The sequence below is a fragment of the Bradyrhizobium sp. ISRA464 genome (assembly GCF_029910095.1).
Lineage (GTDB): Bacteria > Pseudomonadota > Alphaproteobacteria > Rhizobiales > Xanthobacteraceae > Bradyrhizobium.
In genome coordinates, this window is record NZ_CP094526.1 from 686,123 (window position 1) to 800,699 (window position 114,577).

General features: G+C 64.7%; 100 protein-coding genes and 4 pseudogenes (2 of these 104 cut by a window edge). 48 read left to right on the forward strand and 56 right to left on the reverse strand.

Going from position 1 to position 114,577, the window contains the following annotated elements:
- A protein-coding gene (gene gloB, locus MTX19_RS03210) for a hydroxyacylglutathione hydrolase (RefSeq protein WP_280982410.1) crosses the window boundary here: on the reverse strand, nt 1–404 show its 5' portion. Its footprint begins 364 nt before the window's first position; 404 of the gene's 768 nt are visible here — the first part of the coding sequence; it begins with the start codon at nt 402–404; the stop codon falls past the left edge of the window.
- A 232-nt stretch (nt 405–636) separates the two neighbouring features.
- Between gloB and MTX19_RS03215 the strand changes: the two genes are divergently transcribed.
- Complete coding sequence (locus MTX19_RS03215; protein WP_280982411.1) at nt 637–1,407, forward strand: methyltransferase domain-containing protein; 771 nt, start codon at nt 637–639, stop codon at nt 1,405–1,407.
- Between the two features lie 145 nt (nt 1,408–1,552).
- Here the strand turns inward: MTX19_RS03215 and MTX19_RS03220 are convergent, their stop codons facing one another.
- Together MTX19_RS03220 and prmC are read right to left on the reverse strand one after the other, a co-directional pair.
- Entirely contained in the window at nt 1,553–2,266 is a 714-nt protein-coding gene (locus MTX19_RS03220; protein ID WP_280982412.1) for a DUF4167 domain-containing protein, read from the reverse strand.
- Nucleotides 2,267–2,706: 440 nt separating this feature from the next.
- Nucleotides 2,707–3,597, reverse strand: coding sequence for a peptide chain release factor N(5)-glutamine methyltransferase (prmC, locus tag MTX19_RS03225; protein ID WP_280982413.1), 891 nt, complete (start codon nt 3,595–3,597; stop codon nt 2,707–2,709).
- Nucleotides 3,598–3,702: 105 nt separating this feature from the next.
- On the opposite strand from prmC, the gene MTX19_RS03230 reads away from it, so the two are divergent.
- Nucleotides 3,703–4,128, forward strand: coding sequence for an HIT family protein (locus MTX19_RS03230; RefSeq protein WP_280984679.1), 426 nt, complete (start codon nt 3,703–3,705; stop codon nt 4,126–4,128).
- Nucleotides 4,129–4,141: 13 nt separating this feature from the next.
- Here the strand turns inward: MTX19_RS03230 and MTX19_RS03235 are convergent, their stop codons facing one another.
- From MTX19_RS03235 to MTX19_RS03250, 4 genes are all read right to left on the reverse strand, one after another.
- Entirely contained in the window at nt 4,142–4,840 is a 699-nt protein-coding gene (locus MTX19_RS03235) for an ABC transporter ATP-binding protein (protein WP_280982414.1), read from the reverse strand.
- Nucleotides 4,837–6,696, reverse strand: a complete 1,860-nt coding sequence (locus MTX19_RS03240; protein WP_280985841.1) for a branched-chain amino acid ABC transporter ATP-binding protein/permease — start codon at nt 6,694–6,696, stop codon at nt 4,837–4,839. The genes MTX19_RS03235 and MTX19_RS03240 overlap by 4 nt, the downstream gene beginning before the upstream one ends.
- 13 nt (nt 6,697–6,709) lie before the next feature.
- Nucleotides 6,710–7,585 (reverse strand): branched-chain amino acid ABC transporter permease, encoded by an 876-nt coding sequence (locus MTX19_RS03245; RefSeq protein ID WP_280982416.1) that lies wholly within the window; start codon nt 7,583–7,585, stop codon nt 6,710–6,712.
- Nucleotides 7,586–7,697: 112 nt separating this feature from the next.
- Entirely contained in the window at nt 7,698–9,053 is a 1,356-nt protein-coding gene (locus tag MTX19_RS03250; RefSeq protein ID WP_280982417.1) for a substrate-binding protein, read from the reverse strand.
- A gap of 215 nt (nt 9,054–9,268) precedes the next feature.
- On the opposite strand from MTX19_RS03250, the gene MTX19_RS03255 reads away from it, so the two are divergent.
- The gene (locus MTX19_RS03255) at nt 9,269–9,754 is read left to right on the forward strand and encodes a hypothetical protein (RefSeq protein WP_280982418.1); all 486 of its coding nucleotides are present in this window, start codon (nt 9,269–9,271) and stop codon (nt 9,752–9,754) included.
- Nucleotides 9,755–9,997: 243 nt separating this feature from the next.
- Nucleotides 9,998–10,468 (forward strand): MarR family transcriptional regulator, encoded by a 471-nt coding sequence (locus MTX19_RS03260; RefSeq protein WP_280982419.1) that lies wholly within the window; start codon nt 9,998–10,000, stop codon nt 10,466–10,468.
- A gap of 34 nt (nt 10,469–10,502) precedes the next feature.
- Here the strand turns inward: MTX19_RS03260 and prfA are convergent, their stop codons facing one another.
- The 3 genes from prfA to MTX19_RS03275 form a co-directional block, all read right to left on the reverse strand.
- Nucleotides 10,503–11,582: a peptide chain release factor 1 gene (gene prfA, locus MTX19_RS03265; RefSeq protein ID WP_280982420.1), complete on the reverse strand. Its 1,080-nt coding sequence runs from the start codon at nt 11,580–11,582 to the stop codon at nt 10,503–10,505.
- A gap of 56 nt (nt 11,583–11,638) precedes the next feature.
- A complete protein-coding gene (gene ptsP / locus MTX19_RS03270) occupies nt 11,639–13,906 on the reverse strand; it encodes a phosphoenolpyruvate--protein phosphotransferase (protein WP_280982421.1) in 2,268 nt (755 codons plus the stop codon).
- A gap of 497 nt (nt 13,907–14,403) precedes the next feature.
- Nucleotides 14,404–15,660, reverse strand: a complete 1,257-nt coding sequence (locus MTX19_RS03275; RefSeq protein ID WP_280982422.1) for an aspartate kinase — start codon at nt 15,658–15,660, stop codon at nt 14,404–14,406.
- A gap of 177 nt (nt 15,661–15,837) precedes the next feature.
- Here MTX19_RS03275 and MTX19_RS03280 point away from each other — a divergent pair, with 177 nt between their 5' ends.
- The 3 genes from MTX19_RS03280 (at nt 15,838) to MTX19_RS03290 (ending at nt 18,133) form a co-directional block, all read left to right on the forward strand.
- Nucleotides 15,838–16,305, forward strand: coding sequence for a PH domain-containing protein (locus tag MTX19_RS03280; RefSeq protein ID WP_280974469.1), 468 nt, complete (start codon nt 15,838–15,840; stop codon nt 16,303–16,305).
- Between the two features lie 14 nt (nt 16,306–16,319).
- Complete coding sequence (ubiG, locus tag MTX19_RS03285) at nt 16,320–17,078, forward strand: bifunctional 2-polyprenyl-6-hydroxyphenol methylase/3-demethylubiquinol 3-O-methyltransferase UbiG (protein ID WP_280982423.1); 759 nt, start codon at nt 16,320–16,322, stop codon at nt 17,076–17,078.
- Between the two features lie 155 nt (nt 17,079–17,233).
- Nucleotides 17,234–18,133 (forward strand): DMT family transporter, encoded by a 900-nt coding sequence (locus MTX19_RS03290; protein ID WP_280982424.1) that lies wholly within the window; start codon nt 17,234–17,236, stop codon nt 18,131–18,133.
- 66 nt (nt 18,134–18,199) lie between these two features.
- Here MTX19_RS03290 and MTX19_RS03295 read toward each other — a convergent pair whose 3' ends face one another.
- From MTX19_RS03295 to MTX19_RS03315, 5 genes and pseudogenes are all read right to left on the reverse strand, one after another.
- On the reverse strand, nt 18,200–18,640 hold the full coding sequence (locus tag MTX19_RS03295; RefSeq protein ID WP_280982425.1) for an EamA family transporter: 441 nt from the start codon (nt 18,638–18,640) through the stop codon (nt 18,200–18,202).
- Between the two features lie 140 nt (nt 18,641–18,780).
- On the reverse strand, nt 18,781–19,251 hold the full coding sequence (locus tag MTX19_RS03300; protein ID WP_280982426.1) for a DUF1178 family protein: 471 nt from the start codon (nt 19,249–19,251) through the stop codon (nt 18,781–18,783).
- Nucleotides 19,248–20,126 (reverse strand): carbon-nitrogen hydrolase family protein, encoded by an 879-nt coding sequence (locus MTX19_RS03305; protein WP_280974464.1) that lies wholly within the window; start codon nt 20,124–20,126, stop codon nt 19,248–19,250. The genes MTX19_RS03300 and MTX19_RS03305 overlap by 4 nt, the downstream gene beginning before the upstream one ends.
- The gene (grxC, locus tag MTX19_RS03310; RefSeq protein ID WP_280974463.1) at nt 20,126–20,398 is read right to left on the reverse strand and encodes a glutaredoxin 3; all 273 of its coding nucleotides are present in this window, start codon (nt 20,396–20,398) and stop codon (nt 20,126–20,128) included. Before grxC ends, MTX19_RS03305 begins: the two co-directional genes overlap by 1 nt.
- A 29-nt stretch (nt 20,399–20,427) precedes the next feature.
- Nucleotides 20,428–21,235: pseudogene (locus MTX19_RS03315) on the reverse strand (ComF family protein).
- 76 nt (nt 21,236–21,311) lie between these two features.
- On the opposite strand from MTX19_RS03315, the gene MTX19_RS03320 reads away from it, so the two are divergent.
- On the forward strand, nt 21,312–22,157 hold the full coding sequence (locus MTX19_RS03320; RefSeq protein ID WP_280985842.1) for a methyltransferase domain-containing protein: 846 nt from the start codon (nt 21,312–21,314) through the stop codon (nt 22,155–22,157).
- A 146-nt stretch (nt 22,158–22,303) separates the two neighbouring features.
- Here MTX19_RS03320 and MTX19_RS03325 read toward each other — a convergent pair whose 3' ends face one another.
- Nucleotides 22,304–22,714, reverse strand: coding sequence for a (deoxy)nucleoside triphosphate pyrophosphohydrolase (locus MTX19_RS03325; RefSeq protein ID WP_280982427.1), 411 nt, complete (start codon nt 22,712–22,714; stop codon nt 22,304–22,306).
- Between the two features lie 166 nt (nt 22,715–22,880).
- Between MTX19_RS03325 and MTX19_RS03330 the strand changes: the two genes are divergently transcribed.
- Nucleotides 22,881–24,230, forward strand: coding sequence for a TadE/TadG family type IV pilus assembly protein (locus MTX19_RS03330; RefSeq protein ID WP_280982428.1), 1,350 nt, complete (start codon nt 22,881–22,883; stop codon nt 24,228–24,230).
- A 183-nt stretch (nt 24,231–24,413) separates the two neighbouring features.
- Here MTX19_RS03330 and argJ read toward each other — a convergent pair whose 3' ends face one another.
- Nucleotides 24,414–25,655: a bifunctional glutamate N-acetyltransferase/amino-acid acetyltransferase ArgJ gene (gene argJ / locus MTX19_RS03335; RefSeq protein ID WP_280982429.1), complete on the reverse strand. Its 1,242-nt coding sequence runs from the start codon at nt 25,653–25,655 to the stop codon at nt 24,414–24,416.
- Nucleotides 25,656–25,922: 267 nt separating this feature from the next.
- Complete coding sequence (locus MTX19_RS03340) at nt 25,923–26,855, reverse strand: peptidylprolyl isomerase (protein ID WP_280982430.1); 933 nt, start codon at nt 26,853–26,855, stop codon at nt 25,923–25,925.
- Nucleotides 26,856–27,198: 343 nt separating this feature from the next.
- Between MTX19_RS03340 and secA the strand changes: the two genes are divergently transcribed.
- Nucleotides 27,199–30,066 (forward strand): preprotein translocase subunit SecA, encoded by a 2,868-nt coding sequence (secA, locus tag MTX19_RS03345; RefSeq protein ID WP_280982431.1) that lies wholly within the window; start codon nt 27,199–27,201, stop codon nt 30,064–30,066.
- A 259-nt stretch (nt 30,067–30,325) separates the two neighbouring features.
- On the opposite strand, the gene MTX19_RS03350 is transcribed toward secA, so the two are convergent.
- On the reverse strand, nt 30,326–30,763 hold the full coding sequence (locus MTX19_RS03350) for a VOC family protein (RefSeq protein WP_280982432.1): 438 nt from the start codon (nt 30,761–30,763) through the stop codon (nt 30,326–30,328).
- 263 nt (nt 30,764–31,026) lie between these two features.
- Here MTX19_RS03350 and MTX19_RS03355 point away from each other — a divergent pair, with 263 nt between their 5' ends.
- Entirely contained in the window at nt 31,027–31,305 is a 279-nt protein-coding gene (locus MTX19_RS03355) for a metal/formaldehyde-sensitive transcriptional repressor (RefSeq protein ID WP_280982433.1), read from the forward strand.
- Nucleotides 31,306–31,309: 4 nt separating this feature from the next.
- Nucleotides 31,310–32,374, forward strand: coding sequence for a sulfite exporter TauE/SafE family protein (locus MTX19_RS03360; protein WP_280982434.1), 1,065 nt, complete (start codon nt 31,310–31,312; stop codon nt 32,372–32,374).
- A 38-nt stretch (nt 32,375–32,412) separates the two neighbouring features.
- Here MTX19_RS03360 and MTX19_RS03365 read toward each other — a convergent pair whose 3' ends face one another.
- On the reverse strand, nt 32,413–32,856 hold the full coding sequence (locus MTX19_RS03365; RefSeq protein ID WP_280974451.1) for a MarR family transcriptional regulator: 444 nt from the start codon (nt 32,854–32,856) through the stop codon (nt 32,413–32,415).
- 182 nt (nt 32,857–33,038) lie between these two features.
- Here MTX19_RS03365 and MTX19_RS03370 point away from each other — a divergent pair, with 182 nt between their 5' ends.
- The 8 genes from MTX19_RS03370 (at nt 33,039) to MTX19_RS03405 (ending at nt 41,908) form a co-directional block, all read left to right on the forward strand.
- Nucleotides 33,039–34,223, forward strand: coding sequence for a substrate-binding domain-containing protein (locus tag MTX19_RS03370; protein WP_280982435.1), 1,185 nt, complete (start codon nt 33,039–33,041; stop codon nt 34,221–34,223).
- 85 nt (nt 34,224–34,308) lie between these two features.
- Nucleotides 34,309–35,493, forward strand: coding sequence for a substrate-binding domain-containing protein (locus MTX19_RS03375; RefSeq protein ID WP_280982436.1), 1,185 nt, complete (start codon nt 34,309–34,311; stop codon nt 35,491–35,493).
- 258 nt (nt 35,494–35,751) lie between these two features.
- A complete protein-coding gene (locus tag MTX19_RS03380; protein ID WP_280982437.1) occupies nt 35,752–37,266 on the forward strand; it encodes an amidase in 1,515 nt (504 codons plus the stop codon).
- Between the two features lie 42 nt (nt 37,267–37,308).
- On the forward strand, nt 37,309–38,166 hold the full coding sequence (locus tag MTX19_RS03385; RefSeq protein WP_280974447.1) for a branched-chain amino acid ABC transporter permease: 858 nt from the start codon (nt 37,309–37,311) through the stop codon (nt 38,164–38,166).
- A gap of 4 nt (nt 38,167–38,170) precedes the next feature.
- Nucleotides 38,171–39,391 carry a substrate-binding protein gene (locus MTX19_RS03390; protein WP_280982438.1) on the forward strand — a complete coding sequence of 407 codons (1,221 nt, stop codon included), beginning with the start codon at nt 38,171–38,173 and terminating at the stop codon, nt 39,389–39,391.
- A 7-nt stretch (nt 39,392–39,398) separates the two neighbouring features.
- Nucleotides 39,399–40,493 (forward strand): branched-chain amino acid ABC transporter permease, encoded by a 1,095-nt coding sequence (locus MTX19_RS03395; protein WP_280982439.1) that lies wholly within the window; start codon nt 39,399–39,401, stop codon nt 40,491–40,493.
- A complete protein-coding gene (locus MTX19_RS03400) occupies nt 40,480–41,214 on the forward strand; it encodes an ABC transporter ATP-binding protein (protein ID WP_280982440.1) in 735 nt (244 codons plus the stop codon). Before MTX19_RS03395 ends, MTX19_RS03400 begins: the two co-directional genes overlap by 14 nt.
- Nucleotides 41,207–41,908, forward strand: coding sequence for an ABC transporter ATP-binding protein (locus MTX19_RS03405; RefSeq protein WP_280982441.1), 702 nt, complete (start codon nt 41,207–41,209; stop codon nt 41,906–41,908). Before MTX19_RS03400 ends, MTX19_RS03405 begins: the two co-directional genes overlap by 8 nt.
- A gap of 44 nt (nt 41,909–41,952) precedes the next feature.
- On the opposite strand, the gene MTX19_RS03410 is transcribed toward MTX19_RS03405, so the two are convergent.
- From MTX19_RS03410 to MTX19_RS03430, 5 genes are all read right to left on the reverse strand, one after another.
- Nucleotides 41,953–42,351, reverse strand: a complete 399-nt coding sequence (locus MTX19_RS03410; protein ID WP_280982442.1) for a nuclear transport factor 2 family protein — start codon at nt 42,349–42,351, stop codon at nt 41,953–41,955.
- A gap of 1,360 nt (nt 42,352–43,711) precedes the next feature.
- Nucleotides 43,712–45,175 (reverse strand): murein L,D-transpeptidase family protein, encoded by a 1,464-nt coding sequence (locus tag MTX19_RS03415; RefSeq protein ID WP_280985843.1) that lies wholly within the window; start codon nt 45,173–45,175, stop codon nt 43,712–43,714.
- A gap of 227 nt (nt 45,176–45,402) precedes the next feature.
- Complete coding sequence (locus MTX19_RS03420) at nt 45,403–46,365, reverse strand: acetyl-CoA carboxylase carboxyltransferase subunit alpha (protein WP_280982443.1); 963 nt, start codon at nt 46,363–46,365, stop codon at nt 45,403–45,405.
- A 191-nt stretch (nt 46,366–46,556) separates the two neighbouring features.
- Nucleotides 46,557–47,543, reverse strand: coding sequence for a site-specific tyrosine recombinase XerD (gene xerD / locus MTX19_RS03425; protein ID WP_280982444.1), 987 nt, complete (start codon nt 47,541–47,543; stop codon nt 46,557–46,559).
- A gap of 17 nt (nt 47,544–47,560) precedes the next feature.
- Nucleotides 47,561–47,707 carry a histidine kinase gene (locus tag MTX19_RS03430; protein ID WP_066509010.1) on the reverse strand — a complete coding sequence of 49 codons (147 nt, stop codon included), beginning with the start codon at nt 47,705–47,707 and terminating at the stop codon, nt 47,561–47,563.
- A 143-nt stretch (nt 47,708–47,850) separates the two neighbouring features.
- Here MTX19_RS03430 and MTX19_RS03435 point away from each other — a divergent pair, with 143 nt between their 5' ends.
- The 3 genes from MTX19_RS03435 to MTX19_RS03445 all read left to right on the forward strand — a co-directional run bounded on the left by MTX19_RS03435 (nt 47,851) and on the right by MTX19_RS03445 (nt 51,027).
- Nucleotides 47,851–48,483 (forward strand): shikimate kinase, encoded by a 633-nt coding sequence (locus MTX19_RS03435; RefSeq protein ID WP_280982445.1) that lies wholly within the window; start codon nt 47,851–47,853, stop codon nt 48,481–48,483.
- Nucleotides 48,480–49,625, forward strand: a complete 1,146-nt coding sequence (gene aroB / locus MTX19_RS03440; protein ID WP_280982446.1) for a 3-dehydroquinate synthase — start codon at nt 48,480–48,482, stop codon at nt 49,623–49,625. The genes MTX19_RS03435 and aroB overlap by 4 nt, the downstream gene beginning before the upstream one ends.
- Before the next feature lie 91 nt (nt 49,626–49,716).
- On the forward strand, nt 49,717–51,027 hold the full coding sequence (locus MTX19_RS03445) for an HlyC/CorC family transporter (RefSeq protein ID WP_280974431.1): 1,311 nt from the start codon (nt 49,717–49,719) through the stop codon (nt 51,025–51,027).
- Between the two features lie 186 nt (nt 51,028–51,213).
- Here the strand turns inward: MTX19_RS03445 and MTX19_RS03450 are convergent, their stop codons facing one another.
- Together MTX19_RS03450 and MTX19_RS03455 are read right to left on the reverse strand one after the other, a co-directional pair.
- Complete coding sequence (locus MTX19_RS03450; protein WP_280982447.1) at nt 51,214–51,663, reverse strand: hypothetical protein; 450 nt, start codon at nt 51,661–51,663, stop codon at nt 51,214–51,216.
- Nucleotides 51,664–51,791: 128 nt separating this feature from the next.
- Nucleotides 51,792–52,067, reverse strand: a complete 276-nt coding sequence (locus MTX19_RS03455) for a BolA family protein (RefSeq protein ID WP_280974429.1) — start codon at nt 52,065–52,067, stop codon at nt 51,792–51,794.
- 108 nt (nt 52,068–52,175) lie between these two features.
- Between MTX19_RS03455 and MTX19_RS03460 the strand changes: the two genes are divergently transcribed.
- Nucleotides 52,176–52,814 (forward strand): DnaJ domain-containing protein, encoded by a 639-nt coding sequence (locus tag MTX19_RS03460; RefSeq protein WP_280982448.1) that lies wholly within the window; start codon nt 52,176–52,178, stop codon nt 52,812–52,814.
- A 117-nt stretch (nt 52,815–52,931) separates the two neighbouring features.
- Here the strand turns inward: MTX19_RS03460 and MTX19_RS03465 are convergent.
- Nucleotides 52,932–54,031 (reverse strand): annotated as a pseudogene (locus tag MTX19_RS03465) (citrate synthase/methylcitrate synthase).
- 75 nt (nt 54,032–54,106) lie between these two features.
- Here MTX19_RS03465 and MTX19_RS03470 point away from each other — a divergent pair.
- A complete protein-coding gene (locus MTX19_RS03470) occupies nt 54,107–55,330 on the forward strand; it encodes a citrate synthase family protein (RefSeq protein ID WP_280982449.1) in 1,224 nt (407 codons plus the stop codon).
- A gap of 13 nt (nt 55,331–55,343) precedes the next feature.
- Here MTX19_RS03470 and MTX19_RS03475 read toward each other — a convergent pair whose 3' ends face one another.
- Nucleotides 55,344–56,003 carry a DedA family protein gene (locus MTX19_RS03475; RefSeq protein ID WP_280982450.1) on the reverse strand — a complete coding sequence of 220 codons (660 nt, stop codon included), beginning with the start codon at nt 56,001–56,003 and terminating at the stop codon, nt 55,344–55,346.
- Between the two features lie 291 nt (nt 56,004–56,294).
- Between MTX19_RS03475 and cobS the strand changes: the two genes are divergently transcribed.
- The 5 genes from cobS (at nt 56,295) to MTX19_RS03500 (ending at nt 62,954) form a co-directional block, all read left to right on the forward strand.
- Nucleotides 56,295–57,293, forward strand: coding sequence for a cobaltochelatase subunit CobS (gene cobS / locus MTX19_RS03480; RefSeq protein ID WP_280974423.1), 999 nt, complete (start codon nt 56,295–56,297; stop codon nt 57,291–57,293).
- 142 nt (nt 57,294–57,435) lie between these two features.
- A complete protein-coding gene (cobT, locus tag MTX19_RS03485) occupies nt 57,436–59,331 on the forward strand; it encodes a cobaltochelatase subunit CobT (RefSeq protein WP_280982451.1) in 1,896 nt (631 codons plus the stop codon).
- Between the two features lie 3 nt (nt 59,332–59,334).
- Nucleotides 59,335–60,408 carry an esterase-like activity of phytase family protein gene (locus tag MTX19_RS03490; RefSeq protein WP_280982452.1) on the forward strand — a complete coding sequence of 358 codons (1,074 nt, stop codon included), beginning with the start codon at nt 59,335–59,337 and terminating at the stop codon, nt 60,406–60,408.
- A 136-nt stretch (nt 60,409–60,544) separates the two neighbouring features.
- Nucleotides 60,545–61,657, forward strand: coding sequence for an NADH:flavin oxidoreductase/NADH oxidase (locus MTX19_RS03495; protein WP_280982453.1), 1,113 nt, complete (start codon nt 60,545–60,547; stop codon nt 61,655–61,657).
- Between the two features lie 196 nt (nt 61,658–61,853).
- Entirely contained in the window at nt 61,854–62,954 is a 1,101-nt protein-coding gene (locus tag MTX19_RS03500; protein ID WP_280982454.1) for an LLM class flavin-dependent oxidoreductase, read from the forward strand.
- 98 nt (nt 62,955–63,052) lie between these two features.
- On the opposite strand, the gene MTX19_RS03505 is transcribed toward MTX19_RS03500, so the two are convergent.
- Complete coding sequence (locus MTX19_RS03505) at nt 63,053–65,320, reverse strand: DUF2235 domain-containing protein (RefSeq protein ID WP_280982455.1); 2,268 nt, start codon at nt 65,318–65,320, stop codon at nt 63,053–63,055.
- Between the two features lie 101 nt (nt 65,321–65,421).
- Entirely contained in the window at nt 65,422–67,104 is a 1,683-nt protein-coding gene (locus tag MTX19_RS03510) for a phospholipase D-like domain-containing protein (RefSeq protein WP_280982456.1), read from the reverse strand.
- Between the two features lie 272 nt (nt 67,105–67,376).
- Here MTX19_RS03510 and MTX19_RS03515 point away from each other — a divergent pair, with 272 nt between their 5' ends.
- Nucleotides 67,377–67,796: a hypothetical protein gene (locus MTX19_RS03515; RefSeq protein WP_280982457.1), complete on the forward strand. Its 420-nt coding sequence runs from the start codon at nt 67,377–67,379 to the stop codon at nt 67,794–67,796.
- Nucleotides 67,797–67,799: 3 nt separating this feature from the next.
- Here MTX19_RS03515 and MTX19_RS03520 read toward each other — a convergent pair whose 3' ends face one another.
- Nucleotides 67,800–68,417, reverse strand: a complete 618-nt coding sequence (locus tag MTX19_RS03520) for a TetR/AcrR family transcriptional regulator (protein ID WP_280982458.1) — start codon at nt 68,415–68,417, stop codon at nt 67,800–67,802.
- Nucleotides 68,418–68,470: 53 nt separating this feature from the next.
- Here MTX19_RS03520 and MTX19_RS03525 point away from each other — a divergent pair, with 53 nt between their 5' ends.
- From MTX19_RS03525 to MTX19_RS03535, 3 genes are all read left to right on the forward strand, one after another.
- On the forward strand, nt 68,471–68,728 hold the full coding sequence (locus MTX19_RS03525) for a hypothetical protein (protein ID WP_280982459.1): 258 nt from the start codon (nt 68,471–68,473) through the stop codon (nt 68,726–68,728).
- A gap of 305 nt (nt 68,729–69,033) precedes the next feature.
- Entirely contained in the window at nt 69,034–72,522 is a 3,489-nt protein-coding gene (locus MTX19_RS03530) for an acyl-[ACP]--phospholipid O-acyltransferase (RefSeq protein ID WP_280982460.1), read from the forward strand.
- Nucleotides 72,523–72,583: 61 nt separating this feature from the next.
- Nucleotides 72,584–73,546 carry an alpha/beta hydrolase gene (locus tag MTX19_RS03535; RefSeq protein WP_280982461.1) on the forward strand — a complete coding sequence of 321 codons (963 nt, stop codon included), beginning with the start codon at nt 72,584–72,586 and terminating at the stop codon, nt 73,544–73,546.
- Nucleotides 73,547–73,727: 181 nt separating this feature from the next.
- Here the strand turns inward: MTX19_RS03535 and MTX19_RS03540 are convergent, their stop codons facing one another.
- The 6 genes and pseudogenes from MTX19_RS03540 to MTX19_RS03565 all read right to left on the reverse strand — a co-directional run.
- Nucleotides 73,728–74,933, reverse strand: coding sequence for an ABC transporter substrate-binding protein (locus MTX19_RS03540; RefSeq protein WP_280982462.1), 1,206 nt, complete (start codon nt 74,931–74,933; stop codon nt 73,728–73,730).
- Nucleotides 74,934–75,226: 293 nt separating this feature from the next.
- On the reverse strand, nt 75,227–75,445 hold the full coding sequence (locus MTX19_RS03545; RefSeq protein ID WP_280982463.1) for a hypothetical protein: 219 nt from the start codon (nt 75,443–75,445) through the stop codon (nt 75,227–75,229).
- A gap of 177 nt (nt 75,446–75,622) precedes the next feature.
- Nucleotides 75,623–75,895 carry a hypothetical protein gene (locus MTX19_RS03550; protein WP_280982464.1) on the reverse strand — a complete coding sequence of 91 codons (273 nt, stop codon included), beginning with the start codon at nt 75,893–75,895 and terminating at the stop codon, nt 75,623–75,625.
- Between the two features lie 1,144 nt (nt 75,896–77,039).
- Entirely contained in the window at nt 77,040–77,456 is a 417-nt protein-coding gene (locus tag MTX19_RS03555) for a DUF2326 domain-containing protein (protein WP_348638306.1), read from the reverse strand.
- Complete coding sequence (locus MTX19_RS03560) at nt 77,417–77,899, reverse strand: hypothetical protein (protein ID WP_280982465.1); 483 nt, start codon at nt 77,897–77,899, stop codon at nt 77,417–77,419. The genes MTX19_RS03555 and MTX19_RS03560 overlap by 40 nt, the downstream gene beginning before the upstream one ends.
- Nucleotides 77,900–77,984: 85 nt before the next feature.
- Nucleotides 77,985–78,203 (reverse strand): annotated as a pseudogene (locus tag MTX19_RS03565) (transposase domain-containing protein); the annotation flags it as partial.
- 312 nt (nt 78,204–78,515) lie between these two features.
- Between MTX19_RS03565 and MTX19_RS03570 the strand changes: the two are divergent.
- Entirely contained in the window at nt 78,516–78,695 is a 180-nt protein-coding gene (locus MTX19_RS03570) for a hypothetical protein (RefSeq protein ID WP_280980172.1), read from the forward strand.
- Nucleotides 78,682–79,827 (forward strand): annotated as a pseudogene (locus MTX19_RS39190) (recombinase family protein); the annotation flags it as partial. The gene MTX19_RS03570 and the pseudogene MTX19_RS39190, both read left to right, overlap by 14 nt.
- A 735-nt stretch (nt 79,828–80,562) precedes the next feature.
- On the opposite strand, the gene MTX19_RS03580 reads toward MTX19_RS39190, so the two are convergent.
- From MTX19_RS03580 to rpmB, 6 genes are all read right to left on the reverse strand, one after another.
- On the reverse strand, nt 80,563–82,155 hold the full coding sequence (locus MTX19_RS03580; protein ID WP_348638307.1) for an IS66 family transposase: 1,593 nt from the start codon (nt 82,153–82,155) through the stop codon (nt 80,563–80,565).
- Between the two features lie 94 nt (nt 82,156–82,249).
- Complete coding sequence (tnpB, locus tag MTX19_RS03585; RefSeq protein ID WP_280982466.1) at nt 82,250–82,444, reverse strand: IS66 family insertion sequence element accessory protein TnpB; 195 nt, start codon at nt 82,442–82,444, stop codon at nt 82,250–82,252.
- 33 nt (nt 82,445–82,477) lie between these two features.
- Nucleotides 82,478–83,704, reverse strand: a complete 1,227-nt coding sequence (gene ltrA, locus MTX19_RS03590) for a group II intron reverse transcriptase/maturase (RefSeq protein ID WP_280984681.1) — start codon at nt 83,702–83,704, stop codon at nt 82,478–82,480.
- A 560-nt stretch (nt 83,705–84,264) separates the two neighbouring features.
- Nucleotides 84,265–84,483: an IS66 family insertion sequence element accessory protein TnpB gene (gene tnpB / locus MTX19_RS03595; RefSeq protein ID WP_348638264.1), complete on the reverse strand. Its 219-nt coding sequence runs from the start codon at nt 84,481–84,483 to the stop codon at nt 84,265–84,267.
- Nucleotides 84,480–84,881, reverse strand: a complete 402-nt coding sequence (locus MTX19_RS03600) for a transposase (RefSeq protein ID WP_280980249.1) — start codon at nt 84,879–84,881, stop codon at nt 84,480–84,482. The genes tnpB (MTX19_RS03595) and MTX19_RS03600 overlap by 4 nt, the downstream gene beginning before the upstream one ends.
- 249 nt (nt 84,882–85,130) lie before the next feature.
- A complete protein-coding gene (rpmB, locus tag MTX19_RS03605) occupies nt 85,131–85,439 on the reverse strand; it encodes a 50S ribosomal protein L28 (RefSeq protein WP_280974406.1) in 309 nt (102 codons plus the stop codon).
- Between the two features lie 446 nt (nt 85,440–85,885).
- Here rpmB and MTX19_RS03610 point away from each other — a divergent pair, with 446 nt between their 5' ends.
- The 6 genes from MTX19_RS03610 to MTX19_RS03635 all read left to right on the forward strand — a co-directional run bounded on the left by MTX19_RS03610 (nt 85,886) and on the right by MTX19_RS03635 (nt 94,492).
- Nucleotides 85,886–86,671: a DUF3108 domain-containing protein gene (locus MTX19_RS03610; protein WP_280984682.1), complete on the forward strand. Its 786-nt coding sequence runs from the start codon at nt 85,886–85,888 to the stop codon at nt 86,669–86,671.
- Nucleotides 86,672–87,350: 679 nt separating this feature from the next.
- Nucleotides 87,351–90,812, forward strand: a complete 3,462-nt coding sequence (locus MTX19_RS03615; RefSeq protein ID WP_280985844.1) for a helicase-related protein — start codon at nt 87,351–87,353, stop codon at nt 90,810–90,812.
- Between the two features lie 67 nt (nt 90,813–90,879).
- Nucleotides 90,880–91,149, forward strand: a complete 270-nt coding sequence (locus MTX19_RS03620) for an RNA-binding S4 domain-containing protein (RefSeq protein WP_280982467.1) — start codon at nt 90,880–90,882, stop codon at nt 91,147–91,149.
- A 127-nt stretch (nt 91,150–91,276) separates the two neighbouring features.
- Nucleotides 91,277–91,615, forward strand: a complete 339-nt coding sequence (gene fdxA / locus MTX19_RS03625) for a ferredoxin FdxA (RefSeq protein WP_280974403.1) — start codon at nt 91,277–91,279, stop codon at nt 91,613–91,615.
- A gap of 409 nt (nt 91,616–92,024) precedes the next feature.
- The gene (locus MTX19_RS03630; protein WP_280982468.1) at nt 92,025–92,837 is read left to right on the forward strand and encodes a CarD family transcriptional regulator; all 813 of its coding nucleotides are present in this window, start codon (nt 92,025–92,027) and stop codon (nt 92,835–92,837) included.
- 503 nt (nt 92,838–93,340) lie between these two features.
- Nucleotides 93,341–94,492, forward strand: coding sequence for an MFS transporter (locus tag MTX19_RS03635; protein ID WP_280982469.1), 1,152 nt, complete (start codon nt 93,341–93,343; stop codon nt 94,490–94,492).
- A gap of 33 nt (nt 94,493–94,525) precedes the next feature.
- Here the strand turns inward: MTX19_RS03635 and MTX19_RS03640 are convergent, their stop codons facing one another.
- From MTX19_RS03640 to cyoA, 8 genes are read right to left on the reverse strand one after another with little or no spacing between them, the layout of a single operon-like run.
- Complete coding sequence (locus MTX19_RS03640) at nt 94,526–94,945, reverse strand: hypothetical protein (protein ID WP_280982470.1); 420 nt, start codon at nt 94,943–94,945, stop codon at nt 94,526–94,528.
- A 54-nt stretch (nt 94,946–94,999) separates the two neighbouring features.
- A complete protein-coding gene (locus MTX19_RS03645) occupies nt 95,000–95,536 on the reverse strand; it encodes a response regulator transcription factor (protein WP_280982471.1) in 537 nt (178 codons plus the stop codon).
- Nucleotides 95,526–96,881 (reverse strand): ATP-binding protein, encoded by a 1,356-nt coding sequence (locus MTX19_RS03650; RefSeq protein ID WP_280982472.1) that lies wholly within the window; start codon nt 96,879–96,881, stop codon nt 95,526–95,528. The genes MTX19_RS03645 and MTX19_RS03650 overlap by 11 nt, the downstream gene beginning before the upstream one ends.
- Before the next feature lie 7 nt (nt 96,882–96,888).
- A complete protein-coding gene (locus MTX19_RS03655) occupies nt 96,889–97,707 on the reverse strand; it encodes an SURF1 family protein (RefSeq protein ID WP_280984683.1) in 819 nt (272 codons plus the stop codon).
- A gap of 2 nt (nt 97,708–97,709) precedes the next feature.
- Entirely contained in the window at nt 97,710–98,102 is a 393-nt protein-coding gene (gene cyoD, locus MTX19_RS03660) for a cytochrome o ubiquinol oxidase subunit IV (protein WP_280974395.1), read from the reverse strand.
- Nucleotides 98,099–98,728, reverse strand: coding sequence for a cytochrome o ubiquinol oxidase subunit III (gene cyoC, locus MTX19_RS03665; protein WP_280982473.1), 630 nt, complete (start codon nt 98,726–98,728; stop codon nt 98,099–98,101). The genes cyoD and cyoC overlap by 4 nt, the downstream gene beginning before the upstream one ends.
- Entirely contained in the window at nt 98,725–100,734 is a 2,010-nt protein-coding gene (cyoB, locus tag MTX19_RS03670; protein WP_280982474.1) for a cytochrome o ubiquinol oxidase subunit I, read from the reverse strand. The genes cyoC and cyoB overlap by 4 nt, the downstream gene beginning before the upstream one ends.
- Nucleotides 100,735–100,743: 9 nt before the next feature.
- Complete coding sequence (gene cyoA / locus MTX19_RS03675) at nt 100,744–101,910, reverse strand: ubiquinol oxidase subunit II (protein ID WP_280982475.1); 1,167 nt, start codon at nt 101,908–101,910, stop codon at nt 100,744–100,746.
- 190 nt (nt 101,911–102,100) lie between these two features.
- Here cyoA and MTX19_RS03680 point away from each other — a divergent pair, with 190 nt between their 5' ends.
- Nucleotides 102,101–103,393 (forward strand): MFS transporter, encoded by a 1,293-nt coding sequence (locus tag MTX19_RS03680; protein WP_280986159.1) that lies wholly within the window; start codon nt 102,101–102,103, stop codon nt 103,391–103,393.
- 150 nt (nt 103,394–103,543) lie between these two features.
- Here MTX19_RS03680 and MTX19_RS03685 read toward each other — a convergent pair whose 3' ends face one another.
- Entirely contained in the window at nt 103,544–104,959 is a 1,416-nt protein-coding gene (locus MTX19_RS03685) for a M48 family metalloprotease (protein WP_280984684.1), read from the reverse strand.
- Nucleotides 104,960–105,100: 141 nt separating this feature from the next.
- Nucleotides 105,101–105,880, reverse strand: coding sequence for a thermonuclease family protein (locus MTX19_RS03690; RefSeq protein WP_280982476.1), 780 nt, complete (start codon nt 105,878–105,880; stop codon nt 105,101–105,103).
- A gap of 160 nt (nt 105,881–106,040) precedes the next feature.
- On the opposite strand from MTX19_RS03690, the gene MTX19_RS03695 reads away from it, so the two are divergent.
- The 5 genes from MTX19_RS03695 to MTX19_RS03715 all read left to right on the forward strand — a co-directional run bounded on the left by MTX19_RS03695 (nt 106,041) and on the right by MTX19_RS03715 (nt 112,665).
- Nucleotides 106,041–107,246: an ABC transporter substrate-binding protein gene (locus MTX19_RS03695; RefSeq protein WP_280982478.1), complete on the forward strand. Its 1,206-nt coding sequence runs from the start codon at nt 106,041–106,043 to the stop codon at nt 107,244–107,246.
- 146 nt (nt 107,247–107,392) lie between these two features.
- Nucleotides 107,393–108,187: an enoyl-CoA hydratase gene (locus MTX19_RS03700; RefSeq protein ID WP_280982479.1), complete on the forward strand. Its 795-nt coding sequence runs from the start codon at nt 107,393–107,395 to the stop codon at nt 108,185–108,187.
- Between the two features lie 3 nt (nt 108,188–108,190).
- Entirely contained in the window at nt 108,191–108,940 is a 750-nt protein-coding gene (locus MTX19_RS03705) for a hypothetical protein (RefSeq protein ID WP_280982480.1), read from the forward strand.
- A gap of 329 nt (nt 108,941–109,269) precedes the next feature.
- Nucleotides 109,270–111,384, forward strand: coding sequence for an acetate--CoA ligase family protein (locus tag MTX19_RS03710; RefSeq protein ID WP_280985845.1), 2,115 nt, complete (start codon nt 109,270–109,272; stop codon nt 111,382–111,384).
- Nucleotides 111,385–111,582: 198 nt separating this feature from the next.
- Nucleotides 111,583–112,665, forward strand: a complete 1,083-nt coding sequence (locus MTX19_RS03715; protein ID WP_280979716.1) for a transposase — start codon at nt 111,583–111,585, stop codon at nt 112,663–112,665.
- 222 nt (nt 112,666–112,887) lie between these two features.
- On the opposite strand, the gene MTX19_RS03720 is transcribed toward MTX19_RS03715, so the two are convergent.
- Nucleotides 112,888–113,688 carry an enoyl-CoA hydratase/isomerase family protein gene (locus tag MTX19_RS03720; protein WP_280982482.1) on the reverse strand — a complete coding sequence of 267 codons (801 nt, stop codon included), beginning with the start codon at nt 113,686–113,688 and terminating at the stop codon, nt 112,888–112,890.
- Between the two features lie 197 nt (nt 113,689–113,885).
- A protein-coding gene (locus MTX19_RS03725; protein WP_280982483.1) for an acyl-CoA dehydrogenase family protein crosses the window boundary here: on the reverse strand, nt 113,886–114,577 show its 3' portion. It continues 469 nt past the right edge of the window; 692 of the gene's 1,161 nt are visible here — the last part of the coding sequence; its start codon lies beyond the right edge, outside the window; its stop codon occupies nt 113,886–113,888.

Consider the following 114,577-nt stretch of genomic DNA (forward strand, 5'->3'; position numbering starts at 1 on the left):
AGCGTGTCGGCAGCGAACACCGCCTTCTCGCCGTCGAACACGTAGGAGATGTGGTCGAGCGTGTGGCCGGGCGTCTCCACCACGCGCGCCAGCAGGCTGCCGACCTTGATCACGTCGGCATTGGCGGCGCGCAGGTCGACATTGGCGATCTTCGCGGACTTGTCATGCGGGGCGACGACGCGGCAGCCGTATTTCTGCTTCAGCTCGGCGACGCCGCCGACATGGTCGCCATGGTGATGGGTGATCAGGATGTCGGTCAGCGTCCAGCCCTCACGCTCCAGCGCCTTGATGATGGGTGCGGCCTCCGGCGCGTCGATCGACGCCGTGGCCTTGGTCGCGGGGTCGTGGACCAGGTAACCGAAATTGTCGGTGAGGCAGGTAAAGGTACGAATTTCGGCGGCCATGAATATCTCCACGAAGTGCTTGGGCGAGGACGCCAGAGCATGATCCGCCTGGGACCGGACCATGCTCTGACGTCTCTCTAGCTGGGCCTGATCCTATCGAAAAAACCGGTTCCCACTTTTTCGGATCATGCTCTAACACGCCAAATATAGGGGTGAAATACGGCGTTAACGCTCCTGCGGCAACGCAATTTTCCGCGCGCCGCGGCCGCAAGCGGCATGTTAGGTTGGACTCATGGACGTCATAGACCTCCGCGACTTCTATTCGCAGCGCCTCGGCATCGTGGCCCGGCAGCTGATCAACCGCGGCATCCGTGAACGCTGGCCCAATGCGGAAGGGCAGCGCGTGCTCGGGCTCGGCTATCCGACGCCCTATCTCGGCCTGTTTCGCGAGTCCTGCGAGCGCTGCATCGCCTTCATGCCGGCGGCCCAGGGTGTGCTGAAATGGCCGACCGGGCGGCCCGCGCTCGCGACCCTGATCGATGAATTCTCGATGCCGCTGCAGGATGCCGCGGTCGACCGCGTGCTGCTGGTGCACGCGCTGGAGATGTCGGACGATCCGGAGCGGCTGTTGCGCGAGGTCTGGCGGGTGCTGGCGCCGTCCGGGCGGCTGATCGCCGTGATCCCGAATCGCCGCGGCGTATGGACGCGCACCGACAACACGCCGTTCGGCCATGGTCGCCCGTATTCGCGCGCGCAGATCACGCAACTGTTGCGGCAGACCTGGTTCACGCCGACGGCATGGGGCGAGGCGCTGTTCATGCCGCCGGTGCAGGGCGGCTGGTTCCTGCGCTCGGCGATGGCATGGGAGCGCGTCGGCGCGGCGCTGTCGCTGCCGTTCGCCGGCGTGCATATCGTCGAGGCCAGCAAGCAGGTCTATCGCGCGATTCCCGCGCACCGCGAGCGCACGCGGCTGATCCCGTCGCTACAGCCGGTGCTGGTGCCGTCGTCGACGGCGACGCGCGGACAAAGCGTTTTCGAGCGACGCGGACGCCGGATCGTGTGAAGAAAACGCGTCAAAGCACGAGCCCGGAGCTTTGGTTCTGATTCAGTCAGAACCGAAAATGCGCGGGCAAAAGCAAAGGGCGCAAAAGCGAAGGGCGGGCCGCCTCACGCGTTGCCCGCCCTTTTCTCAAGATTGATGCGAAGCCTTAATCGTTGCCCGGATTGATATCCTCGCTCGGCGCCGGCTGCGCGGCCATCTCGGGACGCGGGCCGTGCGGCCGACGGCGGCGGCGCGGGAAGCGTTCGCCACGCTCGCTGCGTTCCCCGCCGCCATTGCCTTCATAGGTGCCGTTGGCCGGCGGCTGCGGGCTTCCGGTGATGAAGGAGGGCAAGCGATCGACGCCGCCGGCATCGGCCATCGCGGGTTGCGGCTGGCTCTGCGGCTGCGGCTGATATTCGCGCGGCTGCGGACGATGCTCGCGCGGCTGCTGCTGGTCGCGCTGGTAGGGCTGCTGCCCGTTGTCGCGCATATAGGGCTGCGGCTGCGGCACGAAGCCCGGCTCCTGACCAAAGCTCGAGTAGCCGTCGTCGTCGCCGTCCTCGGACAGCGTCACTTCGGCGTCGGGGCGCGGCTGCTGCTGGTTCTGCCGGAACTGCTCCTGAGCGGCCGCGATGATCCGGTAATAGTGCTCGGCATGTTGGTAGTAGTTTTCGGCGGCCACGGGGTCGCCGGAGGAGCGCGCGTCGCGGGCAAGTTGGACATATTTCTCGGCCACGTGGGAGGCCGTGCCGCGGATCTTGATGTCGGGTCCGTTCGATTCATACACCCGTGTCAGGGGATTCTGGCCGCGCCGGTTGTTGTTGTTGTTATTGTTATTGTTCCGGTTGCGCATCCGCTTGTTATTCTGACCGTTTCTCATCTGTCGCCTTTTATTCCAGCCCTGAAGTTATTGCCGTCCATTGCTACGTTCGATTCGGTGCGCGCTCACGCGCACGGAATCGCACTACCGTTCGAATTTGGCTTCGATTTGCCGACCATCGCGTTCAGCAAAGACGCGTTCCCCAACCGCCGACGACCTCGCCGGCGACCAAATCATTCCGCCCGTCGAGACAGGCGCAGTTCTCTTGCGTAAGTCTTCAAGCGCAATAACAGGCTTTCGTTCGCTTGGCGGTCGAGAGCAGCACGGCTCAGGCTCTTGCGCTCTATGTGACCTGCGTTCTTGGAACCTTTCAATCGGCGGGTTCCCGTCGAGAACCCTGGTCATCACCCGTAGGCTACGGGGCCAGCACCGATGTTGTGCCCGGAACGTAGTCGTTCCCGGGGGATATTCCAAGAGGTTTTTTGCGTTCAAATAGGACTTTATCGGGGCAGTCGCCGGGCCGAAACCGCCCGTGGGATGCCCCCGAGATCGGCCCTGGGCGGTCCCGTTGGGGATAATCCCGATGCCGTCATCAGGGCTTCAATGTCGTCGCTCTCGCCGAGACCGACTTCCACAACCAGAAGGCCACGTGACGTCAAAAGACCCGTAGATTGCGCAATCAGCGCGCGGTAGGCGTCGAGCCCGTCCGTGCCGCCATCAAGCGCCGCACGCGGATCATGGTCACGCACTTCGGCGGCGAGACCTTCAATGTCGGTTGTGCGGATATAGGGCGGGTTGGACACGATCAAATCGAACGCGCCTGTGAGCCCACTGCCGTAGTCACACATAATCCATGTTGCGCGATCCGCAAGTCCGAGCTCCGCGGCGTTCCGGCTCGCCGTCTGCAGCGCCTCCGTCGAGATATCGGTTCCGAAGCCGCGCGCATGCGGCAGTTCCGAGAGCAGCGCCAGCAGGATCGCGCCGGAGCCCGTGCCAAGATCGGCGATCCGCAGCGCGCGATCGGTCGCGCCGTCGGCGCGCAACAGCTCCAGCGCGCGCTCGACCACCGTTTCGGTGTCGGGCCGCGGCACCAGCGTGGCAGCCGAGAGCTTGAGCGGCAGTCCCCAAAACTCCTTCATGCCGAGAATGCGGGCAACCGGTTCGCCGGCGAGGCGGCGTTGCGCGAAGGCTTCGAGGCGATCCGATTCGTCCGGCGTGATCACGCGGCCTGCCGCCGTGATGATGCCGGTCAGATCGAGGCCGAGCGCGGCGCCGACCAGGAGCCGTGCATCGAGCTCAGCGGAGCCGTTGCCGGCGGCCTTGAGGCGCGCGGAGAGCGCGCGCCTGATGGTCTCGACGGTCTGGCTGCCATTGTCAGCGGGTTCGCTCATCGCGCGTTGTTAGCCGATGGTCGACGCGGCGTCGATATCACTTGCGCCGTGCGCGCCGGCCGCGCACGGTTGACGGCTGAACGACTCGATCCGGAAGCGACGACCATGACGTCTTATGACGACCAGAACATCTTCGCCAAGATCCTGCGCGGCGAGATCCCGAGCTTCAAGGTCTACGAAAACGACCGGACCTTCGCCTTCCTCGACATCATGCCGCGCTCGCCGGGGCATACCCTGGTGATTCCGAAAGCACGAGCGCGCGGAATCCTCGATATCGCGGAAGATGACCTTGCGGAGGTCGCCCGGTCGGCGAAACGCGTCGCCATCGCCGCGATGAAAGCCTTCCACGCGGACGGCATCATCATCCAGCAATTCAGCGAACCCGCCAGCGGCCAGGTGGTCCTTCACCTGCACATGCATGTGATGCCGGTCAAAGACGGCGTGGCGCTGCTGCCGCCCCAGACCCGCAAGGAAGACATGGATGTGCTTGCCGATCATGCCAGGCGGATGATCGCCGCGCTCGGAAACTGAGCTGGACTCTGGCCTAGACCCCGAGATAGCGCTGCAGCACGTCGGGCTGCGCCTTGATCTCCTCCGCAGGTCCCTCATGGACGATATGTCCATTGTTGATGATGTAGATGCGCTCCGCGAGCGCTAGTGTGGCGGCCAGGTTCTGCTCCACCAGCACGATGGTCTGTCCGGCCTCGGCAAGCTCGCGGCATGCCTTCATCAGGTCGCGCACGATGACCGGCGCCAGCCCCTCGAACGGCTCGTCGAGCAGGATGATCTTCGGGTCGCGCACCAGCGCGCGGGCAATCGCCAGCATCTGCTGTTCGCCGCCCGACAGGTCGGTGCCGCGATTGCCCCGGCGCTCCCTGAGCCGCGGAAACATCTCGTAGATGCGGTCGAGCGGCCAGCGCTGCGAGGCGGTCAGCCCGGCGATGACGAGATTCTCCTCGACGCTGAGGCTGCCGAAGATGCGGCGTTCCTCATGGACCAGCTGCATGCCGGCCTGCGCGATCCTGTGGCTCTTCCTGCCGGCGACCTCGGCGCCGTCGAACATCACCGAACCGCTGCGCGGCGTCACCACGCCCATCAAGCTCTTCAGCGTCGTGCTCTTGCCGGCGCCGTTGCGGCCGAGCAGCGCCACCACCTCGTTGCGCTCGACGCGCAGCGAGACGTCGAACAGGATATGGGAATCCCCGTAATAGCTGTTCAGTCCGTTGACCTCGAGCAGGCTCATGCGGCGAGCTCTCCATGCACGCCGCCGAGATAGGCCTCCTGGACGGTCGAGTTGTTCTTGATCTCTTCGGGCGTTCCTTCGACCAGGACGCGGCCTTCCTGCAGCACGGTCACGCGCTCGGCGAGCTCGAACAGCGCGTCCATGTCGTGGTCGATGATGATCATCGTCCGGCCCCGGCTGATCGACTTCAGCAGCTTGACGGTCTCGACGCGCTCGCGCGGGCTCATGCCGGCCAGCGGTTCGTCGAGCAGCAGCAGGCTCGGCGACGTCGCGAGCGCCAGTCCGATCTCGAGCCGGCGCTTTTCGCCATAAGCGAGCTCGGACACCGGCGTGTCTGGCCTCGCCGCGAGATTGACTAGCTCGAGCGTGTGCTGCACCTGCTCGGACAGGCCGGGAATGCTGTCGATGCTGCGGAACAGATCGAGCCGGAACTTGCCGCGAAGCGCCGACAGGGCCGCGATCACCAGGTTCTCGCGGACGGTCAGTCCGGCGAATAGCTGGTTGACCTGGTAGCTCTTGGTCAGCCCGAGCTGACAGACATCCGTGACGTTCATTCCGGTGATGTCGCGGCCCTCGAACATGATGGTGCCCGAGGTCGGATGAACCTCGCAGGTCAGCATCTTGAAGAAGGTCGACTTGCCAGCGCCGTTCGGGCCGATGATGCCGCGCAGCTCGCCATGGTTGACCGTGAAATCGATATTGCTGTTGGCGACCAGTCCGCCGTAGCGCTTGGTCAGGCCCTTGGCCTGCAGGATCGGGCCGGACGGATCGGCGGCGGCGCGGTGTCGCGCCGGCATCGGTGCGGCTGCGATCTGCCGGGCGGGGCTGGCTTCGGCGGTCACCGCGCTGTCCAGCGGCGCGCTCTCGTCCGGCGCCTTGCCGCGCCGTCCGGTCAGGAGCCCGTAGAGATCCACGAGGCCGCCGACGATGCCGCGGCGCAGGAAGCACACCAGCAGCACGAAGACGATACCGAGCACGAGCTTCCAGGCGGCGCCCAGCCCGAGCGTGGCCTGCAGGAAATCCTGCAGCGACAGCCAGACGGCGGCGCCGACCAGCGGCCCAAACAGGGTGCCGCGACCGCCAATCGCCGTCTGCATCACGAGCTGCCCTGAGGTGTCGAAGGTGAAGGCGTCGGGCGGCATGAAGGCCTGCAGCACGCCCAACAGGCCGCCGGCAAATCCTGCATAGGCGGCGGCGATCACGAAGGCGGTCAGCTTGTAGCCGTGGATGTTGTGGCCGACCGCCGTCGCCCGCAGCGGGTTGTCGCGGATGGCGTTGAAGATGGCGCCGACCGGCGAGCGGACGATGCGCAGTGCAATCGCGACGCCGATGAAGTAGCACAGCGCCAGGAACTGGTAGAGCGACCAGCCGGTGGTGAAATGCAGCGTGGTGAAGCCGAGATTGAAGCTCGGGGTCGGCACGCCCGGCAGCCCGTTTTCGCCGCCGGTGAAGTCCGACAGCGGATTGAACTCGACGAAGAAGAACACCTCCGCGATCGCGACCGTGATCATGGCGAAGTAGATGCCGGTCCGGCGCAACGCGATCAGGCCGATCAGATAGCCGGTGGCGGCGGCCGCGATCATGCCGATGATGAGCGCAAGCACGACATTCGGGAAGCCGGCCTGGGTCAACAGATACGCCGCGACGAAGCCGCCGGTTCCGTAGAACGCGGATTGGCCGAACGACAACAGGCCGGTGAAGCCGAACAGGATATCGAAGCCGAGGCCGAACAGGCCCCAGACCAGGATCCGGTTCACCGTGTTCGGCGCAAATCCGAGCAGCGGCAGCACGAAAGGCGCGGCGATCAGGCCTATGGCCGTCAGGGTCTCGATCAGAAAGGGGCGCTGTTTCAGCATTGTTGATCCGTCGTCATTCGCGGCCCTGCGTGCCGAGCAGGCCGTGCGGTCGCAGCACGAGCACGAGCGTCATCGCCGCGAACAGCATGACATAGGCGTAGCCTGGGTTGAACATCGAGGTGATGCTGATGATCTCGCCGGCGATCAGGCCGCCGAGGATCGCGCCGGGAAACGAGCCGACGCCGCCGATCACCACCACCACGAAGGTCTCGACCAGGATGTCGTCGCCGACGCCCGGCGTGAGCGAGACCACCGGCGCATTGATGATGCCGGCAAAGCCCGCGGCCATCGCGCCGATGCCGAACACGATCATGAAGACGCGGTAGACGTTGATGCCGAGCGAATCGACCATTACCGAATCCTCGATGCCGGCGCGCACGATCATCCCAAGCCGCGTGCGGTAGAGGACCAGGAACAGCGCGCCGAGCGCGACCGCGACGATGCCGACGACCGCGAGGCGATAGGTCGGATAGAACAGGAAGCCGAGCGAGGTGATGCCCTGCAGCGTCGCCGGCGGCGGCACGACCTGCGACTGGCTGCTGAAGATCAGCCGCACGATCTCGACGAAGCAGATGCCGAGCCCGAACGTGACCAGGAGCTGGTCCTCATGCGGACGGTGATAGAAGTGGCGGATGATGACGCGCTCCATCACTACGCCGAGGACCATCACGAACAGCGATCCCGCGATGACCGCGAGGATGAACGAGCCCGTGTAGGTGTAGGCGACGTATCCGGCATAGCCGCCGATCATGAACATCGCGCCGTGCGCGAGATTGAGCACCCCGAGGGTGCCGTAGATGATGGTCAATCCGGAGCTGATCAGTGCCAGCAGCGCGCCGAGCGCGAGGCCGTTGAACAGTTGCGAGACGAAATTCGGCCAGTTGATCATGGCGACACTTCACATGGCTGCTCAACGAATGTGTGCCGTCGCAAGCGTTCCGACACAAAACAACGCCGCGGGCGAGTAACTCCGCCCACGGCGCCTAAGTTCCCACGCTTAATCAGGTGTAGTCGCCGAGATGGCAGCCGAATGCGTCCGGCTTCTGCATCAACCCCTCGCCGGGTACGATCTCGATGACCTCGTAATAGTCCTCCTTGTTCTTCATGTCCTTTTCCATCTTGCCCCGGACGATGATGACCGGGCGGACGCACTGGTGATCTTCCGCGCGATAATGGACATCGCCGACCAGCGACGGGAGGGTCTCGCCCTTCTCATAGGTCTTGATCACGTCGGGCGGATAGAAGCTGCCGGCCTCCTCGACCATGCGGGCCCAGTGCGCGAAGCTGACATAGGCGTTCTCCGCGCCCCACTCCGGCTTGTAGCCGTACTTCTTGTCGAACGCATCGTTGAACATCTTGGCCAGCGGATACTTGTCCTCGATCGTCCACCAGTAGTCGGTCGCGGCATAGACGCCCTGCATCAGGCCGCCGGTCTCGCGGGCGATGAACGGCACCTGGTAGGGCACCACGAGCTTCATCTTGTCGAGCACGCCGAACTGCTTGGCCTGCTGCGTCGACAGCACGGCGTCATGGCCCCAGTTGACGTTGATCAGCACGTCCGCGCCGGAGTTCGCGACGTTGAGCAGATATGACGAGTAGTCGGGCGCGCCGAGCGGCGACACCTGGTTGGTGCTGGTGGTCCAGCCCGCTTGGGCGAGGTAGTCCTGCATCGATTTGGTGACGGTGTGGCCGTAGGTGTAGTCCGGCGTCAGGTAGGCGGCCTTCTTGTTCTTGCCGAACTGCTTGATCAGCACCGGCGCGATCGCCGCCGCCGCGGTCTGACCGAAGAAATCCTGGCGGAAGCCGTAGCGCACGCAATCCTTGCCGGTGGTGTCGTTCGAGCCCGAGATGCCGCAGACGAAGATTACCTTCTCGCGCTGCGCCAGCTTGTTGAGCGCCACCGCAACAGCGCTGGAGGTGCCGCCGGTGATCATCACGGCCTTGTTCTCGGTGATGAAGCGCTGCTGCGCCTGCACGGCTTCGTTCGGCTTCGCTGCGGAGTCCGCGACGCCGTACTTCAATTCCTTGCCGAGCACGCCCTTGGTGGTCTTCGGCGAGATCTTCTTGATCAGCTCGTGCCCGCTGTTGATGTGCTCGATCGCGAGCTCATAGCCCTTGAGCTCGTCCTCGCCCTGTACTGCATAGGTGCCGGTGCGCGGCACCGAGATTCCGATGAAGACCGAAGAACCGGATGAGCCGGCGGGATAGGTCCCGATCGCCGGATGATCCGCGGCCAATGCCGGTGCGGTAACAGAAGCCGGAAGCACCGTGCCGCCGATCAAGCCCGCGCCGGCCTGCAGCAGGGTACGACGCGAAACGTTCAATCCTCCGCCCGGCCGAAACTCCTTGGTGCTCATCGCTCAATATCCTCCAAACACATGATTATTGGCGCGCATGATCCCGTCGCCGGATCGGTCGACCCACGGCAAAATGCGCCGGCTGCAATGGAGCAGCCCGTTTAGCCTAGCATTGTCCTCCCGCACATTTAGTCAATGTCACTTTCGTCGAACTATATCGGTCAACGATATATCGATGATTTACCAATCAGCTGCCGGTCCTGTAATGAGGAGACATGATCGAAGAAACGTCAGAACGGAAGGAAGGTCCCGGAGGCGGCGTCGCTGCGGACCACGGCACCGCGGAGCCCTGCGGCTTGAGCGTTCGCGCGATGAACGTGCTGAAGGAACTGGCGGTCGAGCTCAGAGGCGAGGTGCCGCCGAAGACGGGATGGTCGCCGTCGGACGATCTGCTCCGCGAGCTGACGGCCCGGCATCTTGCGACCGCGCGCAATTGCGGGCCGCAAACGACGCGCGAGATCGTGGATTGGGCGCAGGCGCGCGGGATCTCGATTCCGTCGCCGCACCACACCGGCAAATCGCTGTCGGTGGTGTGGGGCGACCTGATCGAGCGTGCGTCGGCCGGACGTCTCACCAGGAGCGAAATCACCGAAGCGCTGGAGAAATCGATCCGCCGCAGGAGCCCACGCATTCCCGTCGCCTTCCAGATCGTGCTGCTGAAGATCCTGAGTTCGAGCTACGATCAGTGGCCGCAGCCTTGATGGCGTGCGGAGCGGGCCGAGCTGACGGCTAGAGCATTTTCGGTTCTGATTGAATCAGAACCGAAGCTCTAGATTTTTGTTTTGACGTGCTTTCTTCACACGAACCAATGTCCACTTCGCTCGAAAACGCTCTAAGTCGTTGAAAACGTGAGCTGCGACAGTGGGCGGGATGGTCTGTTCCGCTTCGTCTTGCTAGCGTCATCCTGTTACCGCCAATCGGCAGGCAGCCAGGACAGGGATGACATGCCTCCATCGAAGCACCGACAAGCGCCAGCCGGAACCACGACGCGCAGTGCTGCGGCCGGGGCGGTCGATTATGAGGCGCTGGCGCGTTTCCGATACCGGCTGCGGTCGTTCCTCGCATTCAGCGAGAATGCGGCGCGGAAGGCCGGACTGACGCCGCAGCAGCATCAGGCGTTGCTCGGCATCAAGGGGTTTGTCCATCCCGGTCCCGCGACCGTCGGCGATATCGCGCGGTTCCTGTTGATCCGGCACCACTCCGCCGTCGAGCTGATGAATCGCATGGCGAAGCTCGGGCTGATCAGCCGCGTTTCCGACCCCACGGATGCCAGGCGCGTTCAGCTCAAGCTGACCAAGAAGGGGGAGCAGAAGCTGCAGGCGCTCTCCAAGAGGAATGTCGAGGAGCTTCGGCGTGCCGCGAGTCCGGCGTTGCATCGCTTGCTGAAGTCGTCTCCGCCGCCCGGCGAGCCGTGAACGGCGCTGCCCTCGGCCGATCCGGAGGTGCCCGTTACGCCGCCGCGCCCTGCGCTGCGAGTTGTGCGGCCTGATGCTCCGTCGTCAGCGCGTCGATCAGTTCGCCGAGTGCTTCGCCCGAGATGACCTGCGGCAGCTTGTAGAGCGTCAGATTGATGCGGTGATCGGTGACGCGTCCTTGCGGGAAGTTGTAGGTGCGGATGCGCTCAGAGCGGTCGCCGGAGCCCACCTTCTCCTTGCGGTCGGCCGAGCGCGCGGCTTCGACCCGCTGGCGCTCGGCATCATAGATGCGCGAGCGCAGGATGTTCATCGCCGATGCGCGGTTCTTGTGCTGCGAGCGGCTGTCCTGCATCATCACCACGATCCCGGTCGGGATGTGGGTGATGCGGATCGCCGATTCGGTCTTGTTGACGTGCTGGCCGCCTGCGCCCTGCGCGCGCATGGTCTCGATCCGCAAGTCCTCGTTCTTGATGTCGACGTCGACGTCCTCGACCTCCGGCAGCACGGCGACCGTCGCGGCGGAGGTATGGATGCGGCCCTGCGTCTCGGTGTCGGGCACGCGCTGCACGCGATGCACGCCGGACTCGAATTTCAGCTTCGCGAATGCGCCGCGGCCCTGCACCTCGGCGATGATTTCCTTGTAGCCGCCGACGGTGCCTTCGCTCGCCGAGATCACCTCGACCTTCCAGCCCTGCAGGTTGGCGAAGCGCTCATACATCCGGAACAGGTCGCCTGCGAACAGCGAGGCCTCGTCGCCGCCGGTGCCGGCGCGGATTTCCAGCATCACGTTGCGGTCGTCCATGGCGTCCTTGGGCAACAGCGCGATGCGGATCTTCTGCTCGAGCTCGCCGATGCGTACTTGCAGCGTTTCCAGCTCGGCTTCCGCCATGCTGCGCATCTCGGGATCGGTCGTGGCATCCGCCAGCAGCGCCTCGGCGCCGGCAAGCTCTGATCGCGCGGTGCGATAGGCCTTGACCGCATCGATCAGCGGATTGAGCTCGGACAATTCGCGCGTGATAGCAACATAACGCTCGGAATTCACCTGGCCCAGCAGTTCGGCCTCGAGCGAAGCGTGGTGGGCGAGCAGGATATCGAGTTTGGCTTCGGGTAACATGGGCGATTCTCGGAAATTGCGGACGGCGGAAGCGGGCTGAGGCGACGGGAGCGTCGCTACAAGGTCAGCCCCTCGGCCTCGGCAAACTTCGTCAGCGCCTCGCGGATCGATACGCTGCCGGACGGCGCATCGAGCAGCGGATTGATCATCGCCTCGGCCTTTTTGGCGTCGAGGTCGAGGATCATTGCCTTCACCGGGCCATGCGCGGTTGCCGACAGCGACAGCGAGCGGTAGCCGAGCGCGATCAGGGCCAGCGCGCCGATCGGCTTCGACGCCATCTCGCCGCACAGCGAGGCGGCTTTCTTCGCAGCCTTGGCCTTGCGGACGATGTCGCGCAGCGCGCGCAGGATCGGCGCAGACAGGATGTCGAAGCGCTCCGAGACCTTGGCGTTGCCGCGGTCGACCGCGAACAGGAACTGGAACAGGTCGTTCGAACCGACCGAGACGAAATCGACCCGCTTGAGCAGCTCGTCGAGCTGATAGAGCAGGGCCGGCACCTCCACCATTGTGCCGACATCGACGCGCTCAGGCAACGAATGGCCGTGCTGGCGCAGATAGGTCAGCTCGCGCTCGACGATTGCCTTGGCCTGGTCGAATTCGACGACATCGGAGATCATCGGGAACATGATCTTCAGCGCGCGGCCGCCGCCCGCGCGCAGCAGCGCGCGAATCTGACCGCGCAGCAGGCCGGGGCGGTCGAGGCCGAGCCGGATCGCGCGCCAGCCAAGCGCGGGATTTTCCTCGATCACCGTCTCCATGTAGGGCAGCGCCTTGTCGCCGCCAATGTCGAGCGTGCGGAAGGTGACGGGCTTCGCGCCCGCGGCGTCGAGCACGGTGCGGTAGAGCGCGAGCTGGTCGGTCGAGCGCGGCAGGGTCGGGCTCACCATGAACTGCAATTCGGTGCGGAACAGCCCGATGCCGGCGCTGCCGGTGTCGTCGATATGCGGCAGGTCGATGGTCAGGCCGGCATTGATCAGGAGCTCGATTCGCTGCCCGTCCTTGGTCACGCAGGGTTTGTCGCGCAACGCGGAATACTGCGCCTGCCGCCGCGCACGGAAACGCACGCGTTCGGCGTAAGCGGATTCGATCTCGGTCGAGGGACGCACATAGATCTCGCCCGAGATACCGTCGACGATAATGGCATCGCCCGGATCGGCGATGCCGGGCGCGTTCGGCACCTCGCCGACCGCGGGGATGCCGAGCGCGCGCGCCACGATCGAGACGTGGGAGTTCGCGGTGCCTTCCTCGAGCACGAGGCCGCGCAGCCGCTTGCGGTCATAATCGAGCAGCGCCGCGGGGCCCATTGCGCGCGCGATCAGGATGGCGTTGTCGGGCAACTGTTCGCGCGACGGCGCGTGATCCTGCCCAACCAGCTGGCGCATCAGGCGATGGCCGAGGTCCTCAAGGTCGTGCAGGCGGTCGCGCAGATAGGGGTCGGTCGAGCGCAGCATGCGCGCGCGGGTGTCGGACTGCACGCGTTCGACGGCGGCCTCCGCGGTCAGGCCGGTGGCCACCGCTTCATGCAGCTTGTGCGACCAGCCCTGGTCGTTGGCGAACATGCGGTAGGCTTCCAGCACCTCGCGATGCTCGCCGCCCTCGGCGACATCGCCGCGCTCGAGCAAGTGGTCGAGGTCGGAGCGCAGCTTGAGCAGCGCCGCGTCGAGCCGCTTGATCTCCTTCGGCAGGTCCTCGGCAATGTAATTGGTGATGACGACGCGCGGCTCGTGCAGCACGACATGGCCGAGCGCGATGCCGTCCGAGAGGACCGCGCCGGTCTTGTGCAGCGAGTGCCGCGCCGCCGGTTCCAGCCCGGGCTGTGCAAGCGAGGCGAGCTCGCCGGAGGCGATCATCTCCGCCAGCACCATGGCGGTGGTCTGCAGCGCCTCGACCTCTTCCTCGACATAGGTGCGCTTGGCGCGGTTCTGCACCACCAGCACGCCGAGCGTGTTGCCGGCGCGCAGGATCGGCACGCCGAGGAACGAGTGGTAGATCTCTTCGCCGGTCTCCGGGCGGTAGGAGAAGGCCGGATGGCTCTGCGCGTCGGAGAGATTCAGCGGCGTCGCCTCGCTGGCGACGAGGCCGACCAGACCCTCATGCGCGCTGAGCACGGTGCGGTGCACAGCGTCGCGATTCAGGCCTTCGGTGGCATAGAGTTCGAGCGTGTTGTCGACACGCAGCACGTAGCAGGAGCAGACCTCGGCCACCATGTTGGCCGCGATCAGCACCACGATCTTGTCGAGGCGTTCCTGTGCGGAGACTTGCTCCGCCATGGTTTCGCGGAGCCGTCTCAACAGGACGCGGGGGCCTCCCGACGCGCTCCGCATATGCTTCAATTCCTCCCACGAGGCCAGCGAGCGGGATCGTCAGCCGCTGGCGCAAAATTCGCCAAAAACAACAATTTTAGTCATTCGGCGTCGCCGCAAGTGCCGGTCCCGCCGAATCGGGATAGCCAAAACTGTGGCACAGTTTGGGGCAGCCCACCTGATTGGCCGTATAGCCAATCGAGGCTTGCTTTGCCAAGCAAAACGCCTGCCAGTAGCAAATAACGTCTGCGTCAGGCCAATGCTGCGCCCGCTAAGAGAAATTCTAACTCCGGGGCGCGGTTGCTGGAGTGCGGCTGTTCCGACCGCGGCCCAGCCCTCTCGTCATGTCGGGGCACTGCCCTTGGCGCGAGCCCTGAATCCATCAGATCGCGCATACCGTACTGATCTGGATTCCGGGCTCCCGCGGAGCCTGTCATCGGGCGCGTATTCGCGCGACCCGTTGGCGAGCCTCGGAATGACGAATCAGAGACCGCCGACGGTGGACCGCCGGTGGATGCCTACGCCTGATCGAGCCCGTACAGCGTGTGCAGGGTGCGCACCGCGAGCTCGGTGTAGGCGGCGTCGATCAGCACCGAGAACTTGATCTCGGATGTGGTGATGGCGCGGATGTTGATGTTGCGATCGGCGAGCGCCTTGAAGGCCTTGGCGGCGACACCGGCATGGCTGCGCATGCCGCTGCCGATTACCGAGACCTTGGCGACGTCGGTCGCGGTGTCGAGCCGCGCGTAGCCGATCTTCGCCTTTGCGGACGCGATCGTATCCTTCGCGCGGTTGTAGTCGGCGGCCGGAACGGTGAAAGTGAGGTCGGTGGTCTTGCCGTCCTCGGACACGTTCTGCACGATCATGTCGACGTTGATATTGGCATCCGCGAGCGGACCGAAGATCGCGGCGGCGACGCCGGGCTTGTCCTCGACCTGGCGCACGGAAATCTGGGCTTCGTCCTTCGAGAAGGCGATGCCAGTGACGACGTGCATTTCCATGATTTCCTCCTCGCTGCAGATCAGCGTGCCCGGCGGCTGGTTGGCGTACGGGTCGATATCCTCAGGTTTGTCGAAGCTGGACCGAACGAAGATCGGCATGTTGTGCACCATGCCGAGCTCCACCGAGCGGACCTGCAGCACCTTGGCGCCCTGTGAGGCCAGTTCCAGCATGTCTTCGAATGCGATCCTGTCGAGCCGGCGCGCCTTCGGCACCACCCGCGGATCGGTGGTATAGACGCCGTCGACATCGGTATAAATGTCGCAGCGGTCGGCATGCAGCGCGGCGGCGATCGCCACCGCCGAGGTGTCCGAGCCACCGCGGCCCAGCGTGGTGATGCGGCCGGTCTGCGGATTGATGCCCTGGAAGCCGGCGATCACGGCGACTTCCTTGCGCTCCTTGAAGCGGGTGATGATCTCGCCGCCGTCGATATCGAGGATGCGCGCCGAGGCGTGTGCGTCCGAGGTCTTGATCGGGATCTGCCAGCCTTGCCAGGAACGCGCCTGGATGCCGAGGCCCTGCAGCACGATCGCGAGCAGCCCGGAGGTGACCTGTTCGCCGGAGGCGACCACCGCATCATATTCGCGCGCATCGTGCATGGGAGAGGCGTCGGTGCACCAGGCAACCAGCTCGTTGGTCTTGCCGGACATTGCCGAGACGACGACGGCGACCTCATGGCCTGCGTCGACCTCACGCTTCACATGCTGCGCGACGTTGCGGATTCGATCGATATTGGCGACGGACGTACCGCCGAATTTCATCACGAGGCGGCCCATGACGACGCGTCTATTCCTTTAAGAGGATAAGTGGGGTAACCCGCGCCCAAAACCGCAAGCGCGGGGACCGAAAGGCGCGTATACATACCGACGCGCCCGGGGGCAAGCCGGTTCCTGGGGGCGCTTCGGCCGGTTGCGGGCGGGTTGTGGCGCAGAGGTGACTCGAAGGCGGATCGGATGGGACGTTACATCGACGAAATCCTGCAACCGGGCGAAAAGGTGCTGTATTCGACCAATGCGCACTGGATATTTTACTGGCCGGCAATCGTCGCCTGGATTGTGGCGCTGGTGCTTGCGATCCTGTCGCGGATGACGACCGTGGACGGTCTGGTCCTGCTCTGCCTGGCGGCGGCGGCCGTGGTCGCGGTCGCGGCGCTGTACTGGACCGCTGCGGCCTGGTTCCATCGCTGGACCACGGAAACCGATGTCACCAATTTCCGCGTCGTGCACAAAACCGGCTTCATCAAGCGGCGGACCTTCGAGATGAGCCTCGACAAGGTCGAGAGCGTCGACGTCAACCAGAGCATCCTCGGGCGTATCCTCAACTATGGTGACGTGACCATCCGCGGCGTCGGCGAGGGCGTCGAGACGATCAAGACCATCGCGTCGCCGCTGGCGTTCCGCAGTTCGATCACGGCGCGATAGGGGCGCGCGCAATCATGGCCATGCAGACAAGTCTTTCCTCATCCTCCGCCAGCTCGGTCGATCCGGCCGAGGTCGCGAAATTCTCGAAGCTGTCGGACGAATGGTGGGATCCGCACGGCAAGATGGCGCCGCTGCACAAGATCAACCCGCTGCGCCTGACCTATATCCGCGACGCCGCATGCCGCAAGTTCGAGCGCAACGTCAAGAGCCTGGGCTGCCTGTCGGGCCTGCGCATGCTCGACATCGGCTGCGGCGCCGGGCTGTTGTGCGAGCCGTTCACGCGGCTCGGCGCGCAGGTGATCGGCATCGATCCATCGGCCACCAACATCGCCGCGGCGAAGCTGCATGCCGACAAGGGGCATCTGTCGATCGATTACCGCTGCACCACGGTTGAGGAGATGGACGCGCGCGAGCGCTTCGACATCGTGCTGGCGATGGAGGTGGTCGAGCATGTCACCGACGTCGGCGCATTCCTCAAGCGCTGCACCGCGATGCTCAAGCCCGGCGGGCTGATGGTGGTCTCGACGCTGAACCGCAACTGGAAGAGCTTTGCGCTCGCGATCGTCGGCGCCGAATATGTGCTGCGCTGGCTGCCGCGCGGCACCCACGACTGGAGCAAGTTCGTCACCCCCGCCGAGCTCGAGCGCTATCTCGCCGACAACGGCCTCACCGTCACCGAGCAGGCCGGGGTGGTCTACAATCCGCTCGCCGACAAATGGAGCATCTCGACCGATATGGACGTGAACTACATGGTGGTGGCGGAGGAGGTTTGAGGCTGTTGGCTATGTTTGGCGGTGCCGTCTCCACACAGGCGACACTGCGTTTGTGGACGCTCCGCAGCCCTGTCATGCGCTGGCTCGGTTGACCGCGTGAGCCGCAATCGGCACGGTGGACCCATACTCCCGCCGGCCCCGATTCCCTTTCGCTTATGTTGACGATCTCCTCGCTCTGGATTCCGTTCACGATCGTCGCCGCGTTCGGGCAGGTGGCGCGCAATGCGATGCAGCGGCACTTGACGGGGCCGCTCGGGACCTGCGGCGCGACCAACATCCGCTTTCTGTTCGGGCTGCCGTTTTCGGTGGTGTTCTTCGCGCTCGCCATCATTGCGACCGGCGATCACGTGCCGTGGCCGCAGGCCGCGTTCTGGCCGTGGCTCGTGGTCGGCGCGCTGAGCCAGATCGTCGGCACCGGCTTCATGCTGCTGGCGATGAACGACCGCTCCTTCGTGGTGACCACGGCCTACATGAAGACCGAGGCGATCCAGACCGCGATCTTCGGCTTCATCTTCCTCGGCGACCATCTGACGACGGCCAAGGTGGTGGCGATCGTGATCGCGACCATAGGCGTCGTCGTCACGGCGCTGCGGCCCGGCGGCCAGAAGGGTTTTGCGGATCTGCGCCCCACCGCGCTCGGCCTCGGCGCCGCCGCGGTGTTCGCGCTGTCGGCGGTGAGCTTCCGCGGCGCCATCATCACGGTGCAGGGCGTCTCCTTCGTGACGGCGGCGTCCTATACGCTGATGTGGAGCCTGTTCGTCCAGACGCTGATCCTGTCGGTCTATCTGCTGCTCCGCGCGCCCGAGGTGCTGAGGAAAATCCTCGGCCTGTGGCGGCCCTCGATGTTCGCCGGCTTCATGGGCGCGTTCTCCTCGCAATTCTGGTTCCTGGCCTTCGCGCTCACCGCGGCAGCCAATGTGCGCACGCTGGCCTTGATCGAGGTGCTGTTCGCGCAGGGCGTGGCGTATGTCTCGCTCAAGCAGCCGTTCTCGCTGCGCGAGCTCGCCGGCATCGTCCTGATCGTGATCGGCGTTGCGCTGTTGATTGCCGCTTAAAGATTCTTGTTTTGACGCGTTTTCTTCGCGCGAACCGGTATCCACTTCGCTTGAAAACGCTATGTGTCAGCCCTTCGCTGCGATCAGAACCGCGCCTGTCGAGATCAGCGCAATGCCGATCCAGCCGTAGAGCGAGGGCCGCTCGCCGAGGAAGGCGACGCCGAATAGCGCCACCAGCACCACGCTCAGCTTGTCGATCGGCGCGACCAGCGTCGCGGGCCCGAGCTTGAGCGCGCGGAAATAGCACAGCCATGACGCGCCAGTGCCGAGCCCGGAGAGCAGCAGGAACAGCCAGCTCTTGCCCGAGATCGGTCCGGGGTGGGTGAATTGCCCGGTCGCGAACAGGATTGCCGACAGCGTGATGAGCACGATCACGGTGCGGATCAGGGTGGCGAGATCGGAGTTGATGCCCTCGACGCCGACCTTGGCGAAGGTCGCGGTCAGCGCGGCGAACACAGCGGAGAGGAAGGCCCAGACCTGCCAGGTGGAGAGGGTGTCGGGAGGCATTTGCGTCGTTCAGGCGGCGAAGCAATCCATGATGCAACAAGCTCGAAGCTGGATTGCTTCGTCGCTGAGATTATCGTCGGGCCGGCCGAGAGCCGGACCCGTTGGCTCCTCGCAATGACGAGGATGGAGGTAGTTCGCGCCTAGTTCCTGTCTTCCGGCAGCGTCGGCAACGGTGAGACCTCGACACCTTCGTCGATCAGCGCGCGCGCCTCTTCAGGCGACGCTTCGCCGTAGATCGGCCGATGCTCGATATCGCCGTAATGCATCTTGCGCGCTTCGTTGGGGAAGCGGTCGCCGACATTGTCGGCGTTCTTAACGATGTGGTCGCGCAGTTCCTTCAGCTTGGCGCGCAGCTCGCGTTCCTGCGCCATCATCAGCGACGCCGGCTCGCTGGCGGTTGTTTCCGTCGGTGCGGCCGGCGCAGGCTGAGCCGGCTCGCGGCCCTTCTTGCTGATGATCTGCGGCGCCATGATCGCGCGCTCGACCTTGGCCGAGCTGCAGGACGGGCAGTTGATCAGGTGGCGCCGCTCCTGCGATTCATAGGCCGACGAGCTTTGGAACCAGCTCTCGAACTGATGGCCACGCTCGCAGCGCAGGGTGTAGCGGATCATGCCGAGCCCCGGACGAGGTGCAGATGCTCCGGACCGGCCTTGGGGTCGGCGATGCCGAAGCGCCGGCCGTGTTGCAACGAGGGAATGGCCTTGCGCGCGGTCTCGACCTTGGCCGGATCGATCGTGGCGAGGAACACGCCGGGCTCGGCGCCGCCCTCGGCGAGGATCTCACCCCAGGGATCGACGATCAGCGAATGCCCGAACGTCTCGCGCTTGTTCTCGTGCAGGCCGGCTTGCGCAGCGGCGAACACGAAGCAGCCGGTCTCGATGGCGCGGGCGCGGAGCAGGGTGTGCCAGTGCGCTTCGCCGGTCTTGCGGGTGAAGGCGGAGGGCACGGTGAGGAACGAGGCGCCGGCTTCGGCCAGCGCGCGGTAGAGCGCCGGGAAGCGCACGTCGTAGCAGATCGTCAGCCCGATCCGGCCCCACGGCAGGTCCGAGATCACGGCGGTTTCGCCCGGCTGGTAATTGGCCGATTCGCGATAGCTCTCGCCGCCCGGCAGATCGATGTCGAACATGTGGATCTTGTCGTAGCTCGCGAGCACATTGCCCTCGGGCCCGATCAGGAACGAGCGGTTCACCGCCTTCTCGGGCGAGTAGCGCAGCGCCAGCGAGCCGATATGCAGGTGAATCTTCAGCTCGGCGGCGAGCTCGCGATAGGCCTGCAGCGACTTGTCGTCCTCTTCGCTTGCCAGGTGCTCGAACAGCGCCTTGCGGTTCAGCTGCATCATGTTGCTGACTTCGGGCGTGAGCACATAGTCGGCGCCCTGCGCCGCCGCCTCGCGGATCAGCCGCATGCCCTGCTCCAGGCTCGGTTCGGGCAGGAGGCCGGTGCGCATCTGCACCATCGCGGCGGTGAAGGTGTTGTCTGTGCTCATCAGGCGCCGCCTCCGTTGGCCAGAAGACCGTCGAGCTTGCCCTCGCGGTCGAGCGCGTAGAGCTCGTCGCAGCCGCCGACATGGGTCTTGCCGATGAAAATCTGCGGGAAGGTCGAACCGGCGCCGGCGCGGCCGTACATCTGGTCGCGGTAGGCCGGGTTGCTGGCGATGTTGAATTCGGTGAACGCGGCGTTCTTGCGCGTCAAAAGCGATTTGGCCGCGGTGCAATAACCGCAGCCCGGGCGGGTGTAGATTTCAATGGCAGCGGTCATGATGCGCTCGGTTGAACCAGAATGTGGGATTATATGGGAGCGCGGTGGCTATCGACAACCCGGGCGAATACCAGCACGTCGACCTGCGATGCTTTGGCGCAGCAGGGCCCGCGCGCAGGCGGTCACCGTGGCGCCGGAGGTCAGCACGTCGTCGATCAGGATGACGCGGCGGCCCTGGATGTCAGCCTTGCGCTCGTCGGCCACCTTGAATGCGCCCTGGACATTGCTGGCGCGTTGCGCACGCGACAGCCCGATCTGCTGCTCGGTGGCGCGGACGCGCCGCAGCGCCCCGGAAGCCATCCGGACGCCGCTTTGGCGTGAGATCACCTTGGCCAGTGCAGCGGACTGGTTGTAGCGGCGGCTCCAGCCGCGCTGCCAATGCAGGGGAACCGGAACCAGCACATCGGCATCGCCCAGCAATTCCTTGCCCGCTCGCGCCATCCAGCGCCCCATGGTAGGGGCAAGATCGGTGCGGTCCTGGTATTTCAGCGCGTGCACCAGCGTGCGCGCGACGTCGTCATAGCGCACCGCGGCGCGGGCGCGTTGGTAGGCCGGCGGATTGGCGATCGCCTCCATCGACAACAGCTCGGGCCCGGGGTCGTAGACGAAGGGAATGCCGAGCCGCGGACAATAAGGCGGCGCGATGAACGACAATTTGGCCCAGCATTCCGCGCACACGCCCTCGCCGGCGACCGGCTCGCGGCAGGACACGCAGAGCGTCGGCAGCGCGATGTCGAGCACCAGCCGCGCCGTCTGCACGCAGGCGCCGCCGACCGCGCCGAGCGCGCTGCGCAGATGGCTTGCAACGGAGCGTGGGGGTGATGCCTCGGCGTCCATGCGGTGAGGCTAGCGTCGGAGTGGCAAAGGCTCAACCCGCATTGCCTGCGGCCGCGGTCCGGCGTAACCAGCCGGCATGGCACCGAACCCGACGACCGCTCCCATCCTGTTCGACCGCGCGCTGCTCGGCGCGCGGCTTATGCGCGCGCGGCGCGATGGCGCAGTGACGTTTTTGCTCGAGCGCGCCGCTGAGGACATGGCGGATCGGGTGCAGGCGGTGTCGCGCAGCTTTTCCGCTGCGGCGGATGTGTGGACGCCGGGTGACGGCCTTGCGGAGGCGTTGCGCGGGCGCGTCAGTTCGATCGGGCAGGTCGAATTTGCGCCGGAGGAGGCGCTGCCGCTGGCGCCCGAGTCGCTCGACCTTGCCGTCTCCGCGTTGGCCTTCCAGTTCGTCAACGACCTGCCCGGCGTGCTGGCGCAGATTCGCAGCGCGCTGAAGCCGGACGGGCTGCTGCTCGCGGCGATGCTCGGCGGCGACACGCTGACCGAGCTGCGGCAGGCCTTTGCCGCGGCGGAGGTGGAATGCGAGGGCGGCGTCTCGCCGCGCGTCGCGCCGTTCGCCGATTTGCGGGACATCGGCGCGCTGCTGCAGCGCGCCGGCTTTGCCCTGCCGGTCACCGATGTCGACCGCGTCGTGGTGCGCTACGCGAGCGCGTTTGCGCTGATGCAGGATTTGAGGCGCATGGGCGCGACCAATATCTTGCGCGAGCGCCGCCGCACTCCGACGCGCCGCGCCACCATGCTGCGCATGGCGCAGATCTACGCCGAACGCTTTGCCGACGCCGACGGCCGCATCCGCGCCACCTTCGACATCGTCTGGCTCTCCGGCTGGGCGCCGCATGAAAGCCAGCCGAAGCCGCTGAAGCCGGGCTCGGCAAAGGCGAGCCTGGAGGCCGCAGTGAAGCGGATAAAGCGCGAATGATGGCCGTCCATCGACCGTCATTGCCGGGCTTGACCCGGCAATCCATCTGCTTCACGTGATTCTTCTGAAGATTGATGGATGCTGAAGATTGATGGATGCGCGGGTCAAGCCCGCGCATGACAGCATTGATTGCGGTCCGATACGCCCTACAGCAACAGGTCGATCAGATGTGGCAGCAGCGGGATATCCGCAGGCGGCATCGGGTAGTCGCGGAGCTTGCTGGCGCGCACCCAGGCGAGGTTCTGGCCCTCGCGCGGCACCACCATGCCTTCCCAGCGCCGGCAGATGTAGAGCGGCATCAAGAGGTGGAAGGTCTCGTAGGCGTGGCTGGCAAAGGTCAGCGGCGCGAGGCATGGCTCGCTCACGGTGATGCCGATTTCCTCATGCAGCTCGCGAACCAAAGTCTGTTCCGGCCGCTCGCCGGGCTCGATCTTGCCGCCCGGAAATTCCCACAGGCCGGCCAGCGCCTTGCCTTCGGGGCGCTGCGCCAGCAGCACGCGCTTGTCGGCATCGACAAGCGCGCAGGCGACGACGAGGGTGAGCTTGATATCGGCCATGCGCTGTGATGGTTCGGTTGCGATCTTCAAGCTTTCATTAACCAGCAACGCTCTGCGGGCCAAACGATTTGTTTCCGCTCTTTTTTCTGCGGCCGCGATAAGCTCGCCTTAATTCCGTACCGGCTACGTGAAGGTCCCTCCGCGTTTCCCCCCGTCCACAGAATCCATGCGCATCTTGATCCGGACCCTCAGCCGTTTCCGCCGCGACCGCTCGGGCAACATTGCAATCATCTTCGGCCTTGCCCTGGTCCCGATACTCGTCGCCGTCGGATGTGCGGTCGACTATTCCCGCGCCAACCAGATCCGCAGCAAATTGCTGTCCGCGGCCGATGCGGCGAGCGTCGGATCGATCGCCAAGGCCTCGCCCGGCTTCATTGCCGCCGGCGCCATGACGTCGGACGGGCCGATCCCGGCGGCTGTCGACGACGCCACCAAGATCTTCAACGGCAACGTGTTCAATCAGAACGGCTTCACGCTCGGCAGCGTGACGCCGACCGTGACCAAGACCGGCGGCGTCCTCACCTCGACGGTCCAGTTCGCAGCCGATGTCCCGACCATGTTTCTCGGCCTGATCGGCAGCAAGACGGTCAGGGTGACGGGCACGTCGACCGCGACCGCCAACATGCCGCTCTATGTCGATTTCTACCTGCTGCTCGACAATTCGCCGTCGATGGGCGTCGGTGCGACGCCGACGGACGTGGCGGCGCTGGTCACGGCCACCACCGGCAACAAGTTCAAGCCGAACGACCAGTGCGCATTCGCCTGCCACGACTACACCGATCCCAACAACTACTACAATCTCGCCAAGAAGCTCGGCGTGACGACGCGGATCGACGTGCTGCGCAGCGCGACCCAGCAGTTGATGGACACTGCGGCCGCGACTCAGACCTATTCGAACCAGTTTCGCATGGCGATCTACGACTTCGGGGCGTCCTCGGCGACCTACGGGCTGCGCAGCCTGTTCTCGCTGTCGTCGAGCCTGTCGAGCGCGAAGTCGGCGGCCGGCAACATCGACCTGATGGGCGTCTACGGCAACAACGATTCCTACACCCAGGACAAGGACAGCCAGTTCACCACGATCTTTCCGCAGATCAACAATGCGATTGCCAATCCGGGCGCGGGCACGGCGTCGGCGCCGCTCAAATATCTGTTCTTCGTGTCCGACGGCGTGGCCGATGAACCCAATTCGGCCTGCCTCAAGCCGATCACGGGCGCTAACCGCTGCCAGTCGCCGATCAATCCGGCGCTGTGCACAGCGCTCAAGAACCGCGGCATCAAGATCGCAGTGCTCTACACCACCTATCTCGCGCTGCCGACCAACAACTGGTACATGACCTGGATCGACCCGTTCAACCAAGGGCCCTACGGCCCTTCGCCGAACAGCCAGATCGCCCAGAACATGCAGAGCTGCGCCTCGCCCGGGCTCTATTTCGAGGTCAGCCCGACCCAGGGCATCGCGGCGGCGATGAACGCATTGTTTCAGAAGGCCGTCGCCGATGCGCGGATCTCGAGCTGACGCGCTACCTCGCCTCGCTTGCGGGGAGAGGTCGATCGCATCGCAAGATGCGATCGGGTGAGGGGGAGTCTCCACGAGTTCATCGATCGCCGCATTCGCGGTGAGAGCCCCTCACCCCAACCTTCTAGAGCGAGCTGCGCTCGTCTCGACCCCGCGAAGGGCGGGGGGAGAGGGAGGAGAGATTTACGACCGATAGTCGCCGTTGATCGCGACATATTCCTTGGTGAGATCGCAGGTCAGCACGCGGTCGCGGCCCTTGCCGAGGCCGAGCGCGACCTTGATCTGGATCTTCGGCGCCTTCATCGCCTCCGACACTTCGCTCTCGTTGTAGGACGGATCGCGCGCGCCGCTCTTGGCGACGCGGATGCCGTTGAAGGAGATCGACAGCTTGTCGCGGTTGGCGGGTTCGCCGGCCTTGCCGACCGCCATCACCACGCGGCCCCAATTGGCGTCCTCGCCGGCAATCGCGGTCTTCACCAGCGGCGAGTTGGCGATCGACATGGCTATCTTGCGAGCCGACGGCTTCGTTGTCGCGCCCTCCACCATGACCTCCACCAGCTTGCGGGCGCCTTCGCCGTCGCGCGCCACCTGTTCTGACAGGTTGGCGAGCACGCCGTGGAACGCCTTGGTGAACGCCTTCAGGCGCGGGTCGCTGGCGCGGGTGATCTTCGGCGCGCCGTCGGCTGCCGCGGCGCCGGTCGCGAAGGCGAGCAGCGTGTCAGAGGTCGAGGTGTCGCCGTCGATGGTGACGGCATTGAAGGTGTCCTCGACGCCGGTCTTGAGCAGCGCTTGCAGCACGGCGGCCGACAGCGGCGCGTCGGTGAAGATGAACGACAGCATGGTTGCCATGTCGGGCATGATCATGCCGGCGCCCTTGGCCATGCCGTTGATCGTCACCTTGGCCTTGCCGAGCTTCACGGTCGCGGTGGCGACCTTCGGGAAGGTGTCGGTGGTCATGATCGCCTTTGCCGCGTCCATCCAGTGATCCGGCGTGGCGGTCTCGGCGAGCTTGGCCAGCACGCCGTCGAACTTGGTCGCGTCGAGCGGCTCGCCGATCACGCCGGTGGAGGCCAGGAACACTTCGCCGGTCGAGCAACCGACCGCCTTCGCCGCGATCTGCGCGGTCAGCGCGGTGGACTGTTTGCCGGTCTTGCCGGTGAAGGCGTTGGCATTGCCGGAATTGACCACGACGGCGCGCGCCTTGCCGCCCTTCAGCTTGGCGCGGCACCATTCGACCGGCGCCGACGGGCATTTCGACTTGGTGAACACGCCCGCCACCGTGGTGCCCTCGTCGAGCAGCGCCAGCAGCACGTCGGTGCGCCCCTTGTAGCGGATGCCGGCGGCCGCGGTCGCAAGCTTCACGCCTGGGATCACGGGCATGTCGGGAACATCAGTCGGGGCGAGGGGAGAGACGGCGGTGGACATGGGAAAGCTTCCGGCTACGGGGAGGGAAGCGCTCCTTATCATTTCGCTCGTCGCAGCGGGAGAGGGCTCAGCACGAACGCGGCTGTCATCAATCGTTCAAGAATCCGTAGCCCGGATGGAGCGAAGCGCAATCCGGGGCAGCCGTAGCCGTTGATGGGTCCGTCCCGGATTGCGCTTCGCTCCATCCGGGCTACGAGGCGGCCCAAAAAGCAAATGGCCGGGACAAGCCCGGCCATCGCAATTGCAACGCGGTGAGCGTGCTGACGCTTACTTCTTCGCCGGCGCCATCTTGTTGTCGGCGGGCTTCGGCGCATCCTTGGCGGCGTCCGCCGGCTTCGCGGCGTCGTCGGGCTTGGCGGCTTCCGTGCGCTCGACCTTGGCGGTCTCGCGCAGCTTGGCGACATAGTCGGCCTGGGCCTTGCGGGTCACGTAGGTCTCGATCTGGCCCTTCACCTGGTTGAAGTCGGGCGCCTTGCGGTTCCGCTTCTCCTCGACCTTGATGATGTGCCAGCCGAACTGCGACTTCACCGGATCGGAGATCTTGCCCGGCTCGAGCGAGAAGGCGACCGCGGAGAATTCCGGCACCATCTGCTCCTTGGTGAAGAAACCGAGGTCGCCGCCGTCGGAGGCGCCGGGGTCCTTGGACTTCTTCTTGGCGAGTTCGGCGAAGTCCGCGCCCTTGTCGAGCTCGGCCTTGATCGCCTTGGCCTCGTCCTCGGTCTCGACCAGGATGTGGCGGGCGTGCACTTCCTGCTCGCCGGAGATCTGCTTGGCGGCCTCGTCATAGACCTTCTTCATGGCCTCGTCGGTGGTCGCGGCCTTGCCCTCGGTGGCGAGCAGGCTGTCCATCAGCAGGCGGTTGCGGGCGAAGGCGAGGCGCTTCTTGAACTCGTCGCTGTTCTCGACCTTCTTGTCCTCGGCGGCCTTGGCCACGATCTTCATGTCGATCAGGAAGGACAGCACGTTGTCCTTGCGGGTCGCGGGGTCCATCTGCTGCAGGCTCGGGCCCAGTTCCTCCTCGGCGAGCGCGACGTCGCTGGCGCGAATCTCGGAACCGTTCACCTTCGCGAGCACCGGGTCGGAGTCGGCGGCCCGGGCCGGAAGGCCGGCGGCCAGGAGTGCGACAAGACAGCCCGTCGCGGCCAGGGTGGCCAGGCCGAGGCGCAGGCCAGTTTTCGTTTCCGGGAGCGAGGTGGTCATACAATATCCTTGTCTCAAAGGTGGGAAGCTTGAGCGGGGCGGACACTCGCCCAATCGTGCGTCGTTGGCAACGCGAAAGTCGGGCAAAATGATGAATTCCTTGACATCTTGCCAGCGTTGACAACCCACCGACCGGGCCATATCTCTGACCCATTGTGTCAACGGCGATAGCGCTTATTTTGCTGCGTTTTTGGCCGTTGAACCTTGGATGGCCTGTTTCCCACTCAATTGGCGGATCAGTCCCCGGTTCGGGGCTCGACCCGCAGCGCGTCACGGTGAGTTGACAGGCGATTCGGTGGACCATTTCTGGCTGTAACGCAAGACCGAAGAACAGGAATTACGCATGATCGGCGCGCTCGCCCGCAAGTTTTTCGGCTCCGCCAACGACCGTCGGGTCAAGGGATATCAAGCCCGCGTCAACGCCATCAACGCTTTGGAGCCCGAGCTCGTCAAACTCACCGACGAGCAGCTGAAGGCCCGCACCGCCGAATTCAAGCAGCAACTCGCCAACGGCAAGACGCTGGACGACATCCTGGTTCCGGCGTTCGCGACCGTGCGCGAGGCGGCCAAGCGGACGCTCGGCCAGCGCCATTTCGACGTCCAGCTGATCGGCGGCATGGTACTGCACGAGGGCGACATCGCCGAGATGAAGACCGGTGAAGGCAAGACGCTGGTCGCAACCCTTGCGGTCTACCTCAACGCGCTCGCCGGCAAGGGCGTCCACGTCGTCACCGTCAACGACTACCTCGCCCGCCGCGACTCCGGCTGGATGGGCCAGATCTATTCGTTCCTCGGGCTGACCACTGGTGTGATCGTGCACGGCCTCGACGACGCCGAGCGCAAGGCGGCCTACGGCTGCGACATCACCTACGGCACCAACAACGAATACGGCTTCGACTATCTGCGCGACAACATGAAGTACCGCCTGGACGATATGGTCCAGCGCGGGCACTATTACGCGATCGTCGACGAAGTGGACTCGATCCTGATCGACGAGGCGCGCACGCCGCTGATCATCTCCGGCCCGCTCGACGACCGCTCCGAGTTCTACAACACCATCGATTCCTTCTTCCCCAAGCTCGACAAGTCCGACTACGAGGTTGACGAGAAGCAGCGCACCGTGACGCTGACCGAAGGCGGCATGGAGAAGATCGAGACCCTGCTGCGCGACGCCGGCCAGCTCAAGGGCGACTCGCTCTACGACGTCGAGAACGTCTCCGTCGTGCACCACATCAACCAGGCGCTGCGTGCGCATACGCTGTTCACGCGCGACAAGGATTACATCGTCCGCGACGGCGAGGTCGTGATCATCGACGAGTTCACCGGCCGCATGATGCCGGGCCGCCGCTACTCCGAAGGCCTGCACCAGGCGCTGGAGGCGAAGGAGCACCAGCCGGTGCAGCCGGAGAACCAGACGCTCGCCTCGATCACCTTCCAGAACTATTTCCGGATGTACGAGAAGCTGTCGGGCATGACCGGCACGGCCGCGACCGAGGCCGACGAATTGTTCGACATCTACAAGCTCGAGGTGGTGGAGATCCCGACCAACCTGCCGGTCGCGCGCCTCGACGAGGACGACGAGGTCTACCGCACGCAGGGGGAAAAATATGCCGCGATCCTCGCCGAGATCGAACGCGCCAACAAGCGGCTGCAGCCGGTGCTGGTCGGCACGGCGTCGATCGAAAAGTCGGAAGTGCTCGCCGAGTACCTGAAGAAGCACGGCTACAAGCAGATCGACTTCACCTCCCAATCCGGCATGGAGAAGCTCTATGTCGCCGCGCGCGCCGGCAAGCCGGCCAAGCTGTTCGCGGTGCTGAACGCGCGCTTCCACGAGCAGGAAGCCTATATCGTGGCGGAAGCCGGCGTGCCGGGCGCGATCACGATCGCGACCAACATGGCCGGCCGCGGCACCGACATCAAGCTCGGCGGCTCGCTCGAGATGCGGATCCAGCAGGAGACCGCCGGGATCACCGACGAGGCCGAGAAGGCCACCAGGATCGAGCAGATCAAGGCCGATATCGAGCGCTTCCGCGAGATCGTGCTGAAGGCGGAGGAAGACGTCGAGGTCGAGCCCGCCAAGGGTTCCAAGCCGGCCAAGACCGTGAAGAAGCCGGGCGGCCTCTACATCATCGGCTCCGAACGTCACGAATCCCGCCGCATCGACAACCAGCTGCGCGGCCGCTCCGGCCGTCAAGGCGACCCCGGCCGCTCGAAATTCTTCCTGTCGCTGGAAGACGATCTGATGCGCATCTTCGGCTCCGACCGGCTCGACAGCATGTTGCAGCGGCTCGGACTGCAGGAAGGCGAGGCCATCATCCATCCCTGGATCAACAAGGCACTCGAGAAGGCGCAGCAGAAGGTCGAGGCGCGCAACTTCGACATCCGCAAGAACCTGCTCAAGTTCGACAACGTCCAGAACGACCAGCGCAAGGTGATCTTCGATCAGCGCGTCGAACTGATGAGGGAGGACAGCGTCGCCGAGACTGTGGCCGACATGCGCCATGCCTTCGTTGAGGACGTCGTCGCCAAGCACATCCCCGAGCATGCCTATGCCGAGCAGTGGGACACCGCCGGGCTGAAGGACGAGCTCAAGCGCGTGCTCGATGTCGATCTGCCGGTCGACGAATGGGCCAAGGAAGAGGGCATCGCCGACGAGGAGCTGCTCGCGCGCATCGAGAAGCATGTCGACGAGCACATGGCGGCCAAGGTCGCGCAGTGGGGCCCCGACGTGATGCGTTACGTCGAGAAGACCATCCTGTTGCAGACGCTGGACCATCTCTGGCGCGAGCATCTGATTATGCTCGATCATTTGCGTCAGGTGATCGGCCTGCGCGGCTACGGCCAGCGCGACCCGTTGCAGGAATACAAGACCGAGGCGTTCAACCTCTTCCAGGAGATGAGTGCGCATTTGCGCGAGGCGGTCACCGCGCAGTTGATGCGGGTCGAGATCGTGCCGCCGGAAGAGCCGCCGCAGCCGCTGCCGGCCATGGAAGTGCACAAGCTCGATCCGAACACCGGCGAGGACGAGATGGCGTTTGCGCAGGCCAATTTCGCCCAAGCCAATTTCGCCCAGGCCTCGCTGGTGCCGAAGACCCCGGCCGCCGACCGCGATCCGAACAACCCGGCAAGCTGGGGCAAGGTCGGCCGCAACGAGGACTGCCCCTGCGGCAGCGGCAAGAAGTTCAAGCACTGCCACGGCCGGTACGCGTAAAGCTCGATAATCCCTGATCGAGATCGGTCGCGAGTTGATGTCGCCTCTCCCGCTTGCGGGAGAGGCGGTCGCATATCCTGATTATGTTCGGCGTTCGGTGTCGGCGGTTTGGTTAGTCCACCCACAAACTCGTCATGCCCGGGCTTGTCCCGGGCAGAAAGACGTGGATGGCCAGGCATAGGCGAGCGGAAGCGACGCCGTCCTTCAGACGGCTGTGCCCGGCCGTGACGACGCGGAAACGTCAGCGCAGATTTCCTGATCAGCCCGCAAAAGCCTTGTCGAGATCGGCGATGATGATCTTCTTCATCTTCATCATGGCCTGCATGGCGCGGTCGGCCGCCTTGCGGTCGGGGTCGCCGAGGTAGCGGCCGAGCGCGGTGGGCACGACCTGCCAGGACAGGCCGAATCTGTCCTTCAGCCATCCGCAGTTGGATTCCTGGCCGCCGTCGGCGGTGAGCCTGGTCCAGAAGTAGTCCACCTGCTCCTGCGTCTCGACGCTGATGAAGAACGACACCGCCTCGTTGAACTTGAATTTCGGGCCGCCGTTCAGCGCGTGGAAGCGCTGCCCCTCGAGCTCGAAGCTCGCCATGAAGTCGTTGAGGGTCTCGATCCTGGCGTTGGGGAACACCGATTTGTAGAAGGCGACGGCCTCGCGGACGTTGTTGTCGAGCCAGAGGAACGGCGTGATCGAAGTCATGAATGATGGTCCTCGTTAACTGGATCAGGTGGGCCGGAACCTTCGCGCGGGAGGCGGGAAGGCGGCGCCTGCGAACGGGGCCCAAGGCGGGCAGGTGGCTCCGTTCGTGCGCGCTTGTCCGAGGACGAACCGGCCGGCGCGCTCCCGACAGGAAGCCGGGCCTTTTTGATGGTGCGGACCGTCGTGTTGATGGCGCCGCCCCGGGGGGATGCAAGTGGATTGTCGCTTGACCCATATAGGGTACCCCCCTATCTTAGGCTATCATGACGCACACCATCAAGCACAAGTCGAAGCTGATCGGCCGGATCAGGCGTATCAAGGGGCAGATCGAGGCGGTCGAGCGCGCGCTCGAATCCGAACTCGGCTGCGCCGACGTGCTGATGCTCGTCGCCTCGGTCCGTGGTGCGGTGAACGGCCTGACGGCCGAGCTGCTCGAGGAGCACATTCGCCATCACGTCGTTGATCCTGCGCACGAGAAGGATTCCGCGAAGGCGCAAGGCGCGGCTGACCTGATCGACGTGGTCCGCACCTATCTGAAGTGACGCGATGATCGGCCTTTCCGAACTCCTGCAGCAGGGCTCGGCCCATGCCTGGCTGTTCGTGCCGAGCGCGATTCTGCTCGGTGCGTTGCACGGCATGGAGCCGGGCCACTCCAAGACGATGATGGCGGCGTTCATCATCGCGATCCGCGGTACCGTGCTGCAGGCCGCCCTGCTCGGCCTGTCGGCCGCGATCTCGCACACCGCGATCGTGTGGGCGGTGGCGCTCGGCGGCCTGTATTTCGGGCGGCAATGGAACGGCGAGCAGAGCGAGGCCTACTTCCAGGTCGCATCAGCCGTCGTGATCATCGGCATCGCCGCCTGGATGGCCTGGCGGACCTGGCGCGAGCAGAATGGCGATGACGACCACCATCATCACCATGATGAAACGCAACGCATCGAGCTCGGCGATGCCGTGCTGACGCTCGCGATCTTCGAGGACGGCGTACCGCCGCGCTGGCGAATTGAAGCCGAACAGGGCGCGTTGCCATCGCCCGAAGCGGTCATTGTCGAGACGCAACGGCCCGACGGAACGACGCAGTCGTTCGCGTTCGCGGCCAAGCAAGGCTTCCTGGAAAGCCTCGACGAGATTCCCGAACCCCACGCGTTTCGGATGCGGTTGTCGCTGTGCGGACGCGGCAAGGTGTTCGAGGCCGCCTTCGAGGAGCACGACCATTCGCACATGAACCTGGGCGACGAGGACGACGCGCACGCCCGCGAGCATGCGGCCGACATCCGCAAGCGCTTTGCCGGGCGAACCGTGACGACGTGGCAGATCGTGCTGTTCGGCCTGACCGGCGGCCTGATCCCGTGCCCGGCGGCGATCACGGTGCTGTTGCTCTGCATCCAGCTCAAGCAGCTCAGCCTCGGCTTCACGCTGGTGCTGTGCTTCGGGATCGGCCTTGCGATCACCATGGTCTCGGCCGGCGTGCTTGCCGCACTGAGCATGCGCCACATCGAGCGGCGCTGGTCCGGCTTCAGCTGGTTCGCGCACCACGCGCCTTACGCATCGGCGGTGCTGATCATGTTCGTCGGACTCTACACCGGATGGCTGGGCTGGAGCGCGATCTAGCGCGTCGCGCGCTCAGCCGACGCGAATAGCGGGCGGCGTCAGTTGGCGCTGCCGATCAGGTTTTCCAGCAGACGCTTGAGCTCGTTGGTCGACTTGCCGCCGTAGCTCTCGACGATGTGCTCCTCCTGGCTCATGGCCAGCGAGTTCAGCCGGCGGCTCAGCGCCTTGCCGCGATCGGAGACGAACATCAGCACCTTGCGGCGATCCTTGGGATCCTGGACGCGGTAGACCAGGGCATCCGACACCATGCGGTCGATCATCTTGGTCAGGGTCGGATGGTTCAGCAGCACCGCCTCGGCAAGCTCGCCCATCGAGTGCCCGTTGCCGTCGGACAGAACCTTCAGGATGCGCCACTGCTCGACCGGCACGCCTTCCTTGCTCAGGCGCGTCTCCAACTGCCGGTTGATCTCCCTGTTCGCTTGCGCGAGCAGGTAGGCGAGATGTTCGGTGATCGGGGAATTTTCTTTCGGCGGTTTGGCCACGGCTACGATCTGGGATCCTGACCCGGTTGAATGAATGTCCGGCAACGCATGCCATTTCTATATGCACTTCAATTATTGAATATTCAATATTTTCACCTAGGATATTCCCCCAACCAAAGGGGCGGTAGCCGCGGACCGCCCGGCTGGCTGCGTTGCGTTGTGCTTCCCAGACAGGAGTTGGCGTGCTTTCGACGGTTGCTTTCCAGGCATATGGCGGTCTACCCGTCGCGCCGCCGCTGCTGTTCAGGGATCCGTCGTCATGCGCGGCCGAGCTCGACCTGTCGGCCACGAGGCAAGGCTCATCCCGACGCCGCAGCGCGCACAGCAAGCTCAAGGTCGGCAATTTCATCACCTTCTCCGGCTCGCCGGGAATCTGGGGCCCGAGCTCCACCAACAGCGTCCTGCTCGCGGTCGCCGAGATCAACAAGCGCGGCGGCATTCTCGGCCGCGAGATCGAACTGTCGATGTACGATGCCGGCGGCCCGATCGAGGAGGTGGCGCGCCGCGCAGAAGCTGCGATCCTCTTCGACGAGGTCGACCTGATCATGGGGTCGCATATCAGCGCGGTCCGTGTCGCCTTGCGCAGGGTCACCCGCAACCGCGTCCCCTATGTCTACACGCCGGTCTATGAGGGCGGCGAACGGACGCCGGGTGTGATGGCGATCGGCGAGACCCCGCGCTGGCAGATGCGGCCGGCGATTCATTGGCTCGCGGATGTCAAGAAGGCGTCGCGCTGGTACCTGATCGGCAGCGATTACGTCTGGCCCTGGCAGTCGCATCGCGCGGTGAAGTCCTATATCGCCGAATCCGGCGGCCAGGTCGTCGGCGAGGAATTCGTCCCGCTCGGCGAGGACCATCATGAGCCGCATCTGGCGCGCATCCGCGCGGCGCAGCCGGAAGTCGTGCTGATCTCGCTGATCGGCACCGACAGCATCACCTTCAACCGCGCCTTCGCCGAATCCGGGCTCGCTGCCACCACGCTCAGATTCGCCGGCGCGATGGACGAGACCGTGCTGCTCGGCATCGGCGCCGACAACACCGAGAACCTGTTCTGCGCCTCCGGCTATTTCGCCTGCGTCGGCTCGCGCGCCAATGACGACTTCATGGACCTCTATCGCGGGATGTTCGGCCCGCATGCGCCGCCGATCGGCTCGGTCGGCCAGTCCAATTACGAGGGCCTGCGCTTCCTGGAGGCGGCCGCCGAACGCGCCGGAACCCTGGCGATGGAGCCGTTGTTCGCGGCCGCGCGCAACGTCGTCTATCGCGGTGCACGCGGGCCCGTCGCCATCCGCAACGGCCGCGCCGAAATGCCGATGTATCTCGCCGAGGCCGACGGTCTCGATTTCAAGCTGGTCAAGGCGATCTGAAAGACGGCATCATGGCCCGCAAGAGGGCGAGTGCCGCAGTTGCCGGCGGAACGTCCCGGGCCCCTGATGCCAGACAGGAGAGGGTGTGCACGCGACGGTCAATTTCCAGGCGCGCAGCGGTCTTGCCGTTCCGCCGTCCCTGCTGCTGCGGAACCTGTCGGCGCCGCCGGCCGATCGGCCGATGTCGCCGAGCGATCGCGCCGTGTTCCGGCAGCGCGGGGCGGACAGGCGGCTTCGCGTCGGCGCCTTCATCTGCTGCACCGGCTCGCCCGGCGTCTGGGGACCGGCTGCCACCTGCAGCGCGCAGCTAGCGGTCGCCGAGATCAACAAGCGCGGCGGCATCCTCGGCCGCGAGATCGAGCTGTCGATCTATGACGCCGGCGGAACGCTGGACGAGGTGATCGACCGCGCCGAGCAGGCGATCGCCTTCGACGGCATCGACCTCATGATGGGGCTGCACACCAGCGCGGTCCGGGTCGCGCTGCGCAAGGTGACGCGCAACCGCGTGCCCTATGTCTACACGCCGCTCTATGAAGGCGGCGAGCGGACGCCGGGCGTGATGGCGATCGGCGAGACGCCGCGCTGGCAGATGCGGCCGGCGATCCACTGGCTCGCCGAGGCCAAGAAGGCGTCGCGCTGGTATCTGATCGGCAGCGATTATGTCTGGCCCTGGCAGTCGCATCGCGCGGTGAAGGCCTATATCGCCGAATCCGGCGGCCATGTGGTCGGCGAGGAGTTTGTTCCGGTCGGTGAGGACAACCATGCGCCGCATCTGGCGCGAATCCGCGCGGCGCGGCCCGACGTCGTGCTGATCTCGCTGATCGGAACCGACAGCATCACCTTCAACCGCGCCTTCGCCGAATGCGGCCTCGGCGCCACCACGCTGCGCCTGGCCGGCGCAATGGACGAGACCGTGCTGCTCGGCATCGGCGCCGACAATTCCGAGGGCCTGTTCTGCGCTTCCGGCTATTTTCCGTCGGTCGGCTCGCACGCCAATGACGACTTCATGGATCGCTACCGCGCGATGTTCGGTCCCTACGCGCCGCCGATCGGCTCGGTCGGCCAGTCAAATTATGAAGGGCTGCGCTTCCTCGAGGCCGTGGCCAACCGCGCCGGCTCGCTGTCCATGGCGCCGTTGTTCGCGGCCTCGCGCAACATTGTCTATGGCGGCGCGCGCGGACCGGTTATCATCCGTGATGGCCGTGCCGAAATGCCGATGTATCTTGCCGAGGCCGACGGTCTCGACTTCAAGGTGATCCGGACGGTCTGAATTTCTTACCTCTCCCGCTTGCGGGGGAGGCCGTATTGCAGCGCAGCTGCAATACGGGTGGGGGTCTCTCCACGGAATAGCTCGCGGCGACACCCCCACCCCAACCCTCCCCCGCAAGCGGGAGAGGGAGCTACGAAATAATACTTGAAAAGGAAAATATTTCCGTTTTGAATAGTGCGGCGGGGTGGACGGTTCGCGCGCAACCAGCGCGCCCCACGCCTCGCGCCCAGGGGAATCAAGAAGCCTAAGGAGAGCGCCGTGACCGTCGTCCTTCCCACGCCAATGCAACTTCGCGCCGTCGCCGAGCAATGCGGCCTGTCACTGACCGATGAGGACGTGGCCTCGTTCCGCGGCCTGATGCAGGGCTCGATCGATGCCTACAATCTCGTCGCCGCGATGCCGGACGAACTGCCGGAGGTGAAGTACCCGCGCACGCCGGGCTATCGCCCGTCGCCCGAGGAAAACCCGCGCAACGCCTGGTACCGCAAGGCGACGGTGAAGGGCGCGTCCTGCGGCAAGCTCAAGGGCAAGACGGTCGCGCTGAAGGACAACATCATGCTGGCCGGCGTTCCCATGACGAACGGCTCGTCGACCCTGGAAGGCTATGTGCCCGATTTCGACGCCACCATCGTCACCCGCATGCTCGATGCCGGCGCGGAGATCGCCGGCAAGACCCACTGCGAACACTTCTGCCTGTCCGGCGGCAGCCACACCGGCTCCTACGGGCCGGTGCACAATCCGCACAAGATGGGCTATTCGGCCGGCGGCTCGTCGTCAGGCTCGGGCGTCGTCGTCGCGCTTGGCGAGGTCGACATGGCGATCGGCGGCGACCAGGGCGGCTCGATCCGCATGCCGTCCTCGTTCTGCGGCACCTACGGCATGAAACCGACCTGGGGGCTCGTGCCCTACACCGGCATCATGCCGATCGAGATCTTCGTCGACCACACCGGCCCGATGACCGCGACGGTGGAAGACAACGCGCTGCTGCTTGAGGTCATCGCCGGCGACGACGGTTACGATCCGCGCATCAAGGCGCCGAAGGTCGAGCAGTACACCAAGGCGTTAGGGGCCGGCGTCACGGGCATGAAGATCGGCATCCTCCAGGAAGGCTTTGAGCAGCCGAATGCGGAAGCCGCGGTGAGTGAAAGCGTCCGCGAGGCGGCCAAGCGCTTCAAGGATCTCGGCGCGTCGGTCGAGACCGTGTCGATCCCGATGCACATGATGGGTCCCGCGATCTGGACGCCGATCGGCACCGAAGGCCTGACCCAGACCATGATGTTCGGCGACGGCTACGGCCTCAGTCGCCCCGACCTCTATTCGACCTCGCTGATGGATTTCCATCGCGGCTGGCGCCGCCAGGCCGACTCGCTGTCGGAGACCGCCAAACTGTTCATGATGCTCGGCACCTACATCAACAACAATTTCGGCCCGCGCTTCTACGGCAAGGCACTCAACATCTCCCGGCGGCTGACCGCGGCCTACGACAAGGCATTCAAGGATTACGACCTGCTGCTGCTGCCGACGACGCCGATGAAGGCGACACCGCTTCCGGCGCCCAATGCCAGCCGCGAGGAGTATGTCGCCCGCGCGCTCGAGATGATCTCCAACACCGCACCGTTCGACATAACCCATCACCCCGCGATGTCGCTGCCCTGCGGCATGGTCGATGGGCTGCCGGTCGGGTTGATGCTGGTCGGCCGCATGTTCGAGGAACAGACCATCTACCGCGCCGCGCATGCCTTCGAGCAGAGCGGCGACTGGAAGACGATGTGAGGCACCGCTTGTCGCTGTCAAAGGCCGGATGGATCGGACCCCATGGCTAGCAGCTTTGCCGCGGCGTTCGAGATCGTGAGCTTCGGCGCGATCATCGTGCTGGTCGTGCTGGGGCTCGGCATCATCGCCAGCATGATGGGCATCTTCAACTTCGCGCAGGGCGAGTTCGTCCTGCTCGGAGCCTATGTCACATATCTGGCATCCGCTCACGGCGCGCCGGTCTGGGCCGGCATGGTCGCCGCGCCCTTCGTCGTCGGCGCGCTCGGCTTCGTGCTGGAGGCGTTGATCATCAGGCGCTTCTACGCCGCGCCGATCGTGGCGATGCTCGGCACCTATGCGCTCGGCCTGATCATCCGCGAGGCCGTGCGCGGTCTGATCGGCGGCTTCTACCTCACGGTGCCGGAGCCGATCGGCGGCTCGATCGACCTCGGCTCGGTGCACATCTCGACCTGGCGCTTCACCATCATCGTGGTCACGCTCGTGGTGATGGGCGCCTGCTATCTCTTGCTGGCGCGCACCTCGTTCGGGTTACGCGTGCGCGCCACGCTGGAGAACCCGGCGCTGGCACGGGCGTCCGGAATCTCCACGCCGTTGATCTACGGCGCCACCTTCGCATTCGGCGCGGCGCTGGCGGGGCTCGCCGGCGCGCTGATCGTGCCGGTGTTCAGCCTGTTCGCCGATCTCGGCATCCGCTTCCTGATCCAGGGCTTCGTCGCCGTCATGGTCGGCGGGGTCGGCTCCTTCATCGGGCCGGTCGCCGGCGCCGGCGTCATCGGCACGCTCAGCGCCGCGCTGCCATGGATCATGTCGCCCGTGGTCGCCGACGTGCTCGTCTTCGTGCTCGCCATTGCCTTCATCAAGTTCAGGCCGCAGGGCCTCATCTCGGGAAAAGGGGTCTAGTCAGATGTCCATGGATCGCAGCCATCTCACCCGCCGCCGCTTCATGAGCAATTTCGCCTTCGCCACCGGCGCCATCGCGACCGGCGTCGGAAGCTGGGTGGTCAGGCCGGACTGGGCCAACGCCGCCGAGGGCCCGATCAAGGTCGGCATCGCGACCGACCTTACCGGACCGATCGCCTATGCCGGCAACGCGGATGCCAACGTCGCCAAGATGGTGATCAAGGAGATCAACGCGGCCGGCGGCCTGCTCGGCCGGCCGCTCGAGCTCTATATCGAGGACACCGCGTCGAACGAGTCGGTCGCGGTCGGCAACGTCCGCAAGCTGATCCAGCGCGATAAGGTCGACATGGTGCTGGGCGGCATCACCTCGTCGATGCGCAATGCGATCAAGGACCCGATCGTGGCGCGCGGCAAGACGCTCTACATCTATCCGCAACTCTACGAGGGCAAGGAGTGCACGCCCTATCTGTTCTGCACCGGGCCGACGCCGGCGCAGCAATGCGACGAGTTCATTCCCTGGCTGATCAAGAACGGCGGCAAGAAGTTCGCGCTGCCGAGCGCCAATTATGTCTGGCCGCACACGCTCAACGTCTATGCCCGCAAGGTGATCGAGGACAATGGCGGCGAGGTCGTGTTCGAGGAGTACTACCCGCTCGACCAGGTCGACTTCTCCGCGACCGTCAACCGCATCGTCTCCAACAAGGTCGACGTCGTCTTCAACACGGTGATCCCGCCGGGCGTCGGTCCGTTCTTCAAGCAGCTCTATGAAGCGGGCTTCCTCAAGAGCGGCGGCCGGCTCGCCTGCGTCTACTATGACGAGAACACGCTCAACATAAACCAGGCCAACGAGATCGAGGGGCTCGCGAGCTGCCTCGACTATTTCAAGGTGTTGACCAAGGACGATCCGGTCAGTGCCAGGATCCAGGCGGCCTATGAGAAGGACTTCCCGGGCAACTTCCTGTTCGCCGCCGGCAGCGCCGCGACCGGAACCTATCGCGGCCTCAAACTCTGGGAGGCGGCGGTAAAGGAGGCTGGCAAGGTCGACCGCGAATCCGTCGCGGCGGCGCTCGATCACGCCAAGATCGTCGAGGGGCCCGGAGGACCCGCCGAGATGGTGCCGGGCAAGCGCCACTGCAAGATGAAGATGTATACTGCCGTCGCCAAGAACGGGACCTATGAGGTCGTGGCGCACAGCAACGGCCTCGTCGATCCCAAGGAATGCTGAGCGGCAGATGGCAGCAGCAAAGCAAGCCGTCGCCCGCCTCAGCGAGGGACCGGATGTCGTGACGGGTGAGAGTGCACCGGCCGCAGGCGCGCCGGCGGGACGTGGCGCGGCAGCACGGCAGGTGCTGCCGATCGTGGAAGGGCTGGTGCTGCTGATCGCACTGCTCCTGCCGCTGGTCCTGCAGGATTACCTGACGGTGTTCGCCACCCGCGTGATCATCCTCGCGCTGTTCGCGCTGTCGTTCGATCTGGTGTGGGGTTACGCCGGCATCATGAGCTTCGGCCAGGCGCTGTTCTTCGGCGCGGCGGGCTATGGCGTGGCGCTGATGGCGCGCGATCTCAACATCACCTCGATCTTCCTGATCCTGCCGGCGGGGACGCTGATCGGGCTCACCGCGGCGCTGCTGCTCGGCGGTTTCCTGCTGCTCGGGCGGTATCCGGCGAGCGTGATCTTCGTCTCGCTCGGCACGCTCACCGGATCCTATGCGGCGGACCGGCTGGCGCGCGGCTGGTACTATCTCGGCGGCCAGAACGGCATCCCCTCGATCCCGTCGCTGTCGCTCGGCTCGACCGACATCTCGGAAGGTCCGGTCTATTACTATCTGGCGCTCGGCATCCTCGCCGTCGTCTATCTCCTGTGCCGCTTCCTGGTGCGCTCGCAATTCGGGCTGGCGCTCGCGGGCTTGCGCGAGAACGAGCAGCGCATCGCCTTCTTCGGCTACAAGGCGCAGCATCTGAAGGCGATCGTGTTCGCGATCGGCGGCGCCATCGCAGGGCTCGCCGGCAGCCTCTATGCCTTCCACGAGGGCTTCGTCTGGCCCAACATCCTGGGCGTCGTGTTCTCGACACAGGTCGTGCTCTACGTCCTGTTCGGCGGCTCCGGCACGCTCATCGGTGCCGTCATCGGCACTGTGATCATCGAGGGCGTCAGCTTCTGGCTCTCGGACAATTACCGCGACATCTGGCCGATCATCCTCGGCGTGCTGCTGCTGCTCGTGATCATGTTCCGCCCGCTCGGGCTGATCTCCTTCGTGCTCGGTGAGCGCGAGAGAGTCGGCCGTTTCGGGAAGGCGCCGAAGGGGACGCACAATGCCGCTCCTTGAGGCGTCAGGCATCAGCAAGGTGTTCGGCAAGCTCACCGCGCTCGACGATGCCGGCCTGACCGTCGCCGAGAACGAGTTTCACGGCCTGATCGGCCCGAACGGCTCGGGCAAGAGCACGCTGATGAAATGCGTCGCCGGCGCCGAGGTGCCGACCGCGGGCAAGGTCAGCTTCATCAATGCCGACATCACGGCGTTCACCCCGACCGAGCGTGCCCGTGCCGGGATGAGTCTCAAGTTCCAGATTACGTCCGTGCTGCCGACTCTGACGCTCTACGACAACATCCTGCTGGCGCTGCAGGCGCAGTCGTCGCTGGTCGATCTGGTGTTCTCGCGGACGCGCCGGCGGCTGCACGACCAGGTGATGACGTTGCTGCAGCAGTTTCGTCTCGCCGATCGCGCCTATGACGCCGCCGCGACCCTGTCGCACGGCCAGCAGCAATGGCTCGAGATCGCGATGGCGCTCGCCGGCCGGCCGCGGCTGTTGCTGCTGGACGAGCCGACCGGCGGCATGAGCCTCGAGGAGCGCCGCGTCACCGGCGAGCTGTTGCAGCCGATCAAGCAGCATTGCTCGCTCGTCATTGTCGAACACGATCTGGATTTCATCCGCGACATCTGCGACCGCCTTACCGTGCTCGACCAGGGCAAGGTGCTGGCGACGGGAACGGTCGCGGAGATCCAGAGCAACAAGAGCGTCCAGGAGATCTATCTGCGCCGTGCCTGACCAGTCATTCCTCGATATCAGGCATCTCGACGCCGGCTATGGCCGGAGCCAGGTGCTGTTCGACGTCAACATCGACATTCCCTGGCGCGGCGGCGTTGCCGTGCTCGGTCGCAACGGCGCCGGCAAGACCACGCTGATGAAGACCATCGTCGGCGAGCTTTCGAGCTCGAAGGGCGAATTGTTCTTCGACGGCCGCGACATCACCCGCCGCCGCACCGAGGAGCGCGTGCGCTCGGGGATCGGCTACGTGCCGCAGGAGCACTCGGTGTTCGCGCGGCTGTCGGTGCGCGACAACCTCGCGGTCGGCTCGCTGTTCAACTCGGATGCGCGCGCGGTCGACCGCGTGCTGGCGATTTTCCCGAAGCTCGGTCAGCGCCTCGACCAGCCGGCCGGCACGCTGTCCGGCGGCGAGCGCAAGATGCTGGCGATCGGCCGCGCCATGCTCGGCAATCCCAAGCTGTTGTTGCTGGACGAGCCGACCGAAGGCGTCTGGATCGGCGTGATCGAGGGGATCACCGATCGGCTGATCGAACTCGCCAAGGAGATCTCCGTCGTCATCGTCGAGCAGCACCTCGATCTCGCGCTGCGCGTCGCCGACTACGCCTACGTCCTGGACCGTGGCCGCATCGCGCTGCAGGGCGCGGCCAGCGAGGTGCGCAGCAATCCCGAGCTGCTGCGCTATCTCGCGCCGTAGCGCGGCGTCGCCGCGATGACGCCTCAAGCTCATCGCGTCGCGCTTCAATGCGACGACGAGGTCCCGCCCACGCGCTCGACCAGGTGCGCCCGTGAGGGCGAAGGGGCAAATGCATCGGCGAAATACTGCGTTTCGTGGGCGACCAGTCCGTCGCGGAATTCCATGATGCTCACCATGTAGGATGGCCTGTCGTCATAGGTGAGGATGTATTCCGTCACCCAGAGGTCGCCGCCGCCGATCATGCGCTGGATCGTGAAGCGTTTCCTGTTCGGCTGGACTGTCCGGCTCTCCTGGATGTTGCGCCGGCCATGGATCCGCTCGCCCGATTGCGGATAATCAAGCACCGCATCCTCGCGGTAGATTTCATGTTCGCGCTCGAAGTCGCTAGCGTCCGAAGCATCCCAATGGCGCTGCAGCGCCATCCGCACGGCTTGATCATCCATTGCAATTTCCCGGCTGTGCTTCCGGCAGCATTTCACGACCGTTCATGCAGAATCGGCAAGGGCAATCTGAACTTGAAAGATGGCCCATGCAGCGAGGTCGATCGCTCGTTCCTACATCATTCTGGCGCGCGTACTCCGGCTCCCTTCGTCATCCCGGGGCTCGCTAAGCGAGAACTACGATGCGCAATTGCGCATCTGAGAATCCATGGATAAATGGCTTCTAGGCTCGACGCTACGCGTCGCCCGGAATGACAGTGAGGTGAGCACGCTGTTCAGGCTCCCTCCCCCTTGCGGGGGAGGGTTGGGGAGAGGGGTAAGCCCCGGGCGAGATGATCGTGGGAGCTTCGCTTTCCCAACCTTGATCGCATGTCGTTAATCGCACATTGAGAGGCGTCGTGTGGCCACCCCTCTCCCTAACCTCGAGAGCGAGCTTCGCTCGCCTCGGACCCCCGCAAGGGGGGAGGGAACCCTTCCGCCGGTGGCTGCCTGACAGGCCAATCACTGACTTGCCCGACGTGGCAAGACCCTCATGCAAAAATATTTCTGTTTTACAGAAATGCAACTCAGTCTATGATCCGCCCGTCTCACCCGCTTGAGGGGCGCTTCGCGATCGTCACGAGTGTTGGGTCGGGATGCGGTGGACGCGGAGTGCGCAACTGACGAGTGCGCATGAGGCGGACGGTGAAGTCGTGTGGTTCCGACGCCCCAGTGGCAGGTGTCTCCTCGCAAGACGCGGAACGCGTCTTTGCGAAGACGGTGACAAAAAAGCCAAGTCTCGCCGGGGAGAGCACGAAGTAAGCCGTAAAACCATCGCGCAGGGAAAGCCGGATTGCTCCGGTTTCACCTGTGGTCCTACCTCCCGTGCTTTCCATTTGCACGGGACCCATGGGTGCGATCGGCACCCGGCTTTCCCTGCGCCCTCTGTTCAAAGAGAGGGTGGGAAGACAAGCAAGACTCGGACGCAACGCGTCGCGAGAATGCGCAATCATATCTCTCTCAGTTGTCATGCCCCGCGCATGCGGGGCATCCAGTACGCCGCGGCCTCTCGGCTCAAGCCATGGCGTCTCTGGAATACTGGATCACCCGCATTCGCGGGTGATGACAGCGCGGCTAGGCTGTTTGACAAGTGGATCAGGTGCCAGCTCCGTCATGCCCGCGCAACGGCATTGCCGTTGTCGCTGGGGGAGGCCGCATCGCGGCCGTCTCGAAGCACGACGGCCGTGCCGCAACAGCCTGGCCGCTCATTCTTCGAGACGCGCTCCGCGCTCCTCCAGCGACAAAGGCGAAGCCTTTGCGCGGGAATCACGGAACTGCCAATGTCGCTCGTGGTGACAAATACTGTGAGAGATGGCGCCCGCGCTCACTTCATCGCCGAGAAGCGGTTGTCGAACGAGCTCGACTGCACCACCGGTGCCGAGCCGGCGAGCTGGGTGGTGGCGGTCGCCGCCGGGGCCGGTGCTGCGGCGGCGGTATCGGTGACCGAGGGCTTCAGCGCCGGCTTGGCGGCCTGCTTGGTTTCGTGCTTCGCCTCATGCTTGGGCGCCACGCGAACCACCGATTGCGGCTTCGCTTCGGCGACCTTCGGCTTCGCCGGCGCAGGGGCGGGCGGCCGCGCCGCGGTCGCCTGGGATGCGTCGGCGGTGCCGCCGATGCCGACCTTGCGGGCGAAGCTCGAGAAGATGCCTTCGGACTCGCCGGCGGTTGCAACGCGCGTCGATGCCGTGGCCGATGTCGTCGCCACCACAGGTTCGTCCTGCTGAGGCGCCAGATTCGGCTTCGGCGGGTTGACCGTTCCGGGGATCGTGCCGGGTGCACGCGACAGCGCCAGCGATTGCAGGCTCTGGCTGTCGCCGCCGTCGGAGAGACCGGTGCTTCCTTCCGGAATCTTCGAGGCGAAGATCTTGTTCATGCCGCCGTCGATGCCGGTGTTGAGGCGCGCCACCGGCGTGCCCTTGGCGATCAGCCTGGCCATCTCGGCGTCGTCGCGCTGCTCCTTCTCGCGCACGGCGCTCGCGATTTCGTCGGGGATCACATAGGCCGGGCACTTGGCGGAGGCTTCGAACACCGGATCGCGCGTCGCGTTCGGCGGCCGCGCCGCGTCGAAGACGTATTTCTTCTCGCAGAAGTCGACCTTCGGCTCGTGCTTCGTCACCTCGAAATGATCATTGCCGACCTTGATCATCTTCCAGAACGGCATGTTCGGGTTGTTGCGGTGCTTGGCCATGTTGGCCGCCGTCATCCGGAACGGATAGGCCTGGAACTGGAAAGCCTTCTGGCCGCCGAAGAAGGACTCACGGCCGAGCGCATAGATCTCCGCGATCTGCTCGTCGGTCATCGCGTAGCAGCCGCGCGAGGAGCAGTCGCCGTGCACCATCAGCTCCGAGCCGGTGCGGCCGAGCGCGCGGTCGAAGGCGTTGGGATAGCCGGTGTTGAACGAGAGGTAATAGGCCGACTGCGGATTCATCTGGCTGGGGTTGATCGAATAGAACCCCTCCGGCGCCTGACGGTCGCCTTCGCGAATCTTCGGGCCGAGATCGCCGGACCAGCGGCAGATCGGATAGGTCTTGAGCAGCGCAAAGTCGCCGGAACGGGTCTGCTTCCAGACCTCGAGTTCGGCTTCCTGCTTGAACAGGCGGATCAGGATCGGCGACTGCAGATCCATGTCCTTCTCGGCCATGGCGGCGACGAGCTTTGGCGGCACCGGCTGGTTGGCTTTGGCGTTGTTGGCGAGCGAGATCTGGTCGCTGTTACAGCCGGCAAGCAACACGCTCACCGCGACGGCCGCAGATGCCACAAGCGCGCGAACGAGCGTGCGATGAATCAAGTCCAAGCTCCACACCCACCGGGCGATTTTCGCGACCCCAACACGGCGAATATGCCCTGAAGCCATTGTCTAAAATATTAGCCTTCGGTCCCCCTGCTCGCAACCTGAACGGGGGTCACCTGCCTGCAACGTAACAGGCATGGTTCAAGGAACGTTAAACACCCGCGTCCGGCCCAATTGCGGCCAAAATGGGTGATTCGGAGAAAAATCCGCTGAATTCGGGCGGGCTAACCGAGCTCCCGGCCGATATCGAGGAATTTCTGCCGCCGCTGCTTGCGCACCGCATCAGGATCAAGATTTCGTAGGTCGTTGAAGGCCTGGGCGATCGCATCGCCCGTGGTTGCGATCATCGCAGCGGGATCGCGGTGGGCGCCGCCGGCAGGCTCCTTGATGATCTGGTCGATCACGCCGAAGCGCAGCATGTCCTGGGCGGTGATCTTCATGCTGTTGGCGGCTTCCTGCGCCTTGGTGCCGTCGCGCCACAGGATCGAGGACGCCGCCTCCGGCGAGATCACGCTGTAGATCGCGTGCTCGAGCATCAGGACGCGGTTGGCGGTGGTGATCGCAATCGCGCCGCCCGACATGCCTTCGCCGGTGACGATCGCGACATTGGGCACGCCGAGCGACAGGCACGCATCCGTCGAGCGTGCGATCGCCTCGGCCTGTCCGCGCTCCTCGGCGCCGATGCCGGGATAGGCGCCGGCGGAATCGACGATCGACAGCACGGGGATGCCGAAGCGGTCGGCCATCTCCATCAGCCGCACGGCCTTGCGGTAGCCTTCGGGGCGCGCCATGCCGAAATTGTGCTTGATGCGGCTCTCGGTGGTGGCGCCCTTCTCCTGGCCGACCACGCAGATGCTCTCGCCGCGGAAGCGGCCGAAGCCGCCGATCAGGGCCTCGTCGTCGGCGAATTTGCGGTCGCCGGCCATCGGCGTGAATTCTGATATCAGCGCGCCGACGAAGTCGGTGAAGTGCGGGCGCTGCGGATGGCGCGCCACCAGTGTCTTCTGCCACGGCGTCAGATTGGCGTAGAGCTCGGTCAGCGCCTGCGCCGCCTTGTCCTCGATCCGCGCGACCTCGTCGCCGATGTCGCTGCCCGAGGCGGCAAGCGCGCGCAACTCGTCGATCTTGGATTCAAGCTCGGCAACGGGTTTTTCGAAGTCGAGATAGCTGCGCATCGGGTCGGGCATCAACTCAATATAAAGAGGAACGGTGCGAGGGGCGAAGCGTTCCGGTGTGGGATAGAGAAGCTTTGTAACTTCAAATGGTTAACGCGCATCCGGGTTGAACGCGCGCGCCAAGTCGCGGGCAGGTGACGCTCTTTCCGCGCAGATGCCGCCGAAGTCAAGGCGGATGACGCGAAGGTATCCGCGTCCGAAGGCTACCTCTCCGCCAGCGGATGCAGGTCGCGGACCATGCTCTTCAGCCGCTCCTCGACCACATGGGTGTAGATCTGGGTGGTCGAGATGTCGGTGTGGCCGAGCAAGGTCTGCACGATGCGCAGATCCGCGCCATTGTGCAGCAGGTGGCTGGCGAAGGCGTGACGCAGCACATGCGGGGAGACCAGTCGCGGCGCGAGGCCGGATGCGGCGGCGAGCTCCTTCAGGTCGCGGGCAAAATGCTGCCGCGTCAGATGGCCGCTCTCGCCGGAGGACGGAAACAGCCATTTCGACGGCGCGGCCTTCTTCTTCTCCGGCTGCATCACCTGCAGCACCGCGAGATAATCCGCCATCGCCTGGCGCGAGGCGTCGTTGAGCGGCACCAGCCGTTCCTTGTTGCCCTTGCCGCGCACCACGATCATCCGCGCGTCGCGCCGCGCGGCAGAGACCGGCAGCGACACCAGCTCCGAGACGCGCAGACCGGTGGCGTAGAGCACCTCGAGCAGGCAGTGCAGCCGCAGCGCGCGCAGCCGCTGCGCCGGCGAGGCGTCGGTCTGCGTCAGCTCCTTGGCGCGCGTCAGCATGCGGTCGACGTCCGGGATCGACAGCACCTTGGGCAGGCCGCGGCCGCGCTTCGGGCCGGACAGGATGGCGGCGGGATCGTCGCTGCGGATCCGCTCGTTGAGCAGGAAGCGGTAGAGGTGCCGCATCGCCGACAGCCGCCGTGCCACGCTCGACGACTTGAAGCCGCGGGTGTCGAGGTCGGCGAGATAGGCGCGGAGCTGATCGGTGTCCGCGCCGGCGAAACTGCCGCCGGCACGGGTGAGGAATTCGGAGAAGTCGGTGAGGTCGCGCCGGTAGGCGTCGAGCGTGTTGGGGCCGGCGCCCTGTTCCGCGGCGAGCATGTCGAGGAACAGCGCGATCAGGTTGGCATCGGAGGTCTTGGCGGGAACCCTGGCAGCAGTCTTGGGAGCAGTTCTGGAGCGCATGCCAGGAATGATAGCGCCTATTTCTTGAGGAACTTATCCGGTGGGATGGTCACCGTCATTTCCCGCGGCTTCGGATGCACAAAATTCGCCAGCGCGAAGATGATGCCGTAGCCGATCCCGAAAATCACGGCGACGACCGTCAGGAAGCGGAACAGGCTGGGCATGGAGGCGACTCGGGCGGCAAATTAACCAATGAAATCATCCAACATGTTCCCCGCGCGGTTGCAAGAGTCGCTGGTAACGGTATCGCCGGGGGTAGTATAGGTGGCTGGAATTCCAGCAATTCGTCCGCTAACCGAGCTTTTTGATGTCCGAGATCGCCGCACCGGCACAAGTCCACCCGACCCTGGAGGCCGACATCGCGGCCGCGCTGGGATCGCGGTCGATCGTGCTGGTCGGCATGATGGGGGCGGGCAAATCGACCATCGGGCGGCGGGTGGCCGCGCGCCTGCGGCTGCCCTTCACCGACGCCGACACCGAGATCGAGACCGCAGCCGGCATGACGATCCCGGAGATTTTCGAGACCCACGGAGAAGCCTATTTCCGCGACGGCGAGGCGCGGGTGATCGCCCGGATCCTCGACCACGGCCCGGTCGTGCTGGCGACCGGCGGCGGCGCCTTCATGCGCGAGGAGACCCGCAACCGGATCAGCGACAAGGCGATCTCGATCTGGCTCAAGGCCGATCCCGATGTCATCATGCGCCGGGTTCGCCGCCGTGCCGACCGCCCGTTGCTGCAGACCGCCGACCCCGAGGCGACCGTCAGTCGTTTGCTCGGCGAGCGCGAGCCGGTCTACCGGAATGCCGATCTAACGATCGCCTCCCGCGACGTGCCGCATGACCGCATCGTCGAGGAATGCCTGGAGGCTCTGCACGCGCATCTGTGCGGCAGCCGTCCGGCCACAGACCCAACGCAGGATGGATTGAACACCAACTCATGACCGCGCCCCTCAAACATTCCGCTTCCGTTACCGTCGACGTCGCGCTCGGCGACCGCGCCTATGACATCGTCATCGGCCGCGATGTGCTGGCCTCGCTCGGCGCGCGGGTCGCGGCGCTGCGGCCCGGCGTGCGTACTGCCATCGTCACCGACCGCACCGTCGCCAGGCATTGGCTGGAGCCGACCGAGGCCTCGCTCGCGGCCGCGGGCGTTCCGACGGCGCGGATCGTCGTCGAGGAAGGCGAGGGCTCGAAGAGCTATGCCGGGCTGTCGCAGGTCAGCGAAGCGTTGATCGCGGCCAAGATCGAGCGCAACGATCTCGTCATCGCGCTCGGCGGCGGCGTGGTCGGCGACCTCGCCGGTTTCGCGGCGGCAATCCTGCGCCGCGGCGTCGATTTCGTGCAGGTGCCGACCTCGCTGCTTGCGCAGGTCGATTCCTCGGTCGGCGGCAAGACCGGCATCAACTCGCCGCAGGGCAAGAACCTGATCGGTGCCTTCCACCAGCCGGTGCTGGTCATCGCCGACACCGCTGTGCTCGACACGCTGTCGCCGCGCCAATTCCGCGCCGGTTACGCCGAGGTCGCCAAATACGGCATCCTCGGCGACAACGCCTTCTTCGCCTGGCTGGAAAAGAACCACGCCGACATCTTCTCGGGAGGTGCCGCTCGCGAGCACGCGATCGCGACCTCGTGCCGCGCCAAGGCGGCGATCGTCTCCCGCGACGAGCGCGAGACCGGCGAGCGCGCGCTGCTCAATCTCGGCCACACTTTCGGCCATGCGCTGGAGGCCGCGACCGGCTTCTCCGATCGCCTGTTCCATGGCGAGGGCGTCTCGGTCGGCATGGTGCTGGCCGCGCAATTCTCTGCGCAGCTCGGCATGATCTCGCCCGAGGACGCGACACGGATCGAGCGTCATCTTTCCGCGATAGGATTGCCGACGCGCCTGCAGGGCATCGCGGGCTTTGCGCAGGAGGGGCTTGCCGATGCCGACGCGTTATTGGCGCTGATGGCGCAGGACAAGAAGGTCAAGCGCGGCAAGCTGACCTTCATCCTGCTAGAAGCCGTCGGCCGCGCGGTGATCGCGAACAATGTCGAGCCGGCGCTGGTGCGCGATTTCCTGCAGGCCAAGCTGGCGAAGCACTAGAGCATGGTGTGAACCGGACGGCCGCGTCGGCGACAAGCGGACACGGATCTTCCGGGGAAGTCTTGCTCAAAACACTGTTCGGTGAAGCAAGTTGGACTGGATAGCCTTCTCCATCGTGATTTGCTGCCTGCTGGTGTCCGCCTTCTTCTCGGCGAGCGAGACCGCGCTGACGGGCGCCTCGCGCGCCAGCATGTTGCGGCTCTCGAAACAGGGCAACGGCGAGGCTACCGTCGTCTCCAGCCTGATCGCGATGCGCGAGCGGATGATCGGTGCGCTGCTGCTCGGCAACAACATCGCCAATATCGGCGCCTCAGCGCTCGCAACCGGCATCTTCACCGCATGGTTCGGCGATGTCGGCGTGCTCTATGCCACCGGCGTCATGACGGTGCTGGTGGTGATCTTCGCGGAAGTGCTGCCCAAGACCGTCGCCATCAATGCGCCGGACCGGGTGTCGCTGCTGGTCGCGCGCCCGATGCGGCTCACGGTCTTGGTGCTCGGTCCGCTCCTGACCGTCATCGAGGGCATCGTCCGCGCGCTGATGAAGCTGTTCGGCATCAAGATCGGTGCGCATCAGGCCATCCTGTCGCCGACCGAACGGCTGCGCGGCGCGGTCGATCTGCTGCACCACGAAGGCAAGGTCGAGAAGCTGGACCGCGACATGTTCGGAGGCCTGTTGGACCTGCGCGAGCTGCAGGTCTCCGACGTGATGGTTCACCGCACCGAGATGACCACGATCAACGCCGACCTGCCGCCCGAGGAACTGGTGCGCGAGGTGCTGGCGACCGAGTACACCCGCATCCCGCTGTGGCGGGAGAAGCCGGAGAACATCATCGGCGTGCTGCACGCCAAGGATCTGCTGCGCGCGATCCGCGCCAACGACGGCGACACATCCGCGATCGATGCCTCGGCCATTGCGCTGCCGCCCTGGTTCGTGCCGGAGATGCGGCCGGTCTCCGAGCAGTTGAAGGCATTCCGTCGCCGCAAGACCCACTTCGCCCTCGTGGTCGACGAGTATGGCGAGGTCGAGGGCATGGTGACGCTGGAGGACATCCTCGAGGAGATCGTCGGCGATATCTCCGACGAGCACGACGTCGTGGTGGCCGGCGTGCGCGCCCAGCTGGACGGCTCGGTCATGGTCGACGGTTCGGTGCCGATTCGCGACCTCAACCGTGCGATGGACTGGCACCTGCCGGACGAAGAGGCGACCACCGTCGCCGGCCTCGTGATCCACGAAGCGCGGTCGATCCCCGAGCGCGGCCAGAGCTTCACCTTCCACGGCTTCCGCTTCCGTGTCCTCCGCCGCGAGCGCAACCGCATCACCGCGCTGCGCATCGTCCCAATTCCGCGCGAGGCGGGCGAGCTCGACGAGAAGAAGCCGAAGCGGGCCGGGACGGCGTTCTAGTTCGGCATAGCGTGCGGGGCTGGTGCAGATCCATCACCGTCATGCTGAGGAGCGCACATTGCGCGCGTCTCGAAGCACGACGGCCCGGCTGGTGGCCGTTCATCCTTCGAGACGCGCTGGCGCCCTCCTCCAGCGACAAAGGCGAGCCTTTGCGCGGGGATGACGGGTCTGGTGAGGGTTGCCGGATTACTCGATGTCGATCGAGATGCCCGAAAGCTTCCACGCGCCGTCGGAGGGGATGAAGCCGAGCTGATACTTCACCTGCTTGGGCGTGGTATCGAAATGGCCCTTCAGTTGCAGCACCCCCCTGTCGTCGATCTTGGCATCCTGGTCCAGGATGATCGGCTTGGCGACGATCGCGTCGAACACGGCGTGCTTGTCGACCAGATCCTTGAAGATCGTCTTCAGCTTGTCCGGTGGAAACTGGTCGCGGAACGGCTTCGAGATCTTGGCGTGGAACACGGTGAAATTGTCGGCGGCCACCGCGTCGTTGAGTGATACCAGGATACTTTTGATCAGCACTTCCTGGACGAACGGGCTCGGCATATCCAGCGCCGATGCCGGACGCGTCGCGCAGATCAGGAGCAGGCCGGCAGCGGCTGCGATCGACTGGAAGCGTAGCCAGCGAGGGATCATCGAGCGGCCCTTCAATCGGCGGCGATGCGATCCGCAAATTGCCTGCTCGGATATGGAGCAGGTCCATCGCCGGGAGTATCCATCCTCACTAGATGAAAACCGCTGCGGCGTCCCGGGGCAAGTGTGAACTAGCGCCGGTTTTCCCCGGGGGCGCTCGCATGGATCGCCAGGGCGTGCACGGAGGCGGAAAGTTCCTGCGCCAGCGCCGCATTTATCATGCGATGGCGTTCGACCCGGCTCTTCCCTTCGAAGGCCGGCGACACAATATACAGCCTGAAATGCGTCTCGCCGCCTGGCCGATGGCCGGCATGGCCTTCATGCAGATGTGATTCATCGACGACGTCGAGGCTTTCCGGCAAGAAAGCTTCACGCAACTTGTTTATGATAGAGTCTTTCGTGCTCATGGCGGCGGAGTTAGGCTCGCGACGGCTTTTCGTCAATGGTGCAGCGGGAAACGAGGTCTGCGCAATGTCAAGACTTGAAGAATTGTGCATTGCGTAGTCAAAGACAACATGCCGATCGATTCATCAAAATTCTTCGACTCCATTCGCATCAAGCCGACCAAGGTGAGTGCGAAGCGCCAGGCGCAGGCTGGCCAAGAGGCGGTCACTTGCGAGTGGGCGGGGTGTCAGAACAAGGGCGCGCACCGCGCCCCGAAAGGCCGTGAGAATTCGCGCGAGTATTGGCACTTCTGTCTCGATCACGTCCGTGAGTACAATCAGTCCTACAATTTCTTCCAGGGCATGAATCCGGAGGACGTCGCGCGCTACCAGAAGGACGCGCTGACCGGCCACCGTCCGACCTGGAAGATGGGAGCCAACAGCGGCGGCAAGAAGGGCGAAGGCGATTTCGACGCCGCGTCCGATCCGTTCCACATGTTCTCCGAGCTCAACGGCCGCGGCCGCTGGCGGCCCGGTCCGGGCGCGCAGGCCAAGCCTGAGACGCGCAAGGTCATGAACGCAGAGCGCAAGGCGCTGCAGGTGATGGGACTCGGCGCCGAGGCGACGCTCGAGGACGTCAAGGCGAAGTACAAGGCGCTGGTGAAGCAGCACCATCCCGACGCCAATGGCGGCGACCGCTCCACCGAAGATCGCCTGATCGAGATCATCAAGGCGTACAACTATTTGAAGACCGTGGTGCGCGAGGCCTGAGCCGCCGCGCGCAGCCCGGATGGAGCGCAGCGTAATCCGGGACTCCTGCATGTGCGGCCGCACCGTTCCCGGATTTTGCGGCGCTCCATCCGGGCTACGGTGTTTTCCAATAGGCTCTCAGCCCTTCGGCATCGCCCCGACATAGGACGAACTCGGCCGGATCAGCCGTCCGGTGCGCCGCTGCTCCAGGGCGTGTGCGGTCCAGCCGGCGGCGCGAGCCACAGCGAAGATCGGCGTGAACGCCTGCCGCGGGATTTCCAGCGCGTCGAGCAGGATCGCAGTGAAGAACTCGACATTGGTCTCGAGCGGCCGATCCGGATTCTTCTTCCGCAAGGCCTGCCGGACATAGGCTTCGACCTCGCCGGCGAACGGCAGGTCGGCCCCGTCAGCCTCCAGCCGCTCGATCGCAACCTTCAGCACATCGGCGCGCGGATCGCGCACGCGGTAGACGCGGTGGCCAAATCCCATCAGCCGCTCGCCGCTCGCCAGCGCGTCGTCGACCCATGGCTTGATGCGTTCGCGCGTGCCGATCGCATCCAGCATTTCCAGCACCGGCTCCGGCGCGCCGCCATGCAGCGGGCCCGTTAACGCGCAATAGCCGCCGGTGATCGCCGCGAACAGATCGGCCTGCGTCGAGGCGATCACGCGCGTGGTGAAGGTCGAGGCGTTCATGCCGTGATCGCAGACAGTGACGAAATAGGCATCGAGCGCCGCGACCTCGCGCGGCTCGACCTTGCGGTTGAGCAGCATGTGCAGCGTGTCGGCGGCGTGGCTGACATTCGGGTTCGGCGCGATCGGATCGTGACCCTTGGCGCGCTGCACCAGCGCGCCCGCGATCACCGGGAAGGCGCCCACGATGGTCGCCTCATGCTCAAGCCCGTTCTCGCCGCGCAAACCTGCGATCGCGGCGCGGAAGCCGTCGACGATCGACATGCCGCGGGTCGCCGGCAACAGGTCCGGCAGGCGGGCGAAGGCGCGTTCGCGGGCGGCGCCGAGGCTGGCGCGGACATTGGCTTCGCTCAGTGCCTTGCCGGTGGCGCCGTTCCAAAGGCGCGCGGTGACGCCCTCGAAGCCCGATTTGCCCGCGAGGTCCGCGACGCGCGCGCCGGCGATGATCAATTCGCCGCGCTCGCCGTCGACATGGCTTAATATAACACGGTCTCGGCGGCGGGAACGCCGTCCAGACCGATCTGGCTCTTGGTGAGATGCATATTCATGGCCCGATCTCCTGTTTCACACTTAGAAGGTCAGGGCTCTCGACGTATTGATCAATCTTGATTATATAAATCAATATGAAAAAATCTGCTGAACTATACCTCTCCGCCCGGGAAGCTGCCGCCGAACTCGCGATCTCGCCGGCCACCCTTTACGCCTATGTCAGCCGCGGCCTGATCCGCTCCGAGCCGTCGCCGGATTCGCGCAGCCACCGCTACCGCGCCGAGGACATCAGGGACTTGAAGGAGCGCCGCGCGCCGTCGCCGGAGCCGCGGGGGTTGCGCAATTTCGACGTGGACCTGCTGGTGATGGATTCGGCGATCGCGACCATCACCGAACAGGGTCCGATCTATCGCGGCGTCAACTGCGTCGATCTCGCCGAGCGCGATACGCTGGAGCACACCGCGACGCTGCTATGGGACGTCACGGACGTCGATCCGTTCGCGCCCGACAACTGCCCGCATGTCTCGGACGAAATGCGTATGATTGCGGAGGCGGCGCGTCGCGCGGCGCCGATCGACCGGACCGTCGCGGTGCTGGCGCTCGCGACAAGCGCCGATCCCGGAGCCTTCACCCGCGCCCCAGACGGCCGCGCGCTGGTCGGTGCCCGGATCTTGCGGCTCCTCGTCGCGACCATGCTGAACGCGAGAACATCGGCAGAGCCTTTGCATCAGCAGGTGGCCCGGGTCTGGGCGCCCGACAACAAGCACGCGCCCGATCTGATCCGCCGCGCGCTGGTGCTGCTCGCCGACCACGAACTGAATGCCTCGACCTTCACCGCGCGCTGTGCGGCGTCGACCGGCCTCAATCTCTACGACGCTGTCATCGCGGGTCTCGTGGCGCTCAAGGGCCCGAAACATGGCGGTGCCGGCGTGCTGGCCTCGCATCTGGTCAAGACGCTGATCGACAACGACGTCGCCCCGGTGATCCGCGAGCGTGTCGCGCTCGGCGAACGCTTCGCGGGCTTCGGCCACGGCGTCTACAAGAAGGGCGACCCGCGCGCGATCTCGCTGCTCGAGGCGCTGACCCGCGCCGGCGCGCCACGCAAGTTCACGAAGGAGGTGCCGGAGCGGATCGCGGAGGCGACCGGCGAGTTCGTGAACATTGATTATGCACTCGCCGTGCTGGTGCATTCCTTGCGGATGCCCGCCGGCAGCGAGCTTGCGCTGTTTGCGATGGCCCGCAGCGTCGGCTGGATCGCGCATGCCAGCGAACAATTGCAGCATGGCAAGCTGATCCGCCCTCGCGCGCGCTACGTCGGCCCGGCCCCTGGGCGGAGCGGCACGACCAACAGCCTTTAGATACTTAAGATACTTATTTGGATCGGGCCGGTTCGATCAGGCCGCCGCCGTGCCGGCGACGGATGGTCCAGACCGCCAGCGTGATGATCAAGGCGCAGCCTGCCACCGCAAATATCCAGAGATGCTTGCCGACATGTCCATGATGCGGCAGACCGGCATAATCGTGCAGCGCAGTGATGGCGAGCACGCCGGGCAGCACATGCGCCGGCGCCCAAAGCAGGATCGCCGGGATGTTGACGGCGTAGAAGCGCGCTGGCGGCATATCGAGCGCCCCTGCCGTGATCGGGACGAAGGCGCGGATCGGTGGCACGAAGCGGGCAAAGAACACCGCGAGTACGCCCCAACGGTTGAAGAAGGCCTCGCTCTGCGCAACGACTCGCGGGTAATTGTTCAGCGGCCAGGATGAGAGGATTTCGCGCTGGCTGCGGTAGCCGATCAGATAGGCGGTGCCGTCGCCGAGTGCCGCGCCCGCCGCGGCGGCCGCGAGCACCGGCCACAATTTCAACTCGCCGCCGGGCACCAGCCCGCTGAGCGCGAGGATGATGGTCGAGCCCGGCACCAGCGACCCGGCCACCGGGACGGCCTCCAGCAGGGCAGCCAGAAACAGCGTCAGATAGGCAAGCCACGCATGGGCTGAAACGAACGTGATCAGAGGGTCGAGGAAAGAAGTCACAAAAATCCTGTGGTAGCCGTCACATCAATGCAGACCTAACAACTCCCTGCCGGGGGCGAAAGTGCCCGGCGGGACGGGGCGCCGCGGTGATGCGGCGAAAGTACGGCGTGATTCGCAGGGCAGCCTTCCAAAAACCGAACGCCGCCCTATCTTCATGATAGGACAACGGAACTTTGATTGGCCCTCGGGCTTCTGCCAGCCGTTGCTCTCTGCTAGGCTTGTGCGAAGCACCCAATCCGCAGCCAAATGCTTAAATCTGGTTTCGGGACTGCCCGGGACCTCGGAGGATGAATGACGACCGCCGTCCAGACCAAAACGCAGGAACCCGTCGGCTTGCCCGACATGAAGGTGTCGGTTCGGCAGGTCTTCGGGATCGATAGCGACCTGGAAGTTCCCGCTTATTCGGAAGTCGATCCGCACGTGCCGGAATCCGATCCGGACTACCGCTTCGACCGCGCCACCACGCTCGCGATCCTCGCCGGTTTCGCCAAGAACCGCCGTGTGATGGTCACCGGCTATCACGGCACCGGCAAGTCGACCCATATCGAGCAGGTCGCCGCCCGCCTCAACTGGCCCTGCGTGCGCGTCAATCTCGACAGCCACATCAGCCGTATCGATCTCGTCGGCAAGGACGCGATCGTGGTCAAGGAGGGCAAGCAGGTTACCGAGTTCCGCGACGGCATCCTGCCCTGGGCGCTGCAGCACAACATCGCGCTGGTGTTCGACGAATACGACGCCGGCCGCCCTGACGTGATGTTCGTGATCCAGCGCGTGCTGGAAGTCTCGGGCCGCCTGACGCTGCTCGACCAGAACAAGGTCATCAAGCCGCATCCGTCGTTCCGCCTGTTCGCGACCGCCAACACGGTCGGCCTCGGCGACACCTCGGGCCTCTATCACGGCACGCAGCAGATCAACCAGGGCCAGATGGACCGCTGGTCGATCGTTACCACGCTGAACTACCTCGCCCACGACGAGGAAGTTGAGATCGTGCTGGCGAAGGCGCGCCACTACCGCACGCAGGAAGGCCGCGACATCGTCAACAAGATGGTGCGGCTGGCGGACCTCACCCGCAACGCGTTCGCCAATGGCGACCTGTCGACGGTGATGAGCCCGCGCACGGTGATCACCTGGGCGGAGAACGCCGACATCTTCAACGACATCGGCTTCGCATTCCGCGTCACCTTCCTCAACAAGTGTGACGAGCTGGAGCGGCCGCTGGTCGCAGAGTTCTACCAGCGCTGCTTCAACGTCGAGCTGCCGGAATCCTCGGTCAACGTGGCGCTCAGCTGATCTATGCCAACAGTCTCCGTCGAGCGCACGCTTACTCGGACAAGAGGTGGCGCTTGGCGGATGGCTCGCTGCGGACGGCGAGACGGTGACGTTGGAGTGAGGGATATCGCGGCATAACGCGCCATTGGTTGACGAAATCGCTATGACAACCTCCAACATCAAATTCCGTCCCGGTTCGAAGGAAGCGCCGACCGAGCCGTTCAAGCGCTCGGTAACCGCGTGTCTGCGCGCCATCGCTAAGAAGCCCGAGCTCGAGGTCAGCTTCGCTGCCGAACGCCCGGGACTTGCACCCGGCAAGGCGCGGCTGCCGGAGCCGGCGCGCAAGATGACCAAGCGTGATGCTGCGATCGTGCGTGGACATGCCGATTCGATCGCGCTGAAGATCGCCTGTCACGATCCCAAGGTGCATCGCAAGCTGATGCCCGGCAATCCGCAGGCACGCGGGGTGTTCGAGGCGGTCGAGCAGGCGCGGGTCGAGGCGATCGGCTCGCGGCGGATGGCCGGCGTTGCGAAGAACCTCACCGCGATGCTCGACGATCATTTCCATCGCGGCAAGTATGACGAGATCACCGATCGCGCCGACGCGCCCTTGTCGGACGCGCTGGCGATGCTGGTGCGCGAGCGCCTCACGGGCCTTGCGCCGCCCGCAGCCGCAAAGAAGATGGTCGATCTCTGGCGCCCGGTGCTGGAGGACAAGATCGGGACGCGGCTCGACAAGCTGAGCCGCTTCACCGAGGACCAGGCCAGGTTCGGCGACCTCGTGCATGATCTGTTGTCGGCGCTCGATCTCGGCGACGAACGCGACATGGACACCGACGAGGACGATCAGGACGAAAATCCGGACGGCGACAACGATCAGTCCGGCGCCGAAGGTTCGCCCGATTCCGACGCCGCGCAGGAGATGAGCGCCGACCAGGCGCAGGCCACGGCAGAAGAGATGAGCGAAAGCGCGATGGAAAGCGCACAGGCCTCCACCAGCGACACGTTCGACGACGGCGAGCTCGGCGACGACGAAACGCCGGGCGAGGCGACGCGGCCGAACGCCCGCGGCCAAAACGAACCGCGCGGTCCGGAATATCATGCCTTCGCGCCGAAGTTCGACGAGGTGATCGCGGCCGAAGATCTCTGCGATCACGACGAGCTCGAGCGGCTGCGTTCCTATCTCGACAAGCAGCTCGCGCATCTGCAGGGCATCGTGGCGCGGCTCGCCAACCGCCTGCAGCGCCGCCTGATGGCGCAGCAGAACCGTGCCTGGGAGTTCGATCTCGAGGAGGGCATCCTTGATCCGGCGCGGCTGTCGCGCGTCGTGACAGATCCCTATCACCCGCTGTCCTTCATGCATGAGAAGGAGGCGACGTTCCGCGACACCGTGGTGACGCTGCTCCTGGACAACTCCGGCTCGATGCGCGGCCGTCCGATCACCGTCGCCGCCACTTGCGCCGACATCCTGGCGCGCACGCTGGAGCGTTGCGGCGTCAAGGTCGAGATCCTGGGCTTCACCACGCGCGCCTGGAAGGGCGGGCAATCGCGCGAGGCATGGCTTGCCGCCGGTAAGCCGGCCAATCCCGGCCGCCTCAACGACCTCCGCCACATCATCTACAAGTCGGCGGACGCGCCGTGGCGGCGCGCGCGCAAGAATCTCGGCCTGATGATGCGCGAGGGTCTCCTGAAGGAGAACATCGACGGCGAGGCGCTGGACTGGGCGCACAAGCGCCTGCTCGCACGCCCCGAGCAGCGCCGCATCCTGATGATGATCTCCGACGGCGCGCCGGTCGACGATTCCACGCTGTCGGTCAATCCGGGCAACTATCTCGAGCGGCACCTGCGCCACATCATCGAGGAGATCGAGACCCGCTCGCCGGTCGAGCTGATCGCGATCGGCATCGGTCACGACGTCACGCGCTATTATCGTCGCGCCGTCACCATCGTGGACGCCGAAGAACTCGGTGGCGCCATCACCGAAAAGCTCGCCGAGCTGTTCAGTGAGACCCACGGCGCCGCCCCCGCGCAGGGCACCCGTCGCCGGCTCCACTCGTGAGACATGCGCCCACCCCCTAACCGCCGCCGCTTCCTGCAGGATGTGGCGGCGGCGCTGTTGACCGCCGCGCTCCCAAGCCTCGCGCAGGCGCAGAGCGCGACGCAGGCGCCGCCGAAGCGGGCCGCCAAGCCGAGCCCGTATTCCGTCAGCGAGCCGGTCTCGATCGAGGTCAAGGCGCGGCCGCTGCCCTCGTTCGATATCCGCGATCGTGCGCGGACGCGGTTCGGCGCGCTGGAATATCGCAGCGGCCTGATCCTGACCTCGCCGTTTCCCGGCTTCGGCGGGCTGTCCGGCCTGCGGCTCGATCCCAAGGGCGAACGCTTCATCGCGATCAGTGACAAGGGAAGCTGGTTCACCGGCCGCATCGTTTATCGCGGCCGGGAGATGGTTGGGCTCGACGATGTCGAGGCGGCGCCGCTGCTCGGCCCTGACGGCAAGCCGATCACGTCCCGCAACTGGTACGATTCGGAATCGATCGCGCTCGACGGCTCCGTGGTCTATGTCGGGCTCGAGCGCGTCAACCAGGTGCTGCGCTACGATTTCGCCAAGGGCTTTACCCGTGCGCTCGGCGAGGTGGTGCCGATGCCACCGGCGGTGCGCAAGCTTCCCCTCAACAAGGGGCTCGAGGCGCTGGTCTTCGTGCCCAAGGGCCTGCCGCTTGCCGGCACGCTGATAGCGCTCTCCGAACGCGGGCTCGATCCGAGCGGCAATCTCATGGCCTTTCTCGTTGGCGGCAAGACGCCTGGGCAGTTCAGCGTGCGGCGTACCGAGAGTTTCGACATCAGCGATGCGGTCTTGCTGCCTTCGAGCGATCTGCTCATCCTGGAGCGGAAATTCTCCTGGATCGGGGGCGTCGGCATCCGCATCCGTCGCCTCGCGCTGTCTGAGATTGCACCCGGTGCCGTCGTCGACGGTCCGGCGATCTTCAACGCGGATCTCGGCAACGAGATCGACAACATGGAAGGCATCGACGCCCATGTGACGGCGGACGGCGAGACCGTGTTGACCATGGTCTCCGACGACAATTTCTCGCCGATCCAGCGCAACCTGCTGCTGCAGTTCACCCTGATGGAGTGAGGTGCCCCCGCAAGGGGATCTCCGCTACCGCATTGCTGATCTGCGCCCGGGCCGTTCGGCGCGCCGGACAGTTGGTGATCGCGCGTGCCGTCTCTATCTTAAGGCGCGCGTTTTCCTTAGGTCCGGATGTCCTTGCATGAGCACCCTGTTCACCCCGATCGAGTTGCGTGGCCTGAAACTGCCAAACCGCATCATGGTCTCGCCGATGTGCCAGTATTCGGCGGTCGACGGCTCGGCCACCGATTGGCATTTCACGCACATCAACATGCTGGCGCTGTCGGGCGCCGCGATGTTCTGCATCGAGGCCACCCATGTCGAGGAGATCGGGCGGATCACGCCGGCGTGCCTCGGCCTGTACAGCGACGCCAACGAGGCGGCGCTGAAGCCGATCCTGGCCGCGGTGCGCAAGCATTCGAAGGCCGCGGTCGCCATGCAGCTTGCCCACGCCGGCCGCAAGGCGTCGAGCCGTCGTCCCTGGGAGGGCGGGCAATTGATCCCGATTGCGGAAGGCGGCTGGCAGACGGTGGGACCATCGGCTGTCCCGCACAAGGACGGCGAGGCGCCGCCGCTGGCGCTGGATGACGCTGGCCTGAAGCGCATCCGCGATGCGTTTGTAGCAGCCGCCAGGCGCGCCGAGCGACTCGGCATCGATGCGCTCGAGCTGCACAGCGCGCACGGCTATCTCTTGCACCAGTTTTTGTCGCCGATCGCCAACAAGCGCACCGACCAGTATGGCGGCTCGCTCGAAAACCGGATGCGCTTCCCGCTGGAAGTGTTCGATGCGGTGCGCGCCGCGTTTCCGGACCGCAAGCCGGTCGGCGTGCGGTTGTCGGCGACCGATTGGGTCGAGGGCGGCTGGGACGTCGCGCAGACCATCGCGTACGCCAGGGAATTGCAGAAGCGCGGCGTCGACTGGGTCGATGTCTCCTCCGGTGGTGTCTCGCCGTTGCAGAAGATCCCGCTCGCCCCTGGCTATCAGGTGCCGGCGGCGCAGGCGGTGAAGGAAGCGACCGGCGTCACCACGATGGCGGTCGGCCTGATCGCGGAAGCGAAGCAGGCGGAAGAGATCGTCGCCTCCGGCAAGGCCGACATGGTCGCGCTTGCCCGCGCCATGCTCTACGACCCGCGCTGGGGCTGGCACGCCGCCGCTGAGCTCGGCGGCGAGGTGAGCGCGCCGCCGCAATACTGGCGCTCACAGCCCTCGACGCAGAAGGCGTTGTTCGGCAAGACCACGTTCGGGGCAAGGTAGGATTGTAGCCCGGATGGAGCGAAGCGAAATCCGGGGACCTTGCTCGACTTGGTTAGATTGCTCCCGGATTGCGCTTCGCTCCATCCAGACTACGAATGCTGCTCGGCCAAAAGCCATTATTCTGCCGCAACCAAAGGAGGTACTCTTCGCTCGCGTGCGGAAAGACACGCATCGAACAAAGAGGAGAGGAGCCCCCATGGAACTCGGATACTTCGCGATGCCGTCGCATCCGCCGGAGTGCGGATTGAAGGAGGGCCACGACTGGGATTTGCAGACCCTGCGCTGGCTCGATGAGCTCGGCTATCAGGAGGCCTGGATCGGCGAGCATCACACCGCGCCGTGGGAGCCGCATCCGTCGCCGGATCTGTTGATCGCGCAGGCGCTGATGCAGACCAAGAACATCCGCATCGGGCCCGGCGGCTTCCTGCTGCCGTATCATCACCCGGCGGAGCTGGCGAACCGCGTCGCGATGCTCGACCACCTCTCGAACGGGCGGCTGAATTTCGGCGTCGCGGCGAGCGGCCTGCCGAGCGACTGGGCGATGTTCAACGTCGACGGCATGTCGGGGCAGAACCGCGACATGACCCGCGAGGCGCTCGAGATCATCCTGAAGATGTGGACCGACCCGGCGCCGTGGACCCACAAGGGCAAGTACTGGACGGTCACCAAGCCCGACACGATGTTCGATTTCCTCAAACCCCACATCAAGCCGGTGCAGGCGCCGCATCCGCCGATCGGGGTCGCCGGCCTGTCGAAGAACTCCGACACGCTGAAGCTCGCCGGCGAGCGCGGCTTCATCCCGATGAGCCTCAACCTCAACCCCGCCTATGTCGGCAGCCACTGGGAGTCGGTGGAGGCCGGCGCGGCCAAGACCGGCCGCAAGCCGAGCCGCAAGGATTGGCGGATGGTGCGCGAGGTGTTCGTCGCCGACACCGATGAAGAAGCCTGGAAGATCTCGGTCGGCGACATGATGGGCCGGATGATGGGCGAGTACTTCCTGCCGCTGCTCGGCCATTTCGGCTTCAAGGATTATCTGAAGGCCTCGCCCGACGTGCCCGACAGCGACGTCACCGTCGAATATTGCGCCCGCCACAACTGGATCATCGGCTCGCCGGCGACCGTCATCGAGAAGATCGAGAAGATCCATCAGGAGGTCGGCGGCTTCGGCGTGCTGCTGGTGTTCGGCTTCGACTACAAGCACAAGCCCGAAGCTTGGCACAATTCGCTGCGCCTCCTGAAGCAGGAAGTGATGCCGCGGCTGAAGCATCTCGACGCTTCGCTCGGACGCGCGGCGTAACCCTAAGAGCGTGAGGCAGAGCGCGGGGCGGCGTTGTTGCCCCGTGCGTTATATTCGTCGTCCAGCGACACTGACACAACGACGCAGGCTGCACCACGTCACAGCAACTTCACCGTTACCTTCGCTTTACCCTTGTGATCGCGATAGAACCAATTGGAGAGCCACGGCAATCCGATGACGGCCTCGTTGACATAGAGGAAGATCTCGCCACTGCGGTCGGCCGTGAACCTTGCCTTGTAGACTTGCGGGTCGGTGCTCGGCACAGGCGCCGGATCCAGAAAATACTCGTCGACTCCGGTTTCTCCGACGCGCGCGATCAGCCTGTACCATGGCCGGAACAGGATGCGCCGCAAGAAGATCGTCGCGTATCCGCGCCAGCGCTTTGAACGCTCGATGGTCGAGGTCCGGTATCCGACCGGTGTGACCGTGCGTTCGCCGTCCTCCCAGGCATCCGTCATGGTGATCGCGATTTCGTACTTGAAACCGGTGCGCACCTTGAGCCCGGTCGGCGCGCAGATCGCGGTGGTGTTGAAGTCGACGGCGTCCTGCGGAACGCCCTTGTCGACGGCGACAAGCTTGTCGGCCGCTGTCCCCTGGCAGAATGCGCCCATCGAGTCCGCCGCGTTGAACAGAAAATGGCTGAGCAACGTTGCGCCGAACCAGACCATGGCGACGGCGAGCAGGAACGGCACGACGTGTCGTTTCCCGACATTGAGGATCCACTGATAGATCGCGCTGGTGCGGAACTTGTAGATCGCATCATGCATGAGCCCGGAGAGTGGAGCCGGGTTCACGCGATCACGCCAGATGATCCGCATCCTGTCGCTGATCGTTGCGCTGAGCGAGTTGCCCACTGCCATCAGCACAACAACAGCGATGATCCCACCGGCGAACCATTCCGGATTGCCTGCGTACCAATCGGTCCACCAATGAAACGAATTGGGCAGGAACGATTCGACGAAGCGCACCAACTCGGAAATCATCCTGAAGGAGGAGTTGAATTCGTGCTCCTTGTGCTGGTTGTGGAACAGCCAGAACGCCGCCAGGTGCAGCGATGCCGCCAGCGTGGCAAAATAGGTGATCCGGCGCATCCAGACGTAGTTCCAAAGCTTCTCCTGGGCCGCATGACGTGCCGGCGCGCCAGCTGGCGTTTCGAACGTTCCGGCGCCCAGAGGCGTGATCTGGCCGCTTCGGGAGACGATAACATAGTCGGGCGGCAGCCCGATCGGGGCGTAGGCATTGCAGCCGCTATCGATCCGCTCGAACACGCTTTCGTGGATCTTGGGCGTTGGCACGCTGACGCCGACGTAAGGATCGTTGCAGAGATCGGCGACCTTGCGCGGACCGTATCGGTAGTAGGCGCCTAGCCCCGCGCGCGAATCGTACAGGCGGCCGTCCTTGTCCTCGGATGACCTGATCGATTTGATCGCGTCGGGATCGGCAACGGGCGCGCTCTTGAAGACGAGACCGCGCTTGACGGCTTCGTCGACCAGCCATGCCAAAGGCACGAACGCGACGGCATCGTCCGGATAGCCGCCACCAACATTGGCATGTATGCCCACGAACCATACCTGGACGAGGCGCTCGCCATCGATGGTGGCCGGCACGGGTGGTGCGAGCTGTCCTGGCTCCTGCTCGGTCCAAAGCACCGGATGAAAGGTCGTGCGCTCGTCGTCGAGGGCCAGTGCGTGCCGCGCGCAGTTGACGCGTGGGCTGAGAATGCGGTTCGGCAGTTCGAGCGGCCACACCCAGTTGCTGATGCCGCGCGTCATCTCGTCGATGGGCAGGCCATAAGCCGCGACGGTATCCCAGATGCCGATGAACTCGATCGCCGGGATCAGCCTCCGCGCGATCCTTGCATACGGCTTGTTGCCCTGAACGCGGTCCAGCACCGGCACGAGGACGTAGTCGCGAATGGCCCGGAATAGCACCTCGATGCGCCATACCGAGTGGTAACCCTTGGCGCGATAGGCGCGGTAGGCCTTCACGGCTCCGTCGTGCAGCTCGGATTCAGTGTCGGCGACGATCAGGCCCTGATCGAGGATCAGCGCGGCGAGCACGCGCACGGTGAATGCACCACGGCTGAATCCGAACAGGAAGATCTTCGAATGGTTCTGATGGTCGTAGTTGCGGCAGATGAACTTGTACGCGTCCAGGATATTGCGCTTGAGGCCATAGCCGAAGGCGCCGCCCAGAATGGCGAGCGGAACGAAAGACGATGTGCCGACGCCGTCATCATATTTGGCGGCCTGGCTGTTGCTCTGCAGGTCGAGCGCTTGAAAGATCCGCCAGACATTGGTGCGCCAGACGCTGGAGGCGGCATTGCCGGTACCATCAGACAGAATGATGATCTTGGGACTGGCCATTGAAATGCACTCGTTGAAAAGAACTGAACGAACAGGTTGTAGCGGGACGGCCACGCCGTTCCGCGTTTCACGTCATGAGCCGAGCGCGGCGATGTCCACGGCTACGTCGTGCCGAGCCAGAACCGCGTCTCGGTTTCCGCCCAGCCTTTGCCGATGCGGCTGCTCAACCAGGTATCGCTGCGCTTCAGTCCCTTGTCCTTCTGGCCTTCAGCCGTGTTGCGCCAGGCTTGCCAGCGATACTGGCCGTAGATGCTGACGATGCGTGCGGCATAGGTCAGCGCCAGCTGCGAATCGCCACGGATGATGACGAGGTTGTCGTCGTTCTTGGTGCTGGCGCGGTCGCTGAAATTGTGTGAGCCCGTCATGACGACCGGGTTCTTGCCTGCGGGGTCGAGCACGATCACCTTGCTGTGCACGGCGATCATGAACTTGCCGGTGTTCGTGATCTCGCGTTGCCACCAGTCCGCGGTCTTGTCGATTCCGGCCGGCCGGATCACGTCGGCGATCTGCTTGCCCTTGAAGACCTGCTGCTGACCGTCGCTGGTCAAGAGTTGCAGTTGATCCTTCGGGCTGTCCTTGCCCTGCGCCGGGAAATTGTTGAGCACGCCGCGCACATAGAGGTTCTTGTCCTGCGCCTTCTCCAGGATCGGGCCGAGCAGGCCGTTGTTGCCCGGATTGAGCATCAGGCACACCGCGCCATGCTCGGCGTCCTCGATCATCCTGGTGGCCTCCTTGAGGTCACCGCTCTTGGTGGTCGGCGTGAACCAGACGCTGATATCAGAGTTGCCGATCGTGAACGGCCACTCCCGATCACCCGCCGTCGCCAGCGCCTTCGGAGACTTGCTGCCGTCCGCGTAGATCATCTTCCAATGATCATGATAAGCGGCGGCGATCTTGTCGTCGGTGATCTCGAGCCCGTTGTTATTCTGGGTGCAGAGCCCGGTGCGCGTCCAGTTGGTGCTGCCGGTCCAGACCACCTGCGGCTTTTGCGCGCCGTCGCAGAACACCGCGAACTTGTTGTGGGCGTAGCGGCTCGGCGCGATCTTGCGGCGAACGATGTCGACGCCGGCCTTCTTCAGCACACCGGCGTTCTTCTCGGTGTCCTTCGCCGTGGCGTCGGACTTGCCGGTGCTGTTGCCGAGCACGACATGTGCCTTGCCCTTCAGCGCACTCAGCGCGGCGATCAGTTCGGGGTCGTTGAGCTCGTAAAGCGCGAGATAGACGTCGCGCTTCTTCGCCTTCGCATCGGCCAGCAGCGCGAGCAGGCGGGCACCGAGCTGTCCCTTGAGGAAGTCGCGGATCTTGTTGCCCTTGGTCGAGATCGCCTTGTCCAGCGTCTGCGCCGGCTTGCGGTCCTGACCGATCGCACGCGACAGCCATTGCGCCGAGATCGTGCCGCGGTTGAACCACGGCTTCAGCGGGCCCGACGGCATAGCGGAGACATAATCGGTCCATGTCGACGGCGCGTTGGCCGTGGGCTTGACCTTGCTGTTACCGTCCTTGAGGACCGGGACGACACCGTAGCGAACCGGCGCATCGCTTGGGGCAAGGAAATCGGTCCAGTTCGTCTTCTGCACCGGCCATTCTGTGCTCGGCCGATGCTCGCCGTTCTTGTGGCCTTGCGCCTGATCCTCGAATCCGACCCAGGTGTCGACAACGCTCGCGCTCTTGCCCTTCTGCTGGCGATACAGCGCGAAGCCGAGGCAGTTCGGGATCATCGCCGACACCTCCCAGACCACGAAGATGCCGTCAGTGGTTGGAAAAGCCTGAATTCTTGCAATCACGGTGATGCCTCCGAATCGCTGTCGAGAAATATCCGGTCAATATGAATTGGACGCGTCGGCTCCTTCCGAAGATCCGTGGCCTCGTATCGGTCGCGTTGCTGCACCGCTAGCAAAGGAAGTATGGCGGTTAATCTGCAACCCTGTCTGTAGGCTGGATCACAGATTGATGACGTGCCGGTTGGGGCGAAGTCGCGCTCATGTGAGCCACTCGCGCCTTTCAAGGCCGGGAAAAACGGCCTAACCTGTTAGATGCAACCGGTGAGGGCAGCACCATGCGAGCCCGCGTACGGAAATTCGCACATATCCTGGAACGTCTCGGCCTTGCCATGGCAGGAGCAGCGAGCGGCCTGTTCGTGGCGGTCCATGTCGGGTCGAGCGTCTCGGCGCTGACCTCTCAGGCGTTCCTGCTCATCATGATGCTCTGCGGCGCCGTCGGCTTCTATCTCGGCATCGACACGCCGCAGCTCGCCTTTCATCCCTTGGACGGCAAGACGCCGCGCAAGGTCGATGCGGCGGAGTTCCTCAGCGCGGTTGGGACCTTCCTCGCGACGTTGGTCGCATTCTTCTCGGTCGGCGTGATCGTGCTGCGCGGCGAGCCCGATTTTGCCTGGACCGCTGCCGTCATGGTCGGGTGGGTGCTCGGCGTTGCCATGCAGATTGTCGCCGGCACGATTGCGCGCAGGCGCGCCTGAACGTCAGTCGCGCGCCAGGCCGAGCCCTTCGAGATGCGTGTCGATGAATTGCGCGAGCCGCTCGCGCAGCTGCGCAGGCGGCACCGCGACCATGCGCTCCTCGAGCCCCAGTGAAATGATGCCGTGAACCGCGGAGAACATCATCCGCGACAGCAGCGCCACATCCTCGGGATCGCGATCGGGCAACAGCCGCGCCAGCGGCGCATGCATCAGCGCGAACGCATCCATCACCATCGTAAGGATATCTTCCGGGAACGGCCGGTCGCCCTCCATGCGGTGCTCGAACAGGGAACGCAACAGATTGGCGTGCTCGGTCGCGAAGCCGAGATAGGCACCGGCGAGCCCGTGCAGCTGGCGGAGGGAATCGTCGGCCGGAACTGTCTTGAGCCGGGCGGTTAGCGCCTGAACCGTCTCGCGGTTCACCGTGAGGATCAGGCCGTCGAAGTCGCCGAACTCGTTATAGACGCTGCCGATGGAGCAGCCGGCGGCCTCGGCAACATCGCGAACCTTCAATGATCTCAGACCTTTAGTGGTGATCAAGCGGCGTGCGATGTCGATCAGCAAAGCGCGCCGCTGGACCTTTTTGCGCTCTCGTCGAGATTCGTCTTGAACAATGTTCATTTTCGCATTATTAAGTTTGAGCGTTGCTCAAGTCTACATCGGAGACCACTCAAATGCAGATGCTAGCACTTCAACTGACCACCACCTTCGCCGACGATGCGATCGGGTTCGCGAAGGGCCTTGGCCGCATCGTCGTCCACCTCGCGACCGCACCAGTCGAGCGTATCGCCTGCGCCTGCGACGTCGCAGGGGTTCTGGAGCAGCGGCGCGCCCGACGGCGCGCGCTGAGCGGCGCGTCGTCGAGCGGCCACGGTCGCAATCCGCGCAAGCGCTCGCTGTCGCCGTTCGCCGGCTTGAGCGAATTGACGTGAGCACAACACACAGCCGCCGGCGATCGGCAATTGTCATCGAATCCTCAACAAAGCACTCACCATGTCCCCGCACACCTCTGTCTCCCCCGGTCGGTCGTACGCCCGCGAAAGGTCTCGTACATCCCTGCCGGGCAATGTCGCGGCGTCCCGGCCCGGCGCGGGTGATTTTGCGCCGGTTCGAACCGATACGTTGCGAGGCAGACTAAGATTGCGGCATCCGCCTCATTCCTACATCGCTCGCCATCCCCTGACACGCCTGCTTGCAGACCCTTCGGCGCCCCACGCCCGAACACAAGGAAACGGTCATGATAAAGGAACTGATGTCGTCCCGCCGCTTCGCGCCGCTGTTCTGGGCCCAGTTCTGCTCGGCATTGAACGACAACGTGCTGAAGAACGCGCTGGTCATCATCCTGCTTTACGGCGCGACCACAGGCCAGGGCCCGACTCTGGTCACGATCGCCGGTGCCGTCTTCATCTTTCCGTTCTTCGTGCTGTCGGCGCTCGGCGGCGAGCTTGCGGACAAATACGTCAAGTCGGTCGTCGCGCGCCGCCTGAAATTCTTCGAGATCTTCGCCGCGGCCTTCGCGGCCACCGGCTTCTTCATGCATTCGATCCCGCTGCTGTTCGTCGCGCTGGCGCTGTTCGGCGTGGTCGCCGCGCTGTTCGGGCCGGTGAAATACGCCATCCTGCCGGACCAGCTCCCGGTGTCGGAACTCGCCACCGGCAACGCGCTGGTCGAGGGCGCGACTTTCATGGCGATCCTGATCGGCACCATCGCCGGCGGCCTGTTCGTCGCGGAGGCGAGCCACATGGGCTGGATCTGCACCGCCGTGGTCGGCCTCTCGGTGCTGTCCTGGGGCTTTGCGTCGCGCATTCCGGTGACGCAGCCCTCCGCGCCTGATCTGCCGATTACGGCCAATCCCTGGACCTCGACGGTGCGGCTGTTGAAGTCGCTCTATGCCGAGCCGCGGCTGTGGGACGGCATGCTGATCGTGTCCTGGTTCTGGATGGTCGGCGCGATCGTGCTCTCGCTGCTGCCCGCGCTGATCAAGGAGGGCGTCGGCGGCACCGAGGGCGTCGTCACGCTGTGCCTTGCGATCTTCGCGATCGGCATCGCCGCCGGCTCGCTGTTTGCCGCGCAGCTCAGCCATGTCAGGCCGAATCTCGCGCTGGTGCCGATCGGCGCCATCGTGATGGGCGTGGTTGGGCTCGATCTCGCCTGGGCGATCGGCCACACCGCGCTCGGCAAGGATGTCACCGCCTTTGCATTCGCGACTTCGTTCGGCGGCTTGCGGATGATCGTCGACTTCTTCCTGTTCGCCTTCGGCGGCGGCCTGTTCGTGGTGCCGTCCTTCGCCGCAGTGCAGGCCTGGACTGCGCCGTCCGAGCGCGCCCGCATCATCGCCGCCGGCAACATCCTGCAGGCCGGCTTCATGGTCGCTGGCGCCCTGTTCGTGGCGCTGCTGCAGGCCGCAGGGCTTGCGATCGCCTGGATCTTCTTCGGCCTCGCGATTGCGAGCTTCGGCACCGTGTGGTTCGTGCTGGGCAAGTGGGGCAAGGAGGGCGTGCGCGATTTCGGCGCGCTGTTGTTCCGCGCGCTGTTCCGCCTCGAGGTGCGCGGCATGGAGAACCTGCCGCCGGCGGGCACGCGCATGCTGATCGCGCCCAACCATGTCAGCCTGGTCGATGGTCCGCTGCTGCACGCCATGCTGCCGATCGACGCGAGCTTCGCGGTCGACACCGGCATCTCCAAGGCCTGGTGGGCCAGGCCGTTCCTGAAGATGATCAAGCACTACACGATGGATCCGACCAAGCCGCTGGCCGCGCGCGACCTGATCAAGCTGGTCGCCGCCGGCGAGCCGGTCGTGATCTTCCCGGAGGGGCGCATCACCGTCTCCGGCTCGCTGATGAAGGTCTATGACGGCACCGCGATGATCGCCGACAAGGCGGACGCCGTGGTCGTCCCGGTTCGCATCGAGGGCGCGCAGCGCTCGCATCTCAGCTATCTCAAGAACGGCGAGATCAAGCGCTCCTGGTTCCCCAAGGTGACGATCTCGATCCTGCCGTCGGTGAAGCTGCCGGTCGACCAGTCGTTGAAGGGCAAGGCACGCCGCAACGCCGCCGGCGCCGCGCTGCAGGACGTGATGATCGATGCCATGGTCAAGAATGCCATGCTCGACCAGACGCTGTTCGAAGGCCTCGGCCACGCCTATCGCGATCGCGACACCGGCAAGCCGATCGTTGAGGACGCGCTCGGCACCAAGCTGACCTACCGCAAGCTGATTCTCGGTGCGCAGGTGCTGAGCCGCAAGCTCGAGCAGGGCACCTCGGTCGGCGAGAATGTCGGCGTGCTGCTGCCGAACTCGGCCGGCGTCGCGGTCGTGTTCATGGCGTTGCAGAGCATCGGCCGCGTGCCGGCGATGCTCAATTTCTCGGCGGGCCCGGTCAACGTGCTGGCCGCGATGAAGGCCGCGCAGGTCCGCACCGTACTGACCTCGAAGGCGTTCATCGAGAAGGGCAAGCTCGACAGGCTGATCGCCGCGATCGCCGAGCAGGCCCGCGTGGTCTATCTCGAGGACGTCAGGGCGGGCATCGGCTTGGTCGACAAGCTGCAGGGCTTTCGCGCCGGCACCGCGCCGCGCGTCGCCCGCAAGGCGAACGATCCCGCGGTCGTGCTGTTCACCTCGGGCTCGGAAGGCACGCCGAAAGGCGTCGTGCTCTCCCACCGCAACATCCTTGCCAACGCGGCGCAGGCGCTGGCGCGGGTCGATGCCAACGCCAACGACAAGGTGTTCAACGTGCTGCCGGTGTTCCACTCCTTTGGTCTTACCGGCGGCATGATGATGCCGATCCTCGGTGGCATCCCGATCTTCATGTATCCGTCGCCGCTGCATTACCGGATCGTGCCCGAGCTGATCTATCAGACCGGCGCCACCATCCTGTTCGGCACCGATACCTTCCTCACCGGCTATGCACGCTCCGCGCATGCCTATGACTTCCGCACGCTGCGGCTGGTGATCGCCGGCGCGGAAGCGGTGAAGGAGCGTACCCGGCAGATCTACATGGAGCGCTACGGCATCCGCATCCTCGAAGGCTACGGCGTTACCGAAACCGCGCCGGTGCTGGCGATGAACACGCCGATGGCGAACCGCCAGGGCACCGTCGGCCGCATCTCGCCGCTGATGCAATACCGCCTCGATCCGGTCCCCGGCATCGAGGAAGGCGGACGGCTCTCAGTGCGCGGCCCGAACGTCATGCTCGGCTACCTCCGCGCGGAAAATCCCGGCGTGCTCGAACCATTGCCGGACGGCTGGCACGACACCGGCGACATCGTCACGGTCGACGCGCAAGGCTTCATCGCCATCAAGGGCCGCGCCAAGCGGTTCGCCAAGATCGCCGGCGAAATGGTCTCGCTGTCGGCGGTGGAGTCGATGGCGGCGGCGTTGTGGCCGCAGGCGACCTCGGTCGCGGTCTCGATCCCCGATGCACGCAAGGGTGAACGCATCGTGCTGCTCACCACGCAGAAGGATGCCGACCGCGCCGCGATGCAGCGCCAGGCGAAAGCGACCGGCGCCTCCGAGCTCGCCGTGCCTGCCGACATCCGCGTCGTCGACAAGGTGCCGCTGCTCGGCACCGGCAAGACCGACTATGTCGGCGCCACCGCGCTCGCCAAGGAACTCGCGGAGCAACTTGCTGCGGCCGCACCTGAACCGCAGGCCGAACGGTCTGATTCCGTGCCGCGGGATGAGCCGGCCCAGATCGAGCCGGAGCCGTTGCAGCAGCACGTCGCATGAGTGTTGTGCTTTTCGGGAGCATGTTGTCAGATAAGGCAACTGCTCCTGAGAAAGCACCATCATGCCTCTGCCCCTCGACCCCGTCATTGAGAAGATCATTCCGCTGCTGCCGCTGCGCGACCCCACGACCATGACGCCGAAGAGCGCGCGCGAACAGCTGCGGGCGCTGGCCGATGCGCGGGCGGCGGTGCCGCCGCCGCCGGTCGAGGTCGCGCGCGACATCGAGGTGCAGGGCGCCGTGGGCAAGCTCGCCGCGCGGCTCTATCGCAACGGCAGCGGCAAGGCGCCGACGGTGATCTTCTTCCACGGCGGCGGCTGGGTCGCCGGCGATCTCGAGACACACGACCGCCAGGCCCGCAACCTGGTGATCGAGACCGGCGCGGTGGTGATCTCGGTCGATTACCGCCGCCCGCCGGAGGCGCGCTTCCCCGGCGCGTTCGAGGATGCATTCGCGGCCATCCGCGACGTGGTCGCGCGTCTCGGTGAATTCGGCGGCGATCCGTCGCGCCTCGGCGTTGCCGGCGATTCCGCGGGCGGCAATCTCGCCGCCACCACTGCGCTCGCCTGCCGCGATGCCGGCATCAAGCTTGCCGGGCAGCTCTTGGTCTATCCCGTCACCGATGTCGTCGGCAATTTCGCCGACGCGGCGGAGAACGCCAGGTTTCCGTCGCGCGCCGAGAATGCGGAGGGCTACTTCCTGTCGCGCGCGGTGATGGAGTGGTTCTGCGGACACTATCTTGCCGACAAGGCGCAAGGGACCGACTGGCGTGTCTCGCCGCTGCGCGCCAAGAGCCTCAAAGGCGTCGCGCCGGCCGTGGTCACCACAGCCTGGTTCGATCCGCTGCGCGACGAGGGCCACGCCTATGCGAGGGCGTTGCAGGCGGCCGGCGTGCCGGTGACGTATCACTCCGGCGAAGGCCTGATCCACGGCTATTTCGGCCTCGGCGACGCCTCGGACGCCGCCCGCGCCGAAGCGCGACGCGCGCGGGCCGATTTCAAGGTGCTGTTGGAGAAGGGGGCGTAACTCTCCTGTCGTCCCGGCGAAGGCCGGGACCCATAACCACCACAGCCTGTTGTTGCAACGGGCTGTGGCCCCCAGCGTCGCGCCACACCATCCGGTCGGGGTAATGGGTCCCGGCTCCCGTGCGCAATTGCGCACTAGGCCGGGACGACGATGAGGAGAGGCCAGCCTTAAATCGCTTCCCTCAATCATTCCCGATGGTGTCGCCGAACAGCTCCCAGGTCTCGCCGTTGAATTTCTGCAACCGCATCGCCTGAATCGGGAAGTAGTCGGTCGGCGAGGTCTTGATCTTGATGCCGGGCAGCAGCATCGGCAGCGTGGTGTCGAGGTTGGCGGCCTGCTTCATGATGTTCTCATGGGTGAGGTCGTCGCCGCACTGCTTCAGCACCTGCACGGTCGCCTCCGCCACCACATAGCCGTAGACGATGAGCTGGTCCTGCAGATTGCCTTCCGGGAAATATTTCTTCATGAAGTCCTGCCAGGCGATCACATCCGGATCGTCCTTCCACTGCGGGTCGTTCGGATCCTTCAGCGAGTAGGACGAGATGATGCCCTTGGAGTATTCGAAGCCGGCCGGTTTCAGCACCGAGGACACCGAGGTCGAGGTCGCCGCGAGGAAGAACATGTCGGGCTTCCAGCCGATCTCGCCGATCTTCTTGATCGCCTGCGCCGCCTGCTTGGGGATCGCGTGCATGAACAGCACGTTGGCGCCCGACGATTTCAGCTTCACGATCTGGCTGTCGACCGTCGGGTCGGTCGATTCATAGGTCGCTTCCGCCACCACCATTTTCGCGGTGTTCTCCGGCCCCAGCCCCTTCTTGAAGCCGTTGCCATAGTCCTTGCCGGCGTCGTCGTTCTGGTAGAACAGCGCGATTTTGGCGTCCGGCTTGTTGGCCAGCACATATTTCGCATACACCGCGGTCTCGGCCTGGTACGACGGCTGGAAGCCGATCGTCCACGGATAATGCGCGTAGTCGCCCCACAGCGTGGCGCCGGCGCCGACGAAGAGCTGCGGCACCTTCTTGTCGTTGAGATATTTGCGTACCGCCAGCCCGGTCGGCGTGCCCAGCGGATTGAGGATCGCGGCGACCTCCTCCTGCTCCACCAGCTTGCGGGTCTGCTCCACCGTTTTCGGCGGCGAGTAGCCGTCGTCGAGCGTGATCAAATTGATCTTGCGCCCGTTCAGGCCGCCCCGGTCGTTGATCATCCTGAAATAGGCGGCCTGCGTCCTCGCGATCACGCTGTAGGCCGACGCCGCGCCGGAAAACGGCGAGGTCTGGCCGAGCTTGATCTCGGTGTCGCTGGCGCCGGTGCCATATTTCTTCTCGGCAGCCTGCGCCTGTGCCGCAGCCAAGAGCACCGCCGCGACCGTGATGGCCTTCCACATCATTCGAGAGCCTCCCTATGCGTTTATTGTTGTTCGCAAGAGGGAGCTTACGCAGGTCGCGTGCGTCAGGCTTGTGGCGAGAAGCTGGGGCAGGGATGCGAAAATGCGGCGTGGTGCCGCTCAGATTTGCCGTCGTCCCGGCGCAGGCCGGGACCCATAGCCACCGCTCTTTGCCGTTATGCGGAATGTGGCCCCAGCGTCGTGCCACAGATGCATTCGGGGTAATGGGTCCCGGCCCCCGTGCGCAATTGCGCACTAGGCCGGGACGACGCTGTTGGAGTTCGCTGACAGGCGTCTTACCGAACGCTGCCCGTGGTTTCGGGATCGGTCGGCAGCACGATGGCGCCGGCGCGGTTGGCGGCGGCGGTGGTGATCATGCCGGGGTCGCCCACGCTGACATTGCGGGGCGGGTTGAATTCGAGGAGAAACAGCGCGGCCGTTGCCAGCACCGCCACGGCGGCGGCCGCGAGCGCAGGCACCAGTCTTCCGCGCGTATCGAATGCGCGAACTTGCATTTACCAAATCCTTTGCGTGGGTCGTTCTTGAGCTACGATCTAGGTGGGGCCCGGCTTCTTCCCAAGGGTGCGGCGCACGCGCCTCACGATGAGTTGTGCCGACCGTGATCCTCTTCACGGTCCCGCTAGTTTTGCGGAGGGTGCCGCGCCGAATCGCGAGCGTGGTTGAGCGTCTCGTTAGACTACAAATTTATGAAAGAGATCGTGGCGTTTTGCATGCGCCTCATGCGCTCGTGATGATGTCTCGCGATGACGTGATTCCCCTTTGCCAAAAGGCTTTTCGCGCGACAGGCCGGCTCGCTCCTGAGTTTGAAATCTTCTTTGTTGAAAGGCGTTTTTCGTTAACGATTCTTTCACCGGACAACCGCGTCGAGCGATCATTCCGATCGTCATGGCGGGAATTGTCAGCAGCAACCCTGCTGCGTCATGCGCGCCGACGAAAACATCCATCTCTCCACGGCTCGCGCGATGGATTGCTTTGCTCCACGCGCGACGACTCGAAGCAAATTCTCCTTCGCCTGCTCCATCATCGCGCCCACGCGGCGGCGCGCCGCGGCGCGCAGGTCGGATCGATTCACATGTCAGACAGCAGAGGGATGAGCGCGCGTAGTCTCGCGGCCTGATCGGCCCGAGCTTTGCGGCAGTTTGGACCCTCGCTTATGAAGCAGAGGGCGCAGGGAACGCCGGGTGCCAGCACGCACCCATGGGCCCCGTGCAACAAAAAAAGCACGGGGGTAGGACCACAGGTACGGCCGGGCAATCCCGGCGTTCCCCGCGCGGATGGTTTTACGGCTTATACGTGCTCTCCCCGGCGAGACTGGGCTTGCTTGTCACCGCCCTCGCAGAAACGCTGTCGCGTTTCGCGAGAGGACACCAGCCACTAGGGCGTCAGGACCACACGCTTTCACCGTCCGCGATTGAAGCGCGCACGTCACGCGCGCCCCTCGCGTCCACCGCATCCCGCACCCAACGTCCGTGACGATCGCGATACGCCCCTCTCAGAGGAGGCGGGACGCGGGGTTTGTAATGCTGAGTTGGGGTGGGTGGGAAGAGGAATATTTTCGCAGCGGGGACTGGACAGGGTGTGTCGCGTTGAAAATGCGAAGAAAATTCGATTTTTGGCGCAGGCGGCCTGCAATCGTCCGTACCGCGACGCGCCAGCGGTTGCGACAGCTTGTCACCGCAACCGAACTTTGGCATGCGGTTTCTGCGTGACCAAGACGTCTTGCGGGACGCGGGCAGGCCCCGATGGGCGAGCTGGTTTTCGTTAGCAGTTTCTCTCGAGTGATCTTGCGACCGATCTCTCCCCCGAATCCCCGATCGCAGTAGCGCGTGAACGCGGTGGCTTCTGGCGCCGTGTGGCGGCATTTGCGATCGACCTTGCGATCGCGACGCTGCTGATTCAGGTGCTGCGATTCGTGCGAAGCTGTCCGCGGAGCTGGTGAAGAGGCTGACGGGCGGAGGGAAGCAGCGGAGAGCACGAAGATTGGTCGCGAATAGTGAGACCACGCAGCATTCGCCGTTACAAGGAGGGACCTCGCCGTACAAATGGGTGCATCCGACGGAGGAGGGGCTGAGCTACATTTTGGGGTAGCTAATCAAACCTAAATCCGAACAATCCACCACGCTCGTCGTCCGTTAAGCGGACGTCTAGTATGCCCTTAGTCACCGTGGGGTCGTTTGCTATTCCAGTTGCCGCAAACTCGTCGCTGTTCATAGCTATGATATACTGACCGTTGTGCGCATTGGAAGTTCTTGCGCCGAAAAGTATAGCGGCACGCACTTGGCGAACGTCTACTCCATCAAATAGATGACTGTCGTGGACGAAGAAGCCTGGCCCTCCCAAGCGATCTGAAACTGCCTCGAACAGCATGCTATCGAAGCAGAATATCTTCATCATGTCGATGCCACCAAGGTTTCCATCGCCTTGGATCGCGATGTCAATCTGCGGGCCATTCTTAGTTGCAGCAATTACCAGGTTGCCCGTACGATCGTCATACAGTTCTGCGATCGCGTGATCGACCTTGACCGTATCGTAATATGCGGGTGATCATTTGCGATTTGCACCAGCTTGGCCGTGATTTGAGGAGGAATTCCGGTGACGTAATTATTGACGAAGAACCATCCCTTGACATCCGGCCACGCCTTGACCGCGCCGAGGAAATCGTCGGTCACCTTTGCGAGGGCCTGCGCCGTTGCGCCGCTGCTTTGACCGTCACCACCGTTTGTCGGCCCATAGCAAGCGAAGACTGTAAGTGGATCCTGCAGTAGGCCGTCGCACTTCAAGTCGCCCTGTGTATAGTGTGCGGTCGCGGGTATGAAGTTTTCACCCCACACTTTGTTGGCAACGGCAGCGAGGAAATGCTGCAGCATGTCACCGCGGCATCGTCGCAGCTTCAAGTCCAGCGCGTTCCGAAATGCGCGCTTCTTAACGGACGGGATCGAGGCCGGCATGCAAATTCCTTAGAGTAAGGAGATTGCTTAGCATGGTAACCGTCCGGTGAGGGCCGCGGGATAATCGCGTGGGGCGACGGTCCGATCAGGCGGCGGACCCGACCGGGGTCTTCTTCCATTCCCAGGGCAGCAGCTCATTGAGCCGGCCTTGTGGCGTGCCGGCGATGCGAGCGAGCACATCGGCGAGCCAGGCCTGCGGATCGACGTCGTTGAGCTTTGCCGTCATGATCAGCGTCGCCATGACGGCGGCGCGGTCGGCCCCGCGTTCGGAGCCGGCGAACAGCCAGGACTTGCGTCCGAGGGCCGTTTACCGTTCATTCTGCCCATGTCGGGGAGGATTTTGAGGTCCACTATCGCTGGCATCCCTATTTTGGCCAGATGGTGAACGTGCGTCGTGTGGAGCAACGCGCGACAGGTCAGTTTTTGCGGATCCGAGCCCCATTGGGCACGGTCATCACGATTCCCAGCTGGATGGTAGATCCAATCGCGTGCGCGGAGATGACCTCCGGGCGACCACAAGTTGATCTTGCTGCATTATCAGAGCTGAAGAGACTGGTCACAGCGCTCGCCATTTCCGCAAACTCCCCGAGCGATCGAGTCGTATGGGAGAACGCCGATGAAGCAGGAGCGCGTAGCTGCACAGATTTCAGTCGGGCAACTGAGCCTGATATTCGAGCCGGACAGGCTGGACAGGATGAACGAGGCGGCGCGGGTGAAGGCGTTACTGACGCTCGCCCAAATCCTCATGCAGGCCGCCGGCCTGGTAGTCGAGGAGCTCGGTGATGCCCGACACTGACCAGATCCCGGAAGCGCTCTTGAAGCGCAAAGCTGTCGTCTATGTGCGGCAGTCAACGCAATCCCAGGTGATGGCCAATCTGGAGAGCCAACGGCGACAGTACGATCTTGTGGATATTGCGCGCCGGCACGGCTTCTCCGACGTGGAAGTCATTGATGATGACCTCGGCCGTTCGGCGAGTGGAACGGTGGCCCGGCCCGGATTTGATCGGCTGGTCGCATGGTTGTGCGCAGGAGCCGTCGGCGCCGTGATTTGTTTCGATGCATCGCGGCTCGCGCGCAACGGCCGCGATTGGCATCATCTGCTTGAGTTGTGCGGGCTTGTTGAAGCGAGGGTGATTGATCACGACGGCATTTATAATCCTTGCCTTCCGAACGATCGGCTCTTGCTCGGCATGAAGGGAAGCATAAGCGAGTTTGAGTTGGGCATAATCCGGGCACGGATGCTAGACGCAGCCAGGGCGAAGGCCCAACGTGGTGAGCTACGCTTATCAGTGCCGTTTGGTTATGTCTGGCATCGCGAAGCCGGTCTGGGCCTGGATGCTGACCTGCGTCTGCAAGAGGTGATTCGACTTATCTTCACTCGCTTTCGCGAACTTGGTAGCGCTCGCCAGGTGTTGTTGTCGATGAAGGCGGAGCAAATCCACTTCCCCCGACCGGCTGATGAAGGTCGCATGACAAACTTCGTTTGGCAGCCCATCCGCTACCGCAATGTGATCAGTGTGCTGAAGAATCCGTTCTATGCGGGTGTTTACGTATACGGCAAAAGCGAGAAGCGAACCGCGATTGTCGAAGGAAGAGCGCGGCGGACCTACGGGCACTACAAACCGGCGGGCACCTGGGATGTGATGATAAAGGATCATCACGAAGGGTACATCACCTGGGATGACTACCAGCGCAACCAGAAGCAATTGGCGCTTAACGCCTACGGTCGCCCAGATGGCGCAAAATCAGGCCGGGGCGGCCAGGCGCTCTTGTCGGGCATTCTGACGTGCGCTCGTTGTGGTCAGCGCCTGAGCGTCAGCTACAGGGGCGGTCGAATCAGCTACCCGGTCTACCGCTGTGACAAGGGTAGTCTGGCAGGTCGGCTTCGCTGTATGATATTCGGTGCTTCAAAGATCGACGCGGCAGTTGCACGAGAACTGTTACGAGCGGTAGAACCCATGGCGATCGAGGCCGCGTTCGAGGCGCAGCGCATGCAACGGGAACGCCAAGATGACAAGCGCCGGATCCTTGATCTGGAACTCCAGCAAGCCCGGTACGATGCCACGCTTGCTGAGCGCCGCTACGCTGCCTGTGACCCCGATAATCGCCTGATCGCTGCGCAGTTGGAGAAGAACTGGGAATACGCTTTGCGCCGTCTGCGCGAGCTGGAAAATCGCCAGAATGACCATCAGTCATCCGGCCACGCGGTCGATCCCGGCACCTTTGCCGATCTGGTGGATAACCTGTCCGTAGCCTGGAAATCCCCTGATGTGACGATGCGCGCGCGCCAGCAGCTACTGCGAGCCTTGATTGTCGACATCATCGCGGACGTCGACGATGCGGTACGCGACGTTGTGCTCACGATCCATTGGCAGGGTGGGCAGCACTCCGAGCTTCGGATCCGCAAGCCGCGCTCCGGTGAACACGGTTCCTCCACGGCGGAAGATGCCTTGGCTGTTGTCCGCAGCATGGCCGGGCGCTGGTCTGACGAGCACATCGCCGCCACGCTCAATCGCATGGGCTTGCCCACCGGCATGGGTAAGACCTGGACAGCACATCGGGTCAGCTCTATTCGCCGTGTGCGTGGCATCCATGCCTACCGTTCAGCGGAAAAAAACGGCGAATGGCTTACGCAGATCGAGGCCGCAAAAGCGCTCGGTGTCTCAAGTCATATGATCCGCCGCCTTGTCTCCAGCGGCGTTCTTCCTGCTGTGCAGGTTGTTCCGCGAGCACCCTGTCAGATTCGAGCTGCCGATTTGGCGTCCGAGGCGGTCAAAACAGCGATTGCCCGAAAGGGTCGCCCGTCTCGCGAAATTGACGCGGACACGCTTCCAATGTTTACAAGCACTTAAAGAAGGGGCGCACAATGACTCAAGGCTTGCAAAGCCGCGCAGCGCGCGCTCCGCCGCATTGTTTGTCAGACAGATCCGCCCGTCCTCGATGAAGCGAGCGAATCGATCCCAGCGGCGCAGCATGTAGTCGATGGGCTTGGCGACCGAGGACGAGTTTGACAGCCGCGCGCGCTGTTCGCGCAGCCATGCTTCCAATGCCGTTAAGAGCGGGATGCTTTGTTCCTGGCGCACCCGCAGCCGCTCTTCGGCGCCTTGGCCGTTGATGCCGCGCTCGATGTCGAACAGTGCATCGATGCGCTTGACCGCCTCCAGCGCGATCGGCGAGATCGCCGCGGCGTTCTTGTCGCGCCTCGCATTGGCGGCGATGTCCGCCAGTTCAAAAAATTGCCGCCGAGCATGGGCCCAACAGAGTGCGGGCGTGACCGGTCCCTGCGCGCGCGAGGCGTCATACAGTTCGTTATAGCCGCTATAGGCGTCGGCCTGTAGGATGCCGGTGAAGCTTTGAAGATGCCGCGTGGGATGCTCCTGCCGTCGATCGCGCGAGGCGTAATAGAGCGCGGCCGGCGGCGCCCGTCCGCCAGACGGCCGATCGTCGCGGACGTAGGTCCAGATATGTCCTTTGACCGTCTGCCCCTTGGCCAGGATTGGCACCGTGGTGTCGTCGCCGTGCAGCCGCTCGGCGGCCAGGACGTGGCGCTCGATCAGTGCATGAAGCGGCTGCAGGGCCGCCGCACAGGTGCCGACCTGGTCGGCCAGTGTCGACAGGCTCAGATCGATGCCCTCCCGGGCGTAGCGCTCGCTCTGCCGGTTGAGGGGCTGATGCTGGCCAAACTTCTCGAACAAGATCATGGCCAGGAGGTTGGGCCCGGCAAAGCCGCGCGGCGTCACGTGGAAGGGCGCCGGCGGCTGAGTGATCGTCTCGCAGTCCCGACACGAGAACTTCTCGCGCACCGTCTGGATCACCTTCCACTGCCGCGGAATGACCTCCAGCGTCTCTGTGATGTCTTCGCCCAGCTTCGAGAGCTTCGATGAGCCGCAGCAGGGGCAGCTCTCCGGGGCCGGGACCACGATCCGCTCGCGCGGCAGATGATCGGGGAACGGTTTGCGCGATGGCCGCTTGCGCTTAAACGACTGCACGGTCTGCGTCTTGGTCGCCGCCCTCTCAGCCGCCAGTTCGTCCTCGGTTGCGGTCGCTTCCAGCTCCTCAAGCTGAAGCTCCATTTGCTCCAAGAGCCGTGCCTTGCGCTCCGAGCGGCTGCCGTAGATCTGGCGACGCAGCTTCTCGATCTCGAGCTTGAGGTAACTGATCAGTGCCTCGGCCGCCTTCGCGTTGGCGGCTTCCGCTTTGGCGCTCGCCGCGACTGCTTCCGCTTCGAGCCTCGCGGCCCGTTCGGCGAGGATCATCGCGTGCGCGGCGGCCAGATCGGTGGGGAGCGATTCAGATGTGGTCACGACGATGATGGAATCACATCCATCACGATCCGAGAAGCGCAAAGCCTCATCCGACCGATGTCGGCCGCCACGTCTCTTGTGGGTGCCTCCAGTCGATCCCCGACAAGAGATAACCGAGCTGCGCCGACGAGATCGTCACCACACCCTCAGCCGGGCTCGGCCAGATGAAGCGACCCCGCTCCAGGCGTTTTGTGAACAGGCAGGCGCCCTGGCCGTGGTGAGTCGGCCCCGGGAGTTGCACCCGGAGCCGCTCTCCGAACCGTACGTGACGCTCTCACGTCATACGGCTCTCAACAAGTAACGAAGCAGAACTCAACATCGTCCAATGAGCGAACAGCTTCGGCCTACGGCAGCGGATCAATCTGAGCCAGGTGGAGGCTCTGACTTTTCCGTTCTTCAGCCCTTTGTATTTGCGTCGCGCCCAGCGGTTAAGAGATTCGTCGACGTATCGATACAGGTTGTGCATTTCTGACCGCCCATATCTGCCGTAGTACTGCATCCATCCACGAAGGACGGGGTTCAGTTCCAAGGCGATTGCGTCGACTTCCGTCTGCGAGCGAAGCCTGAGCCGGAGCTGCCGGATCGTCATACGCATGGACTTCATCGCCGCCCTGCTGGCCGCTGGCGAGAACGTACAGAAGTTTTCTTTCTTCTGATGGTTTCTTGCCCTGCGCGGTCGAAAGGTAAATCCCAGAAAGTCAAATGACTGACTGGCATGGCTACCCGGGCGATTGCTGTCTTTGCAGTAGACGATCTTGGTCTTGTCGGGATGCATTTCGAGTTCGCATTCCTCAAACCTTGCTTGCAACGCCGCCTTGATGGCTTCCGCTTCAGCCTTGGTTCGGCAATGAACGAGCCCGTCGTCCGCGTATCGACACCACGGTGACTGCGGGAAGTTCCGCGCCATCCATGTATCGAACGCATAATGCAAGAACAGATTGGCAAGGACGGGACTGATCACGCCGCCTTGGGGAGTGCCCCGGTCGCGAGCGGTGATCGCTCCGTCTTTGCCTTGCATCGGCGCTATTAGCCAGCGTTCGATGTAGAGCAGAGCCCATTCGTCTTGCACATGCTTCCTGACGGCCTTCATAAGCAACTTGTGGCTGATATTGTCGAACAGGCCTTTGATGTCGAACTCCAGCACCCAGTCCATCTTCCAGCACCGTTGCCGGGTGACGCCGACGGCGTCCAGCGCGGATTTTCCGGGCCGGTAGCCGTAGGAATCGGGAAGGAAGATTTCCTCGAGTGCTTGTTCAATCTGCAGCTTGACGACCGTCTGCGCCACGCGATCTGCTACTGTCGGCACGCCTAGAATGCGTTGTCCGCCGTTCTTCTTGGGAATGGGGACAGCCCGAACGGCAGGTGGAAAGTAGCTGCCAGAAGACATTCGATTCCAGACCTTGTAAAGGTTGCCCTTCAAGTCTTTCTCAAAAGCTTCGAGCGACACCTTATCCACGCCGGCCGCGCCCGCATTGGCTTTGACCAGTTTGTAGGCCTTCATCACTGTCTGCTTGTCGATATCGTACTGCTTACGTCCGGTTACACTCACATGTCCTCCTGCTCATCACAGTTGCATATGGGCGCAACCCACTTGTTTCGGCCCCTTCGCTCCAGTTCCATTACAGCACCTTCATCACTACTACGAGCCGATCCGCCCCAGTGTTGTGCTTCGGTACTCTCGTCTCGCGGTGTGCGCCGCTTGAACTTCTCCCTTGGCATCACAACGACTGGTTCCTGCAGTTCTCTACAAGAGCCTGTATCCAGATCGCGTCCCCTAAACGCCGGTCGCCATCCGCGCAGTAATCCAGGCGTCTCACGGATTGATCTCAGGGATGGCACGCGCCCCTGATTTTGGCGACGCCTTAGTAATTTTCGACGCGTCATCGGAAGATTCGCTTTCGCTCGCCTTCTGGATACTTACCTGCCCCGTAAACCCGGGACTTTTGCAACACTTGCTGATGACCGCGCCTTTTAAGCGAAGCCACAGTGTCGTGGTTTTGCATCTGCGCTGGAACGCCGATGCAGGAGGGCCGTCCTCCATCTCTCATAAAGCTGTACGCATTAAATTCGGTTATTCACCTCCTTCATGCTCTGCAGCACACCATGCCAGATCACCTTCAAGAGATTGCCGCGGCGACCGCGGAAGCAAAACAGGTGGCCGCCGAGCGGATCGCGATGCAGGATCTCCTGGACCTGCAAGGCCAGCGACGGAAAGCCCTTCCGCATGTCGGTATAGCCGGTCGCGAGCCATACCCGCACGCCGGCCGGCAATGGGATCATCGTGACCGCCCTTCCGTCAGCGCCGCGACAACTGCCTTCAGCGTCGTCGCGTCAACCGCGCCCGTGATCCGCATCCGAGCCCCGGCCGCGAACTCAATCTCGATCGCGCCGCAGGTCCCGGAGGGCGAGGTCAACGGTTGCCGGTCTGGCGAAATGGAGACCGCCGCAAAACCGACCTCGTCAGCTTGCCGCTGCATCGGCCCAGGTTCGAAAGCGAGGACGCCTGTGCGTGCCTGCCGCCGCCAGGCCGTGACCAGATTGCGGTGGACATCATGTCGTCGAGCAACCTCGACAACACTGGCCCCAGGCGCCAGACTCTCCTCCACGATCCGAAGCTTCTCGGCAGTCGTCCACCGCCGTCGCCGCTCTGGACCGGACAGAACCGTAACCGTCGTCACGTTTGCTCATTTGTTTGCAAATCAATGAGCAAACCATCTCACGCTCGAACACAATCCGGGAAGACGGCCCTCGCCGGGGGCTTACTTAGCATGTCGGGCGCTAGCGTGTGAAGAATCGGGGTCACTGCCTATAGTAGCATCCCAACTAGGTAATTTGCTGATCAGCAAAGAAAAACGGCCGGGTCATCCGACCCGGCCGTTCAAAACTCTCTCCGCTGCTTTCCGCTGCAGCGATGTGTCGCAGCTAGCTCAGCTAGCCTTCTTCACCGGCGCCGGCTTGCCGACCTTCTTCTCGATCGCGCGCTTGAGTTCGAGGGCGCGGGGCGAGAGCGCCTCGGCCTTGGCCTTCAGCAGATAGGCGTCGAGGCCGCCATTGTGGTCGACGCTCTTGATCGCGCTGGTCGAGACGCGCAGGCGCACGTTGCGGCCGAGCGCTTCGGAGATGAAGGTGATGTTGGCCAGGTTCGGCAGGAAGCGCCGCTTGGTCTTGATGTTCGAGTGGCTCACCTTGTGGCCCACCTGGGGGCCCTTGGCCGTCAGTTCGCAGCGCCGGGACATTTCACAAAATCCTTTTCCATCCCCGCCTCTCTATCCGGGCGTGCAATCACACGGCCCGCGCGGGGGTTTTGAATTCGCGTCCATTTTCCAGGAACCGCGGGTGTATAGGGGGAGATGGCCGCAGCGTCAAGATTATATCGCCGCATGGGCGCCCCGGAAATTGCCGGTTCATAAGCCGTTCCAGCCACTTAACGCCTGAGATGGCAACCATATAAAGGGCGTATTCGGCTGCAATTCTGGTTCCATAAAGACGCGCGCGGGTTTGATGACGCGTGTTCTGGGCGCAAGACCGGCGCCCGCTTTTGCGGAACACGCGTTGTCTGGCCAATTCGACTGCCTAAATGACACGATCGAGCGCCGATAGCAGGACCGTCAGGTAAGTGACTACCCCAATTGCCATTTTGCCGCCCTCCGGGTGGCTGCTCGGCCTGTTGGCCGGCGCATTGATGCTGCTCGGCCCGGAGGCTGCGAAGGCCCAGGGGCGGCTCGATGCGCAGTATGAGGCCACGCTCGCCGGTATCCCGGTCGGCAAGGGCTCCTGGACCATCGAAATCGGCGACGACACCTTCTCCGCCTCGGCCCAGGGCGGCACCGCGGGGCTGTTGAAGGCGTTCGCCGGCGGCACCGGCACCGGCGCCTCGCAGGGCCGCGTCGTCAACGGCGCGCTGGTGGCCAATTCCTACACCGCGACCACCACCACCTCGAAGAAGTCAGAGACGATCCGGATGGTGCTCGCCAATGGCAACGTCAAGGATTCCATGATCGAGCCGGTGCCGCCTGTTGATGCCGACCGCATTCCGGTCACCGACGCGCACAAGAAGGGCGTGTTCGATCCGATGACCGGCTCGATGCTGCGCGTGCCTGGGAATACCGAGCTGTTGAGCCCGGATAGCTGCCGCACCGCCGCCGGCGTGTTCGACGGGCGCATGCGCTACGATCTCAAGCTGGATTACAAGCGGGTGGTGACGGTGAAGGCCGATCGCGGCTATCACGGCCCGGCGCTGGTCTGCGCGATCTATTTCGTGCCGATCTCGGGCTACATCCCGGATCGCCCCGTGATCAAATACCTCGCCGCCCAGCGCAACATCGAGATCACGCTGGTGCCGATCGCAGGCACGCGCATCCTGGTGCCGTTCCGTATGACGATCCCGACCCCGCTCGGCCCCGCGATGCTGGAAGCCACCTCGTTCGTCACCACGGCCGCGCCGCCGCGCGTGGCGAAGACGCAGTAGCGGCGGGCAAAACACCTCGTCATTGCCGGGCTTGACCCAGCAATCCGTCGTTTCGAGAGAGGTCTTTGGGTTGATGGATGCCCGGGTCAAGCCGGTCAAGCCCGGGCATGACGAGTGACGAGAAGCGGCGGGAATGCTTTCCCTCTCACCCAACGGGAGGGGGTTCCTCGCGCCAGGCATGCAACAAACGTCACCGGAATCCAGTTGACTCTTGCTCGATTCTGATCCGACTCGGCGATATCAGGAATTTAAGGGACTCAGCACCTTTACCAGCCGCTTGTGGAGCCCAGATAAACTTGATCTAGTGCCGCGGCCCGAAGGTCACCCGAGATGTTGCGGTGAACGTTTCAGGCCTGGAGGGGAGTCAGCGATTCGGGCGCGATTCGTTCTCAACCCGTTCCGAAGCTTAAGTTTGGCGCGGAAAGCGTCGCATTGTGAGACAGATTTTGCGAAACACGCTGCCAGACCGTCACCCCCGCGCAACGGCTCCGCCGTTGTCGCTGGAGGAGGCCGCGCAGCGGCCGTCTCGAAGGGCGACAGCCCCGCTTCGTCCGCGAGAGGAAAGTCCGATCAAAACGTGCGGATAGATCTCGGCCGTGCATCCTCCGAGACGCGCTACGCGCTCCTCAGGATGACGGAACGGCTATAACGCCACCAGTTCAAGAAACACCTGCAAGATATGGCTTTCTCATCCTCGTTCGGAAATGACCGCGTGCCCGGCGCTGGCGTCACCGCTGTTCTCGGGCCGACCAACACCGGCAAGACGCATCTCGCGATCGAGCGGATGCTGGCGCACTCGTCGGGCGTGATCGGCCTGCCGCTGCGGCTGCTGGCGCGCGAGGTCTACAACAAGATCGCCGATCGCGCGGGCGAGGAGAGCGTCGCGCTCATCACCGGCGAGGAGAAGATCAAGCCGAAATCGCCGCGCTTCTGGGTCTCAACCGTGGAGGCGATGCCGCGCGATCTCGACGTCTCGTTCCTGGCCGTCGACGAGATCCAGATCGCCGCCGATCTCGAGCGCGGGCACGTCTTCACCGATCGCATCCTCAACCGTCGCGGCCGCGACGAGACGCTGCTGCTGGGGGCCGCGACGATGCGGCCGATCATCGAGCGGCTGTTGCCGGGCGCCTCCATCGTGACGCGGCCGAGATTGTCGCAGCTCGAATTCGCCGGCGACCGCAAGATCACGCGCCAGCCGCGGCGCACGGCGATCGTCGCGTTCTCGGCCGACGAGGTCTATGCGATCGCCGAGCTGATCCGCCGCCAGCATGGCGGTGCGGCGGTCGTGCTCGGCTCGCTCAGCCCACGCACACGCAATGCGCAGGTCGCGATGTTCCAGAACGGCGACGTCGATTATCTCGTCGCCACCGATGCGATCGGCATGGGGCTCAATCTCGACGTCGATCACGTCGCCTTCGCCTCCGACCGCAAATATGACGGCTACCAGTTCCGCCGGCTGACGCCGGCCGAATTCGCGCAGATCGCCGGCCGCGCCGGGCGCGCCACGCGCAACGGCACCTTCGGCACCACCGGGCGCTGCGCGCCGTTCGAGCCGGAACTGGTGAACGCGCTGCAGAACCACACCTTCGACAGCGTCAAGATGCTGCAATGGCGCAATGCGAAGCTCGATTTCGCCTCGCTCGGCACGCTGCAGGTATCGCTGGCGCTGCCGCCCGGCCACGAGACGCTGACGCGGGCGCCGGTCGCCGAGGACCAGCGCGTGCTCGATCATGCCGCACGCGATGCCGAAGTGCGCGACATGGCGCATGGGGCGGCCGCGGTGGAACGGCTGTGGGAGGCCTGTCAGATCCCGGACTACCGGAAACTGTCACCGGCCGCCCACGCCGAACTCGTGACCACGCTGTACGGCTTCCTGATGCAAAAGGGGCGTATCCCCGACGCATGGTTCGCCGCCCAGGTCGACCAGGCCGACCGCACCGACGGCGATATCGACACGCTATCGGGCCGAATCGCGCAGATTCGCACCTGGACCTTCGTCGCCAACCGGCCGGATTGGCTGTCCGACCCGGAGCATTGGCAGGGGATCACGCGCGAGCTCGAAAATAAATTATCCGATGCGCTGCATGAACGGCTCACGGAGCGTTTCGTTGACAGGCGGACCAGTGTATTGATGCGCCGCCTGCGGGAGAACTCAGTTTTGAATACGGAAATTGGCAAAACCGGCGATGTGATCGTGGAAGGTCATGTGATCGGCCGGCTCGATGGATTCACCTTTGCGCCCGATGCCGCCGAAGCCGGCTCTGACGCCAAGGCCCTGCAGGCCGCCGCCCAGCAGGTGCTGGCGCGCGAGATCGACGCGCGTGCCGAGAAATTGGGCGCCGCGCCCGACGAGCAGTTCGTGCTGACCTCCGACGGCACCATCCGCTGGACTGGCGATGCGGTCGCCAAGCTGGTCGCGGCCGAGGACGCGCTGCATCCGCGGCTGCGCATCATTTCCGACGAGCGGCTGACCGGCGCCTCGCGTGAAGCCGTGCAGAACCGGCTCGACCTCTGGCTCAAGACCCATATCGAGAAGCTGCTCGGGCCGCTGTTCGAGCTCTCCAAGGCCGAGGATCTGCAGGGCATTGCCCGCGGCATCGCTTTCCAGCTTGTGGAGGCGCTCGGCGTGCTCGAGCGGTCGAAGATCGCCTCCGAGATGAAGGATCTCGACCAGCCGTCGCGCGCCACCTTGCGCAAATACGGCGTGCGGTTCGGCGCCTACCACATCTATTTCCCGCAGCTGTTGAAGCCCGCGGCGCGTTCGCTGGCCTCGCTGCTGTGGGCCGAGAAGCAGAACAATGTCGACATGGGCGCGCTGTCGAACGTGCAGCATCTGGCGTCGAGCGGCCGCACCTCGTTCCCGGTCGACAAGGCCCTGCCGCGCGATGCCTATCGCGTGCTCGGCTATCGCCAGTGCGGCGAGCGCGCGGTGCGCGTCGACATCCTGGAGCGGCTGGCCGATCTGATCCGCCCGGCGCTGGCCTGGCGCGAGACCTCGCCGGGCGAAAAGCCCGCCGGGGCGTTCGACGGCCGCGGCTTTGTCGTGACCCAGGCGATGACCTCGCTGACCGGATCCGCAGGCGAGGATTTTGCCTCGATCCTGCGCGCGCTCGGCTACCGCATGGATCGCCGTCCGCCGCTGCCGCCAAAGCCGGCTGAACCGGCGCCGGCCGAGAGCACCGAGGCGGCCGCCGCCGAGACGCCGGCCGAGGCCACCACGGACGCTATTGCCGATACGCCCGCTGAGGCGAGCGCGGAGGTTGCCGCCGAGATGCCGGTCGAGGCCAGCGCCGATGCGCCGGAGGCGGATGCCGCGAGCGATCAGCCGGTGTCCGGCGATCCCGCGCCGTCGGCCGCGCTGCTGCCCGAAGTCGGCTTCGCGCCCGCCACGGGTGAAGCGACCCCGGCCGTTGCCGAAGCACAGCCCGAGGCCGTCGCCCAAGCCGCGCCGGAACCTGTGGCGCCGTCCGAAGCGCCCGCTGCTGATGCCGCGGCCGAGCCCGTCGCGTCCGATGCGCCCGCCGTGACGGCGAGCTCCGAAGCGGCGCCGGCCGAGACCGCACCGGCAGAGGCTGCCCCGGCCGCGCCCGAGACGCCGGCGGAGCCGCAACTGGTTGAGGTCTGGCGGCCCGGTGGTCGCCCCGACGAGCGCCGTCCGCATCATCGGGGTCACGACCGCAATCGCGGCCGTCACCAGGGCAAGTCCGCCGAGGGCGGTGCGCAGGCCGCCGAAGGCGGCGAGGGCGAGAAGCGCGAGCAGCACCGCCGTCCGCGCCGTCACCAGGATTTCCGCACGCCGCGCCCCGGAGCACCGGCCGACGCGTCGGCGGCGCCTGCCGATGGCGCACAGGGCCGCGACAATCGCGAGGGCCGCGACCAGCGCCGCGAGCGCTTCGAGGGCAAGGGGCGCGATCGCGACAATGAGCGTCGCCGCGACAAGTTCGGCGGCGACCGCAAGGGCGAGCGCGGCGATCGTGACCGCGGCGGGCGCGATTTCGGCCGCGACAAGCGCGACGGCGGGCCGTCGCATCGGCCCTATGCCTCCAGCGCGCCGCGCGAGCGCGACCGGCCGATCGATCCGAACTCGCCATTCGCAAAGCTCGCCGCGCTGAAGGAACAGCTCGCGAGCCGGAAGGAATAAACATAGCGTTTTCGAGCGAATGGAGGCCGGTTCGCGTGAAGAAAACGCGTCAAACATAAGAACCCGCTTGGACCGACAGCGCCTCGACAAATGGCTGTGGCACGCGCGGGTGGTGAAGGCCCGCACCAGCGCGGCCGCGCTCGTCGAGTCCGGGCACGTCCGCATCAACGGCATGCGCGAGAAATCGCCGGGGCATGCGGTCAAGCTTGGCGACGTCGTCACCGTCGCGCTCGATAACAGCGTCCGCGTGTTGAAAGTCGCGGGCTTTGCCGAGCGGCGCGGCGATGCCACGTCGGCACGCGTGCTCTATGACGATTTGCAAGCCGGCAAGGAGTAGTTATTTAGGGGCTGCAATTCGGATTTGCGCCGGAACGCCTGCACTTTTGGGAGCCCGCTTCCCTTGCGGCTGCGGTATTCCTGCGCTAGGCAACCCCTGAAAAAGTTGACCGTTTTCGGAGTTTTGGATGACCTACGTCGTCACTGAAGCCTGCATCAAGTGCAAATATACCGACTGCGTTGAGGTCTGCCCCGTCGACTGTTTCTACGAGGGCGAGAACATGCTGGTCATCCATCCCGAGGAATGCATCGATTGCGGCGTATGTGAGCCGGAATGCCCGGCCGACGCCATCAAGCCGGACACCGAGCCGGGCCTGGAGAAGTGGCTCGAGGTCAACCGCGATTACGCCAAGAGCTGGCCGAACATCACCCAGAAGAAGGATGCCCCCGAAGACGCCAAGGAGTGGGAAGGCAAAGAGGGCAAGTTCGAGAAATATTTTTCTCCGAACCCGGGAACCGGCGACTGATTCGACGGAACTACCCCGATAAGGGCGGGCTACGGCCCGTTCCGGCCCCTGCACGGCCTGCTGATTTAACCCTAATGACGGACATATGACCGCAAGGTCCCGCTCTATGTCCGGAATCGGGCGTAAATCATTGATTTTTGCGGAAAATGTGCTATATTGAGCACATTGCAGGCCAAGAACCCGCTGCCATGCGTATCCTGTGGCTTCGGGTTCCCGCAAACTCGAACAGGGGCGTGGCAGTTTCCGCGCGCAGGCTGTGTCACAGAAAACGCGTAAAAAGAGTGCTTCAAAGACGACCAAGAAAGCCGCTGTTGTTGCTCGCAGCGCACTCAAGGGCCGTGCCAAGGCGCCTGTGAAGGATGCCAGGAAGGCTTCGGCCGCAAAGTCCTCAAAGAACAAAAGAAGCGTGATGCCAGAAAAGACTGCCAAGACTGCCGCGAAAGCGGCAGCTGCGAAGACCACTGCCGCCGCGAAGGTCGCCCCCAAGCCTGCCACTGCGCATAAGTCGGCCGCCGCGCACAAGCCGGCTGCTCCGAAGGCTGCCGCTCCCGCCGTTGCTCCGAAGGCTGCCGCCAAGCCGGCCGCCGCACCGCGTGCGGAAGAGAAGAAGGTCGTGACCCAGCGTCAGGGCTTCAAGGCCAACGAATTCGTCGTCTATCCGGCTCACGGCGTCGGTCAGATCCTGGCCATCGAGGAGCAGGAGATCGCGGGCGCCAAGCTCGAGCTGTTCGTGATCAATTTCATGAAGGACAAGATGACGCTGCGCGTTCCGACGGCGAAGGTCGCCAATGTCGGCATGCGCAAGCTGTCGGAGCCGGCGCTGGTCAAGAAGGCGCTGGAGACGCTGAAGGGCCGCGCCCGCGTCAAGCGCACCATGTGGTCGCGCCGCGCCCAGGAATACGAAGCGAAGATCAATTCGGGCGACATCGTCGCGATCGCCGAGGTGGTCCGCGATCTCTATCGCTCGGAATCGCAGCCCGAGCAGTCCTACTCCGAACGCCAGCTCTATGAAGCGGCGCTCGACCGCCTGTCGCGCGAAATCGCCGTGGTGCAGCACTCGACCGAGACCGAAGCGGTCAAGGAAATCGAGAGCCAGCTCGCCAAGAGCCCGCGCCGCGGCGCCAAGGCCGAAGCTGCGGAAGGCGACGCCGAGGGCGATGCCGACGGGGACGACCTCGACTCCGATGGCGACGACACCGCGGTGGCCGACGAAGCCGCGTAAGCAGCGCTTGCCAGAATTCAGACGGAAGGCCCGGTCGAAAGACCGGGCCTTTTGCTTTCCCCAACACGCGCCGTTCACCTCTCCCCTTGTGGGAGAGGTCGGATTGCATCGTGAGATGCAATCCGGGTGAGGGGTTCAGGTCTGTCCGTGAACAAACGGCCCTCGAGAGACCGCGACCCCTCACCTGGATCGCATTCCGCTTCGCTGCATGCGGTCCGGCCTCTCCCAGGGGGAGAGGCGGAATCGTGCGTGCTGAGGCGGGGATGTGCACAGTCCTCCTGCATGCAGTCTTGCACAAATCGCGCTTGGCGGAACGCCGCGACTCATACCTCCTGATCATTCGCCAATGACATGACATCGCGGGACCGGCGAGAGGCGCGGTATGCTTGCAGGACGATCGCTGGGGCGCGGATTCGATTGGCTGTGGGCGGCGTTCGCGGTCAGCACGATCGGAACGTGGCTCGCCTTCGATGCATTCCCGCTAATCGCGATCCTCGTGCTGAATGTCGGGCCGGGCGGTCTCGGCGCTGGCCGCGGTTGGGCCGGTGGCCGGCGCCGCGATGGCGGTGCCGCTCGGTCCGTGGATTGAATTCCGCCGCAAGCGGCCGGTGATGATCGCGATGGATGTCGTACGCTTTGCCGCGACGCTGAGCGTGCCCATCGGCTTTATGTTCGGCTGGCTCAGCTTCGCTCAGCTCCTCGTCGTGTCGGTTATCGTCGCCGCGGCGGACATCGCCTTCCGCGCGGCCAGCGGCGCCTGCCTGAAGGCGCTGGTCAGGCCCGAGGATCTGGTGATCGCGAACGGCCGGCTTGAAGCCACCACCTGGACGGCGACCGCGATCGGGCCGCCGCTCGGCGGCGCGGCGATCGGATTGTTCGGTCCGGTCGTGACCGTGGTCGCCAATGCGATCAGCTATCTCGTCTCCGCGGCCGCAATCCGTGCGATCGGCGGCACGGAGCCGGTGCCGGCGCGCCGCGACGCGCCGGCCTTTCGCGCGGCCGACCTGCTCGCGGGATGGCGTTACATCCTCGCTCACCCCGTGCTGCGTTCGCTTTTCTTCAACACCGTGCTGGTCAACGGCCTGATCATGGCGACAGCGCCGCTGCTCGCTGTGCTGATGCTGCGCGATCTCGGATTTGCGCCCTGGCAGTACGGGCTCGCATTCGGCGCGCCGTGCGTGGGCGGCCTGATCGGCGCGCGTGTCGCGCCTGCCCTGGTCGCGCGGTTCGGACAGCACAACGTTCTGCTCACCGCCGGCACGCTGCGCGCGTGCTGGTCGGTCGGCCTGGCCTTCATGCCGAACGGAGCGCCCGGCATCGTTGTCGTGTTTCTCCTCCAGTTCGGCCTCGTCACCTGCGCAGGGATTTTCAACCCCGTGCTGGCGGCGCATCGCCTCGGGCAGATCGAGATCGAGCGAACCGCGCGCATCCTGTCGGCCTGGTCGATCACCAGCAGCGCGAACATCGCGGTGCTGACCGCGCTGTGGGGCGCACTGGCCGGCTTCGCTGGCGCGCGTGCCGCGATCGCGATCAGCGGTCTGCTCCTGCTGCTCACGCCGCTTCTGCTGCCGCGGCGCGCGTTTGCTGCCAGCCATGCAGGCGAGGCCGTCCAGGCGACTGACGCCTGGTCGGTCAGCCATCGTGGGCGCAGGTGAAACCGAATGGATGAGAGGATTGGTCTTGCCGCTTCAGTACGACCGTTGCTTGATGCCCCAGCGGCCGTTCTCTGATGTCACGATCCAGAGGTTGCGGTGGCGGCTCGCGATCGATCCGTCGGCGCGATCGCGGGTATATTCGACCACGAGATGGACTTTGCGCGGGCTGACCAGCACGGGATCCTTGCGCTGATAGGTGGTCTTCGCCCACCCCGTCGTGCGCGACAGATCGTCGAAGAACGACGCCGGCAGCTTGCCCACCTCGTCCCAGATCACGAGCTGCTCGCCCGACAGGATGACGTGCGGGAAGTGCAGCAACGCATCCATACCGGCGAGGTCGCGGGCATTGAACCTTTCAGTAAAGCGCTCGATGCAGCCGATCGCCTCCGCGATCATAGTCGCATCGTCGGCAGCGTCGGAGCGGGGCTGGAAGAGATTGTCGGTCGTGCTCATGCGTCCGCTATAAACCGGCAGCGAAACGGTCGGCAACGGCGCAGGCGACGGCCGCTACTTCACCCGCTGCTTCTCGAGCTTGCGCGCCAGCGTGCGGCGGTGCATGCCGAGCCGGCGGGCGGTTTCGGAGATGTTGAAATCGGTCTCGATCAGAGTCTGGTGGATGCGTTCCCATTCCAGCGTCTTGATCGAAGTGGGACGCGCGCCGACCTCGATGTCGGCGTTGCCGGCCGCTTTCTGGAACGCGGCCTCGATGTCGTCGGTGTTCGATGGCTTCGCCAGATAGTGGCAGGCGCCGAGCTTGATGGCTTCGACCGCGGTGGCGATGCTGGCGAAGCCCGTCAGCACGACGATCAGCATCTCCGGATCATGCGCATGCAGCGCTTCCACGCAGGCAAGGCCGGAGGCGCCGCCAGCGAGCTTGAGGTCAACGACAGCATAACCGGGCGATTGCTGCTCCAGCAGCCCGCGGACCTCGTCGAGCGAGGCCGCGACGACGACGCCGTAGCCGCGGCGCTCGAACGAACGTTTGAGCGTGCGGGCAAAGCCGGCGTCGTCCTCGACGATCAGAAGCTGGCGTTCATCCGTCAAGCTCGTCTCCGATCACTAGCGTCGAGAGCGGAAGCTCGAGCCGGACCGCGGCGCCGACATCGGGCCGGTTGCGCACCGTCACCACGCCGCCAAGCTTGCGTACGACGTTGACCACCAGGAACAGGCCGAGGCCGCTGCCGGGGCTGCCCTTGGTCGACTGATAGGGCTTGCCGACATGCGGAAGCACCTCGCGCGAGAAGCCCGGGCCGCGGTCGGTCACCGACAGCACCAGCGTGTCCTCCTTCCGCTCCGCCATCAGTTCGATCCAGTCGCGCGACACCTCGGCGGCATTGTCCAGCACGTTGAAGATCGCCTGCTTGAGTGCGATGTCGGAGACGATCGGCAGATCGGCACCGAACGCATTGCGGAAGTACAGGGTGGCCGAGGGCCGCGTCGTCCGCCATTCGTCCACCAGCGCCGTCAGGAAGGCCGCAACCGTCGTCGGTGAGGAGCCTTCGCCGCGCGCTTCCCCCGCGGACAGCAGGATGCCCGTCACGATCGTCTTGCAGCGCTGCAGCGATGTCTCCATCTCGCCGAGGTCCTGCGACAGCTCGGGCTCGGAGGCGAGCGCCGGCATCCGGCGCCAGTCGCTCAGGATGACCGAAAGCGACGCGAGCGGCGTACCGAGCTCGTGCGCGGCTCCGGACGCCAGCAGGCCCATCCGCACGATATGATCCTGCTCGGCGGCATGCTGGCGCATCGCGGCCAGCCGCGCGTCGCGGTCGCGCAGATTGCGGTTGATCCGGGTCACGAACACCACGAGCAGCACCGCGTCGAGCACGAGGCCGATGAATGTGCCGGCGATGTAGCGGCTGAACGCATCGCCAAATCCTTCCTGCGGCAGCGCCAGCGGCTCGTAATAGCCGGTAAGCCAGGCGTAGCTCATGCAGACCAGCGCCACCAGCGACCAGGTCGACGGCGCGTCGAGCAGTACCGCGCCGAGCGTCACCTGCAGCAGATAGAGCGAAGTGAAAGGATTGGTGGCGCCGCCGCTGAGATAGAGCAGGGTTGTCAGCGCCGCCACGTCGAGCGTCAGCGCGATCAGGAGTTCGCGGTTGTTGATGTCGGCGCGATAGCGCACCCAGACCAGGCTGACGAGATTGAGCGCCACCAGGCCGCAGATCACGGCGGCCATCGGCAAGAGCGGCAGCGCGATGCCCATCCAGAACTGGACGAAGGCGATGGTGACGATCTGGCCGATCACCGCCGTCCAGCGCAGCTGGATCAGCAGCGCCATGTTCTTGCGGTTGGTCGCGGCGTCGGTCGGTGAAGGTGCGGTGAGGTCGAACGGCAGGCCGGTCGGCACGCTTCCGGCAGGCGGCGTCACGGCTGTCCCTGCCGCCATTTCGTCGTCATGCAGATCCGATGTGCGCTCGAGCATCTGGGCCTGGGTTGCGAGACAGGTTGCGGGCTGCGCCGATCAGGCGGCGCACGGCGGCCCGTCGTGGATCGGAGCCGCCGGCGCGACCCCTGCCGCGTACGGCGCGCAGGAGTGCACCTGCCAGCATAAAGGCGAGCGCGAACCATGTCAGCGCGTAAATCAGGTGGCTGTTGTGAAACCGCACGACGGTGAGCCCGCCGACCGGGTAACCGCCGGGGTTCGGGGTGGCGTCGGCGTCGATAAAGAAGGGCGCGACCTGCGACAAGCCATGCGTGGCCGCAATCGCGGCGACGTCGCGCGAGTACCAGCGGCCGGCCGCGGCGTCGTTGCTGCGCAGGAAACCGCCCTTCGGTTCCGACATCCGCAGCAGGCCGGTGACGCTCACCGCGCCCTGTGGATCGCCCTCGCGCCGTGTCGCGGGATCGCGCTTCTCGGCCGGGACGAAACCTCGGTTGACCAGCACGGTGGTTCCGTCGGCGGTTCGCAGCGGGGTCACCACCCAGAAGCCGGGACCGTCGACGGTCACGGCCTGAACCAGGGCCTCGTCCGCGTTCAGGAAGGTGCCGGTCACGGTGACGCGGCGGTATTCGTCGCTGGCGGCGGTCACTGCCGGCCACGATGAGGGGGCCGGCAGCGGAGCGGGCGCGGCATGAATGCGCTGCTCGACCCGCTCGATCAAAGCCAGCTTCCAGGTCCTGCGCTCGATCTGCCAGACGCCGAGCGCGGTCAGCAGCACCACGCCCAGCATGCCGAGCGTGAAGAGCAACAAAGAGGGCCTGGAAGACCGCATCGTCACGGCATCTGGCTCATGTCGTGCATCGGCATCATGTTGATGTTGAGGTGATGCATGACCCACAGCGAGCCAGTCAGTGCGATCACCACCATGATGACCGTGAAGATCAGAGCCATCATGGTCCAGCCGTTCTCGGAACGGGTGTTCATGTGCAGGAAGTAGACCATGTGCACCACGATCTGCACCGCGGCGAGCAGCAGCACGATCAGCGCGGTCACCTGCTTGTCCGCGATCGCACCGGTCATCACCAGCCAGAACGGCACCGCGGTGAGGACGACGGAGAGGCCGAAGCCGATCAGGTAGCTCGAGAGCGTGCCATGCGCCGCCGTATCATGGGCGTGGTGGCCGTGATCGCCGGCTTCGGATGGCAGGGCGTGAGAGTCTGATGTCATCGCAGCATTCCCAGGAGGTAGACGAAGGTAAAGACGCCGATCCAGACCACGTCCAGGAAGTGCCAGAACATGGAGAGGCACATCAGGCGGCGCCGGTTGGCCTCGATCAGGCCGAAACGCGCGACCTGCACCATCAGCGTGGTCAGCCAGACCAGGCCGAAGGTGACGTGCAGGCCGTGGGTGCCGACCAGCGTGAAGAAGGACGACAGGAAGGCGCTGCGCTGCGGCGTCGCGCCCTCATGGATCATGTGGGCGAACTCGGTGAGCTCGATGCCGAGGAACGCGAGGCCGAACAGCCCGGTGATGGTAAGCCAGGCCTGCGTCGCGCCGATCTTCGATTTCTCCATCGTCAGCATGGCGAAGCCATAAGTGATCGAGGACAGCAGCAGCATCGTCGTGTTGAGCGCGACGAGCTTGAGATCGAACAGATCCTTCGGCGCAGGACCTGCGGCGTAGTTGCCGCCGAGCACGCCGAAGGTCGCGAACAGGATCGCGAAGATGAGGCAGTCGCTCATCAGGTAGATCCAGAAGCCCAGCATGGTGCTGGCGCCTTCCGGATGCGCGTGCTCGTCGATTACGTGGAAGACCGGTTCGGAATTCTGCGTGGAGACGGTTGCTACAGTCATGACTTGGCTCCAGCGGCAAGCAAATGCGTCCGCGCATCTTCGACCCAACCCACTTCATCCGCCGGGATGTTGAAGTCGCGGTGATAGTTGAAGGTATGGCCGATCGCGACCGCGAGCAGCGCGACGAAGCTGACGGCAGCAAGCCACCAGATGTACCAGATCAGGCCGAATCCCATCGCCGTCGCGAGGCCGGCGAGGATGATGCCGGTTCCGGTGTTGGAGGGCATGTGGATCGGCTTGAAGCCGGACAGCGGACGCTTGTAGCCGCGGCGCTTCATGTCCCACCACGCGTCGTTGTCGTAGACGACCGGCGTGAAGGCGAAGTTGTAGCTCGGCGGCGGCGACGAGGTGGCCCATTCCAGCGTGCGCCCGTTCCAGGGATCGCCGGTGACGTCGCGGAGCTGCTCGCGCTTCATGATGCTGACTGCGAACTGCACCAGCATCGAGAGGATGCCGAGCAGGATCAGGAAGGCGCCGATGCCCGCGATGATGAACCAGATCTGCAGGGACGGATCGTCGAACACGCGAAGGCGACGGGTGACGCCCATCAGGCCGAGCACGTAGAGCGGCATGAAGGCGACATAGAAACCCGTAACCCAGAACCAGAACGACAGCTTGCCCCAGAACGGATCGAGCCTGAAGCCGAACGCTTTCGGGAACCAGTAGTTGATGCCGGCAAACAGCCCGAACAGCACGCCGCCGATGATCACGTTGTGGAAATGCGCGACCAGGAACAGGCTGTTATGCAGCACGAAGTCGGCCGGCGGCACCGCGAGCAGCACGCCGGTCATGCCGCCGATCACGAAGGTCAGCATGAACGCCACCGTCCACATCATCGGCAGCTCGAAGCGGATCCGGCCGCGATACATCGTGAACAGCCAGTTGAACATCTTCGCGCCCGTCGGGATCGAGATGATCATGGTGGTGATGCCGAAGAACGAGTTCACGCTGGCGCCGGAGCCCATCGTGAAGAAGTGGTGCAGCCAGACCAGGTAGGACAGGATGGTGATGACGACCGTGGCGTAGACCATCGAGGTGTAGCCGAACAGCCGCTTGCCCGAGAACGTCGCGGTCACCTCGGAGAAAATGCCGAACGCCGGCAGCACCAGGATGTAGACCTCGGGATGGCCCCAGATCCAGATCAGGTTCACGTACATCATCGGGCTGCCGCCGAAGTCGTTCGTGAAGAAGTTGGTGCCGACATAGCGGTCGAGCGACAGCAGCACCAGCACCGCCGTCAGCACCGGGAAGGAGGCGACGATCAGGACGTTGGTGCAGAGCGAGGTCCAGGTGAAGACGGGCATCTTCATCATCGTCATGCCCGGGGCGCGCAGCTTGACGATGGTGCAGATCAGGTTGATGCCCGATAGCGTCGTGCCGACGCCGGCGACCTGTAGTCCCCATATGTAATAGTCGACGCCGACGTCGGGACTGTAGCCGATGTTCGACAGCGGCGGATAGGCGAGCCAGCCGGTGCGCGCGAATTCGCCGACGAACAGCGAGGCCATCACCAGCACCGCGCCGCCGACCGTCATCCAGAAGCTGAAATTGTTCAGGAACGGGAAGGAGACGTCGCGGGCGCCGATCTGCAGCGGCATGACGTAGTTCATCAGGCCCGTCACCAGCGGCATCGCCACGAAGAAGATCATGATCACGCCGTGCGCGGTGAAGACCTGGTCGTAGTGGTGTGCGGGGAGGTAGCCCTCCGAGCCGTTGAAGGCGATCGCCTGCTGCAGGCGCATCATCAGTGCGTCGGCGAAGCCGCGCAGCAGCATTACGATGCCGAGGATCATGTACATGATGCCGATGCGCTTGTGGTCCACGGTGGTGAACCACTCGCGCCACAGATAGCCCCACAGCCGGAAATAGGTGACGGCGGCGAACAACGCGAGGCCGCCGGTCGCGACCACGGCGAAGGTGCCGACCAGGATCGGCTCGTGCAGCGGCAGCGCGTCCAGATTGAGGCGGCCGAAGATCGCCTTGATGATTTCAGGATTGTTGAACATGCGGCCCTCTCAGGACTCTGATTTCGGACGCTGGCCGAGCAGCAGCGACGTCGATGACGGATGGGCGGGAGAGAATGGCGGGCGCTTCATGCCGACGCCGCGCAGCGGAGTCATGTCCGACGGCGCGAAGATCTCGCGCGACGGCGTGTCCTTCAGCTCGTCGATCGAGCAGATGCCGGCGACGAAGGTCGGCTCGTTGCCGAGCGGCGCGCCGCGCCTTGCGTATTTGTCGTAGGTCAGCGGCAGCGTGTTGTTGAGACCTTCGCGACCGAGGCCGCCCTTGGCGTCGATCGCCATCATCTCGCTGACGCACATCTTGCCGGCCTCGACGCACATGTTGAGGATCGCCTTGTAGAGATCGCGATCGACCGAGCCGTAGAGGCGCACCGGCTCGTTGGAGCTCGGGCGTTCGAGCTGCAGGTAGTCGGAACGGCCGAGCATGTTGCTGCTGGCCTTGGCGTTGGCGATCCACTTGTCGAAGTCGGAGGCCGAGAGGCTCTTGAACGCGAAGTGCATGCCGGAGAAGCCGGCGCCGCTGTAATTGGCGGAGAAGCCCCTGAAGGTGCCCTGCTCGTTGGCGACCGCGTGCAGCTTCGTCTCCATGCCGGGCATGGCGTAGATCTGGCCAGCCAGTGCCGGGATGTAGAAGGAGTTCATCACGGAGGACGCCGTGATGCGGAAGCGGATCGGGCGGTCGACCGGAGCGGCGAGCTCGTTGACGGCGGCGACGCCGTAGTCGGGGTAGATGAACAGCCACTTCCAGTCGAGCGCGACGACCTCGACATTGAGCGGCGCGTCCTTGCTCTCGATCGGCTTGCCGGCGTCGATGCGGCCGAGCGTGCGGTAGGGATCGAGCAGATGGGTGCCCATCCAGGTCAGCGCGCCCAGGCAAACGATGATGAGGAGCGGCGCCGACCAGATCACGAGCTCGAGCTGGGTGGAGTGATCCCATTCCGGCTCGTAGGGCACGGCGGTGTTGGACTGGCGGTAGCGCCAGGCGAAGAACACCGTCAGCGCCATCACCGGCAGGACGATCAGCAGCATCAGGACGGTCGAGATGACGACGAGGTCGCGCTGCTGGGCGGCGACGTCGCCGGCTGGCGCCAGGACGACGAAATCGCACCCGCCAAGCAGGGCCGCAAACGGCAATAAGGCCAATAATTTCAAGGCGCGCACAGCTTACCCCGCTGGAATTTTATGAGTTCCGCCAAGGGGTAGCTGCGATGCAACAGAACGGACATTGGACAATTTGTCCAATGTTGCACTGCGGGATGTGGCGCGAAACAGTCGGATGGACCGCGAGGCAAAGTCTGCCCGCGGCCTCACTCCAAGGACGGTTTACGGCGCGATGGCACAGGCCCCAGCAATGGCTCACGGCAACCCGGCGACATCATCAGGTCACGGGCATGCGAAACCCGGCGAAATCGCCATCGGCGTCATCATCGGGCGCACATCGGAATTCTTCGACTTTTTCGTCTACGCGATCGCCTCGGTGATCGTGTTTCCGAAGCTGGTATTCCCGTTCGTCAACGAGCTGACCGGCACCCTCTATTCCTTCGGGCTGTTTGCCCTGGCCTTCGCCGCGCGCCCGCTCGGCACCGTCATCTTCATGGCGGTCGACCGCCGCCACGGCAAGGGCGCCAAGCTCGTCATCGCGCTGTTCCTGCTCGGCACCGCCACGGTGGCGATCGCGTTTCTGCCCGGCTACAACGAGATCGGCGTGGCGGCGATCTGGCTGCTCGCCGCGGCGCGGGCCGCGCAGGGCATCGCCTGGGGCGGCGCCTGGGACGGCCTGGCCTCGCTGCTCGCGATGAATGCGCCGGCGCGTCATCGCGGCTGGTTCGCGATGGTGCCGCAGCTCGGCGCCCCGCTTGGGCTGATCGTGGCGAGCGCGCTGTTCGCCTTCTTTGCCGGCAACCTGTCGGCGGACGATTTCTTCGACTGGGGCTGGCGCTATCCGTTCTTCGTCGCCTTCGCCATCAACGTCGTGGCGCTGTTCGCGCGGCTGCGCATGGTGGCGACGGATGAATATTCCGAGCTGTTCGAAAGCCGGGACCTGCAGCCGGCGCGCGTGACCGAAACGGTCACGCAGGAGGGCCGCCACATCCTGCTCGGGGCGTTCGCGCCGCTGGCGAGCTTCGCGCTATTCCACATGGTGACCGTGTTCCCGCTATCCTGGGTGTTCCTGTTCACCAGGGAAAGCCCGGTGCGCTTCCTGATCATCGAGATGATCGGCGCCATGGTCGGCGTCGCTGCGATCGTGGCGTCCGGCATGATCGCCGACCGCGTCGGACGCAAGCCGCTGCTGATCGGCTCGGCGATCGCGATCGCGGTGTATAGCGGCTTCGCCCCGCAACTGCTCGATGCCGGTCCGCTCGGCGAGACGGTCTACATGGTGCTGGGCTTCGTGCTGCTCGGCCTCTCGTTCGGCCAGTCCTCGGGCGCGATCGCTTCCAGCTTCGCGCGGGCCTATCGCTACACGGCCTCGGCGCTGACGTCCGATTTGGCTTGGCTGTTCGGCGCCGGCTTCGCACCGCTCGCGGCGCTGTTGCTGGCAACCCATTTCGGGCTGATCTCGGCAGGCGCCTACCTGCTGTCGGGCGCGGTCTGGACGCTGCTCGCGCTGTGGCTGAGCGGACTGCGCGAGGCGGAAGGCTGAACTTGTAGCCCGGATGAAGCCAACGGGTCGCGCGAACGCGCGCCCGATGACAGGCTCCGCGAAATCCGGGGCCGCTCTCGCCGCGGATGACCCCGTCCCGGATTGCGCTGCGCGCCATCCGGGCTACGGAGGCTCAATCCTTCGGACGTCTCAATCCACCACGATCTTGACGCGGTCGCGCGGCTTCACCTGCGCGTGGGCGTCGAGCCCGTTCAGCACGCGGAAGCGTTCGGTCGGGTGATCGACGCCGGCCATGCGGTGCGACAGCGATTCCACTGTGTCGCCCGGCTGCACGTTGATGACCTTGATGCGCAGCGGGCGCGCGGCCTGGATCTCCTCGAGCGTCAGGCGGCGGAACGAGTTGACGGTCTCGCGCGCGTTGCGCTCGCTCTCGGTGGTCTTCTGCTTGGCGGCGAAGATGAAGCGGTAGACGTCGGTGCCGAAGCGCAGCGCATAGACCTTGAACTGCCACTGGTCGCCATGCGCGGTCGCCGACGCCGCCGGGAAGCCGTTGATGTTGAGGTCTTCGGTCGAGGATTTCTCGACGCCTTCCATCCAGCCGGAATTGAGATAGTCGCCGAGCGACTGCTCGGCCGGCACCCGCACGACGTCGAAGCGCATCGCCTGGCTGCCGCCCTCGCGCACGCCGATCACGGCCTGCGCGGTGTTGTCGAGCGTGAAGGTGTCGGGCGCCGTGAAGGTGAAGCCGAGCTTGGGATGCAGGAAGCGGCGGCCGCGCACGAAACCTTCGCTCGGGTCCTCGCCGTAAACGATGTTGTCGATCGCGGCGAGATAGCTCTCGCGATCGCGGTCGTTGTTCTCGGGCGAGGTGTATTGCCGCGCGATCGCCTGCGCATTGGCGACGCGCTCGGGCGTGGCCGGATGCGACGACAGGAAGTCCTGCGCGCGCGGATCGAGCGCAGTCCTGCCGATCTTGAGCGCGGCGTTGCGCTCCATCGCGGTCAGGAAGCGCGCCGCGCCGTAGGGATCGAAATGCGCGCGTGCGGCGATCCCGACGCCGATGCCGTCGGCCTCGAATTCCTGCTGCCGCGAGAAGCTCGCCATCGTCAGCTTGGTCTTGGCCAGCGCCAGCGCGGTGAGATCGGGATCGTTGCTCATGTCGGTGACGACGCGCGTCACCACGGCAGCCTGCCGCGCCTGATCCTCGCGGATCGAGGCGTGCTTGGCCAGCACATGCGCCATCTCATGGCTGAGCACGGAGGAGAGCTCGGAAGTGTCGCTGGCGAGCGCGATCAGCCCGCGCGTGACATAGAGCTGGCCGGTCGGCAGCGCGAAAGCGTTCACCGCGCCGGAATTGAGGATGGTGACCTTGTAGGCCTGGTCGGGCCGCTCGGAGGCCGCGACCAGCCGGTCGACGATCTTGCTGATCAGCGCCTCGAGCTTCGGATCATCATAGGCGCCGCCATAGGAGGACAGGATGCGCTCATGCTCGTGCTCGGTCGCAGGCGTCTGCTGCACTACGCGGTTCGGCTTGACCGGAGCCGCGACCGCTGCGGTGGGCGTCACCTGCTCGAACCGGCCGACATTGCTGCAGGCTGCGAGCATCAGCGCGGCACAGACAAGCACCGGCGCAGCCGAAAGGCGGCGGCCTGTCAGTCCCTCACGCCGTCCTGCACGCTCTGTCAAATCTACAACTCACAATTGTCAAGTGAACCGGCCGGGATACGGTCCATCCGGACACATCCGCTAGCTCCCGCCGAGCACTTCAATCTGCCCCACTCGGAGCAATTCGATACGTGGGCCACGTCGCGCTTCCACCCAGCCTCGGACGCGAATCCTTCGATTTTCGAGGGACTTGGGCGCGAGCCCGGCCGCCTCAAACGCAGGGACTATGCGCTTTGAAATAGTCGCCGCAAAGTCCCGTGTCCAGTTTCGGCCGAAATTCAGATAGGTCGTTGCCCCGGCCTGCCGTACCGACAAAACCCGGCCCTCGACCACGGTAAAGCGCCCGATCCCGGCCAAAATATCGCCCGGACTTTCGGCGCTTTTTATGACGCTGGCCTCGCCCCAGGTTCCCGATCGGGCCTGCCGGGCCTCGGCCTCCGCGGCCATCAGCGCAGCCGCGCAGTCCCTGTCGCCAACCTCGGGTGAAACCAGAGCAAGGCCCTGCCGCAGCAACTCGCTCTGCACGGGTGTTTCGGCGCCGGCGAGAAAGGCGTAGGCCGGCTGGCGGCCGTAGCGGTCCGGCATGTCCTCGCCGCCGTGCAAGGTCACGTCGCGGCCGACCAGCAGTCCGGACAAGGCTGCGCGGGCCTTCACCGCGTCCGCCACCTCGATGCCGGCCAGCTTGACCTCGCGGCCGTCATCGAGGCGGAAGCTGCGCGCATCGACGATCGCGGCCACGCGGCCCTCGCCCTGGGTCTCGAAATTGCATCCCGCCGCATGGCCTCTGCCGCAAGCAAACAGCGTCGCGCACACGAGGAGCGCGCTGCGAACGGGCGTCGGCAGAATCCGCATCGACAACATTGGCATTGATCGATCTTCGCACATTTTAGCCATTCCGTTCAGCGGAAAACGCGTGGCAGCTCCGCGGCTTGCCGCTGTGAATGGCATGCGGCATGATCGCGCGCGAATGAAACGGACCGGCCGCGATGGAATGCGGCGCGGGCTTCAAGGGAGGCTTTTGATGAGACGAGTTTTGGCCGGCGTGCTGGCCTGTGTGCTTGCGATTTCGGCGAATCCGTCGATGGCGCAGGACAAGCCTCCGCTGAAACTCGGCGGCATCCTCGACATGTCGAGCCTCTATGCCGATATCACCGGCTCCGGCAGTGAAACTGCCGCCAAGATGGCGGTGGAGGATTTCGGCGGCGAGGTGCTCGGCCGCAAGATCGAGGTCGTCGTCGCCGATCATCTCAACAAGGCCGATCTCGCCGCCAACATCGCCCGCGACATGATCGACAACCAGCACGTCGAGATGATCTTCGACGTCGCGGCGTCCGCGACTGCGCTCGCCGCTGCCGAGATCGCGAAAGCGCGCGGCAAGATCATCATCTTCAACGGGCCCGGCTCGATCCGCCTCTCCAACGAGGCCTGCGGCCCCTACACCGTGCACTACGTGTTCGACACCTTCGCGCAGGCCAACGTCACCGGACTTGCCGCGGTGAAATCCGGCCTCGACACCTGGTTCTTCCTGACCGCGGACTATGCCTTCGGCCAGGACCTGGAGAAGGACACCTCCAACGTGGTGGTGAAGTCCGGCGGCAAGGTGCTGGGCAGCGTGCGGCATCCGATCAACACCTCGGATTTCTCGTCCTTCCTGCTGCAGGCGCAGGCCTCGAAGGCCAAGGTGATCGGGCTCGCCAATGCCGGCGGCGACACCATCAACGCGATCAAGCAGGCCGCGGAGTTCGGCATCACCAAGGGCGGCCAGAAGCTGTCGCCGCTGCTTGCCTTCGTGACCGACATCGACAGCGTCGGGCTCGAGACCGCGCAGGGCCTGCTGCTTGCCGAAGCCTTCTATTGGGACCTCAACGACGACACCCGCGCGTTCTCGAAGCGCTTCATGGAACGCACCAAGCGGGTGCCGACCTCGGCGCAGGCTGGCGTCTACTCCTCCGTGCTGCATTACCTGCAGGCGGTGAAGGCCGCGGGCACTACCGATTCGGCTGCGGTCATGAAGCTGATGAAGGAGACCCCGATCAACGACATGTTCGCCAAGAACGGCAAGATCCGCGAGGACGGCCGCATGGTGCACGACATGTACCTGTTCGAGGTCAAGAAGCCGTCGGAATCGAAAGGGCGCTGGGACGACTACAAACTGCTCGCGACCGTGCCGGGCGACCAGGCCTTCCAGCCGCTCGCAGACTCGCGCTGTCCGCTGGTGAAGAAATGACAAGGTTCGGCCGTCATTGCGAGGAGCGTTAGCGACGAAGCAATCCATGCTTCCGCGGATGCGGACGTGGATTGCTTCGCTTCGCTCGCAATGACGGCGCGGAGGTGGTTCCCGCTAATACCAACAACAACGAAAGGCAAAACGCCATGAGCGACAATCAGATGGTTCTCCAATCCCTCGACCAGGGCCTGCTCACGATCACGATGAACCGGCCTGAGCGGCGCAACGCGCTCAATCCCGACATGACGCGCGGGCTGGTGGACGCCGCGCGGCGCGCGCAGGACGATCCCGACGTGCGCGCGGTGCTGATCAAGGGTGCCGGCGGCACCTTCTGCGTCGGCGGCGACGTCAAGTCGATGGCGGAGGGCCGCGCGCCGCTTCCGTTCGAGACCAAGATGGCGAACCTGCGCCGCGGCATGGAGGTCTCGCGCATCCTGCACCAGATGCCGAAGCCGGTGGTGGCGCAGCTCGATGGCGCGGCGGCCGGTGCCGGGCTTTCGATCGCGCTGTCCTGTGATCTCCGCGTCGCCAGCGCGTCTTGCAAGATCACGACCGCCTTCGCCAAGGTCGGCTTCTCCGGCGATTACGGCGGCACCTATTTCCTCACCAAGATGCTCGGCAGCGCCAAGGCGCGCGAGCTCTATCTGATGTCGCCGGTGCTGTCGGCGCAGGAGGCCCTGGGTCTCGGCATGGTGAGCAAGGTGATGCCCGATGCCGAAATCGATGCGGCGGCGCTCGAGCTGGCGCGGTCGCTGGCGCAGGGGCCGTCGGTCGCGCTCGGCTACATCAAGCGCAACATCAACAATGCCGAGACGATGACGCTGGAAGCCTGCTTCGACGGCGAGGCGATCCATCACTCGCGTGCCGGCGAGACCGCCGACCACAAGGAAGCGGCCAAGGCCTTCGTCGAGAAGCGCAAGCCCACCTTCCAGGGGCAGTAAGCGATGGCCGACTACATGCGGCTGCGGCAGATCTGCCTGGTTGCGCCGCAGCTCGAGCCCGTGATCTCGGACATCTCCGCGATCATGGGCCTCAATGTCTGTTACCGTGACGGTAACGTGGCGAAGTACGGCCTGGAGAATGCGCTGCTGCCGGTCGACACTATCCTCCTCGAGGTGGTCGCGCCATTCCAGCCGGACACGGCGGCCGGGCGCTTCATCGAGAAGACCGGCGGCCGCGGCGGCTACATGGCGATCTTCGCTTGCGAAGATCCCGACGTGCGCGGTGCCAAGGCCAATGCGATGGGCGTGCGCACCGCCAACGTGATCACGCACGCGCCCTATCACGGCGTGCAATTGCACCCGCGCGACTGTCGCGCTGCCTTCATCGAGTTCAATCACACCGACGGCAGCGACGACATTCTCGGTCCGTATCCGCCCGCCGGCCCGGACTGGCAGAAGTCGATCCGCAAGGACACGACTCTGGCGCTGACCGAGGTCGAGATGCAGAGCCCCGAGCCGCAGGCATTGGCGGAGCATTGGGGCAGGATCATCGGCATCCCCGCGACCGGCACGACGCTGAAGCTGCCGAACAGCGCCTTCCGGTTCGTCAAGGGCGACAGCGAGATCATGAGCGGATTGACGTTCAAGGTCGCGAACAGGGCGAAGGTGCTGGATGCGGCGAAGGCGAGGGGCTGCGCGGTGTCGGGCGATGAGTTCTTGCTCTGCGGTGTGACGTTCAAGCTGACGGCATGACATTCGTAGCCCGGATGGAGCCAACGGGTCGCGCGAACGCGCGCCCGATGACAGGCTCCGCGAAATCCGGGGCCGCGCTCTCCGCGGTTGGACTGTTCCCGGATTGCGCTGCGCTTCATCCGGGCTACGCATCTACGACCCGTCATCCCCGCGAAAAGGCTTCGCCTTTGTCGCTGGAGGAGCACGTAGCGCGTCTCGAAGGATCACGGCCCGGCCGTGGCCGTCCATCCTTCGAGGCTCGCTTCGCGAGCGCCTCAAGATGACGGGGGAAGATTGAGCTGATGGCAGCGATCCAATATCGTGAGCACAACAATAATCGGAACGCTCCCATGCCGCATCCGCTCGATTCCTTCTTCGCACCAAAGAGCATCGCGCTGATCGGCGCCTCGCGCGATCACGAGAAGATTCCGGGGCGGTTGCTCGCGATGTTGCGCAAGAACGGCTATCCGGGGAACCTCTATCCGATCAATCCGAACTATGACGAGATCGACGGGCTAAAATGCTTCAAGTCGATCGCCGACATCGGCGCGCCGATCGATCTTGCCGTTATCGTCATTCCTGCCCGCACGGTGTTGGCGGCGCTGGAACAGTGCGCGGCCGTGGGCGTCAAGAACGCCGTCATCATCTCCTCCGGCTTTGCCGAGGAGGGCGGCGACCGCGCGGCGATGCAGGATGCGATCGTGGCGTTGGCGCGGAAGACCGGCATGCGGATCTCCGGCCCGAACGCCGAAGGCTTCTACAGTCAGGTGCAGAAGGTCGCCGCGACCTTCAGCCCGACCGTCGACGTCAAGCCGGATGCGCCGGCGCTCGTTGCGAGCAAGCGGCGGATCGGCATCGTCGCACAGAGCGGCGGCATCGGCTTTGCGATCTATCACCGCGCCAAGGCGCTGGGCATCGCGCTCAGCTACGTCGTCAGCGCCGGCAATGAGAGCGATCTCGGCGCCGGCGAGTTCCTCGACTACATGGTGCAGGATGCATCCACCGACGTGATCCTGCTGTTCATCGAGGGCATCCGTGACGTCGACAAGTTTATGGCCGCTGCAAAGCGAGCGGCGGAGCTCAGGAAACCCGTGATCGTGACCAAGGTCGGCCGCTCCGGCGCCGGCGAGCGCGCGGCCGCCTCGCACACCGCGAGCATGGCCGGATGGTCAGCGGCCTATGACGCGGTGTTCGCCAAATACGGCTTCATCGTCTCCAACGATCTCGACGAAGCCGTCACGATCGCCGCGGTGCTGGCGACCAATCCGCTGCCGAAGGGCGATCGCGTTGCGGTGCTGACCGTCTCCGGCGGCGCCGGCATCTGGGGTGCCGACACCGTGTCGATGCAAGGCCTGCGCGTGCCCGAGCTCTCGGCTGATGTCCAGGGCCAGATCAAGCAGTGGATGCCGTCCTATGGCGCGGCGGGCAATCCGGTCGACGTGACCGCGCAGGGCGTCTCCAGCGGCGGCCTGCAGAACAGCATCGAGCTGTTCGACGCGTCCGATGAAGTCGACGCGACGCTGGTCGTGCTGTCGCTGTCGAGCGAGACGCGGATGCCGTTCAAGGAGGCCGAGCTGAAGCCTGTGATCGCAGCGCAGCGGAAGCCGGTGGTGTTCTATTCCTACACGCTGCCGTCGCAATTTGCGCGGCAGGAGCTCGCAAAGTCCGGCGTTGTGGTGCTCTCGGGGCTGACGCATGTCGGCGTCGCGATGCGGCGTCTCGCCGACTATGCGAAGTTCAGACTGGCGCCCGAGGTGGAAAGCGCGGCGTCGCCGCCGCGCGATCTTTCGGCGCATTTGAGATCGAAGACGCTGTCCGAATTCGACAGCAAGTCGCTGCTGCGCGCGGCCAGCATCGCGCTACCGCACGAGGTACTGGTCACCGAGCGCGACGGGCTCGACGCCGCGATCGCGCAGGCTGGATTTCCGCTTGTGATGAAGATCCAGTCGCCCGACATCCCGCACAAGAGCGAGGTCGGCGGTGTCCGCGTCAACATCAGGGCCAAGGGTGAGGCATTCACGGCCTATCGCGACATGCTGGAGAGCGTGCAGCAGCATCGGCCGCAGGCCGCGATCCAGGGCGTGCTGGTCGGGCCGATGGCGAAGAGGGGCGTCGAGATCATTGTCGGCACCATGATCGACAAGACGTTCGGGGCGATGGTGATGGTCGGACTCGGCGGCGTCACGACCGAACTGTTCAAGGATGTGGTCTACCGTCCGGCGCCGGTGAGCGCGGCGGAGGCGTCGGCGATGCTGGAGACGCTGAAGGCCGTGCCGCTGCTGCAAGGATTCCGGGGCGCGCCGAAGGCGGACGTCGCGACGCTAGCGCGATTGATCTCGGAGATATCGCTGTTGGCAGCACGGCACGCAGGCGACATCGCGGAGATCGAGGTCAATCCGGTGCTGGTGCACCCCGAAGGGCAGGGCGTCACCATCGTCGATGCGCTGGTGGTGCCGAGAAAGTAGTGACTTTCCCCTCACGTCGCCCCGGCGAAGGCCGGGGCCCATAACCACCGAATTGAATTGTGAGAGAGGCCGACGCCGCTTGTACCCTTTCCGCGGGCCGCGGCGTATGGGTCCCGGCCTTCGCCCATAGGCGCTAAAATAGGATTTGCGCGTTGGATTTGCTTGTGATTCCAAGATGGGATGAGGCACGAATCGCTTGTGAACGAAGACTGGGCGCGTGTTGTTGCGCGGCTTGGCGGGGCCGATGCTCTCGGGGTCAGCGCCCGCGAGACGAAGGCGTTTGTCCGCCCGCGAGAGATTAGCAATGCGGTCGATTTGCTGCGTCTGATCCTGGCGTACTGTCTCGGCGAGAGGGGTCTGCGGTTGACGACGGCATGGGCAACCTCGGTGGGCCTTGTCGATATCTCCAACGTGGCTCTGTTGTATCGCTTGCGTCAATGCGGGGATTGGCTGGCGCGCCTGGTAGGCCAAGCGCTTGTGAGCGGTGCACCGAAGGCGAGCCGCGGTCGCCTGATCCGCATTGTTGACGCCACGACGGTCCCCAAGGCTGGGACGAGCGGCAGGAACAAGAACGCGGTGTGGCGTGTCCACAGTGCGTTCGATCTTCCGCGGGAGCGTTTTGGTCACTTCGAATTGACTGATGAGCGCGGGGGCGAGACGCTGGATCGGATACCGGCGGTTGCCGGCGAAATCCGTCTTGCCGATCGCGCCTATCTGCAGCCCGAGCGCATGGCACGTCTGCTCGATGCCGGTGCGGACTTCGTGATCCGGTCCGGCTGGAAGAGTGCGCGTTGGCTTGATGCCGAAGGTGGTCTGGTTGATCTCACGGCCGAACTGCGCAAAGCCACGGCAGGCGGCATGATCGATCGGCCGATCTGGATAAAACGCAGGTCTGGCGTGCCGCTCGCCATGCGTCTGGTTGCGATCAGGAAGCCGGCGCAAGCTGCCGCGGCTGCGCGACGCAAGGCACGCCGGACCGCACAAAAGGGAGGCCATCAGCTCTCCAGGCAAACACTGGACGCCGCAGATTGGGTGATCCTGGTGACCTCACTCAAACCAAAGGACTTCACGACTGCCGACATTTTCGCCCTCTATCGGCTACGATGGCGCATCGAGCTCGGCTTCAAGCGGCTGAAAAGCTTGATTGGCCTGAAGGGGCCGCCCGGAACTGACGAGCGATCCGCCAGACCCCATATCCTTGCCCATCTGCTGATCATTCTTCTGCTCGAGCCGCTCGTCGACGAACTCGAGGACTCTCCCCGCTTGGCCGACGCCGCCTGACCCGCCCAGGGGCGTGGCGTCTCCTGCACCAGCTCGTCGCTTCGCTACGGCAAGCCATCATTCCCCAGCCCGCAATCGCTTGCCTCCGCAGACTCCGCTCCACGCTCCGGCGGCACCTCCGCGAGCCGCCCAGACACAAGCGTCGCTATCAAGCAATCCAACTATCTTAGCGCCTATGGGCCTTCGCCGGGACACCGTGTTGAGGGAGCCGCGTTTGCGCGCTTACCGCCCCTTGAAGTTGGCGATGCGGCGCTCGGCGGTTGCCTTGACGCCTTCCTTGAAGTCCTCGGTGGCGCGCAGCTTGGTCTGTTCGACCAGCTCGTGGTTGGTCGCGGCGAGCACGCGGTCGGCGAGGCCGGCACGCATCGTGGCACGGGTGGACACGAGCCCGAGCGGCGAGCATTCGGCGATCTCCTGCGCCAGCTTCATCGCGGCAGCCCGCACCTGGTCCTGCGGCACCAGCACGTTGGCGAGGCCCCAGCGATAGGCTTCCTCGCCCGTGACGCGGCGGCTGGTGTAGAACATCAGCTCGGCATTGTTCTTGCCGATCAGCTCCGGCAGCGTCGCGGTGAGGCCGAAACCGGGATGGAAGCCGAGCTTGGTGAAGTTCGCCGAGAAGCGCGTCTCGGGGCAGGCGACGCGGAAGTCGGCCGAGACGGCAAGCCCGAGCCCGCCGCCGATCGCGGCGCCGTGCACGGCGGCGACGATCGGCTTCTTGTTGCGGAAGATGCGCACCGCCTGAACGTAGAGATGGTTGATCGGCAGGTTCGAGGCCGGATCGCTCTTGGCGCGCTCCTCCTGCTCCTGGCGGGCCGGGTCGCCGAAATTGGCGCCGGCGCAGAACGCCTTGCCTTGCGCTGCGAGCACCGAAGCACGGATCTCGATATTGTTGTCGAACTCCTCCAGCGCATCGGCGATCTGGTTGATCAGCGAGACGTCGAAGAAGTTCAGCGGCGGCTTGCGGATTTCGATCAGGCCGACATGGCCGTGGGTTTCGACGCCGATATCAGTGTACTTGGTCATCTGTTGTCTCCGTAAGGCTTCAATCTCTCGGCGCAGAGATCTTCACCTCTCCCAAGGGGAGAGGTCGATTTGCGCCAGCAAATCGGGTGAGGGGGTGTGCTCTCTCGATGGACCGTGATCCCTCACCCGGCGCTGCGCGCCGACCTCTCCCTGAGAGGTGAAGTGCGCAGGCGGTGAGATCGTCGGTGCCATCGGCGTTAGCGCAGGCCCAGTCCGCGGGCGATGATGCCGCGCAGCACCTCGGTGGTGCCGCCCTGGATCGTCAGCTTGGGCGCGGTCTTGATGGCGAAATCGAGCTGCTTTTCCAGCGTCTCGCGATTGGTGGCGGTCTCCTCGACGAAGGCCGCAAGATCACGGACGCGATGCGGCAGCTGCTGCTCCCACACCGTGCCGATGTCCTTCACGATCGAGGCTTCGACCACCGGCTCCTTGCCGGCCTGCAACATGCCGGCGACCGACACCGACATGCGGCGCATGGTGTGCACCTGCGCCACCAGGCGTCCGATGCCTTCCGCGCTGCGGGTGTCCGGAGTCTTGCCGACGGCACGCACCAGCTCGGTCAGCACATAGTAGGTTTCGAGGAAGCGCTCGGGGCCGCTGCGCTCATAGGCGAGCTCGCTGGTCGCCTGCTTCCAGGCGCCGTCGATCTCACCCAGCACATGATCGTCGGGCACGAAGTAGTCGGTGAACACCACCTCGTTGAATTCGCGCTGTCCGGTAATCTGGCCGATCGGGTTCACCTGGATTCCCGGCTGCTTCATCTTGACCAGGAACTGGGTCAGGCCGTGGCGCCGGTTCTCCTTGGTCGGCGGCGAGGTGCGGAACAGCGCGATCATGTAATCGGCAATGTGCGCCGACGAGGTCCAGATCTTGGTGCCGTTGATCAGAT

Bases quoted from the DNA above. Each gene is read 5' to 3' on its own strand.
- MTX19_RS03215 (WP_280982411.1), top strand. From the start codon at position 637: ATGGACGTCATAGACCTCCGCGACTTCTATTCGCAGCGCCTCGGCATC.
- MTX19_RS03220 (WP_280982412.1), bottom strand. From the start codon at position 2,266: ATGAGAAACGGTCAGAATAACAAGCGGATGCGCAACCGGAACAATAAC.
- prmC (WP_280982413.1), bottom strand. From the start codon at position 3,597: ATGAGCGAACCCGCTGACAATGGCAGCCAGACCGTCGAGACCATCAGG.
- MTX19_RS03230 (WP_280984679.1), top strand. From the start codon at position 3,703: ATGACGTCTTATGACGACCAGAACATCTTCGCCAAGATCCTGCGCGGC.
- MTX19_RS03235 (WP_280982414.1), bottom strand. From the start codon at position 4,840: ATGAGCCTGCTCGAGGTCAACGGACTGAACAGCTATTACGGGGATTCC.
- MTX19_RS03240 (WP_280985841.1), bottom strand. From the start codon at position 6,696: ATGCTGAAACAGCGCCCCTTTCTGATCGAGACCCTGACGGCCATAGGC.
- MTX19_RS03245 (WP_280982416.1), bottom strand. From the start codon at position 7,585: ATGATCAACTGGCCGAATTTCGTCTCGCAACTGTTCAACGGCCTCGCG.
- MTX19_RS03250 (WP_280982417.1), bottom strand. From the start codon at position 9,053: ATGAGCACCAAGGAGTTTCGGCCGGGCGGAGGATTGAACGTTTCGCGT.
- MTX19_RS03255 (WP_280982418.1), top strand. From the start codon at position 9,269: ATGATCGAAGAAACGTCAGAACGGAAGGAAGGTCCCGGAGGCGGCGTC.
- MTX19_RS03260 (WP_280982419.1), top strand. From the start codon at position 9,998: ATGCCTCCATCGAAGCACCGACAAGCGCCAGCCGGAACCACGACGCGC.
- prfA (WP_280982420.1), bottom strand. From the start codon at position 11,582: ATGTTACCCGAAGCCAAACTCGATATCCTGCTCGCCCACCACGCTTCG.
- ptsP (WP_280982421.1), bottom strand. From the start codon at position 13,906: ATGCGGAGCGCGTCGGGAGGCCCCCGCGTCCTGTTGAGACGGCTCCGC.
- MTX19_RS03275 (WP_280982422.1), bottom strand. From the start codon at position 15,660: ATGGGCCGCCTCGTGATGAAATTCGGCGGTACGTCCGTCGCCAATATC.
- MTX19_RS03280 (WP_280974469.1), top strand. From the start codon at position 15,838: ATGGGACGTTACATCGACGAAATCCTGCAACCGGGCGAAAAGGTGCTG.
- ubiG (WP_280982423.1), top strand. From the start codon at position 16,320: ATGGCCATGCAGACAAGTCTTTCCTCATCCTCCGCCAGCTCGGTCGAT.
- MTX19_RS03290 (WP_280982424.1), top strand. From the start codon at position 17,234: ATGTTGACGATCTCCTCGCTCTGGATTCCGTTCACGATCGTCGCCGCG.
- MTX19_RS03295 (WP_280982425.1), bottom strand. From the start codon at position 18,640: ATGCCTCCCGACACCCTCTCCACCTGGCAGGTCTGGGCCTTCCTCTCC.
- MTX19_RS03300 (WP_280982426.1), bottom strand. From the start codon at position 19,251: ATGATCCGCTACACCCTGCGCTGCGAGCGTGGCCATCAGTTCGAGAGC.
- MTX19_RS03305 (WP_280974464.1), bottom strand. From the start codon at position 20,126: ATGAGCACAGACAACACCTTCACCGCCGCGATGGTGCAGATGCGCACC.
- grxC (WP_280974463.1), bottom strand. From the start codon at position 20,398: ATGACCGCTGCCATTGAAATCTACACCCGCCCGGGCTGCGGTTATTGC.
- MTX19_RS03320 (WP_280985842.1), top strand. From the start codon at position 21,312: ATGGCACCGAACCCGACGACCGCTCCCATCCTGTTCGACCGCGCGCTG.
- MTX19_RS03325 (WP_280982427.1), bottom strand. From the start codon at position 22,714: ATGGCCGATATCAAGCTCACCCTCGTCGTCGCCTGCGCGCTTGTCGAT.
- MTX19_RS03330 (WP_280982428.1), top strand. From the start codon at position 22,881: ATGCGCATCTTGATCCGGACCCTCAGCCGTTTCCGCCGCGACCGCTCG.
- argJ (WP_280982429.1), bottom strand. From the start codon at position 25,655: ATGTCCACCGCCGTCTCTCCCCTCGCCCCGACTGATGTTCCCGACATG.
- MTX19_RS03340 (WP_280982430.1), bottom strand. From the start codon at position 26,855: ATGACCACCTCGCTCCCGGAAACGAAAACTGGCCTGCGCCTCGGCCTG.
- secA (WP_280982431.1), top strand. From the start codon at position 27,199: ATGATCGGCGCGCTCGCCCGCAAGTTTTTCGGCTCCGCCAACGACCGT.
- MTX19_RS03350 (WP_280982432.1), bottom strand. From the start codon at position 30,763: ATGACTTCGATCACGCCGTTCCTCTGGCTCGACAACAACGTCCGCGAG.
- MTX19_RS03355 (WP_280982433.1), top strand. From the start codon at position 31,027: ATGACGCACACCATCAAGCACAAGTCGAAGCTGATCGGCCGGATCAGG.
- MTX19_RS03360 (WP_280982434.1), top strand. From the start codon at position 31,310: ATGATCGGCCTTTCCGAACTCCTGCAGCAGGGCTCGGCCCATGCCTGG.
- MTX19_RS03385 (WP_280974447.1), top strand. From the start codon at position 37,309: ATGGCTAGCAGCTTTGCCGCGGCGTTCGAGATCGTGAGCTTCGGCGCG.
- MTX19_RS03390 (WP_280982438.1), top strand. From the start codon at position 38,171: ATGTCCATGGATCGCAGCCATCTCACCCGCCGCCGCTTCATGAGCAAT.
- MTX19_RS03395 (WP_280982439.1), top strand. From the start codon at position 39,399: ATGGCAGCAGCAAAGCAAGCCGTCGCCCGCCTCAGCGAGGGACCGGAT.
- MTX19_RS03400 (WP_280982440.1), top strand. From the start codon at position 40,480: ATGCCGCTCCTTGAGGCGTCAGGCATCAGCAAGGTGTTCGGCAAGCTC.
- MTX19_RS03410 (WP_280982442.1), bottom strand. From the start codon at position 42,351: ATGGATGATCAAGCCGTGCGGATGGCGCTGCAGCGCCATTGGGATGCT.
- MTX19_RS03420 (WP_280982443.1), bottom strand. From the start codon at position 46,365: ATGCCCGACCCGATGCGCAGCTATCTCGACTTCGAAAAACCCGTTGCC.
- xerD (WP_280982444.1), bottom strand. From the start codon at position 47,543: ATGCGCTCCAGAACTGCTCCCAAGACTGCTGCCAGGGTTCCCGCCAAG.
- MTX19_RS03430 (WP_066509010.1), bottom strand. From the start codon at position 47,707: ATGCCCAGCCTGTTCCGCTTCCTGACGGTCGTCGCCGTGATTTTCGGG.
- MTX19_RS03435 (WP_280982445.1), top strand. From the start codon at position 47,851: ATGTCCGAGATCGCCGCACCGGCACAAGTCCACCCGACCCTGGAGGCC.
- aroB (WP_280982446.1), top strand. From the start codon at position 48,480: ATGACCGCGCCCCTCAAACATTCCGCTTCCGTTACCGTCGACGTCGCG.
- MTX19_RS03450 (WP_280982447.1), bottom strand. From the start codon at position 51,663: ATGATCCCTCGCTGGCTACGCTTCCAGTCGATCGCAGCCGCTGCCGGC.
- MTX19_RS03455 (WP_280974429.1), bottom strand. From the start codon at position 52,067: ATGAGCACGAAAGACTCTATCATAAACAAGTTGCGTGAAGCTTTCTTG.
- MTX19_RS03460 (WP_280982448.1), top strand. From the start codon at position 52,176: ATGCCGATCGATTCATCAAAATTCTTCGACTCCATTCGCATCAAGCCG.
- MTX19_RS03470 (WP_280982449.1), top strand. From the start codon at position 54,107: ATGAAAAAATCTGCTGAACTATACCTCTCCGCCCGGGAAGCTGCCGCC.
- cobS (WP_280974423.1), top strand. From the start codon at position 56,295: ATGACGACCGCCGTCCAGACCAAAACGCAGGAACCCGTCGGCTTGCCC.
- cobT (WP_280982451.1), top strand. From the start codon at position 57,436: ATGACAACCTCCAACATCAAATTCCGTCCCGGTTCGAAGGAAGCGCCG.
- MTX19_RS03490 (WP_280982452.1), top strand. From the start codon at position 59,335: ATGCGCCCACCCCCTAACCGCCGCCGCTTCCTGCAGGATGTGGCGGCG.
- MTX19_RS03495 (WP_280982453.1), top strand. From the start codon at position 60,545: ATGAGCACCCTGTTCACCCCGATCGAGTTGCGTGGCCTGAAACTGCCA.
- MTX19_RS03500 (WP_280982454.1), top strand. From the start codon at position 61,854: ATGGAACTCGGATACTTCGCGATGCCGTCGCATCCGCCGGAGTGCGGA.
- MTX19_RS03505 (WP_280982455.1), bottom strand. From the start codon at position 65,320: ATGGCCAGTCCCAAGATCATCATTCTGTCTGATGGTACCGGCAATGCC.
- MTX19_RS03515 (WP_280982457.1), top strand. From the start codon at position 67,377: ATGCGAGCCCGCGTACGGAAATTCGCACATATCCTGGAACGTCTCGGC.
- MTX19_RS03520 (WP_280982458.1), bottom strand. From the start codon at position 68,417: ATGAACATTGTTCAAGACGAATCTCGACGAGAGCGCAAAAAGGTCCAG.
- MTX19_RS03525 (WP_280982459.1), top strand. From the start codon at position 68,471: ATGCAGATGCTAGCACTTCAACTGACCACCACCTTCGCCGACGATGCG.
- MTX19_RS03530 (WP_280982460.1), top strand. From the start codon at position 69,034: ATGATAAAGGAACTGATGTCGTCCCGCCGCTTCGCGCCGCTGTTCTGG.
- MTX19_RS03535 (WP_280982461.1), top strand. From the start codon at position 72,584: ATGCCTCTGCCCCTCGACCCCGTCATTGAGAAGATCATTCCGCTGCTG.
- MTX19_RS03540 (WP_280982462.1), bottom strand. From the start codon at position 74,933: ATGATGTGGAAGGCCATCACGGTCGCGGCGGTGCTCTTGGCTGCGGCA.
- MTX19_RS03545 (WP_280982463.1), bottom strand. From the start codon at position 75,445: ATGCAAGTTCGCGCATTCGATACGCGCGGAAGACTGGTGCCTGCGCTC.
- MTX19_RS03550 (WP_280982464.1), bottom strand. From the start codon at position 75,895: ATGGATGTTTTCGTCGGCGCGCATGACGCAGCAGGGTTGCTGCTGACA.
- MTX19_RS03560 (WP_280982465.1), bottom strand. From the start codon at position 77,899: ATGCCGGCCTCGATCCCGTCCGTTAAGAAGCGCGCATTTCGGAACGCG.
- MTX19_RS03570 (WP_280980172.1), top strand. From the start codon at position 78,516: ATGAAGCAGGAGCGCGTAGCTGCACAGATTTCAGTCGGGCAACTGAGC.
- MTX19_RS03580 (WP_348638307.1), bottom strand. From the start codon at position 82,155: ATGATCCTCGCCGAACGGGCCGCGAGGCTCGAAGCGGAAGCAGTCGCG.
- ltrA (WP_280984681.1), bottom strand. From the start codon at position 83,704: ATGAAGGCCTACAAACTGGTCAAAGCCAATGCGGGCGCGGCCGGCGTG.
- tnpB (WP_348638264.1), bottom strand. From the start codon at position 84,483: ATGATCCCATTGCCGGCCGGCGTGCGGGTATGGCTCGCGACCGGCTAT.
- rpmB (WP_280974406.1), bottom strand. From the start codon at position 85,439: ATGTCCCGGCGCTGCGAACTGACGGCCAAGGGCCCCCAGGTGGGCCAC.
- MTX19_RS03610 (WP_280984682.1), top strand. From the start codon at position 85,886: ATGCTGCTCGGCCCGGAGGCTGCGAAGGCCCAGGGGCGGCTCGATGCG.
- MTX19_RS03615 (WP_280985844.1), top strand. From the start codon at position 87,351: ATGGCTTTCTCATCCTCGTTCGGAAATGACCGCGTGCCCGGCGCTGGC.
- fdxA (WP_280974403.1), top strand. From the start codon at position 91,277: ATGACCTACGTCGTCACTGAAGCCTGCATCAAGTGCAAATATACCGAC.
- MTX19_RS03630 (WP_280982468.1), top strand. From the start codon at position 92,025: ATGCCAGAAAAGACTGCCAAGACTGCCGCGAAAGCGGCAGCTGCGAAG.
- MTX19_RS03635 (WP_280982469.1), top strand. From the start codon at position 93,341: ATGTCGGGCCGGGCGGTCTCGGCGCTGGCCGCGGTTGGGCCGGTGGCC.
- MTX19_RS03640 (WP_280982470.1), bottom strand. From the start codon at position 94,945: ATGAGCACGACCGACAATCTCTTCCAGCCCCGCTCCGACGCTGCCGAC.
- MTX19_RS03650 (WP_280982472.1), bottom strand. From the start codon at position 96,881: ATGGCGGCAGGGACAGCCGTGACGCCGCCTGCCGGAAGCGTGCCGACC.
- MTX19_RS03655 (WP_280984683.1), bottom strand. From the start codon at position 97,707: ATGCGGTCTTCCAGGCCCTCTTTGTTGCTCTTCACGCTCGGCATGCTG.
- cyoD (WP_280974395.1), bottom strand. From the start codon at position 98,102: ATGACATCAGACTCTCACGCCCTGCCATCCGAAGCCGGCGATCACGGC.
- cyoC (WP_280982473.1), bottom strand. From the start codon at position 98,728: ATGACTGTAGCAACCGTCTCCACGCAGAATTCCGAACCGGTCTTCCAC.
- cyoB (WP_280982474.1), bottom strand. From the start codon at position 100,734: ATGTTCAACAATCCTGAAATCATCAAGGCGATCTTCGGCCGCCTCAAT.
- MTX19_RS03680 (WP_280986159.1), top strand. From the start codon at position 102,101: ATGGCTCACGGCAACCCGGCGACATCATCAGGTCACGGGCATGCGAAA.
- MTX19_RS03685 (WP_280984684.1), bottom strand. From the start codon at position 104,959: ATGCTCGCAGCCTGCAGCAATGTCGGCCGGTTCGAGCAGGTGACGCCC.
- MTX19_RS03690 (WP_280982476.1), bottom strand. From the start codon at position 105,880: ATGTTGTCGATGCGGATTCTGCCGACGCCCGTTCGCAGCGCGCTCCTC.
- MTX19_RS03695 (WP_280982478.1), top strand. From the start codon at position 106,041: ATGAGACGAGTTTTGGCCGGCGTGCTGGCCTGTGTGCTTGCGATTTCG.
- MTX19_RS03700 (WP_280982479.1), top strand. From the start codon at position 107,393: ATGAGCGACAATCAGATGGTTCTCCAATCCCTCGACCAGGGCCTGCTC.
- MTX19_RS03705 (WP_280982480.1), top strand. From the start codon at position 108,191: ATGGCCGACTACATGCGGCTGCGGCAGATCTGCCTGGTTGCGCCGCAG.
- MTX19_RS03710 (WP_280985845.1), top strand. From the start codon at position 109,270: ATGCCGCATCCGCTCGATTCCTTCTTCGCACCAAAGAGCATCGCGCTG.
- MTX19_RS03720 (WP_280982482.1), bottom strand. From the start codon at position 113,688: ATGACCAAGTACACTGATATCGGCGTCGAAACCCACGGCCATGTCGGC.